Origin of the sequence: Aliivibrio sp. S2TY2 (assembly GCF_028765525.1) — a bacterium.
Lineage (GTDB): Bacteria > Pseudomonadota > Gammaproteobacteria > Enterobacterales > Vibrionaceae > Aliivibrio > Aliivibrio finisterrensis_A.
In genome coordinates this window covers 115,344-230,686 of record NZ_JARACS010000001.1, presented here as the reverse complement: position 1 = coordinate 230,686, position 115,343 = coordinate 115,344, and the positions used below count along the sequence as shown (strand labels likewise).

Below are 115,343 nucleotides of genomic sequence, written 5' to 3'. Positions count from 1 at the left end.
CACGGAAACATTTAACGATTTGGTAATAACGGTCAAAACCAGACATCATCAGAAGTTGCTTAAACAACTGTGGTGATTGTGGAAGTGCGTAGAAGCTGCCTTTATGAACACGGCTTGGTACTAGGTAATCACGAGCACCTTCTGGTGTTGCTTTTGTTAGTACTGGTGTTTCGATATCTAAGAACAAGTTCTCATCTAAGAAACGACGAACGAAGCTAGATGCACGTGCACGTAACTTGATGCGGTCACTCATTTCTGGACGACGTAGATCAATGTAACGGTACTTCAGGCGTTGTTCTTCTGAGTTCGTTTGGTTGAAATCCAGTGGAAGCGCTTCTGAACGGTTGATGATCTCAAGACCTGTCGCGTAAAGTTCAACTTCACCCGTAGCCATGTCTTTATTTACTTGGCTGTCAGGACGAACACGTACTTCACCAGTAAATTTGATACAGAACTCATTACGCAGTTGGTTAGCGATTGAAAAGATATCTTTCATATCTGGGTCAACAACTACCTGAACGATACCTTCACGATCTCGCATATCAATAAAGATAAGACCGCCTAAATCACGGCGACGGTTTACCCAGCCGCAAAGTTCTACAGTTTGCCCTGCAAGGGACTTGTTCAGGTTACCACAGTAATGGGTGCGCATGATGATTTTCCCAATCTAATATATATATCAATAGTAAATGCAGTAAAAAGACTCACTGCATTTTTCATAAACCGATTTACGCTTGCTAAAATGACGAATAAAACAGCTACCTTGCTGAATTAATAAGCGAAACGCAAAAATATAGCAGCATTATAAAGGAAAATCCCTTTAACGACATAGCAAGGTGAAAAAAAAGTTCACTTTCAATGTTCACAGCCCTAAAGACATTAAGATAAGAATTAACTACAATAGCGACCTAAATGCGCAGGAGCGCGCAGAAAATGCCATTCTAGGTAAGTAGTACACCAATATTTACCTAGAATTGTATGATGTAAGTATGGATGTAAAAACTGCCTTTGTGAGAACCCCATGGCTAACCCTGATACAATATTTTCCGCCCCAATTGATAGAATTGGTGACTTCACGTTTGATGAACGTGTTGCTGAAGTTTTTCCAGATATGATCCAACGTTCAATCCCGGGCTATAGTAACATTATTTCCGCAATTGGAATGCTTGCTGAACGTTACGCGAAACCTCATTCAAATGTGTACGATTTAGGGTGTTCATTAGGGGCGGCAACACTTTCTATGCGCCGTCATATTAATCAAGAAGGCTGCCAAATTATTGGAGTTGATAACTCTTCAGCCATGGTTGAACGTTGTCGTTTACTTATTAATGCCTATCGCTCTGACACACCAGTGACTATTATTGAAGCAGATATTCGAGATGTTGATATTCAAGATGCATCTGTTGTCGTTCTTAACTTCACCTTACAGTTTTTAGCGCCAATCGATCGCCGTGCTTTACTTGAAAAAATTTATGCAGGTTTACGTCCTGGCGGTATTCTTATCTTATCTGAGAAATACATATTTGAAGATGAAAGCGCGAACGAGTTACTTATCGACTTGCACCATGATTTCAAACGTGCAAATGGCTACAGTGAACTAGAGATCAGCCAAAAACGCAGTGCTATCGAACATGTCATGCTGCCAGATACCATTGAAACTCATAAACAGCGCTTTAATGATATTGGCTTTAAGAGTGCGGAAGTTTGGTTCCAATGCTTCAATTTCGGCTCTATGTTTGCCATAAAATAATCAAAATATTGCCTTTATTTTTTTACTTATTTATTAATTTAAGATACTTCAATGATTAATTTTGCTAATTTTTATACTCTTATATCTCAAGATACTATCCTTCAACCGTGGTTGAATACACTTCCTCAGCAATTAACTGATTGGCAAAATGCAGAGCATGGTGATATTGAGCGCTGGACAAAAGCACTTAAAAAAATCCCTGAAGGATGTGCGGATAACATTGATTTAAAAACGTCAGTAACGTTATCAAATAACACGCCTTTAGCTGATGGACAGCGTAAAAAATTAGAAAACTTATTACAAGCTTTTCACCCTTGGCGTAAAGGGCCTTTTACAGTTCACGATATCCACATTGATACCGAGTGGCGCTCAGACTGGAAGTGGGATCGTTTGCTGCCTCACATTACACCACTAAAAAATCGCTCAGTGTTAGATGTTGGTTGTGGTAACGGATATCATATGTGGCGTATGCTTGGTGAAGAAGCTCGCCTATGCGTAGGTATCGATCCATCGCATCTATTTTTAATTCAATTTGAAGCTATCCGTAAGTTAATGGGTAATGACCAACGTGCTCACCTATTACCATTAGGGATTGAACAACTTCCTGAATTAAATGCGTTTGATACTGTATTTAGTATGGGCGTTCTTTATCACCGTCGTTCTCCATTAGATCATCTAATTCAATTAAAAAACCAATTAGTTGCTGGTGGTGAATTAGTATTAGAAACACTGGTTATTGATGGTGATGAAAACGCGGTATTAATGCCAGTCGATCGTTATGCGCAAATGCGTAATGTTTATTTCTTCCCATCGGCTCGGGCATTAAAAGTCTGGCTTGAAAGCGTTGGCTTTGTTGATGTGAAAATTGTAGATGAATGTGTCACAACTACTGGCGAGCAGCGTTCAACAGAATGGATGAAACACAATTCATTACCTGAATATCTAGACCCAAATGACTCAACAAAAACGATTGAAGGCCACCCTGCTCCTAAGCGTGCGATCTTAATTGCAAAAAAACCTGACTAAACGCTAACATTTAGGGGCTATTCGCCTCTATTTATTATCGTTATTATCTCTATGTTAATTTAACTCAACGGAACATCAAATGATCCAACGAATTTTACCACTGGTTGCTATTTTAAGCCTTTCAGGCTGTGCTCTAACCCAACAAGCAGAACCAGTTGCTTCAGATAATACAGAAACAGTTGCAGCCATTAAGTCTATGGAAACCAATCTAAACACTCGTTTAGATGGTATGGAAACAAAGATTGAGACGCAAAATGACTACATTTCGACATTAGAGAAAGAACTGTCGAACGTATCAGAAGAGCTATCAATAGTTCGATCTGAACAAACCAAAATTCAAGCAAGTATAAAGCAAGCTACCTCTAAAAAAGCTCGCCTAGCACCAGTTCCTGTTTCTATGCAAACTCAATCATTGAAAGACACCTTAATTTTAGGTGCGATTGAAAATGTTGAAATTGCTGATATTAAGCAGCAATTTACTGCTCGTATTGATACAGGGGCGACAACCTCTTCTCTTAATGCCGTTGATCTTCAAGAATTTGAACGAAATGGTACTCAATGGGTACGATTCCATCTAATCAACCAAGATGCGCAAGCAGATGGAAAACTAGAGTGGATCACCGCACCGGTGATTCGTAACGTTAAAATTCGTCAATCAACCACAGAAGAAATGGAACGCCGCCCAGTTGTTGAGCTTTGGATCAAACTTGGGGCAATCCATGAAAAAGTTCAGTTTACGCTTGCCGACCGCTCTCACATGACTCATTCTGTTTTACTTGGTCGTGAGTTTATTCAAGATATTGCTGTTATTGACGTCAGTAAAGAGTTTGTTCAAAGCAAAAAATAGCTCCTACCTCAAATAAGCGGTAATTTATTCAATATGTTAGTAGCATAATTTGCCGCTTGAATTACAATTATAATTATCTTTTCGATATGCTATTACAACGAGGACGTTATGCCATCAAGAGTGCCTTTTTATTTTCTTATTTCACTATTAATTGTCGCGGGGCTTACATTAAGTTGGTTACGCCATGACTCATACGGAGTACCTTGGACACCCGGTGAAAGAAGCCAAGTTTGGGATGTAGAAGCCCGAATTCAATTTGATGCAGTCAATAAACCAGTAAAAGTATCTATGGCTGCCCCACAAAACCAAGCCGGCTTTACTATTGTCGATGAGAGTGCATCTTCTCCAGGCTATGGTATTGCTTATTTAACGACAGAGCATGGACGCCGTGCCGAATGGACTATTCGCCAAGCCGACGGGCCACAAACCCTTTATTATAAGACTCAAATTTTAGTTGACCCATTCGCAGAAGCGACCATTGAGCCACCGAAATCAGAGAAACCAGAAGCGGTTACTTTTGAGGGTCCACACGAAGCTGCAGCTATCTCATTATTAGATCAAGCAAGAGCTCGTTCTTCTGATGACATTACACTAACTCGTGAACTAATTAAGCAATTTAATGATCCTGATAATCAAAATGCCTCTTTACTCCTAAATGACTTAACCAAAGTCCAAGCCGTTTCTAAATTATTAAGCTACGAAGCGATTCATAATAAAATCGTAGGCGCTCTTTGGTTAGAAGATGGGCGTCGTCGCCAATCTGTACAACACATGGTTGAAGTATGGAATGGTGAAAAGTGGCAACTGTTCAATCCTGAGACGGGTGAGCAAGGCCAACCTACGAACTTACTGCTTTGGGATGAAACCAATGTCTCTCTATTAGATGTTGTTGGCGGTAAAAACAGCCAAATTAACTTCTCAATGATTGCACAAGAAATCTCACCAACAGCGGCAACCGAGAAAAAAGTAGAAGCAGATAACTTATTAAACTTCTCTATCCATAGCTTACCTCTTGAAGAGCAATCGATGTTTAAAACCATCATGCTTATTCCTATTGGTGCGTTAATGGTTGTTTTCTTACGAGTTATTGTCGGCTTAAAAACCTCTGGTACTTTCATGCCAGTACTTATTGCTGTTGCTTTTGTACAAACTCAACTAGTCACTGGTATTGTCGGTTTCTTACTGATTGTTGGTACTGGTTTGGTTATTCGTAGTTACTTATCTAAACTCAACCTACTTCTGGTAGCAAGGATCTCCGCGGTGATAATCACCGTCATTATGATCATCTCAATCTTCACGATTGTTGCCTTTAAGATTGGTTTAACCGCTGGGTTAAGTATTACTTTCTTCCCTATGATTATTCTATCTTGGACGGTTGAACGTATGTCTATCCTTTGGGAAGAAGAAGGTTGGAAAGAAGTGGCGACACAAGGTGGTGGTTCATTATTAACTGCAATCTTGATTTATATCGCAATGACAAACCCATTTGTACAGCATTTAACGTTTAACTTTATTGGTGTACAGCTAATTATCCTAGCGGTTATCCTAATGCTTGGTAACTACACGGGCTACCGTTTAAGTGAGCTTCGCCGCTTTAAGCCTTTAGCGGAGGACTAACTTATGTTTAGTAGATTTACATCTCCGTCAAAACTAAAAGCCAAAGGGATCATGGGAATGAATCAACGTAACGGCAGCTACATTGGCCGTTACAATGACCGTAGTAAATACCCATTAGTTGATGATAAATTAAAAACTAAGATTATTGCCGAAAAAGCTGGGGCTACGGTACCTAAGCTTATTGGGGTGATAGACAGCCAAGCTGAAGTAAAAAACATTCACGATATCGTTAAAGATTGGCCTGGGTTTGTTATCAAACCAGCCCAAGGCAGTGGCGGTAAAGGTATTTTAGTTATTACTTCTCATAAAGATGGTGTGTATTACAAACCTTCTGGCGCAGAAGCAAATAAACAAGATGTGGAACGTCACATTACCAATACATTGGCAGGTCTTTTCTCCCTTGGTGGAAAAAATGATGTGGCAATGATTGAAAACTTGATCCAATTTGATGATGTGTTTGATGGCTTCAGTTACGAAGGCGTGCCCGATGTACGAATTATTGTATTTAAAGGCTACCCTGTCATGGCTATGATGCGTTTATCAACCACTGACTCCGATGGTAAAGCTAACTTGCACCAAGGTGCGGTTGGTGTAGGGATTGATATTGGTACAGGTAAAGCTGTACGCGCTGTACAGTTTGACTTACCTGTTGAAAAGCACCCTGATACTGGCAAGCTATTAAGTACCTTAGAGGTTCCACATTGGCATAAACTGCTAACTCTTGCATCAAGTGCATGGGAAATGACAGGCTTAGGCTATATGGGAACGGATATGGTTTTAGATAAAGTGTATGGACCAATGGTGCTTGAACTTAATGCTCGTCCAGGTTTAGCGATTCAAATAGCGAATGGTACAGGGCTACTGCCTCGCTTAAAACATATTGAGAGCTTGGAAGAAACTGTCCCTTACCCAACACCAGAAGCACGTGTTGCTTATGCGATGGAGCAATTTGGTATTTATAATAAATAATACCAATCTACATAAGTATTTGATCATTCTTGCTTGTTAAAATCGATTATATCTGCGTTATAAATTTTGTAATTAGATCCACTAGTTACTGTAATTTATGCCTTGCTCTAATCGATTTTTTCTACGCAATTATCTGAACAAAGACTTATCCAGAATGGTATAACAAACTGTCACTCGCTCAATCTAAATAGAAAAAGGGAAGAAAGCATATGCTCTCTTCCCTTTTTTATTCTTTATTCTTTATTCTTTATTCTTTTACTATTAAGGAATTACTTTTCCCAGCGTTGCGCCGCTGATTTATCTGTATCTCTTGATTCAACCCAGCGCACCTCTTTAGTTGTTCGTTCTTTTTTCCAGAACGGTGCATTGGTTTTTAAGTAATCCATAATGAATTCACACGAATCAAACGCAGCACCACGATGGGCACTTGATACACCAACAAAGACGATTTGATCACCAAGTTCTAAGTCCCCTACTCGGTGAATCACTTTCACTTTAAGTAATGGCCAACGTGCTTTGGCTTGTGCAACAATATCGTTAAGAGACTTTTCGGTCATTCCTGGGTAATGCTCTAGAGACAGCCCTGTCACATCATCGCCAAGGTTCATGTCTCGAACTTTACCAATAAAAGTAACCACTGCACCCGCAGCGGTTCCTTCTGCTAATAATTGATATTCATCTCCAACATTAAAATCATGCTCTTGAACTGAAATCATATTAACCACCTGTCACTGGTGGGAAGAAAGCAACCTCATCACCGTCAGCAACTGCTGAATCTAAACTTGAAATCGTTTGATTAATAGCAACCAGTAATTTGCCTTTCTCTAGCGCTAAATCCCATTTGCCTTCTTTTTTACTTAACTCTTCACGGATCTCTTCGGCAGTTGCGTAATCGCCTGTTAACTCAAGTTTGTCAGTACCTACTAACTCTTTTGTTTGTGCGAAAAATAATACTGTAATCATGCGTCTGCCTTAAAATGTCCAGATTTACCGCCCGTCTTTTCTAATAAACGAACCTGACCAATAACCATGTCTTTTTGAACCGCTTTACACATATCATAGATGGTTAATGCCGCAACCGATGCCGCTGTTAATGCTTCCATCTCAACGCCTGTTTTACCCGCTAATTTACATACAGATTCGATACGAACCATGTTTTCTGCTTCAATCGCTTCAAGCTGAACTTCAACTTTAGTTAGCAGTAATGGGTGGCACAGTGGAATAAGATCCCACGTTTTTTTAGCCGCTTGAATACCAGCAATACGAGCTGTCGCAAACACATCACCTTTATGGTGAGAACCAGACACAATTAGGTTCAAGGTTTCTGGAGCCATGTGAACAAATGCTTCTGCACGCGCTTCACGAACCGTTTCTTGTTTAGCTGATACATCAACCATGTTCGCCTCACCAGAGGCATTAATATGAGTAAAATTTGACATAATTCTTCTTTATTATCCGCCAATAGAGGCTAAGTGTGGGGTCATTCCAGCGTGGCCATCATGTAAAAAGTGGCCTTCCGCCTTATTATCTAGCTGAGTTTGAATACGTTGGATCAACTCATTTTGTTGTGTATCTTCTTGCAGTAATCCACGTAAATCGACGCCATAATCACCAAACAAGCACATATGTAATTTGCCTTTTGCTGATACACGTAGTCGGTTACAGCTTTGGCAAAAATCTTTTTCATACGGCATGATCAAACCAATCTCGCCCATATAATCAGGATGAGTAAAGACTTGAGCTGGGCCATCACTTTCACCGCGTGGCTTCAATATCCAATTATTAGCAATTAAATGATTACGAATAGACACACCAGACTGATGATGATTTTTAAATAGATCGTTCATTTCACCCGTTTGCATCAATTCAATAAAACGTAATTGAATTGGGCGAGTTTGAATCCACTTTAAAAATAGAGGTAATTCGGTGCTATTAAGATCTTTAAGTAGAACAGTATTCACTTTTACCTGCTTAAAGCCCACTTCGATTGCCTTATCAATACCAGCCATAACGTCGGCAAATTTATTTTCACCTGTGATCTGATAAAACATATTGGGATTTAAACTATCAACACTAACATTAATATCCGTAAGGCCTGCTTCTCGCCATTCAGCAACATGCTTTTCCATACGGTAACCATTAGTCGTAGTGGCGACTTTGGTTATGCCTGGCTGTGACGCTACGGTACGAATGATTTCAGTAAAATCTTTACGCAGGCTTGGTTCTCCGCCTGTAATACGTACTTTTGACGTACCACAACGGGCAAACGCACTCACCGTACGTTTGATTTCATCAAGCTCAAGGAAGGACTCTCGCTTGCCATTTTCTGGTCGATAACCATCAGGTAAGCAATAAGTACATTTAAAATTACAGACGTCTGTAATCGACAACCGTAAGTAATAAAACTTACGATTAAAATTATCTTCGAATTGTTTCGCCACGGAACACCTTTCCAAACACGGGAGGCTTGTTCATTTCCAAACAAACCCTTGTGACCGAATTGTCACTGGCTCACGCTACATATTGAGTGCTTCTTAAAAACAACTTAGCAGCTTGAGCTCGGAGTTATGGCAACCAAACCTAATCGACAATAGATTACCCCATCGCTAATGATTAAGTTGGCGCTCTTATTAAAATACTCAATATTTCTGTGGTTTTCCAATTTTTTTCATATTTCTTCGAAATTTCTCTATTTTGTTTGATTAATGTTATTTTTATGCGCTTATTCAGTCTTCAAACTGTGATTAATTCAGCATTTACATAATGATTGCTTGTTCTCACTTTCTAGATCCACGACACTGAAAGTAATACTAATTCGAATAAAGTAAATGTTATGAATGAACATCAAATTGTTGCTATCGGAGGCGGACATGGCTTAGGCCGTGTACTTGCTGCATTAAGTGATTTTGGTAAAAATGCTACGGGAATCGTTGCCACCACTGATAATGGTGGCTCAACAGGCCGAATTAGAGAGTGCCAAGGGGGTATTGCATGGGGAGATACCCGTAACTGTATAAATCAGCTAATTACTGACCCATCTATCAGCTCAATGATGTTTGAATACCGCTTTAAAGGACAAGGTGAATTACACGGTCATAATCTTGGAAATTTAATGCTCACCGCATTAGATAACCTTAGCGTTCGCCCTTTAGATGCCATCAATCTTATTCGTGACATGCTAAAAGTAGAAACACAAATAATACCAATGTCTGAACACCCGTCTGATTTAGGCGCATTAACGGCTGATTTACGTAAAATATCTGGTGAAACCAATATTGATGAGATGAGTGAACTTCCTTTACGTCTTTTTTTAGACCCAGAAGTTCCTGCTACATTCGAAGCCATTGAGGCGGTGAAAAAAGCTGATTTAATTTTATTAGGTCCTGGAAGTTTCTTAACCAGTATCATGCCACCACTGCTGTTGACTGGATTAGGCAAAGCTATTGGAGAAAATAATACCGCGAAGGTCGTCTTTATTGACAACTTATCAAAAGAGTTTGGTCCAGCAGGAAAAATGGATCACAAGATGATGCTTGAATGGTGTGAGCGTGCTTGTTTAGGAAGAAAAGTGGACGTCATCTTAACCGATAAAGAACTAGTGGAATTACAACAAGAATACGATTGTAAAACCACAGATTTAGCGTCGCTGAATCATGACTGGCGACACGATAGAGATAAACTAAAACAAGCCATAATCAACTTATTGGATTAATACGCTTGTTTCATTAATAATTCACGATAAGCCAATTCAGTTCCACGCGCAATATTGACAAATTCGGAGATATTGCGCTCGATCCACTCTTTTTGCTCTGTCTTTGCTTTCTCTTCAATATGAATAGCCATCATTGCCAGCTTATCAGCACCAAAGCTACCTGCGCTGCTTTTTAAGCAGTGACTTATCTCTCTTACCTTCTCAATTTCAGGCTGAGTAGTAAGCGTATCAATAAACTCATCTAACTCGTCGCAAAAAATACCAAAAAGAAAAGGAACATTCTCACCTCCAACTTCTTGAACTAATTGATTCACCGCTATTTGATTTATATACTGACTCACAGTAGCGTCCTCTGTTATTTTTTATTCCATGATTGTAATTTTCTATATAACGTTGATGGGCTGACCTCTAAGCATTTAGCTGCCTGCGGTATATTTCCATCACATAGAACAATTGCAGATTCAATGATCTTCTTTTCTGATTGCCACAATGGAACAATGCCATCACGACTATCCCCACTAAGACTATAAAGCGCACTTTCCGTATTATTATGCGCAGCCAGATCACTACTTATGTCTTCTACTGATGCAATATTTGAACCAATCTTAGGCTCAATGGACAATGGTGGTGGAAGCATCGATAGTTCGACTTCTTTACCTCTATTTAATACCACTACGTTTCTAATGACATTTTGTAACTGACGGACATTACCAGGCCAATCATAATGCAAAAACCTTTCAGTGACTTCTGGACTAAAAGTAATAAATTCACGTCCTTCTTCATTTGAAAAATGGCCAAGAATAGAGTGGGCAATCTCTATAATATCATTGCCACGATCACGCAACGGTGGCAAAGTCAGTGGGATAACATGAAGTCGATAATAAAGGTCTTCACGAAACCGCCCTTCTTGAACTTCAAGCCACGGATCTCTATTCGTCGCACAAACAAAACGAACATCTACTCGGCTCATTTTAGAAGAGCCTACTTTTTGAAATGTACCTGTTTGAATAAAACGTAATAGTTTGGTCTGTAAATCCAAATCCATTTCACACAATTCGTCTAAAAAAAGTGTCCCCCCATCGGCCTGTTCTGCTGCCCCTTTTCGATCAACGGAAGCACCAGTAAATGCACCTTTAACATGACCAAACAGCTCACTTTCGATTAAGTCTTTTGGTATTGCCGCGCAGTTTATCGCAATAAAAGGGCCTTCATAGCGCTTACTTGCAGCATGAACGGCCTCTGCACACACTTCTTTACCTGTACCGGATTCACCAGTAATAAAAATAGTCGCTTTACTCGAAGCTGCAGAATCAATCGTTCGGTACACTTTATTCATTTGAGAGCTACTCCCAATAAAACCTTGATATTGTTTATTGGTTTTATTTGGACTCCCTTTTGCTTCATCTTGGTATTTTTGAGCTTGTCGAAGTGCGTTATTTACGGTAACCCTTAATCGGTCGGCCTCACAGGGTTTAATTAAAAAATCCTGAGCGCCCAATTGCATTGCTTCAACTGCAGCATCAATAGAACCATGGGCAGTCATTAAAACCACGGGAATATCTTTACTGTTTTTTCTAATCTCTGTTAATACTTCAAAGCCAGTCATATCAGGCAAACGCAAATCAAGTAAAACTAGATCAGGGGTTCTTTCTTCAATTTTTACAATAGCATCCCCCCCTTTAGCAACAACATCAATATCGAAACCTAAGGGATTAAGGTAAGAGCGATATAAAGCTGCTACTGAAGCGGTATCCTCAACCATTAATAAATATTTCTTTAGCATGAGCCACCATTAAGTAACAAAAAACACAATATTCGCATTATGCAATTTCAAAATGCGAATATCAAATCGCAAAATGCAAAAATTTAGTTATTTTGTTTATTTTTTAGACCTGAGAGTCCACTTTTTGCTGTTAAAAAAGTTGGCACGCTACCTGCTATATGTATAGTGACCCTTTAAGCCAAAGGGTCACCTAGCCAACTGACGTTGTTAGTGAAATTTACTTTCACATGAACAATAAAGCCAACCGGGACATTGCGGTTGGCTTCTTTTTTGCCCAAAATTCCTATTTACAAAACTATCACTAACTATTTGAGATAAATTGTTTTTTTAATACATCTATTTCATCTCTTACTTGTGCGGCCAATTCAAACTCCAGATCTTTTGCGTGTTGATACATCTTAGTTTCTAGTTTTTGCACTTCTTTTTCTAGTTGCTGTGGTGTCATTGACAGGTAATTCGCTCCTTCTTCAGCCACCTCAGATAACTTCATTTTCGGTGCCACCACCTTACGCTTATTCTTAGTCATATCCCCAAGTTCAAGAATATCCGCTACGTCTTTTTTCAGTGCTGTTGGTACAATACCTAACGCCTTGTTATGTAGAATTTGTTTTTCCCGTCTTCTTTCTGTTTCTCCAATGGCTTTTTCCATTGAACCTGTGATTCTATCCGCATATAAAATCGCCTTGCCCTCTAAGTTACGAGCAGCACGGCCAATCGTTTGGATCAACGAACGCTCTGAACGTAAAAAGCCTTCTTTATCTGCATCTAAAATCGCAACAAGAGAGACTTCTGGCATATCTAAGCCTTCACGTAACAAGTTAATACCAACCAGCACATCAAACTTACCTAAACGCAAATCACGAATGATCTCGACTCGCTCGACAGTATCTATATCAGAGTGTAAATATCGTACCTTCACGCCATGCTCATCTAGATACTCAGTTAAATCTTCCGCCATACGCTTAGTCAGAGTAGTCACTAATACTCGCTCACCCACTTTTGTTCGAAGTCGTATTTCGGATAATAAATCATCTACCTGTGTTGCTACTGGGCGAACTTCAATGAGTGGATCAAGAAGTCCTGTTGGGCGAACTACTTGTTCCGCAATTTCACCGCCAGATTTTTCAATTTCATAATTGCCCGGCGTTGCTGATACATAGATTGTTTGTGGTGCCAATGCTTCAAACTCATCAAAACGCATAGGTCGATTGTCTAATGCAGAAGGAAGCCTGAACCCGTACTCGACTAAGTTTTCTTTTCGCGAGCGGTCGCCTTTATACATGGCTCCAATTTGCGAAACCGTAATATGCGATTCATCGATAATTAATAATCCATCATCTGGAAGATAATCAAATAAGGTCGGAGGTGCTTCTCCTTCTGGACGGCCGCTTAAATAACGTGAATAGTTTTCAATACCAGAGCAGAAACCCAACTCGTTCATCATTTCAATATCAAACTGAGTTCGCTGCGTAATACGCTGCTCTTCTACTAATTTATTATTCGCTAATAATTCTTTTTGACGCGCAGCAAGATCTATCTTTATTTGTTCTATGGCCTCTAATACTTTTTCTCTTGGTGTTACATAATGCGTTTTAGGATAGATAGTACAACGAGGCATATCTTTAGTAATGATAGAACCGGTTAATGGATCAAACTTACTAATACGCTCGACTTCATCATCAAATAATTCAATGCGAATAGCTTCATGTTCAGATTCGGCAGGAAAAACATCAAGAACTTCACCACGAACACGAAAAGTACCGCGCTCAAAGGCCATGTCGTTACGTTTATATTGCAGTTCAGCCAAACGACGTAGGATGTCTCTCTGGTTAACGACATCGCCACGTCGTAAATGAAGCATCATGCTTAAATACGCTTGAGGATCACCAAGACCATAAATAGCGGAAACCGAAGCGATAATAATGGCATCTTTACGCTCTAAAAGAGCTTTAGTTGCAGAAAGACGCATTTGCTCAATATGCTCATTTACTGAAGAATCTTTTTCAATAAAGGTATCTGTTGTTGGTACATAAGCTTCTGGCTGATAATAATCAAAATAAGAGACAAAGTACTCCACCGCATTATTTGGAAAAAATGCCTTCATTTCACCATACAGTTGAGCGGCTAATGTTTTATTATGAGCCATAATTACTGTTGGTCGCCCTGATTGAGCAATCACATTTGCTAACGTAAATGTTTTACCAGAACCTGTCACCCCTAATAAGGTTTGATGGGCTAAACCATTCTCTAATCCTTCACTTAAGGTTTTAATGGCTTCAGGCTGATCTCCTGCAGGCTGATAATTGGAAATTAATTCATACGCATTAGCCATGATGAGCACTCCAGATTGACTCGATGATATTAAGAAGAGCATACCCTACCAAATCCATCTACGGATTTATATAAACTCTTTAATGAGAAAAGTTTTCCCCAATACCGATTAAAATATAGACAGAACACCACCAAAAACCACCTTGCGTTTAAATATTAATCAATTTGTATAATCAAAAAACAACCCTATTTTAAGTTATTGATTTAATGAATACAAAGCAAGTTATCTAATAGAGACTACTCCTTGAGAAGCCCGATATATCTGGCTTTTCTAGAGTTAATATAGTTTCATTAACACACTTACCCACAGTTTTAGTGGATAACTACCCACAAGCATTGATAAATATAGTCTCGCGTTGATGTCAATAAATTTTTATGGAAAATAATCTTTCTGTCGATAAAATGATCAAATGATTTTTTCTCTTCTATCGCTATTGACAGTTTATTTTTGAGTAGCTAATATCACTGCCGTACAACGATTCCCTTTTAGTTCAGTTGGTAGAACGCCGGACTGTTAATCCGTATGTCGCTGGTTCAAGTCCAGCAAAGGGAGCCAAATTCTAAAGCCTTGTCTAAATGACGAGGCTTTTTTTTGTCTATTTTTCACCTAAAATTTAAAAACCTATTCTTTCTAAGGTTGTTATCACGCGCTTAAAGGCCGATAATAACCAGATCATCTATTATCATAAAAATCATTGGCATGACTGAGTATCTGTTACTACTTGTTGGTACTGTTTTAGTGAACAACTTTGTACTGGTTAAGTTTTTAGGTCTTTGTCCATTTATGGGCGTATCTAAAAAACTGGAAAGTGCAATTGGAATGGGGCTTGCGACAACTTTTGTCCTAACGCTCGCTTCAGTATGTTCGTATCTTGTTGAAACCTACATTTTAGCGCCTCTTGGCATCGAATATTTGCGAACCATGAGTTTCATACTTGTGATCGCCGTTGTTGTTCAATTCACCGAAATGGTCGTGCATAAAACCAGTCCTACTTTATATCGTGTTCTTGGTATTTTTCTTCCGTTAATCACGACTAACTGTGCCGTTCTTGGTGTTGCATTACTTAATGTCACTGAAAATCATAATTTCATTGAGTCTATTATTTATGGTTTTGGTGCAGCCGTTGGTTTTTCATTAGTACTCATTCTCTTTTCTGCTATGCGTGAACGAATTGCAGCAGCCGATGTGCCCCTTCCTTTTAAAGGCGCTTCTATTGCTATGATCACTGCAGGCTTAATGTCTTTGGCCTTTATGGGCTTTACTGGTTTAGTGAAATTATAAACATGAGTTCAATTCTTATTGCTGTTATTGCTATTGCCGCACTCGCCTTAGTATTTGGTTTAATACTAGGCTTTGCGTCAATCAAATTTAAAGTTGAATCCGATCCAATTGTTGAACAGATTGATGCCATTCTTCCCCAAACCCAATGTGGTCAATGTGGTTACCCTGGCTGTAAGCCTTATGCTGAAGCCATTGCTAATGGAGACATCATCAATAAATGTCCTCCCGGCGGTCAAGCAACGATCGAAAAGCTTGCCGATCTCATGGGAGTTGATGTTCCAACCTCAGACGATGATGTTGTGAATGTAAAAAAAATAGCCTTCATTCATGAAGACATGTGCATTGGTTGTACTAAGTGTATTCAAGCCTGCCCAGTTGACGCCATCGTGGGAGGAACAAAAGCATTACACACCGTTATTGAAGCCGAATGTACCGGCTGTGATTTGTGTGTTGCTCCATGTCCAACCGACTGTATTGAAATGATACCTGTCAGCACAACGCCTGATAACTGGAAATGGGACTTACAAAGTATCCCTGTTGTTAATCTTCCGGCAGATAAGCCTTCTCAAGCATCGGAGCAGTAACCCATGTTGTCCATTATCGAGAAAATTAAACAGGGTCAACTTTGGGATTTTCATGGTGGTATCCATCCCGCTGAAAATAAAGTTATCTCTACACGTAACGCCATTCAGCAAGCAGGACTCCCTTCTGAGTTAGTCTTGCCACTAAAGCAACATATTGGTGGTAAAGGTGACATTCTTGTTACTGTTGGTCAAAGCGTATTAAAAGGCCAACCGCTCACACAAGGTAATATTGCTATGTGTGTGCCCATTCATGCCCCAACCTCTGGTAAAATTGTCGCGATAGAACCACGAACAGTCGCGCATCCATCAGGCTTAACCGATCTTTGTATTGTTATAGAAACCGATGGCAATGATCAATGGCTTGATAATCGTGAACCAATTACTGATTTTTTAAATGAAGATCCTATCGATCTTATTGAGCGTATTCGTCAATCAGGTATTTCAGGTATGGGAGGCGCAGGCTTCCCTACTAGCCGTAAATTACAGAGTGGTGTCGGCAAAGCTGATATTTTAATCATCAATGCTGCGGAATGTGAGCCATACATCACGGCCGATGATCGTTTAATGCAAGATTATGCGAGTGAAATCGTTACTGGTATTAAAATCTTACAGCACATCTTAACGCCTAAATTAGTCATTATTGCTATTGAGGACAATAAGCCTGATGCAATAAAAGCACTCAATGCTGAAGTGTCAGAACACGATAATATTCTCATTCGTGTTATTCCGACAAAGTACCCATCAGGCAGTTCACGTCAACTGGTTAAGATTCTAACTGGTAAAGAAGTTCCCGCTAACGGACGCTCAACTGATATTGGCGTTATTATGCAAAACGTGGGCACTATTTTTGCGGTTAAACGTGCTATTTGTAATGCAGAGCCTCTGATTGAGCGTGTTGTTACTCTTACTGGTAATAGCATTGATAACCCTGGTAATTATTGGGTTCGCTTAGGAACCAATGTTCAGTATCTAATGGATATTGTCGGTTATAAAGCAGATAAAAAGCACCCTCGTATTATTATGGGGGGCTCACTGATGGGCTTTACTCTGCCTCATCAACAGATCCCAATCACTAAAATCACCAACTGCATTATTACCCCAGATAGAAAAGAGCTCCCTCTTTATAATCATGAAATGGCCTGTATTCGATGCAGTAGCTGTGCTGATGCTTGTCCTTCTTCATTACTGCCTCAACAGCTGTACTGGTATGCCAAATCAGAAGAGTTTGATAAATGTGAAGAATATAATTTATCTGATTGTATTGAGTGTGGTGCCTGTGCGTATGTCTGTCCAAGTGAAATTCCATTAGTACAATATTATCGCCAAGCAAAGTCTGAAATATACGCTCGCAAGCAAGATGCATTGTCAGCAGATCGTGCAAAAGTTCGATTTGAAGAAAAAAATGCTCGAATGGAGCGTGATAAATTAGAGCGTGAAAACAAATTTAAGCTTGCTGCAGAAAATCGTCGTAAAGAAATGAAAGCAGAAAAGCCTGATAGTTCAGGAAGCGATGCTATCGCAGCGGCTATCGCAAGAGTAAAAGCGCAAAAAGCCGCTGCAGAGTCAGGTGTTGCAGCACCAAAACCAGCAGTTGCAGCTGCCATTGCTCGTGCTAAAGCCAAACAAGCAGAAGCCGCAAAAGCTAATTCTGACGAGCCAGATAACTCTGAGATGATGAAATTACGTGAAGAACGTAAACAGCAAGCGCGAGAAAGAAAAGCCAAACTTGCTACTGAAAATCAAGAATCACAAGACGCTCCAGAGACTTCAGGTAAAAAAGATGCCGTTGCAGCTGCCATTGCTCGCGCTAAAGCTCGCAAAGCGGCACAAACAGAAGAAACAACAGAAACATCGACTGAACCGAATATTGAAATTCAAGAACCTGAAGAAAAAGTAGACCCGAAAAAAGCGGCTGTCGCCGCTGCCATTGCTCGTGCTAAAGCTCGCAAAGCGACACAAGCAGAGGAAACAACTGAAGCATCTACCGAAGCAGATATTGAAACTCAAGGATCTGAAGAAAAAGTAGACCCGAAAAAGGCGGCTGTCGCTGCTGCCATTGCTCGTGCTAAAGCCCGCAAAGTGGCGCAAGCAGAGGAAACAACAGAAGCATCTACCGAAGCAGATATTGAAATTCAGGAACCAGAAGAAAAAGTAGACCCGAAAAAAGCGGCTGTCGCTGCTGCCATTGCTCGTGCTAAAGCTCGCAAAGCGACACAAGCAGAGGAAACAACAGAAGCATCTACTGAAGCAGACAGTGAAATTCAAGAACCTGAAGAAAAAGTAGACCCGAAAAAAGCAGCCGTCGCTGCTGCTATTGCACGCGCTAAAGCTCGCAAAGCAGCACAAGAAAATAACAATAAGGAAGAGTAAAAGTGGCCTTTTTTATCACTAGCTCACCACATGCCCACAGTAAAAAGAGCACAAGAACCATCATGAGAATGGTGGCGTTAGCAACAATTCCTGGATTACTTGCTCAAACCTACTTTTTTGGTTGGGGCACCTTCTTACAGGTATTTATTGCGATTATCACAGCAATTTCGGCAGAAGCTTTCATCTTAAAGTGTCGAAAGCGCCCACTAAAACCGTACCTTAGTGATAATAGTGCACTACTAACAGGTCTATTACTGGCACTTGCCATTCCACCACTGGCACCTTGGTGGGTAACTGTTATTGGTGTTGTTTTTGCTATTGTTATTGCTAAGCACCTATATGGTGGGTTAGGACAAAACCTATTTAATCCAGCAATGGCTGCCTATGTTGTTTTGTTGATCTCTTTCCCTGTACAAATGACAACTTGGCTACCCGTCAAAGAATTGCTCACAGAGACGATTAGCTTTTCAGATTCAGTATGGCTGATCCTGAGTGGGTTAAGTCAAGATGGTTTTTCTGTCCATCAATTAACAATGAATGTCGATGGTATGACAATGGCTACCCCATTAGATACTTTAAAAACGGGATTAAAATCAGGACTGACGACTTCTGAAGTTTTATCTTCACCTATCTTCAATGGTTTTGCTGGATTAGGGTGGTTGTGGGTTAATATAGGCTTCTTATTGGGTGGCCTTTTCCTTCTACAACAACGGGTCATTCATTGGCACATTCCTGTCAGCTTTTTAGCTAGCCTCTTTGTGATCAGTAGTTTATTTGCTCTATTTTCACCAGATACAGCAACATCGCCACTGTTTAACCTGTTTTCTGGTGCCACTATATTTGGGGCTTTCTTTATTGCAACCGATCCCGTATCGGCAGCAACAACACCAAAAGGCCGCTTATATTATGGTGCACTTATTGGGGCATTAGTTTATATCATCCGTACTTGGGGCGGTTTCCCTGATGGCGTGGCTTTCGCTGTCCTCTTAACCAACATGTGTGTTCCTTTGATTGATTACTACACCAAACCAAGAACATACGGCCATAAAAAAGGATAAGACAATGCTTAATACTATGAAAAAAAGCAGCCTTGTTCTGGCGCTTTTTGCAATTGCTTCTACAGCATTAGTAACCATTACTTTTGCACTAACAAAAGATCAAATTGCCTATCAACAGCAACAACAACTGCTGTCTACACTTAATCAAGTAGTACCAAAGGCACAACATGACAACGAGCTTTATAGAGCCTGTATTTTAGTTAAAAATCCAGAAGCTTTAGGTACTGAACAACCAATGCCTATTTATTTAGCGTCACTAAATGGTAAGCACTCAGGTGCAGCTATAGAAGCTATTGCACCAGATGGTTATAGCGGTGCAATTAAGATTATTGTTGGTGTCGACTCTGATGCGATGGTAACAGGGGTTCGTGTACTGTCCCATCAAGAAACACCGGGCTTAGGCGATAAAATAGATATTCGTATCACTCGATGGGTTGATGCGTTTTTAGGAAAAACTGTTGATAATTTTCAAGATAAAAGCTGGGCTGTTCAAAAAGATGGGGGCCAATTTGATCAATTTACAGGGGCAACCATCACACCTCGCGCAGTTGTAAAAGCAGTTAAAAAAGCGGTATGGTTCTATAAAACACATCAAGATGAGTTGCAGACTCTTCCTCTAAATTGTGAGGCTAACTAATGGCAATTAACAAAGAACTAATCAAAAATGGTTTATGGGATAACAACCCTGCCCTAGTTCAGCTGCTGGGACTTTGTCCTTTACTTGCGGTTTCGGCAACGGTAACCAATGCGCTAGGATTAGGTATTGCTACCACCTTAGTTCTTATTGGATCTAACTTAATTGTTTCATTAGTTCGCCAATGGATCCCACAAGAAGTCCGTATCCCTGTTTTTGTGATGATTATTGCCTCACTAGTAACCTGTGTTCAATTATTAATGAATGCATATGCTTATGGTCTATATCTATCACTAGGCATCTTTATTCCTCTTATCGTAACTAACTGTATTATCATCGGTCGTGCAGAAGCTTTCGCCTCTAAAAATGATCCTGTACCTGCAGCTCTTGATGGGTTATGGATGGGGTTAGGTATGACAGCAGTGCTTATCCTATTAGGTGCAATGCGTGAAGTACTTGGTAACGGCACGCTATTTGATGGTGCGGATCTATTATTGGGTGATTGGGCGACAGTATTACGTATTGAACTATTTCATGTCGATAGCCATTTCCTATTAGCCATGCTTCCACCAGGCGCTTTCTTAGGTGTCGGTTTTCTTATTGCGATAAAGAATGTTATCGATAAAAAATTAGCGGATCGTCAACCAAAACAAGAAAAAGAAAAAATTGAACGCGCACGAGTATCATAAATAAGGACATTGAGCGGTATGAATAATGTAAAACGCCGAGAAATATTAGAACGCTTACAAGCCGATAACCCACATCCTCAAACTGAGCTTGAATGGTCTACGCCGTTTGAATTATTGATCGCTGTTTTGCTATCAGCACAAGCTACCGATGTCAGCGTAAACAAAGCGACGCGTAAATTATACCCTGTTGCAAATACGCCTCAAGCAATCTTAGACTTAGGCGTTGACGGATTAAAAACTTACATTAAAACCATTGGTTTATTTAATACCAAAGCCGTTAATGTTATCAAGACTTGCCAGATGTTGATTGATCTTCATGACAGTGAGATCCCAGAAGATCAAGACGCGCTAGAAGCTCTACCTGGTGTTGGGCACAAAACGGCAAATGTCGTTCTAAATACAGCCTTTGGTTGGCCAACCATTGCGGTAGATACCCATATTTATCGTGTCTCTAACCGTACAAAGCTAGCAATGGGAAAAACCGTTAACGACGTAGAAAAGAAATTACTCAAAGTGGTACCTAAAGAGTTCAAACTTGATGTACACCACTGGCTTATTCTGCACGGTCGTTATACCTGTATTGCACGTAAACCTCGCTGTGGCAGTTGCATGATAGAAGATCTCTGTGAGTTCAAAGAAAAAACAGATATTTAAATACTACCTACCTATCAATTATTTAGGTTGGAATAAAAGCAAAAAACTGGAGCAAAACAATGGCTAATGGACGCATTTTACACACGATGATCCGTGTGGGTAATTTAGATAAATCAATCGAGTTTTACACCAAAGTAATGGGTATGGATCTTCTTCGTCAAAACACGAATGAAGAGTACAAATATACGTTAGCTTTTCTTGGCTACGGTGATGAATCTCAAGGTGCAGTGATCGAATTAACGTATAACTGGGGCACTGAAGAATACGATATGGGTACGGCTTTTGGTCATATTGCCATTGGTGTTGATGATGTATACCAAACCTGTGATGCAATCAAAGCGGCTGGTGGTAACGTCACTCGTGAGGCTGGCCCTGTAAAAGGTGGTTCAACACACATTGCGTTTGTTAAAGACCCTGATGGCTACATGATTGAACTTATCCAGAATAAAAGTGCTTCAGCTGGTTTAGAAGGATAACTCCTTACTTTAATTAAGATACTAAATACTCTATTGAATAAAACCTGCGATCTAAGCAGGTTTTTTTATACCTCACACTTTTAATGATAACAATTCTCAATTAGAGTGTTTGCATAATAATTGAAAGAACGCCAATTGAGGGAATATCATGATAGAACTATGGGAAAAACACACTATATTAGCTGAACAGTCTTTTAAGAATAAAGACTTCTGGCGTACCATTCTTCATTATCAACAGGCCTTTGCCATTTCAGAGGAGCTCACAAAGCGCAATGAAGTGAGTCTCGTTGATCAAGTAACCATCACGGTTATCTCTTGTCATAATTTAGCTCAATTCTGGCGAAGCCAAAATGACAATAATTTTGAGCTAAAGTATTTAGAAATTGCTGCAGAAAAAATTCTCACTCTTGTACCACAATGCCCCAAAAATGATTGTGAATCTTTCGTTTCTAACTTAGGTTGCTGTAAAAGTGCCCTTTTAGAATTTATGAAACGTCACCCTAATCCAGAAATTGCAAAACATATTCAACACATTGATACCACAGTTCAATGTGAGTTAATTGCGAGTTTTAAACTGCAATAAAAAAGGTGCCTATTGTAATAGACACCTTAAATGAGTTACTCGATAAAATTACACCGATTAAATTATTGTTCGACCTAAAGAAATAACAACTCGACGGTTTTTATTCTTACCGATTGGTGTTGCATTGTCAGCAATAGGACGACGCTCACCATAAGATTGAACACGAATGCGATCAGTAGGTAAACCAATCGATTCAAAATAGTTTTGTAGCTTTAATGCGCGTCGCTCAGACACTTGTTGGTTAACATTTTTTCCACCACTAGAATCAGTGTAAGTCGCCACTAATACTAAATCGACATCTTTAGTATATTTAATAAAATCTGCTATTTGAGATAAACGTTTTTTTGATGCTTTATTTAATTCATCACTGTTTTTATCAAAGTGTAGAATAGTAAATGAAATATCTTCAAAACTATAAGGCAATAAATTAGCAATACACATGCTAAAAACGTTGTATGTGTTTTGAAATACAACTGGAGAAAGTGCAACCTCAATCAACTGCTTAGGACTCTGCCAATCGGCATAAGTAAAGGTAGGAAAACGTCCATTCTCTAATTCAGCCAACATTGACCATGCAGTCGTACCGCCAACATAACCATCAAATTGTTTGAAAAATTTCAAATTTGTCATTGAATCGGCGCTTTCGCCAGGAGTCCAACGCGGTGGCATAGAGACCAAATTAACTGAGCGAGTCTCTCCCATTGGACGGTTCATTTTTAGTTCAAAATCCAGATTCATCTTTTTATTAGCGTACGATGAAAATTCTGCATTTCCGTAATTTGGAATATTGTGAGATAAACGGCATTCTAATGGCGAATTCTCTAGCATTACCCATTTTGATTGCTCAGGCTTAGCAACATAGTTCTTATTGGCTAATGCAGATGTTGCAGTCAATGAGCTTACTAGCAGGGCTAAAGTAAAAAGTGTTTTTTTCATAATACCTAAATCTATTGGAGTCATGCCGTTGACGATAAGCTTAATTAAAGCAAAATTTAGACCAATAATACTCATTTTTGCTCTGTATTTTATTTATCATCACTTATCTTCAATAAATATATCCTCATCACACCTTATTTACAGTTTTTATGCTAACGATAATCTGCAATAATAGCGGCAACATTTTCTTACGTACCGAATGATGACTGAAGTAGAGCAACATAATTTATTAAAAAACCGATTTCGTGGTTATTTCCCTGTCGTTATTGATGTTGAGACCGCTGGCTTCAATTCAAAAACTGATGCTTTACTTGAGATTTGTGCTGTCACCCTTGCAATGGATGAAGAAGGTTACTTAAAACCAGCCAGTACAATTCATTATCATGTTTCACCATTTGAAGGCGCTAATCTTGAGAAAGAAGCACTAGAATTTAATGGTATCCGAGACCCATTCAGTCCATTACGTGGCGCGGTTACAGAAGATATCGCTTTAAAAGAAATCTACAAACAAATCCGAAAAGAGCAAAAACAGCATGATTGTCGCCGAGCAATTATGGTCGCTCATAATGCTAATTTTGATCACAGCTTTGTGATGGAAGCTTCTGAACGAGCAAAATTAAAACGTATTCCTTTTCATCCTTTCTGCACATTTGATACAGCGGCGATCAGCGGATTAGCACTAGGGCAAACCGTATTAGCTAAAGCATGTAAAGCTGCAAATATTGATTTTGATGGAAAAGAAGCCCATTCAGCACTTTACGATACAGAAAAGACCGCTGAATTATTCTGTCATATCGTAAATAAATGGAAAGATCTTGGTGGATGGCCACTATTGCCTGAAACCGAAGAAGAAAATACTAATAATAATTAATTGGCTATCTGCTAGTACCAATCAGAAAGTAGACATACATTTTATGCTTATTTATCTATTGGTATAACTACACAACATTTACAGGGAAACTAAACAAAATGAATCCAATCATTCTTTCTGTTTCAGTAATGCTTATTCTCGCTTTGCTTAGAGTTAACGTTGTCGTTGCCTTAACGTTCAGTGCATTAATCGGTGGATTAGTGGGTGGTTTATCATTATCTGAGACTATTTCAGCATTTGAAGGTGGTTTAGGTGGCGGTGCAACAATTGCATTAAGCTACGCTATGCTTGGTGCGTTTGCTGTTGCTATTTCAAAATCTGGCGTGACTGATTTATTAGCTCACAGTGTTATAAAACGTATTAACGCAAAAGATAATCTTCATGCTGCTACTGGCGTGAAATACCTTTTACTTTGCTTAATATTATTAATTACGATTTCATCGCAAAACGTTGTGCCTGTGCATATTGCGTTTATCCCAATCTTAATCCCGCCACTGATCCAAGTATTTAATAAACTAAAGCTTGATCGACGTTTAATTGCTTGTGTACTAACCTTTGGTTTAGTTACACCATACATGATCCTGCCTGTTGGTTTTGGTGGCATCTTTTTAAACAATATTTTATTAAAAAACCTGCATGACAATAATCTCGATGTTGTTGCTAGCCAAGTTCCTTTAGCAATGGCTCTGCCTGCTTTAGGTATGGTAACTGGGCTTCTAATTGCTGTATTTATCTCTTACCGTAAGCCTCGAACTTATGCTGATGTTGATAATACAACAATGAAGGCAACCAATGCGGCACCTACGTTTAATAAGCGACATATCCAAATATCAATTGTCGCTATTATTGCTGCGTTATCCGTTCAATTAGCAACTGGTTCAATGATTGTTGGGGCACTTGCCGGATTTATGGTGTTTACGTTTGGCGGTGTTATCGCTTGGAAAGAAACTCAAGATGTCTTTACTCGCGGTGTTCACATGATGGCTATGATTGGCTTCATTATGATCTCAGCTGCAGGTTTTGCTGCGGTAATGAAAGCAACAGGTGGCGTTGAAATCCTAGTAGAATCATTATCAACTTCAATCGGTGACAATAAACCATTAGCGGCATTATTAATGCTGATTGTTGGCTTATTAGTAACCATGGGGATTGGTTCATCGTTCTCAACTATTCCGATCATTGCAACCATCTATGTACCTCTTGCCGTAGCATTTGGTTTTTCGCCAATGGCAACCATTGCATTGGTTGGTACTGCTGCTGCTCTAGGTGATGCTGGCTCCCCTGCATCAGATTCTACATTAGGTCCAACGTCAGGGCTAAATGCAGATGGCCAACATGAGCACGTATGGGAAACCGTAGTACCTACATTCTTACACTACAACCTGCCATTAATCGTATTTGGTTGGATTGCAGCAATGGTGCTTTAATTGATTAATACTGCCTAGTAGTTATATTATTGTTGCAGAATTAATGTTAATCGATATAAAACGACAGTTAACCCTGTCGTTTTTTGCATTAATATCAAATATTTTTACTCAGCTATTCGTTCTTTTTTCTATATTTAAGTAAGACTGTTGCTATACTCTTGCACTGTCTAGTTACGACCTGTCTATTTTCTATGAAACTAATTAAGCTCTCTTCTTTTCTCATCATTGACGACAGTACTGTTATCCAAAATGCAATCCGTGCATTACTCAGTCGTATTGGTGTCCCGACGAATAACATTGCTTGCTGCCCAACAGCAGGTGCAGCTGTAGGTAACTGTAAACAAAAAAAATTCGATGTCCTTTTTGTTGATCATAACCTTGGCCATGGCAGTACTGGTCTTCAAATGTTAGAGCAATTACGTCTACTACGATTGATTACCGACAATACTCTGGTCTATGTCGTAACTGGTAATGAAGATCCACAAATTGAATTAGCATATACCGATTATGTCCCTGAAAAGTATATCCAAAAGCCAATTCGCCCAGAAGAAATTATCAAGGTTATTAACCATGATTTAGTAAAACGTCAATTCGCGATGGGGATGATTGCCGCTTATACAAAAGATGGGCTCGCTGGTGTTAAACCTCTTATATTCAAAGCACCAAATAAAATCATTCTTAAAGACTCAATGCTTAAACTGACATCTCGCCTCATCAAAGTGAACCGACTGTCAGAAGCGTTGAGCGTGAATAAAGCTTTACTATCAATAATTAAAGAGTCGATTGAAGCTGAAATCCAACAAGCAGAAATCTATATCGCACAAAATGATTTTGATAACGCTAACCAGTTAGTCGATTCATTATTACCAAAAAATGAAACCAGTAGCTTACGTTTGCTTGATTTAAAAGCTCAAATAGCGTTTAACCGAGATAACTTATCTATTGCTGCTCGTTACTGGAAAAAAGGATTTGAACTTGCACCCTACTCGTATTTAAGATTCAGTCACCTCATTTGGTCTCTTCTTGCAAAAGGAGAACGATACGATGCATTCGACTTACTCACTAAATACGCTTATTTATTGCCAAATTCTGCATTTGACTCTGCAGGAAAAAGAGCAATGGCCGCATGGGGTGATCTTTTTCTTGCATCAGAAGAAACGTTACAAGACTGGTCACCTGAAAGTTCATGGCAACGAGTCAGTGCAAAATTAAAAGGGCGCTTACGTGGCATACCTTGCATTGCTGCGCAACGAGCATTATCCGCTTTATGGCAATTAAAAATGAACCGATACGGTGAAGCAAACCGCTTAATCTCTGATATTCAACTTTCAGATATTACCGATTACGAAACCGCTTATATTGTTTACTTAGTTTATTGCGAAATGCGTTTAGATGACGAAAAAGAAATCATTGAAGAAAAGTGGCTACGTAAACTGAAGGAAGGGAAATCCCCCTTAGCTAAGTTACAAGCTCTTGCTTTTGAAAAGGCAAAAATATAAAAAAAACCACGTAGCAATACGTGGTTTTTTTATATCAATCTAACGAATTAGATGATCTATATTCTAGTATTATTCCGCAGCAGGAGCATTACGCTCTGCAGCTTCTTTAACTAATGGCTGAAGTTCACCTTTTTGGAACATTTCCAAAATGATGTCACAACCGCCAATTAATTCACCTTCAATCCATAACTGTGGGAAAGTAGGCCATTGTGCATATGCTGGCAACTCAGCACGAATGTCTGGATTTTGTAAAATATCTACATAAGCAAATTTCTCGCCGCAGTTCATTAGTGCTTGAGAAGCTTGAGATGAAAAACCACAGCTTGGAAGCTTAGGTGAGCCTTTCATGTATAGAATGATGTGATTTTCAGCAATTTGTTGTTTGATCTTATCGATAGTTTCCATTGTATCCTCTAATGGGTCGACACTAAGTTGTATTCATTCTACTTCTTATGCACTCAGAAAAAAATACCTAATATTTGTGGTGGTATTATTTATTGAAAATTATCCACTTTTTCTTTTAATAAAATCAAAACTTGCTAGAATCAGAGCGAAGTCAGAATAAATTCTACACTCAGTTGAGTGTATATTTTTTGGAATATTAGTGAGGCGTAGACCTCTTACAACATGGAGACATGAGCAATGTCATTTGAATTACCAGCTCTACCGTTCGCAAAAGACGCATTAGAACCACATATCTCTGCTGAGACTTTAGATTACCACCACGGTAAGCACCACAACACTTATGTTGTTAAGCTTAATGGCCTTATCCCAGGTACTGAATTTGAAGGCAAAACACTAGAAGAGATCGTTAAGACTTCTACTGGTGGTGTTTTCAATAACGCAGCACAAATCTGGAACCACACGTTCTACTGGAACTGCCTAGCTCCAAACGCTGGTGGTCAACCAACAGGCGCTGTAGCTGCTGCTATCAATGCTGCATTTGGTTCTTTTGAAGAATTCAAAGCACAATTCACAGATTCTGCGATCAACAACTTTGGTTCTTCTTGGACTTGGCTTGTTAAGAACGCTGACGGCTCTCTAGCTATCGTTAATACATCAAATGCAGGTACTCCACTAACAGAAGAAGGCGTTACACCGCTTCTAACTGTTGATCTATGGGAACACGCTTACTACATCGATTTCCGTAACGTTCGTCCTGATTACATGGGTGCGTTCTGGGCTCTAGTAAACTGGTCTTTCGTAGAAGAAAACCTAGCAAAATAATTCATTTGAAGTTGCCGTATCATTTCGGCTAACTTTCAACCAAAAAGGTCGGTATTTATACTGACCTTTTTTTTATCCTTCATTATTAACGGTAACTCTTTGCCACTTAACGCTATTAATTAAAAAAACGGCAATTTTTTTCCTAAAAAGACTAAAGTTTTTGAATTCTTTTCCGATAAGTATTTATCATCAAGAGGAATTGATTCATGAAAGTACATACTTTAGATAAAGCAGAGTTAATCAGTGAAATTCAATACGGTTCAAACCTAAACCATGCTATGGAAGCAGGTCGCCGTGCAGATTTCGCCTTAATGATGTCTTTACTGTCTAATGACTTACGTGAAAATACACCTGTTGAAAAAATAGATGAGAAAAAAGTTACAGAAGATCTGCTTCGTCAACGCTTTCAATTAGCTGACGCTCAGATTTTACGTAGTAATGAAGAAAGCTACTCTCGCGCCGCTTCACAAGCAAACCAATTTCATAATGGTGGTTTAGCAAGTGCAAAACTATTACATGGACTAGCCCCTGATGCTATGGCTTATATGCCACAAGATACCCACGACCTACCAGAAGACGTGTATCACAACCTATCTGGTCATCAACGTCGCCAACTAGAATCAGGTAATGAAATCTTCAATGCTATCCCTCAAGATCTTTATAATGAGTTGGTAACTGCTAAGCGTCATTCAGAAATGAATTTATACGTTTAATCTGCCACTCTCTGTTCTTGTTCAGACATCATTATTTATTATCTCCAGCAAGGCATTATTCACATGATTTATGTGAGTTAGTGCATAAATTAGATAATTGAATACAATTTAATCACCATTTCTAGCCAAGCTCACAGCAGATGTAATATTTCTATCCCATTATTAAAGCACTTTTATTTAACAACAATGTGAAATGCTTTGAGGGAGGAATGCTATGCAAATTGAACATTCTACTATTCTGATCACATCTGCTGGTAATTTTATGGGCCGAGCTATTGCATGTCATTTTTCCTCACTTGGTGCGTCCCTTATTATTGCCGATTCAGATCACTATCAGTTACACGAAACACATAGACTCTGTGATCAATTAAACCCAAATGTTATTAGTTACGAATTAAAAGACCAATCAACGCAAAGTATTCATGATTTATTCCATTCCATTGATGAAACATTTACCAATGGAATCGATGTATTGATCAACAACTATACTGATATTGCCCTACCAAGCTTGTTTTCACATCAACAACATGATGCTCCTTCTCAGCTAATTGAATTAACTGAAAGCTTATTTTCTTATGGCCAATATGCCGCGAACCATATGAGAGACCATAATAAAGAAGGCGTGATCATTAATTTAGGGTATCAGAAATTTTCACCACAAGTTCAGCAACTCGGTCATTCAGCTTCATTGCTCTCAGGTCTAACAAAGAGTTGGGCTAAAGAATTAAATCCTTTTAATATTAGAGTTGGTGGAGTCACTCCTTGTCTTTCTAGCTTACTATCAGACTCTAACGTAAATTTAATCAATCAAGAGTTGATAAAAAACACTGAATACATATTAGAGAATGACTATTTCAATGGCCGTATTATTGAGGCCACTGCGTAATACTAATCAAACACAACCTATTGATATCTAATTCCTTTCATTTGGCTTATACCAATCACAGTAAGTAAAATATCCTAGGCATAAAAAAACCACCTTAAGTAAGGTGGTTTTTATTGTTCTCATATTTTCAAAATACTAGTGAAAATACTTTAGCCTGTTAGCTTCGAATTATTTCTTTGCTTTTTTCGCTTTTGCTTCTGCTTTCACTTCTGGTGCGTCGATTACGTCAGCGTAAGCCGTACCGTAGTAAGAAGCGATTAATACTTCTTTAAGCTCTTTGATCAATGGGTAACGTGGGTTAGCACCTGTACATTGGTCATCAAACGCATCTTCAGCAATTGAATCCACTTTTGCCATGAATTCAGCTTCGTTAACGCCAGCCGCTTGAATTGACATTGGGATATCCAGTGCAATTTTAAGCTCTTCTAACCAACCAAGTAATGCATTAACTTTCGTTTCAGTATTACCTTCACGGTAACCTAAATGCTCTGCAATTTCAGCGTAACGAGCACGTGCTTTAGGACGGTCGTACTGAGAGAAAGCAGCTTGTTTAGTTGGGTTGTTAGTCGCATTAAAACGTACTGTGTTAGCAATTAATAACGCGTTAGCAAGACCGTGTGGAATGTGGAATTCTGCACCTAATTTATGCGCCATTGAGTGACACACACCTAGGAAAGACTGCGCAAAAGACATACCAGCGATTGTTGCTGCATTGTGTACTTTCTCACGAGCGATTGGATCTTTCTTACCGTTAGCGTAAGAGCTTGGTAAGTACTCTTTAAGCATCTTAAGTGATTGCAGAGCGTGACCGTCTGAGTATTCGTTTGCAAGAACAGAAACGTAAGCTTCTAATGCGTGAGTTACTGCATCGTAACCACCGAATGCACATAAAGACTTAGGCATATCCATTACAAGGTTAGCATCAACAACAGCCATGTTTGGCGTTAGTTCGTAATCTGCTAATGGGTATTTTTGACCCGTTTTTTCATCAGTTACAACAGCAAATGGTGTAACTTCAGAACCTGTACCAGAAGTCGTTGTGATACATACTAGTTCAGCTTTTTGACCCATTTTAGGGAACTTGTAAATACGTTTACGGATATCCATAAATCGCATAGATAGGTCTTCGAAATCAGTTTCTGGGTGCTCGTACATTACCCACATGATTTTCGCAGCATCCATTGGTGAACCACCACCAACCGCTAAGATAACATCAGGTTGGTAGCTTGCACATGCTTCAGCACCGGCTTTAACTACTGCTAATGTTGGATCTGCTTCTACTTCATGGAACACTTCAACTTCCATGCCTTTCTCTTTTAAGATTGAGCGTAGGTCATCGATGTAACCGTTGTTGAATAAGAAACGGTCAGTAACGATTAATGCACGTTTTTTACCTTCAAGGTCAGTCATTGCAATTGGTAAACAACCGCGACGGAAGTAGATAGATTTTGGTAGTTTATGCCACAACATATTTTCTGCTCGCTTAGCTACAATTTTCTTGTTGATAAGGTGCTTAGGACCTACGTTTTCAGAGATAGCGTTACCACCCCAAGAACCACAACCTAACGTTAGTGAAGGTGCTAATTCAAAGTTGTAAAGGTCACCGATACCACCTTGAGATGCTGGTGTATTCACAAGAATACGAGCAGTTTTCATTTTGTCACCGAAGTACGCGATACGCTCTTCGTTGTTATCTTGGTCAGTGTAAAGTACTGAAGTATGACCAACACCGCCTATGTCTAATACGATGCCCGCTTGACGCACTGCATCTTCAAAGTCTTTCGCTTTGAATAGACCTAATGTTGGAGATAGTTTCTCATGAGCAAATTCGTCATCCCATGAAGCTTCTAAGCCTTCACCGATAAGAATTTTAGTAGATGTAGGTACTTTAACATTTGCTAACTCAGCGATTTTGTATGCTGGTTGGCCAACGATGTTAGCGTTAAGTGCGCCATCAATAAGCAGTACTTTACGTACTTTATTTGCGTCTTCTTTGTTTAGAACAACCGCGCCGTATTTAGCGAAACGAGCTTTAACTTCATCGTAAATAGATTCAACAACGATTGCCGCTTGCTCAGAAGCACAAATAACACCGTTATCGAATGTTTTAGACATTAGGATAGAAGAAACAGCACGTTTGATATCAGCAGTTTCGTCGATAACTACAGGTGTATTACCCGCGCCAACACCGATTGCAGGTTTACCTGAAGAGTAAGCCGCTTTAACCATGCCTGGACCGCCAGTAGCAAGGATCATGTTGATGTCGTCATGTTTCATTAATGTATTTGACAATTCAACAGATGGTTGGTCAATCCAACCAATGATGTCTTTTGGTGCACCCGCTTTAATTGCTGCATCTAATACTACTTTAGCAGCGTAGTTAGTTGCATTTTTAGCGCGTGGGTGTGGAGAGAAGATACAACCGTTACGAGTTTTAAGACAGATTAACGCTTTAAAGATTGCTGTTGAAGTAGGGTTTGTCGTTGGAACGATTGCACAAACAATACCTAGAGGTTCAGCAATAGTGATTGTGCCGCCTTCATCGTTACGGTCGATGATGCCACACGTTAGCTCGTCTTTGTATTTATTATAAATAAACTCAGAAGCAAAGTGGTTTTTGATAACTTTATCTTCCATGATACCCATGCCAGATTCAGTTGCTGCCATTTTTGCTAGTTCAATACGAGCTGTTGAAGCTGCTAGAGACGCTGCACGGAAGATTTCATCAACTTTCTCTTGTGGAAAGTTCGCAAATTCTTTTTGCGCCGCTTTAACGCGTGCTACTAGAGCATCAAGTTCAGCTAAATTAGTTACAGGCATATTGTTTCTCCTAAAAATAAAAACTATAAAATTCATTAAAAACTATTTAGTAAGGATTCTGCTTTTTCATCCTTTTTTGCAGTTAAGCTCAACCAATTTTCGGGTAATCCTGCTTTAACTTCTTAGTAAATTGCTTTCAAAACTGATTATATTCTTTCACAATTTGAAAAGTATTGATTCAGATCAGTTATGAGAATTTATTTACCACTTTCGTCTTACTCCTAACGGATAGCACAGTATAAATACGATTTAGATCACATAGTTAACTCCATTTATGACCAACTTCAAAATGATAGCTAATGACAAAACTCTCATTACGAAAAATGTAAGTTGTAATAAAGTTACATAATCAAGGCCAAAAATGACAAATTATGGCGAAATCTTCGTGCCACTAAAGAGTAGTATATCTCCGCTCAGATTCACATCGTTTATGCATTAAATAAGTTGCTCTAGATCACTTAATTGTAAATATTACGACTCTTTTACCTTCTATAAAATAAATACGATTTAAACTTGTACTAGAGAGTAGACTGTTTTTTTATTATTCTTAATAAAAGAGAGCCCATCATTAAGTACAAAAATTAATCATGAATACAAAACGCCTTAAACATTATTTATATGCAACGATATTTGGCACACATACTAAAGGTGGGAAGCGATTTGACATCGCATTGATCGTACTAATCCTTACCTCTCAAGCAACATTAATCTTAGATTCGATAAGTTCAGTCAATGCCATATATGGTGAGTGGTTATGGCGATTAGAGTATATTTTTACTGCTATATTCACTATCGAATACATTTTACGATTGTATTGCTCACCAAAACCTAGCTCTTATGCGAAAAGTTTTTATGGTGTTATTGACCTTCTCGCAATACTACCAACTTATCTAGCATTGTTTTTTCCAAGCGCAAGCTACATCGCTATCATTCGTCTCTTACGTGTAATGAGAATATTTAGAATTTTGAAGTTAGTTCGCTACTTACAAGATTCCAACATTCTTTTACGCTCACTGTTGATGGCAAAAAGAAAAATCTTCATCTTTTTTAGTACTGTGGCTATTTTAGTTTCTGTATTTGGATCGCTAATGTTCGTTATTGAAGGGCCTGAAAATGGGTTTACTAGCATTCCCCAAAGCATCTATTGGGCAATTGTAACCATTACGACAGTGGGCTATGGTGATTTGGTTCCGCATACAGCACTGGGTAAAGCTGTAGCTTCATTGACAATGTTATTAGGTTATTCGATTCTTGCCGTACCAACTGGGATTATTACTGCAGAATTGAACCAAGAAATGAACGCGCACAGAGATCTAGTACGTTGTCCAAATTGTGTAAAAGGAGGGCATGAATCTGATGCAATGCATTGTAAACACTGTGGAAGTGAATTACCTGCACCTCATGATAGAGTGACGAGCGTAAAATAGAGGAAAAGCTTACAGCGTTCAAGACTCTGTAAGCATTGCGATAGTTTTATTCTGAATATAAGGTTAGAGAACCTTGTGATGTATTGTTTACAGAACCACTATTAAGAAACTTAGGTGCCGCAATAACGGCAAGTAGTATGAATACAGCAGCAAATGCTGCAAACTTAGTTAAAACTTGTCCCTTTGTTTTTTTCATCATACCACTTATCTAATTTACGAAATTGTCGATAATGTACTTGAGTTGCTGCTTATCGACAATTTTATAGATTTTTTTTGGGACCAATGTGGCATTAATATTCTCACCACTAAGATATTACTCTCAAAAAGGAGACGACGGGAAGTATTGTCACTTATTCTGATGATACGTTAACTCGGACGATATCTTCTTGCCCTTTTGAAAATTGCTTTTTAAGTTCTGCTTTTGATTTAAAACTAATTTCACCACCTTCCGCAACCGTCATATGTTGAGCTTCTTTATTATGCATTGATTGGTACAACATCATTGCTTGCATACAGGTACTTCTTTGCTCTTGAGATAACGGCGTACCATTATGCCACTTTCCTGTTTCGACAGCATATTGCAAATTTTGAAATACTTCTGGTGTCATCGATTCTAGTAATTTATTAATATCCATTGTTTATTCCCTATATTAGCAACTCAGAAACCATATCTTTTGATTAATGTTAGTCAACATACTGCCGATAAATTGGTGTAATAGATCACGTTTCCTCTTTTTCTTTCTATAGGATCATCATGCTTTTAACGACTCAACGATTTACCTTAGTGGCGCTTGCTACTCTTTTAGTATCAGGCTGTTTTGATTCAAAACCGACAACAGAACAATTATGTGAAGAGCATGCAAACTTACAGTGCCAACAATTAAATATGCGTGATGGCCAATGCTTGAACCAAAGAGAAGCTCTTATATTGAGTCGTTTTGAAGTATTAAAGAGTCAAAGTGATCTTGATAAATTAAACACAATTAAAGCAACGTATGAATATCAGCAATGCTTAACCTCCGCAGCACAAATTGAACCGATTACCGCTAAAGAGATTAAAACCAAACGCTCTGAAGCTCTACTTCATACTTATGATGCTATTGATGCTTTATCTTTAGAGCTTCAAACTTCTACAGAACCAAAGGTTCTTTTTTATCGCTGGACAACTGGAGATAAAAAAGCACTGCGTGAATTTTTACAATTAGAAGGAACGAAAGCATTAGAATCTGCCGAGTTACAATACGCACTTGCCACTTTTTATACGCAACGTGATGGGAATAAAACCATCCTAATTCTTAATCATTCATTAGAGTTACTAACAGAGAAAGATTATGAAAATGAATTACACTCAATAATCATTAAATCGCTTGCGAGTATTAACCATAAAGAAGGTAATAAAAAGCATGCGTATATTTGGGCTTTAGTAGGTAAAGAATTTCAACTACAAGTGGCTTCAGAAAAACAATTGGAGTTACTGTATCAATTTACAGCGGAAGAAAAAGAAACATTACTAAAAAGCAGTGAAACAATAACAAAAAGTATTGAAGCGCAAAACTTCCACCCCTCTTTACTACCAGTTCAAATAAAAAAGTAATTCAGAAGTAAAAAAGGAGCCTGTGCTCCTTTTTTACTGCATTAAAGCTAACCGATATTTCCACTGCTAGTTTTTCTTATTAAAATGTAGCGATACTGAATTAACACAAAAACGTTCACCCGTTGTCTTAGGGCCATCATTAAACACATGGCCTAAATGACTGTCGCATTGACGACAGCGGATCTCTGTTCTTTGCATTCCATGGCTATTATCCTCAATATATCGAATTGCCTGCTCGTTCGCTGGGGCATCAAAACTTGGCCAACCACATCCAGAATCGTATTTATTCTCAGAAACAAATAAAATAGTTTGGCAACAGGTACAGTTATAATCCCCTGTTGATTTATTATGTAACAGCTTTCCTGAAAAAGGTGCTTCAGTACCTTGTTTTCTACAAATATCAAACTCTTCTTGGGTCAAACTCTCTTGCCAATCTGCTTCTGTAAATTCTGAAAACTGTTTTGATTTGTCCATTTGAAATTCTACCCCCTAAGACTTATTTAAATTAAACCTTGCTTCTACTCACCTTTGTAGCACATAATTTGCTAAAGTAATTTTACAGCAACCTAGTAAAATGGCGTTAATAGTTATGTCACTATTTTTCATAACATGTCATTAAGGTTATTAAATGACCAGATTTTCTATAAATTACGTAAGAATTTTTCTTTATGTTAACAGAATATGGTCTATTTTTTGATTTTAAACAATATAAATGGCATTTTTACTTGCAGGTTGGCTCAGGATTTTGTAATTTTACTACCAGTTAATTTAAACCTGAAATTCAAATTTAAGTTGTGGAGCAACTATAATGACTATCAAAGTAGGTATTAACGGTTTTGGCCGTATTGGACGTTTTGTTTTCCGTGCATCTGTAGAGCGCAACGACATCGAAGTTGTTGGTATTAACGATCTTATCGACGTTGAATACATGGCTTACATGCTTAAGTACGATTCAACTCACGGCCGTTTCAACGGTACAGTTGAAGTTGTAGACGGTAACCTAGTAGTAAACGGCAAAACTGTACGTGTAACTGCTGAGCGTAACCCTGAAGATCTTAAGTGGGATGCAATCAATGTTGACGTTGTAGCTGAAGCTACTGGTCTTTTCCTAGACGACGAAACTGCTCGTAAGCACATCACTGCTGGCGCGAAAAAAGTAGTTCTAACTGGTCCTTCTAAAGACGCTACTCCAATGTTCGTAATGGGCGTTAACCACGCTTCTTACGCTGGTCAAGACATCGTTTCTAACGCTTCTTGTACTACTAACTGTCTAGCACCTGTTGCTAAAGTTCTTAACGACAAGTTCGGTATCGAATCTGGTCTTATGACTACAGTTCACGCTACTACAGCAACTCAAAAAACTGTAGATGGTCCTTCTGCTAAAGACTGGCGTGGTGGCCGTGGTGCTTCTCAAAACATCATCCCATCTTCAACTGGTGCTGCTAAAGCTGTAGGCGTTGTTCTTCCTGAACTAAACGGCCTTCTAACTGGTATGGCTTTCCGTGTACCAACTGCTAACGTTTCTGTAGTTGACCTAACAGTTAACCTAAAAACTGCTGCATCTTACGAAGCTATCTGTGCTGCTATGAAAGAAGCATCTGAAGGCGAGCTTGCTGGCGTTCTAGGTTACACAGACGAAGCTGTTGTTTCTCAAGACTTCATCGGCGAAACACAAACTTCAGTATTTGATGCTGCAGCTGGTGTTGCTCTAACTGACAAATTCGTTAAAGTTGTATCTTGGTACGACAACGAAATCGGTTACTCAAACAAAGTTCTTGACCTAATCGCTCACATCTCTAAGTAAGCATTAGTATAGACTTTCTTTGAAAGCTAACTTAAAAGGTTTTGTATCTTTTAAGAATGAAAGGCGACTTAATTGTCGCCTTTTTTGTACCTGTTATTTAAACAAAAGTACCTATTCCTTTTCTCGATCATTATTCCGTTATTCCTACCTGAAAAAGAATATGTATTTATTATTTTAGGAGTTATCCATGAACATTACTCACCTTCCAACCATCAGTGTGTTATCTGATAGCGTTACTATTGCTCAACTTGATGATGTTAAGATCGTACGCATTATTCATGACAAAGCAGAAGCGGCTATTTCATTACATGGTGGACATGTACTGTCTTTCACTCCAAAAGGCCAAGATGACCTTATCTGGATGAGTAAAGAAGCTATCTTTAACCCTGAAAAAGCCATTCGCGGTGGTGTACCTGTTTGCTGGCCTTGGTTTGGCCGTATCGCCAACCCTGCCCACGGCTTTGCTCGCAATAGTACTTGGACATTAATAGAACACCGTGAAAACGAAAATGGGGTGATGGTGGTTCTTGGTTTAGAAGCTTCAGAAGAAACCAAAGCTATTTGGCCATTTGAATTTGAAGCTCGCTTAACAGTAGAAATTGGCGATCAGCTAACGATTACTCTTGATGCAAAAAATACAGATGATAAAGCGTGGAACTGCTCAGGAGCATTACACACGTACCTAAATGTTGCTGATATTAACACCACAACAATTACCGGTATGGGATCAAGCTATATTGATGGCTTACTGGAAGGGAAAATATGTTCGGGCGGTGATACATTATCAATTAATGCGGCGGTTGACCGTGTTTACACTCAGCCAGAAAATACCGTCCTAATCTCTGATACACAACGTACATTGTCTGTTACTAATTCAGGGCACAATGCCGCGGTTATCTGGAATCCGTGGGCTGAAGGCGCTGAATCTATGGGTGACATGAACAATGATGGTTATCAAACGATGGTGTGTGTTGAATCAACCTATCATGCTGCAAGTCTAGAAACAGCTAAAGTAATTCAACCTAATGAATCATTTGTGTTAAGTACAACAATTAACGCTTAATCTTAAAGCCATAAACAAAAAACGGAAGCACTAAGGCTTCCGTTTTTTATATCATCTATTTTAATAGTAAGCAGATGCTGAAATTATCTTTCCCAGTACGACTCTTCTAACGAATCTTCACGCTCTGGTAAACCACGAGATAAACGTGGTGAATGTTGCGCTAATACTTCAAAGCTTACACGGTTTGAGTACTTACATACTTGAGAAAACGAAGAGTATGTTAGGTATGAGTGCTGATGCTTACTTGAATTAGGTACATTATTACGGTGATAATGGTTTGCTGCCATATCATGTAATAAAGCCGACAACGCACCATCGCCTGCCCCATTGGTATTCTTGATTTTTTCAGGGCCGCCCATGTATGGTGAGATATGGGAATACACCTTCATTGGATTTTCACAGCTGTCTTTAATTGCAGGACGGCTAAACTCAAATTGGTTAAATTCTGGAATAGTACCTGGAAGTAATGGTAATGAAGTCTCACGCTTCGCTTCATCCTCTGTATAACCTGCCATATAAAGCCCTACAGGGCCCGCGGTACATAATACAAGATCAACCCACTCAAGTGCTTTATCTGCTGCTTCTAGAGGATCTGATGCGCCTGTAAGGGCTTCACCTTCTTCTTCATTCATAGCAACAACGGTTACATGATCGTTTAAGAAATCACGCCAGTATTGTGGATCATCTTGAACCACAAATTTAGTACCCATGGTCAACACCACTGGTACATCATATTTTTTAGCGTACTCAATCGCTTTCATTGTTGCTTCTGGCATTGGATCACCATCTTTACAACGAACTAAATAAGCAGTCAGTACTAACGCAGATGCGTTTTTAAAGATTTTCTCTGGAATACTTTCTGAACGAAGCTGGTTCATATCGCCTTCGCTGATCGCAAACGTGCGTTCACCGTCTTGACTAATAAGTGCAAAACAGCGTCCAATCGCACCCGGAACAGGTTGAAGGTAGTTCAAATCCATTCGGCTAGACGTATTACATAAGTAGCGATATGAATAGCTACCAATATGAATGTCTTCACTCATCACACCTAACAGAGTTGATTTATCATCAGCGAGTACTGAATAGTTGTGAAGTGTATTACCAATCGTACCACCAGCGAATTCGTTGGTGATCATGTTGTTATCTTTAAGCTCATTATAAAGCATTTCCGCTTTATCATTATCGATAACCAGTGAGTGTCCTTTACTCAAGCCATACTTCTCAATAAAAGCATCGTCAATTCGAGCTTCAATATCCACTAACGTTTGATCAATACCGATAATGTGCGTACGCGACATTTTTTTGGTTTCTTGAGCTTGGCTAACTAATGGATCACGAGCGTGAACTGGAAAATAATGCTTGGATTTACGCTGACCTGGAAATTTCATAAAATAATCATTCAACTGGCTAATGGAAGAAGTGCGAAGTTTAGCCGCTCAATAACTCTGCCGCAACTACTGATATTAGCCTCAATGAAAGGCAAACGTTTGCTCTTTCTATTTGTTTATACTTCTAGCCTTACTAAGGCCATTCATGATAATTTATCTGTGTATTTTTTAAAGGTAACCACCATGACAACTGAACTAATTAGCTATGATGACGTAATCGAAGTCGCTTACGATATTTTCCTTGAAATGGCTCAAGACAACCTTGAACCAGCTGATGTTGCATTATTTACTCTACAATTTGATGATCGCGGCGCTGCTGAAGTTGTTGATACTCGTGATGATTGGGCTGGACACGTTGGCTTTGAAGTTAATGGCGAAGTATACACGGAAGTTCTCATTGGCTTAGTCAATGAAGAATCAGACGTATTGGATGATGTATTTGCTCGTATGCTAGTCAGCCGTGATCCTGAACACAAATTCTGCCACATGTTATGGAAACGTGATTAATTTTATCGTTCGTCTTTAACGACTAAGGAGCATTCATTTGCTCCTTTTTTATTATCCTCTCTCATTGAATCTCTTACTTTACACCCCCATTATTTCTTTATGCTCACAAACTGCTTATTGCAGAAAATAATAAAGGAATACCATGTCTCAATTTCAATCTAGATGCCCATCATGCAATGGACTCAACCGCCTTCCTATTGAACGCATTAATGACACGGCTACGTGTGGTCGCTGTAAAGAACACCTATTAGATGGAAAGCCGCTAGAAGGTACCACTGATAATCTTGCTGCTTTAATGAATAGTGATAAACCTGTTGTTATCGACTTCTGGGCCCCGTGGTGTAATCCATGCGTTGGATTCTCTCCGGTATTTGAAGACGTTGCTGCCGAACGCAATGGCCAAATTCGCTGTGTAAAAGTAAATACGGAAGCCCAACAACAAATTGCCGCACAATATCAGATCCGCTCTATCCCTACGATCATGGTCTTTAAGAATGGCCAACGTGTAGATATGATTAATGGTGCATTACCAAAAGGTCAATTTGATCAGTGGCTAAATCAAGCACTGCTTAAATAATGTAAATAGCAGACAAACAAAAGCCGCTGTATGACTTAACATACAGCGGCTTTTTAATGTTTATCTAGTCTATTTTATAGAACAGATTAACCGATGAATTCTACACCGTTCATGTACTTACGTAGTACTTCAGGGATAGCAATCTTACCATTAGCTTGTTGGAAGTTCTCTAGGATAGCAACCATTGTACGACCTACTGCAAGACCTGAACCGTTCAGTGTGTGAACTAATTCTGGTTTCTTCTCGCCTTGACGACGGAAACGCGCTTGCATACGACGAGCTTGGAAATCCCACATGTTTGAACAAGAAGAGATCTCACGGTACGTTTCTTGTGCTGGAACCCATACTTCTAAATCATAAGTTTTACGAGAACCGAAGCCCATATCACCTGTACAAAGTACTACTTTACGGTATGGAAGCTCTAGAAGTTGAAGTACTTTCTCAGCATGACCTGTTAGCTCTTCAAGCGCTGCCATTGAATCTTCTGGTTTCGTAATTTGAACTAATTCAACTTTGTCGAATTGGTGCATACGGATAAGGCCACGAGTATCACGACCGTAAGAACCCGCTTCAGAACGGAAACATGGTGTGTGAGCCGTCATTTTCAGAGGTAAATCAGCTTCTTCAGTAATTGTGTCACGAACCATATTTGTTACTGGAACTTCAGCTGTTGGGATAAGTGATAGCATCTTAAGAGGAACATCACTCACTTGCTCTGTTAATGGGCTTGTGTGGAATAGATCTTCACCAAACTTAGGTAATTGACCCGTACCATATAGGCTATCGTGGTTTACTAAGTAAGGTACGTACATTTCCATGTAACCGTGTTCTTCTGTATGAAGATCAAGCATGAATTGTGAAAGCGCACGGTGAAGACGCGCAAATTGACCTTTCATTACGATAAAACGAGAACCAGAGATTTTAACTGCGCTCGCAAAATCAAGGCCATCAGCCATTTCACCAAGCTCAACATGATCTTTTACTTCAAAGTCATACGCTAGAGGGTTACCCCAACGTAATACTTCTACGTTTTCTTCTTCATCTTTACCAAACGGTACTGAATCATCAGGAATGTTTGGAACAGACAAAGCGATAGTTTCGATTTGTTGTTGAAGATCTGCAAGTGCTACTTTTGCTTCATCTAATTCAGAGCCTAGGTTTGCAACGTCAGCCATAATGCGATCTGCTTCTTCGTGATCGCCCTTCGCTTTTGCTTGACCAATGGACTTCGAACGGGAATTACGCTGCGCTTGAAGCTCTTCAGTTTTAACTTGAAGGGACTTACGTTGTTCTTCAAGATTGCGAAGTGTCTCTACGTCTAGCTTAAAGCCACGACGTGCCAGTTTCTCTGCTGTTTCATCCAGCTCTGTACGAAGTAATTTTGAATCAAGCATTTGTAATCCTATGCCTTATGGTCATTGTGTATTCAAATAATACAGAACACACTGAGTAATAAAATTTTGTGCAATTTTCAGTTCCAAATTGCGATTCGAATAAGATACCGAAAATGATCTTTTATTGGTAGCGTTTTAAGGTGCTGTTTTGATCTAATTGGGCTAAATATTCTAGCTTTTCGCTAATTTTGGTTTCTAAGCCACGTTTTGTTGGAAAGTAGTACTTACGATCCTGCATTTCCGGTGGAAAATAATTCTCACCTGATGCATACGCATTTGGCTCATCATGAGCATAACGATAATCTGCGCCATAGCCCATGTCTTTCATTAATGATGTCGGGGCATTGCGTAAATGGTTTGGCACATCATAATCTGGTGAGTTAATGGCGTCCATTTGCGCTTGTTTCCATGCGGTATAAACGGCATTACTTTTAGGAGCACATGCCAAATAAACCACCGCTTGAGCAATCGCCCTTTCGCCTTCAGCAGGGCCAATGCGAGTAAAGCAATCCCACGCATTCATCGCAACTTCCATCGCTCGTGGGTCAGCATTGCCTATATCTTCAGAAGCTATTGCTAACAAACGACGCGCAACATAAAGTGGATCACCACCCGCAGCTATAATTCGCGCAGTCCAATAGAGTGCTGCATCCGGATTTGAACCACGAATGGATTTATGAACGGCTGAGATTAAGTCGTACCACATGTCCCCTTTATTATCGAAACGCGCCAGTTTTTCACCTGCCACTTCCGCTAATAAAGGTAAGTCCACCACTTTCTTACCGTCGTGATCTTCTTCTGCCATGTCATGCAGAAGCTCAAGATAATTGAGTGACATACGAGCATCACCCGACACCAAATTTGCCAGTTGTAATTTTACATCATCAGGAAGTACAAAATTATCATCATTTAAGCCGCGGTCTTTATCTAAAAGCGCTTGGTCTATTACCTGAACAATATCTTGTTTTTCTAATGATTTTAATTTGTAGACTCGCGCTCGCGATAACAATGCGTTATTGAGCTCAAAAGAAGGGTTTTCAGTCGTCGCGCCAATAAAGGTGATCGTGCCATCTTCGATATGTGGCAAAAAAGCATCTTGCTGACTTTTATTAAAGCGATGGACCTCATCCACAAACATAATGGTTCTTCTGCCTGTGATTTGGTTTTCTTTTGCTTTTTCAATTGCAGCTCGAATGTCTTTTACACCAGATGTGACTGCCGATACTCGCTCGACTTCAGCATTAGTATAATTAGCTGCTACTTCCGCTAATGTTGTTTTACCGGTACCAGGAGGCCCCCATAAAATCATTGAGTGGATCTGTCCGGCTTCTAACGCGCGACGCAATGGCTTACCAACGCCTAATAGATGCTGCTGACCAATGTATTGCTCAATATTTTGAGGGCGCATTCTAGCAGCAAGGGGACGAAAATCGTCCCCTGCTGAAAAATCTAAACTGAAGTTACTCACGTTTATCCTTTATCTTTCATTAGCGCTGATCATCGATATCAACGCCTTCTGGCACAGTAAAAGTGAAATTACTTTGTGCTGGTTTTTTCGCTTCAAATTTCGTAAAGCTAAAGTCACTACGTTGTCCATCTTGCTCTACAACAGAGAATCCAGTGACATTACCTGATGGCTGTATATTGACAATAAAGTCGCTTTTTACTGCTGAATCAGATTTTGGAGACACGGTGAACGCATCACCCTTTTGTGTCACAGAATAGTTATCCCAATCAGAAGACTTATTACGTGTTAATAATACAAATGGGGTCTGTGTTGTGGCTTTTTCAAGTCCCATTAAGGTTACTTGCTCAACAAATGGATTGTAATACCACAATGTTTCGCCATCAGTGACTAATAAATTCTCATCAGGCGTTTGAGTATGCCAGCGAAATAAATTAGGACGTAAGATCTTCACATCCCCTTCGCCTTGCATTAAAACATCCCCTTCTGGGCTCACTACTTTTTGAGTAAATACCGCTTCAAAGCCAGCATTTTGATTTAAACGCTCAGTCAATTCACTTTGAGGAGACGCCAAAACTGCTGCACTAAATACACTAGAACTTAATAAACACAGAGAAACTAAAAACTTTTTCATCAATAATTTTCACTTATCTAATAAAAATAATACTAATTCGATTAATCGCCACTGCCTACTGGAGGTGGCGCTATCACTTCACGGTTACCATTATGGCCCGGAGTACTAACAATGCCATGCGCTTCTAATTGTTCAACGATACGAGCGGCACGGTTATAACCAATTCTGAATTGACGTTGCACCCCAGAAACAGAGCCACGACGTGAAGTGGTTACAAACTCAACCACTTGATCAAACAATTGGTCTAGCTCTTCTTCGCCTTCTGGTTTCTCACCAGGAAGTAACGCTTCAGCACCTTGTTCGCTCTTAGTAATCGCATCAATGTAATTTGGACGACCACGCGCTTTCCAATCATTAACCACTGCATGTACGTCATCATCCGATGCAAAGGCACCGTGAACACGAACGGTATGGTTAGAACCCGGTGCTAAGTAAAGCATATCACCCATACCAAGTAGAGATTCAGCACCACCTTGGTCAAGAATAGTTCTTGAATCGGTTTTAGTTGATACCGTAAACGCAACACGTGTTGGAATGTTTGCTTTAATCAAACCAGTAATAACATCTACCGATGGGCGTTGAGTTGCCAAGATTAAGTGAATACCTGCTGCACGGGCTTTTTGAGCCAAACGAGCAATCAATTCTTCTACTTTCTTACCAACAACCATCATCAAGTCAGCAAACTCATCAACAATCACAATGATAGATGGCAGTTTTTCTAGCAATGGTGGCATTTCATCCATGCTGTCACCCGGTTTCCATAATGGATCATGAATTGGGTGCCCTGCTGCTGCTGCCATTTTCAATTTATCATTAAAGCCTTGTAGGTTACGAACCCCTAACGCTGACATTAATTTATAACGACGTTCCATTTCACCAACACACCAACGCAATGCATTACCTGCATCTTTCATGTCAGTCACAACTTCAGTCAATAGATGTGGGATTCCTTCATAAATAGAAAGTTCCAACATTTTTGGATCGATCATGATAAAACGTACATCTTCTGGGGTCGCTTTATAAAGCACACTCAAAATCATGACGTTTACACCAACCGATTTACCAGAGCCAGTTGTACCAGCAACCAGTACGTGAGGCATTTTAGCTAAATCAGCAATAACCGCTTCACCGGCAATATCAAGCCCCATAACAACGGTTGTTGGTGATTTTGCATTTTTAAATGTATCACTGCCAACCACATCAGAGAAAAATACCGTTTGACGATTAAAGTTAGGCAACTCTAGGCCAACATAAGGCTTACCTGGGATCACTTCAACAACACGCACTGCCATTGCCGATAAAGAACGCGCTAAATCGGTTGCTAAACCAGAAATACGGCTTACTTTTACACCAGGCGCTAAATCTAGCTCAAATCGTGTGATCACAGGACCAGGGAAGATATCCACCACTCGTGCTTTAATTTTGTAATCAGCCAGTTTTGCTTCAACCAAACGAGCGGTATGCTCTAGTGATTCTCGAGATTCCATTTCTGCACGGGTATCTGGAGCAAATAACAAATCCAAGGTTGGCATCGGAGATGTTGGTTTCGGTAAATTAGGCTCTGAGTTAACTAAGAACGGATTCTGTAGTGCCGCTTGCGTTGCCTTTTCTTTAGCAACTAATGCTTGGAACGCAGCAATATCCGCATCTGAATGCGTAGGCTCTTCTTCGACTGTTAGCTCTTCGTCTCTAGCGTCTTCAACTACCGCCTCTTCAATCGTAGCACTTCTCGCAGACAAATGAGGAAGCTCACTTTCTTCTATTTCAACAGTTTCAATCTCTTCTGTAGAAGAATCGAACGCATTAATGTGTAATTCATTAAGCGTTTCAGGTTGCACCTCTTCTACGGCGCTAAATGCAGGTAGCGTTTCTTCTTCTAATGCATTGAATGATTCTTCTTGTTTTAAGTCTTCAATTTCAACGTCTTGCTCAAGTGCAGAGAAACTCGATTCATTAGTAGTATCAATTCCCTCTTTCTCATCTAGGTTATCTTCAAGCTCAATAGAAGGATCAACGGATACCGCTCTGTCTGATATTTCCTCAAGATCATTATCAAATACTGGGTTCTCAAACTCATTTCCGTATTGTTCATTATATTGAGAACTCAATGACTCAAGTATACTCGCTTCAGAATCAGCAACCATTGCCGCTGAACTCACTGTGGCAACAGTAGCTGTAGGGAATGACTGCTCAGCGTTTACTTGACTTAATAACGGATCTTGGACTAATGCTTCATTATCCAGCTCTGCAATAGTCGCGTTACTGCGCATAGATAAATTAATACCATCTTCTAAGCTCTCAGGGACGATCTGCTCTTGTGGTGCCATAGCATAAACAGGTGCGTCTACAGAACTATAAATACTGTCAGTATCCGCACTTTCCATTTCTACGGCTGGTGTCGTTTCTGTCGACTCAACTATCGGTTCAGAAACAGATTCATTTGCTGTAGAGAATAGAGGATCATCAGAATAAGCGGTCTCTCTTTCAAAGTGGTCGACATGACTTGTTTGCACCTCCTGCGGAGCATTGACAAACATAGATAACTCACGAGAAGAAATTTTAGGTGTCTCAAATGAGTCTACCGCTTTCGAAAATTCAGCTTCATCCTCTTTCTCTTCATGACGATGTTCATGTTCGACTTGGTACGTTTCGTCTTCGGTTTTTCTCACTTTATTAACAATACTTCTGATCCCTTCTAATGCGAAACCACCAAGGTTATCAACAATAGTTAGCCAAGAGACCCCTGTGAATAGCGTCAAGCCAGCTCCCCACAAGAACATAAAGATAAGTGTTGAGCCAAGTAAATTCAAAATAGGCATTGTTATGCTTGTCAAGACATCGCCAACCACACCGCCTGATGAGAAATACCATAAATCATCAAAGCTTGTATCAGCTAATGCACAACTAGTTAAAAAGAGTATAAGTAAGCCTAGAATACGAGTTCCGATCATCATAAGATCTAACTCTTCTTTTTCCTCACGCTCTTTTTTACGAAAAGCTATCCAAGTGCAACCAAGTAAGATTACTGGTAGTAAATAGGCCAAAGACCCAAAGGCAAAGAAAAGCGTATCTGCTATCCACGCGCCAAATGACCCGCCTACGTTTTCTACGGTTCCAGTCCATGATGTTTGAGTCCATGATGGGTCTGCAGGATTAAAGCTAAATAAAGAAATAGTAATAAAAATCGTTGCTAGTAAGCCAACGATAAAACACGCTTCTTGCAAACGCTGATTACCATTCAATCGCTCTTTATCAGGCTCAGCAACCGCTTCAACTTTTAGTGTACTCAGCTGCATTTTTCTTTCTGAAATCTTTTCTTTAATCTTTGTAAACAAAATACTATCCAATGTTACTGTGCTTAGATTTAGTCATCCCTCTCACTATGGTGAATGCATTTAAGAGAAAAGAAGCAAGGATCACTAAATCTATAGAAATTAAAAACAAGTCGAGCGGCAGAACGCCGCTCGTCATTACTTAAAAGCGTATTAGATAGAATATACCTAATCGCCTTTAAGCTCTTCAAGATTTTGTAAATTAAAGAAAGAAAAATCTCTAATTTACTACCTTGATTCAATTAGCGAGTTTTAATCACTAAATGATTGGTTTGTTTTACTTCTTCCATTACCACATAAGTACGAGTGTCATTAACACCAGGAAGACGCAATAGTGTATCACCAAGTAAACGACGATAAGCACTCATATCTGATACACGAGTCTTTAAAAGGTAATCAAAATCACCAGAAACTAAGTGACACTCTTGAATATCATCTAGCAGTTGAACCGCTGTGTTAAATTGCTCGAACACATCAGGGGCACCACGATTAAGCGTGATTTCAACAAATACCAATAATGATGCATCAAGATATTGTGGATTCAACAAGGCAGTATAGCCATTGATGTATCCTTGACGCTCTAAACGACGAACACGCTCTAAACACGGAGTTGGCGACAGGCCTACTCTTTTAGATAATTCAACATTTGAAATTCGTCCATCTTTCTGGAGTTCATTTAAAATATTGCGATCGATACGATCCAGATCCTTGGAAGGTTTCTTATTATCTACCATTTTTTATTCCACCTTATTACTTCCTTGCAAAAAAATATACTACAACTTTTTAATATTTAGCATCAAATTTTGCTAATTACAAATTATACTAGTTAAAAATTCGAAACAAAAACCCTACAAGCAGTCAAAATAACTATTACATAAAAGGAAATCAGGATGATCATTGGCGTACCTAAAGAAATAAAAAATCATGAATACCGCGTTGGCATGATCCCAGCAAGTGTTCGCGAATTAATATCTCATGGCCATACCGTTTTTGTCGAAACAAAAGCAGGCTCTGGCATTGGTTTTACCGACGATGACTACATCGCGGTAGGCGCATCTATCCTTCCTACAGCTGAAGACGTTTTTGCTCAAGCTGACATGATTGTTAAAGTTAAAGAGCCACAAGCAATTGAACGAGCAATGCTACGTGAAGGGCAAATTTTATTCACGTATTTACATCTTGCACCAGATTTTCCACAAACTGAAGACCTAATTAAGAGTAAAGCTGTCTGCATCGCATATGAGACTGTAACAGATTATATGGGTCGTCTGCCACTATTAGCACCAATGTCTGAAGTTGCTGGGCGAATGTCTATTCAAGCAGGTGCCCAAACTCTTGAAAAATCGAATGGGGGCCGTGGTTTACTTTTAGGCGGTGTCCCTGGAGTTGAACCGGCAAAAGTCGTCGTCGTTGGCGGTGGTGTTGTTGGTGCTAATGCTGCACGAATGGCGGTTGGAATGCGTGCTGACGTGACGATTTTAGATCGTAACATTGATACACTTCGTTCTTTAGATGAAGAGTTCCAAGGCCGTGCCAAAGTGGTTTATTCGACCGTTGATGCAATTGAAAAACATGTATTAGAAGCTGATCTAGTTATTGGGGCGGTGCTTATTCCTGGGGCTGCAGCACCTAAACTGGTTACCGCAGATCATATTAAACGTATGAAACCTGGGGCAGCTGTTGTTGATGTTGCTATCGACCAAGGCGGTTGTTTCGAGACCTCTCATGCAACAACACACGCTGACCCTACCTACATTGTTGATGACGTGGTTCATTATTGTGTCGCCAATATGCCAGGGGCAGTTGCGCATACCTCTACTTTTGCGCTTAATAATGCAACCCTTCCATACATTATTAAGCTAGCAGATAAAGGCTACAAAGCTGCACTTCTTGAAGACAAAGGCTTCTTAGATGGCTTAAACGTTATCCACGGTAAAGTTACATGTAAAGAAGTCGCAGAGAGCTTTGATTTAGAATATGTCTCTCCAGAAACAGCACTTACCGCTTAAAAGACATATCCTATAACAAAATCATTTGAGGGCACCTACTATGGCGCCCTTTCTTTACGCCAATAAATTCCATACAATCATCTGATACTAAAGGATGATGAACACCTCTGTGCTCCCTACCCTTATTTTCTGTTTTCATTGATTTTAGCTCGGAGATCTTATGAGCAACGTAAAGCATTCTAAATTATTGATCCTTGGCTCTGGCCCTGCAGGCTACACAGCCGCAGTTTATGCCGCTCGAGCGAACCTTAATCCTGTGATGATCACAGGCATGCAACAAGGCGGACAGTTAACGACCACCACAGAAGTTGAAAACTGGCCAGGCGGCGCTGCAGATATGACAGGGCCTGGCTTAATGGAAGAGATGAAAACTCACGCAGAGCGTTTTAATACTGAAATTATTTTTGATCATATTAATGAAACCGATTTTAGCCAGCGCCCTTTTCGTTTGAAGGGTGATTCTGGCGAATATACATGTGATGCATTAATTATCTCTACAGGTGCATCTGCTAAGTATCTAGGCTTAGACTCAGAAGAAGCATTTAAAGGCCGTGGCGTTTCAGCTTGTGCTACCTGTGATGGTTTCTTCTACCGTAACCAAAAAGTGGCCGTTGTTGGTGGCGGTAATACCGCAGTTGAAGAGGCTCTGTACTTATCAAATATTGCGGCTGAAGTTCACCTAATTCACCGTCGTGATTCATTCCGTTCAGAGAAAATCTTAATTGATCGTCTAATGGATAAAGTTGAAAACGGTAACATCATCCTACATACCGATCGTACATTAGAAGAAGTACTCGGTGACGATATGGGTGTAACAGGCGTAAGATTAAAAGACACAAAATCAGACGTAACTGAAGACTTAGAAGTCATGGGCGCATTCATTGCTATCGGTCACCAACCAAATACCGCTATTTTCAATGGCCAACTTGATATGGAAAATGGCTATATCAAAGTAAAATCAGGCCTTGAAGGCAATGCTACTCAAACCAGCATTGAAGGAATTTTTGCTGCAGGCGATGTCATGGACCACAATTACCGCCAAGCAATTACCTCTGCCGGTACTGGTTGTATGGCAGCATTAGATGCAGAACGCTTTTTAGATGCGTTAGAAGCAAAAGAAAGTTAAACTATCTAAGTTAACGTTAAACCCGAAGCAAATACTTCGGGTTTCTTTTGCTCATCTTATTTTACTGATGTACATATGGTTTCTTATATTCAAATTATTAAAAAAGAAATCGTAACGTAGATAAAATAATACAAAACGTAAGCCTTCATATTATGGATAAAAATCAACAACGCGAGTTAGGACAATGGCTCAAAGGTCAGAGTAAACTTGCAAAAAAATGGCTAACCCTCTCTATTGGGCTTGGCTTTCTTTCTAGTCTTTTTCTCATAGCACAAGCGGCATTACTTGCTGACATCTTGCATCAACTTATCATTGAACAAGTTGATAAATATGAACTTATCCCCCACTTTGTTGCCATTCTTGCTATTGTTGCTATTCGTGCAGCCTGCAGTTGGGGCCGTGAAGTCGCAGGTTATCGTTGTGGCGAGCACATTCGCGTTCATATTCGTCAATTAATATTAGATAAACTGCAAGAATTAGGTCCTGCCTACATTAAAGGGAGACCGGCTGGCACTTGGGCAACACTATTGCTTGAACAAGTCGAAGATATGCAGGACTTTTTCTCTCGTTATCTTCCTCAGATGTCTTTATCTGTTTTAATTCCTTTTACTATTTTAATTGTTGTTTTCCCACAAAACTGGGCTGCTGGCTTAGTGTTCTTATTAACAGCACCATTAGTTCCCTTATTTATGGCGCTCGTTGGTATGGGAGCGGCAGATGCTAACCGTCGTAACTTTAAAGCACTGCAACGCCTATCAGGCCACTTTTATGATCGTCTACAATCGATGACGACCATTCGTTTATTCAATAAAACAAAACAAGAAACCGAGCATTTACACGGCGCATCTGAGATCTTCCGTAAACGAACGATGGAAGTATTAAGGCTGGCTTTCTTATCGTCAGCGGTATTGGAGTTCTTCACCTCTATTTCTATTGCTATCGTTGCGGTCTACTTTGGTTTTACCTTTATTGGTGAGTTAGATTTTGGACATTATGGAACCACAGTAACCTTATTTACTGGTTTATTTATCCTTATTCTTGCCCCCGAGTTTTACCAACCATTACGAGATTTAGGGACATTTTATCATGCCAAAGCACAGGCCATTGGTGCCGCAGAATCTCTGGTTGAATTCTTAAATACAGACACTAACACGCAAACAAATGGTGATAAGAAAGTGTCTGATTCAACAACGCTTGATATTCAAGTTACCGATCTCATCGTTACAACACATGATGGTAAAAGATTATTAGGCCCTATTAGCTTCCATTTGCTTGAAGCTTCTCAGACGGCTTTAGTTGGCCCAAGCGGCGCAGGTAAAACCAGTTTAATTAATGCCATATTGGGTTTCTTGCCTTATCAAGGTAGCATCAAAATTAATGGCACTGAACTGTCTGAACTAAATCAAAAACAATGGTATCAAGATATTAACTGGGTTGGTCAAAACCCAACCCTAGTTCATGGCACTATTGAAGAGAATATGACCTTAGGTAAACAAGGAATAACTCAAGAACAACTTGATTTAGCAAGCAAACAAGCCTTTGCTAATGAATTTATTGATGATCTTGGTTACCAGCACGCTATTTCAGATCGCTCTGGGGGATTATCTGTTGGGCAAGCTCAACGTTTAGCGTTAGCTCGTGCACTGTTACAACAAGGTCGTTTATGGATTTTAGATGAACCAACAGCCAGCCTTGATGCAAAAAGTGAACGTCTAGTTATGAAAAGCTTAGACGAAGCAACTCAAGGATTAACAACACTGATGATCAGTCATCGCCTAGACCAATTGCACGCAATGGATACGGTGCTAGTTATGGATAAAGGCCAAGTGGTTCAATCTGGCTCATTTGATGAAATTAAAGACTCCGGCTTATTTGCAACGATGCTTGCCGCAAAACAACCAAAGCAAGGTGATCTTGATGCGTGATTTACTGCCTTATATTAAATTATATAAAAAACACTGGTTCGGCCTAACTTTAGGTATGCTACTTAGCTTTGCTACTTTGTTTGCATCAATAGGCTTATTAACGCTTTCTGGTTGGTTTATTTCAGCCTCAGCGATTGCTGGATTAACCATCGCTCGTGAAACCTTTAATTACATGTTACCTGCAGGCGCTGTACGTGGTTTCTCTATTGGTCGAACAGCAGGACGCTGGGGTGAACGAGTAGTAAGCCATAATGCGACCTTTAAGCTCCTAACTGAACTGCGTATTTTCTTCTTTAAAAAGTTAATACCACTCATTCCTGGCCGCTTTTCAAAGCTGCGTGATGCCGACTTATTAAACCGTCTCGTAGCAGATGTAGATGCGATGGATCATGTCTACCTACGACTTATCAGCCCTATAATTGTGGGTACATTAGGCATTATTGGCTTAACCGCTTTTCTTGCGTGGTTTGATGTCACTATTGCTCTTACCCTTGGTGCTATCTTATTTGCGCTGCTCCTTATCTGGCCAACCCTGTTTTATAAACTAGGTAAACAAAACGGTGCAGATCTGACACACAATAAAGCCACCTTAAGAATTAAAACCTTAGATTGGCTTCAGGGTAACGCTGAACTGCGTATCTTTGGTGCTGAAGAGCAATACCAACAACGTATTTTAGATGCTCAAGTCGCACTGCTATCAAATCAACGTCACATGGCAACGTTGACTGGCTTAGCAAATGGATTATTGCTTTTAGCTAATGGCTGGACTCTACTGCTAATGTTGTGGATCTCTGCCGATGGTATTGCCGGTATGACACCAGACCCAATGGTCGCAATGGTTGCCTTTGCAACGATGGCAAGCTTTGAATTATTGATGCCAATTGCTGGTGCTTTTCAATATCTAGGACAAACGTTAAGCTCTGCTCGTCGATTAAATGAAATTATCACAGCAGAACCTGATACTGTTTTTGATGACAATGGCGTGACTCAAGAGATAAAAGGTAATTTAACGATTTCAGATGTAAGTTACCAATACCTAGATGCTGATACCGATGCGATTAAACACATTTCATTAGATTTACTGGCCGGCCAAAAAATGGCAATTGTCGGCCAAACGGGATCAGGAAAATCAACCCTTCTTCAATTATTGACTCGTCAATGGGACCCAAAATCAGGGTCAATTTATATTGATGGTGTTCAACTACCTAAGTGGAAAGAATCAAGCTTACGTAGTGCAATGTCGGTTGTTAGCCAACGTGTTGATATTCTTAATGGTTCATTAAGAGATAATCTTTTACTTGCCAACGATACCGCAAGCGATGAAGAGTTAATTAAGACACTAAGTAAAGTTGGCCTAGACGATCTTACTCCTGACGAAGGCTTAAATACGTGGCTTGGCGACGGTGGCCGTCAACTTTCTGGTGGTGAGCGCCGTCGAGTAGGTATTGCACGCGCATTACTGCACAATGCTCCTATTGTTTTATTGGATGAGCCAACCGAGGGGTTAGATCAGAAAACAGAACAACAAATCATGTCAGTTTTAAATGAGCACATTAAAGATAAGACGGTTGTCTTTATTACTCACCGTTTAGTGAACCTTGAGCAAATGGATAATATCTGTTTAATGGACCACGGTGAAATTGTAGAGCAAGGCACACACAGTACACTGCTATCGCTGAAAGGCGCATACCATCAATTGTGGCAACGTTTTTAAACAATACTGACACCAGTTTGCTGATATAACTAAAATAAAAAAACCGATACTGAACAAACAGTATCGGCTTTTAATTATAAAGAACTTAAGCAATAAAATTACGCGTGTTTTGCCTCAAACGCCTTCATAAATTCAACTAACGCTTGCACACCTTCTAATGGCATTGCGTTATAAATTGATGCTCGCATTCCACCTACTACTCTATGCCCTTTCAATGCTTTCAAGCCAGCCTCATCTGCCAGCGACAAAAATTGTGCATCTAACTCAGGATTTGCTAATTGGAATGGTACATTCATTAGAGAACGATTATCTGCATGAACATCATTACGATAGAAGTCTGATTGGTCAATATAATCGTATAAAGCGGCCGCTTTCTTACGGTTATGTGCTTCCATCGCTTCAATTCCACCATTCGCTTTTAGCCATTTAAAAACTAAACCAGCAAGGTACCAAGCATACGTTGGAGGTGTATTGAACATCGATTCTTGTTTCGCCAATACGCCGTAATTTAATACACTAGGGAGCGCGTCAGCTGCTAATTCCAGTAAATCATCACGGACAATAACAATCGTTAAACCAGCAGGGCCAATATTCTTTTGTGCACCAGCGTAGATCACACCGTATTTTGATACATCAATTTGACGCGACAAAATCGTAGACGACATATCAGCAACAATTGGTTTATCTGTTACTGGTAAATCATTAATCTCAATGCCATCAATCGTTTCATTTGGACAAAAATGCACATAAGCAGCATCATCACTTAATGTCCATTCAGCGGCAGGTTGAACCGCTTTTTTACCATCAACATTAATAATGGCTTCGATTACATTAGGTGAACAATATTTTTTTGCCTCAGTTACCGCACTTTGCGCCCAATAACCCGCATCGACGTAATCTGCTTTTGTATTACCATCAAGTAAGTTTAGTGGAACAGCTGCAAACTGTGCTCGCGCACCACCTTGGCAAAACAGCACTTTATAATTATCAGGGATTGATAATAAATCACGTAGATCCTGCTCAGACTCTTCCGCAACTTTAATAAACTCTTTGCTGCGGTGGCTAATCTCCATCACTGAAGTGCCTAAACCGTTCCAATTCACCAATTCCTTTTGAGCTTGGGCTAGAACGTCTACTGGCAGCATTGCTGGACCAGCACAAAAGTTAAATACTTTTTCCATGTTTCTCGAAGGCTCCTGCTATCTATAATAAATTGAATTTCTAAATATTGATGTAGAAATTAATACCACCTTTTGTTCCACAAAGAAATCATAAAGTGATCTAATTCACTAAATCGCTCGAATAATACCAATCCAAACAAAAAAATAGCTCACCAAGGTAAGCTATTTTATCTCTATGCTTTTAGGTTACTGTAGATAACTTAAAAAACCCAACAACATAAATAATGGCATTTTCTGACCATTCAGTAATTCGATCTGGCCATCAGAAATAGTCGCAGCTAATCGATAATTATCACCGTCTTCAACGGCAAATTCATTAATAAGTAACTCATCCATTTGCATGCGAAGTTCTGGTGTTTCATCCACTAACTTTTTAGCTATGACTAATTCAGTAGAGCCTGTTACTGTTTTAATTAACTGATCAGCGTTTTGTGATGCTCTCGCCGTACCTGCTGGTAACGTAAGCAAAACATTACTGTTTAATTTACTACCAAGTACTTCAGCACTGAATTCATTAATATTAACGTTAAACCCTTTCGCTGCAAGTAAGTCAAACGACAGGAGTAACTTCTCAACATTCTCATTGGTCAATTCTTGCTCTTGAAGCAGTGGAATTAACGCTTTTAAACCATCATAATTTAGGTTTTCGAAACTAATATCAAAAACACCATTCTTCACTACGCCAGCATCCGTCAGCGCCTCTTCTAAAATCAATCGATTTTGAGTAGTAAAGCTATTTTCTTCTGCTTTATCTTTTACTTCAGTTAACTGATTTACACTCGTGTATTTCAGCCCTTTAATCTCATTATGGCTATTGCTTTGAGTATCACTTAGCGTCAATTTATCTAAAGCAATGTCCGCTTCACCAATAAAAATATCATCTATATAATGACCAACACTTTGACCAGCGACATTATCAACTATCATTGCAGATTGGTTATCTAAACGCAGTTCTGTTTTAGGTAATTGGTATGTCAGAGAGAATTGCCCATCTTTCTCAATCGTCGCAGATAATTCCGCCGCAGCTAAGAATAGCTTTTCAACCCCTTGAGCTTGTAAATCCGCAGTAGCAAAATTCGTATCTTTGCTTGTCAGTAATAAATCTGTGGTGCCGGTTAGCTTACTGTCTGTTGTCAGTGTTAGCCCTTGAATAAATTCAGAAGTATCTCCCGTACTTACAAATTTAGAAACTGAAGAAACCGAAAATAAACCATGAGAAATATCATGATTAACTAAAATTTCAGTTGGGTAACCCGCGTGCTCTAACTCTTGACTTAAACCTTGATCTATAACATGAATACGGCTTTGTGCTTGAGAGCTAAGGTAGCCTCTATCATAAGATACAGATTCAACCTCAATGATAGCGTTGTGATACGAAGCAATACCATCTTTAAAAATCGCCTCTCCAATCTTCCCTGTCGCAAATGGCCAGCAAGCAACAAGCACTACAGCACCACCAATTGCAGCGTATTTTTTTAATTCATTCATATTGTTATCCAAGTTTTATCCATTTCAAACAGTGTACCTAACCCACAGAGCGCAATACAGTTCTATTTAACAAAATAAACTAGAGCCTTATATTATAAATATGGCGTATATTTTGCTTAACTATACAGTAATAAGCACTACGTTAATTTTTTGACTCTTGCAGTAACTCCAAATTTTATATATTCCTACTCTAGCAAAAATAGTCATTTCTGTTAGTATTTAGAATACTTTTTGGTTACAGCACTAATTTGATAGGTTTCAAATATCATGATCCGTAAGACACTTTTAGCTTCAAGCTTAATGTTCATCTCAGCAACATCAATGGCTGCAGATAATGATCCAAACAATGCCATCATGAGTAACTTTAGCTACGACTATGTTGAAGCTCGCATTGGATTTAGCCCTTCAACATTTGGTGCTGGTTTAAGCACATCAATTCATCCTAATGCACACGCAATTATTTCAATCGACTCTGAATTAGATGGCGATTACGATTTAGCAACTGGACTTGGTTTTCACGCGCCAGTAAATAACTGGGCTGACATTACTGGTGAAATGCTACTTCGCGTTGTTGATGATAACAAACATTACAAAAATGATACTGGTATGGAACTTAACTTAGGCGTACGCCAATGGTTAGGTCCTCAACTAGAAGTGGGTGGTAAAGTAGGCTATTTGTCAATTGATAATAACGACGATACGTTATTCTCAGTGTACGGCCGCTTCCACTCAACAGAGCTATTTTCAATTGGTGCTGAGGGTCGTTTTAACGGCATTTATGGCGACCAAGTGATGCTAACTGCACGCTTTAAATACTAATTTAATATTAGCACTAAAATTTAAAGCAAAAAAACCTCGTTATACCTTCATACTGAATGGATAACGAGGTTTTTTTATATAGCAGACTATAACTCTAACTAAACTATCTAATCTAACGACTTCCCAAACGAACATTAAACCTGTTGTAATAATGCTTTTTTCATTGGTTCTTGAAGTAACGTCCAGTGCACCCCTGATTCTGCACCTGCAAATTTCCATAATAGTTTTACATCTACGTCACCGCCATAAGTTGTATTTACTTTTTTAAATACATCAACAGCACCAATTTCAAAAAATGAGCTTACATCAGGAACACCCGCTTTTTTTACCATTCTTTCTAGCGTTAATTGCATATTAGGCAGATCACGTAAACGACGATTTTCTTTTGACTTCTTAAACTCTCGTTCAAGTCGTGAATTTTCCATAGTTTCTTGAATAATCTCCATCAACAAAGCAGAGTTCTTCTCAAATAAATCACTAACATCAAAATAATTAACAGTCGCAATAGTGGTTTTCTTTACATGCTTAAAACGCTCACAGCCTAGTTTCTCAAATGTGTTATCAACCTCACCACCACCACGAACATACAAGCGCCCTTCTGTGACAAGTGAAAACATAGCATCATCAGTGAATAAGCCAACACCACCGAACATTGAGCGTTTATTGAATCGACCTAGTTTTTTTACAAAGTTAAAAAAGCGTTCCTCTAAATGGTTCATTTCGATCTCCTTGATCTTAAACTTAGCGACCCCCGTCCCTGTCATAAATTTGACACCAAGCAACTGAATATTAAACATACAACTTAAATTTATCTATTATTTTTCTTATAAGCCATGAATTTACTGTGTTTTTTATTATTACGATCACACATTGGAGCTTTAATTTATGAAACAAAGTAAGTTTTCTTTCAGGCCGATATCACATTATAGTCTCATATTATTGCCTAGTGTTTCATTGACAGCGCTCACATTAATCATTCACTTTAGTTATATAATGTAACTTATTTATCTTTTCGTAATAACACTAAACCCCTTTTTGTTTTTACTTCATGCCTACTTCTTAGCAAATGATCCCATTTTATTGAGTTTTTTTTTAGAAACGATAAAAATCCTGTATCATTCAGGTATTACTCAAAGATATGAATTAACAATGAATCATCTATCCTTTTTTTGGTTATCTCATGATAAAGAAAAGGTACTGGCAGCTTTAAGAACTGAATTTAGCCAAATGGCATCTCAACGCATTTCATCAGGTGATATCCAGTTACCACCAATCCCTGATGTTGTTCTTAAAATCCAAAAGCTATGTACCCTTGAAGGCACATTAATTAAAGATGTCTCAGATACTCTATTAGAAGACCCGAGTCTCACTGCCATTGTTATTAGAATGGCGAACTCAGTGGTCTTTAATCGACGAAATATTACTTGTACCGATGTATTAACGGCAGTTTCACGTCTCGGTATTTTTCGCGTGCGTGATATTGTAACGGCACAAGCTATTGAACAATTAAAGCACTCAAGTGATCTGAATAAAGAATGTAACTCTCTATTACGTAAAAGTGCAGCTCGCTCTCGTGAATTTGCGGCAGTAATGACGATGGTATGTGAAGAGATAACAAAAGCGTCTGAAGATGACTCGCTTGATTACCTTGAGCCAGAAAAAGCACTCTTGACCGGGTTACTTGCAGATATCGGTTTATTTTGTCTTGTTAATCAATACTATGACTATCTTGAAAATGGCAATTATCTAGATCTTGAATTAGCAGTCTATATCTTTAATAAAGAGTGTAATGACACCAGCTATCATGTACTCAATCATTGGCAGTTTGATGGTGATTTTTTATCTGTGGCAACTAACGAAGAAAAATCCTCCGACTCTAGTTATCCTATTAATTACTTAGACATTGCTCGTATTGCGAGTCACCTTTTGATGTTTAGAAACAAAGATGACGCCATTGACGATCATGACGTTGAAATTACATTAGAAGGTGCAGAAGCCCTCTACACACTCAGTAACCTGACCGATAGTCAATTTAAAGATAGAATCAAAGAAACATTAAGAAGTAGCGGTTTGTAATTTAATTACATCAAAACAACTAACTTATATTGATGTCGTTAAAAAGCCTTGATATTCTCAAGGCTTCTTCATGGATGAGGTTTAGATCATGCTTTCTGGAATGTTATTTGTTTTTTTACCACTGCTTTTTGGTTATTTAATCCCATTACACAAGAAACAACCTCTTCAATATATTAATGCTGCTACCAGTCATTTAGTTACGATTATACTTGCTCTTATGGGGTTAAGCCTCGCTGCACTTGATAATTTAGCACAAAACTTAAATCAAATATTGACGATAACCACTGCATTTTTTATCTGTATTAGTGTATGTAACCTAGCCATATTACCAATAATGGATAAACTTTTTCCGCTCAACTCTGAGGGAAATAAAAACACGCTACCTTTATTTAAAATGATCTTAGAGTCAGCCAAGCTATTGCTTGCCGTTGCGGCTGGCCTGCTCTTTGGTTTAATCAGTGGTATTGATTTATCTTGGGTAGAGGAAGCCAGCGAATTAATTCTACTAATCTTACTTTTTTTAATTGGTATTCAACTTCGAAACAGTGGACTATCACTTCGTCAAATACTACTTAATAAACATGGGATAATCATTGCGTTGGTGATCCTCACTACATCCTTAATTGGGGGACTTATTGCTGCGCTTATTTTAGATATTCCTTTGCAGCATGGTTTAGCAATGGCGTCAGGATTCGGATGGTATTCTCTGGCAGGTATTTTAATGGGTGATGCATTAGGACCAGTCTATGGTGGTGCTGCCTTCTTAAATGAGTTAATGCGAGAATTAGTCGCTCTATTATTGATTCCAACCTTGATTCATCGCTACCCAGTCACTTCTATTGGTTATGCGGGAGCAACAGCAATGGACTTCACTCTGCCGGTAATTCAAAATTGTGGAGGCATACGCTGTGTTCCTATTGCAATAGTGAGTGGGTTTATTTTAAGTCTATTGGTTCCGTTTTTAATGTTATTTTTTGTTTCTCTATAATATATAAAATAGTAGGGAAGCGTCACATTGTGAGTTGTTTCAATTGCTTTTAATGTCACTCTCCCTACAATTCAAAATTAATAATAACGATTCATTCTTAAGGATTTGTAATGAAACTTGCCGCGCTCATTTTACCTTTCGCTTTACTAGCTACCTCTGCTCAAGCAGCTAATACTGAATGTTTAAGTGACAAATACAGCCAATATGTTGATGCCTCTTTAACTTGGTATGAAGAGCTAATTGCTATTACAGTTAAAAAAGATCCAAATTTAGAAAGTGTTGGCGACTGGTTTCTAAAAGGCCGTAAACATCATTTTGAATTAAATCGTGCAGCGGTAGACTTTTATTTAAAGAATGACCCTTCAAAAGTAAAAACAAATCAATCTATCGAATCATGGCTACAACTTGACCAAAAAGAAATAAAGTCACTTTCCATGAACGATGATGCATTAGGCAAAGTCGCAAAAATCACCTTTGACGATCGCCAAGCACCGCCACATAAACAAAACTATGAATTGCGCTCTGCTTTTGCAGACATTCTTAGCCACCCAAAAGAAATTGATGCTCCGCTAAAAGCCTATAATAAAACAATCACTCAAATCAGCGATATTAGCTGCAAATAATTTGTTTATTAATTCAACAAAGCGCTTAGTTTTATAACAATTTATGCCCTCATAAGTCCATGTGGCACATTTAGACAAGACATTTTTCTTATTTTGTTCTAAATTGTGCCCTTAGTCATGGGCAAAGAGAACGCAACTTTGCTTTTTTAATCACCAACAGAATAGAACAGATACCATGGTAACAGACAACAAGACAGCGGATGCCAATTTAGAAAGCATGCTGCGAATTTTTACTGTTCCGGAAGCGCCCGATTCGACTCTTGGAAAAATTGAGCAAGAACTCTCTCAAAACCTGAATCAATTCTTACGAGAACATATAGTTGCAGAAGAGAAGCCTCTAACTGAAATCGAAAAAGATTTTACTGACTCTTCAATGCCAGAAACGCCTACTTATGTTTCTGAACATACCGAGCACTTATTAGATAACCTTGTATCTCAATCCGTTCATACTTCTGCGCCAAGTTTTATCGGTCATATGACCTCGGCATTGCCTTATTTCTTAATGCCGTTGTCTAAAATCATGATCGCTCTAAATCAAAACTTGGTTAAAATTGAAACATCCAAAGCATTCACTCCACTAGAGCGTCAAGTCCTTGGGATCTTACACCGCCTTATTTATGGGGAGAAAGATGCATTTTACCAACACTGGATGCACAGTGCAGATCACTCCTTAGGTGCATTCTGTTCTGGTGGAACCATTGCAAATATTACCGCACTCTGGGTCGCAAGAAATCGACTATTTAAACCAGATGGTGATTTTGAAGGCATCGCTAAACAAGGCTTATTTGCTGCCCTTACTCATTACAAATGCAATGGCCTTGCCATTTTCGTTTCTGAGCGAGGTCATTACTCAGTCAAAAAAGCCGCTGACGTTCTAGGTATTGGTCAAGATGGTGTCATTGCGGTCAAAACCGACAATAACAATCGTATTTGCTTAGATGACTTACAGTTAAAAATTGCTGCCGCAAAAGAGAAAAACATTAAACCATTGGCGATTATTGGTGTTGCTGGAACCACAGAAACTGGCACCATTGATCCACTACGCCAACTTGCAAAAATTGCTCAAAAAGAGGCATGTCATTTCCACGTCGACGCCGCTTGGGGTGGTGCAACATTAATGTCAAATACCTATCGTCACCTATTGGATGGTATTGATTTAGCGGATTCAGTAACGATTGATGCGCATAAGCAACTTTATGTTCCAATGGGAGCAGGTATGGTTATCTTTAAAGATCCAGAACTCATGTCTTCTATTCAACATCATGCTGAGTACATCTTACGAAAAGGCTCAAAAGATCTAGGCCGACATACGCTTGAAGGCTCTCGTAGCGGAATGGCGATGCTGTTGTACTCTTGCTTCAACGTTATTAGCCGCCCGGGTTACGAACTATTAATTAACCAAAGTATAGAAAAAGCAAAATATTTCTCTGAGTTGATCCAACAACAAGACGATTTTGAGATCGTAACAGAGCCTGAGCTTTGTTTACTGACTTATCGTTATGTTCCATCAAAAGTAAAACAAGCATTACGCTTAGCTAACGATACTGAAAGAGCTGACATCTATGAACACTTGGATAATTTAACAAAGTACATCCAAAAGACGCAACGCGAGACTGGGAAATCTTTTGTTTCTCGAACACGATTGACTCCAGAGGCTTATCAATATAACCCTACGATTGTGTTTAGAGTTGTTCTTGCCAACCCGTTAACCACAAAAGAAATTTTACAAAGTGTACTTATTGAGCAAAGAGAAATCGCTAACAGTAGTGAGATCTCACAACCTCAACTACTTGCCTTAACAGACTCAATTTTATCTCGCGCTAACTAATAATATAGCTTGAAATTCAAAGGCGACTTTATCCACATAAAGTCGCCTTTTTTGTAATTATTTTCCTTCAAATTTGAAATTTAATCACAAAAAACCGCATTATTTGGCATTAATGATATCTAATCACTCAAATAGACTTTCTAAATTGAAAGTTTTTTTAGAGATCTGTCATACTATTGTTATAAAAATACACTCAACTTCGTCATTTGTTAGAGGCAAACAATACAAACGTATATACTAAATATAGATAACAGCGTTATAGCCTTAACCAGAATACTCACTATTCTGGCTAAGGTTATACCAAGGGTAGGATGTAAGAAGAGCGACTATGAATACGATTGAAAAAATACAGAATAATTTAGATAACTTCAGTAAATCAGAACGCAAAGTTGCTGAAGTTATCATGGCATCACCGCAAACCGCCATTCACTCTAGCATTGCTACATTAGCAAAAATGGCAGATGTAAGTGAGCCTACCGTTAACCGTTTTTGTCGCCGCTTGGACACTAAAGGATTTCCTGATTTTAAACTGCATTTAGCTCAAAGTTTGGCGAATGGTACGCCTTACGTGAACCGTAATGTTGAAGAAAACGACGGCCCTGATGCCTATACTCATAAGATTTTTGAATCAACAATGGCTTGTTTAGATGTTGCAAAAAACAGTCTAGATCCAATGCAAGTAAACCGTGCTGTTGATTTATTAACTCAAGCAAAAAAAATCTCTTTCTTCGGTCTCGGTGCATCGGCTTCTGTCGCTCATGATGCGATGAATAAATTCTTCCGCTTCAATATTCCAATTACCTGTTTCGATGATATTGTAATGCAACGCATGAGCTGTATTAACAGTACTGAAAATGACGTAGTCGTTCTTATCTCACACACCGGTCGCACCAAAAGCCTGGTCGAGATTGCTGAACTAGCTAAATCTAATGGCGCTACAGTTATTGCTATTACAGCAAAAGACTCTCCTCTTGAAAAAATGGCATCCTTAGCCATTTGCTTAGATGTTCCCGAAGATACCGATGTATATATGCCAATGGCGAGCCGTGTAGTACAAATGACGGTTATCGATGTATTAGCAACAGGCTTTACCCTTCGTCGCGGCGCTGGTTTTAGAGATAACTTAAAGCGTGTTAAAGACGCATTAAAAGATTCTCGTTATAAAAAAGACAACATTTCACACTAGTCTTAATTTTTCAGGCTCTAGTTTTATTATAAGAACTGACTCTATTGTCGGTTCTTTTTTTATAAATCTAATTAATCTCAGTCGTTTTTCTGTATACAAAAAAGTCAAAATTAATAGGCACCACCTATCAATTAAAGAGGTAAAACCATCTTTACTTTGTTTAAATCAACAGGCATAGTGTACTTATTGATTGCGAGTATTACGCATACGTTACTAATTTTTTTGGAGTTAACACTATGTTTGTTGTTATTTTTGGTCGTCCTGGTTGCCCATTCTGTGTTCGTGCAAAAGAGCACGCTGATACACTAAAAGAAAAACGTGACGATTTTAACTATCGCTATGTTGATATTCACGCTGAAGGTATTTCTAAAGCAGATTTAGAAAAGACAGTAGGTAAGCCAGTGGATACTGTTCCACAAATTTTTATCGACCAAGAGCACATTGGTGGCTGTACTGAATTTGAAGCATATGCAAAAGAAAAACTAGGTCTATTTGATTAATAGATAACCTAGCCGAATGAACTTTCAATCACCGCTCTTTAGCGGTGATTTTTTTTTCATTTTCTTTATAAATATGGTTATACATTCGCCATTTTTAAGTTAGACTTGCATCACACTTTCTTCTTCAATATTTCAGGCAAAATACAGTGAACATTGATGTTGCGACCTTGTTATCGCAAAACGATATCTTACTTTTATTCGTTGTTCTCGCACTCGGCTTATTTATCGCTAAAGTTAAAATCGGTAGCTTTCAATTAGGCAGTTCTATTGGTGTTCTTATCACCGCCCTCTTTATGGGAAGTCTTGGCTATACTTTTAGTGCAGACTCTCTCAATATCGGGTTCATGTTATTTATTTTTTGCGTAGGTATTGAAGCTGGGCCAAACTTCTTTGGTATCTTCCTACGTGATGGTAAACACTACCTATTATTAGTATTGGTTGTATTAACCTCTGCTGTCGGGCTCAGCTTTTTAACGGGTCATTACTTCGAACTGGATTACGGTCTTTCGACAGGTATGATGGCAGGAGCGCTTACCGCTACTCCAGTATTAGTGGGCGCTAAAGATGCGTTGAATTCTGGTTTAGCCTCGCTTCCTGAAGGCGTAGAGTTCAGTAAAGTAATTGATAACCTAAGCGTTGGTTATGCCTTTTCTTATTTAATTGGCTTAACTAGCTTAATTTTATTGGCTCGTTTACTGCCTCAATTGCAAAAGCAAAATCTACAAGACAGTGCAATGCAAATTGCTCAAGAACGAGGAATAGGCAGCGCTGGTCAACGAAAAGTTTATCTCCCTATTATTCGTGCTTATCGTGTTGGCCAAGAACTCATCGACTGGACAGATGGTAAAAACTTACGTGAGCTAGGCATTCACCGCCAAACAGGCTGTCACATTGAGCGCATTCGTCGTAATGGTATTCTTGCGAACCCAGATGGCGATTATATTTTGCAGCAAAGTGACGAAATCGCTCTTGTTGGTTATCCAGACAGCCATGCTCGTCTTGATCCTAGTTTCAGAAACGGCAAAGAAGTATTTGATCGCAACCTATTAGATTTGCGTATTGCTGAAGAAGAGATAGTGGTAAAAAATGACAATATTGCGGGCAAGCGCCTATCTGAATTAAATTTATCTGAATACGGTTGCTTCCTAAACCGAGTGGTTCGAGCGCAAATTGAAATGCCAATTGAGCATGATATCGTACTCGCAAAAGGAGACATCCTTCAGGTAAGTGGTGAGAAAAGTAAAGTTCACCATATTGCTGACAAAATTGGCTTTATCTCCATCCATAGCCAGGTATCAGATCTACTAGCGTTCTGTAGCTTTTTTATACTTGGGATCATGTTTGGTATGATCACGATGAGCTTTGGTCAAGTGACCTTTGGGTTAGGTAATGCGGTTGGCTTATTGATCTCAGGGATCACTTTAGGCTTCTTACGAGCAAACCACCCTACCTTTGGTTATGTACCTCAAGGGGCGCTAAACATGACCAAAAACCTTGGTCTGCTTGTTTTCATGGTGGGTATTGGACTAAGTGCGGGTGGTAATATTATTGAATACTTCTCAGAAGATGGTCTTAAAGTATTAGCCGCGGCATTAATAGTCAGTGTTATTCCCGTAATTCTTGCCTACCTTGTTGGGGCTTATATCCTAAACATGAACCGCGCATTATTAATTGGTGCCATCATAGGTGCGCGAACTTGTGGACCTGCAATGGATGTTGTTAACGAGCACGCTCGCAGTACCATTCCAGCGCTTGGCTATGCCGGTACTTATGCCATTGCGAATATTCTGATGACCGTTGCAGGTACCATCATGATATTGCTAGCATAACGCTAATATATAAGAACCAACATATATAAATTGCAATAAATGATAAGCAATAAAAAACCCAGAATGATTACTCACTCTGGGTTTTATTTTGTCTGCTATTTATTAGATATCAGCAACATCAAACTCAACCATTGGGTTTACGTCAGCGTCGTAATCAACACCTTTAACACCAAAGCCGAACAGTTTTAAGAACTCTTCTTTATACTCAACATAGTCTGTTAAGTCTTTTAGGTTCTCAGTCGTTACTTGTGGCCATAGCTCACGACAGTGCTTTTGAATGTCTTCACGAAGCTCCCAGTCATCCAAACGTAGACGGTTTTGATCATCCACTTCTGGAGCAGAACCATCTTCTTTGTATAAACGTTGGCTAAACATACGTAAAATTTGCTCTTGGCAACCTTCATGTACGCCTTCTTCACGCATCTTCTTAAATACCATTGCGATATAAAGAGGCATAACAGGGATCGCAGAACTTGCTTGAGTCACTACTGACTTAAGAACAGCAACGTTTGCCGTACCACCTGTCGCTGAAAGTTTTTCGTTTAGCGCTGCCGCTGCACGATCTAGATCCATCTTCGCTTTACCTAGCGCGCCGTCCCAGTAGATAGGCCACGTTAACTCAGTACCGATGTAGCTATACGCAACTGTTTTACAACCATCAGCTAAAACACCCGCTTCAGATAATGCGCTCATCCACAGTTCCCAATCCTCGCCACCCATTACGGTAACTGTGTCTTGGATTTCTTGTTCTGTAGCAGGCTCAACTGATGCTTCAATGATCGCATCTTTATTGGTATCAACAGCCGTCGCTGTGTACGTCTCACCAATAGGTTTTAGTGAAGAACGAATAACTTCACCTGTTTCTGGCATTTTACGCACTGGAGAAGCCAGAGAGTAAACCACCATATCAATCTGGCCCAAATCTTCTTTAATTAAGTCGATTGTTTTCTGTTTTGCTTCGTTAGAGAACGCATCGCCATTTAAACTCTTAGAGTATAGGCCTTCTTCTTTAGCAAACTTATCAAATGCCGCTGAGTTGTACCAACCTGCAGTACCTGGTTTCTTCTCAGTGGCTGCTTTCTCAAAGAAAACACCAATTGTTGATGCACCACCACCAAAAGCAGCTGTAATACGAGAAGAAAGACCATAGCCACTTGAAGAGCCAACAACTAAAACACGTTTAGGTGCGTTAGCAATTGGGCCTTGCGCTTTAGTTAGGGCAATTTGTTCTTTCACGTTTTGCTCACAACCAATTGGGTGAGTGGTTGTACAAATGAATCCACGAATTCTAGGTTTGATGATCATGTTCAACTTTCCTTTTAATAATTACCTTCTAGGATAAAAGGTTCTTATCCAGTTCGCATCCGATTTATGACAATTTTCGTCAAAATAGTGAGTGGTTGGATGTGTGCCGCCAATTTTAGAGAAAAAAATGGAAGTATCTTCACTTTTTCTCTCTATTTGAATTTTATTTTGAACTTTCTCAATAAGTGAGAGTCTGAATTTATGTTCATAATTCCACTGCTTTTTCTTGATTAATTCAAGTAACCCACTATCTGCCATTTTGGCGCTTATCGATAGTGGGTTTTTCTTTATTAGAAAGATTAAAATCTCGCTATTCAAAAAATAAATGAAAAAAACGAATTTTTTTTGAACTAAACAAATTATCGTAAGTCTCAATTAGTACCCGTTGATAATAAACAACTGAAATTTAGCAGGCCGCCAAATTTTATCTTATCAACTATAGCTTTTTCATAATTCCTTATATTCCTTTTTGCCCATTCAATTTTTTGTTTGGGCTTTTTTTTTGTTTATACCAATCACAGTAAGTAAGTGACCAGAAATAGCGAAGGAAAAAGGCTTGAGAACAAGGCGGCACTTTTCAATAAATAGTTTTGATAAGTAGTTATTCTACAATCAAAAATCCCAACGAAGTTATCGAGCGTTTTAACTAGCTAGGATGTTCAGTTATTTACTACGATTGGTATTATGTTCTAGATAAAAAAACACCCCGCATAATGCGAGGTGTTCTTATTTTTAAACGTTAATTCTGCTTTTATGCTTTGGCTTTTTTAGGCAGTGAAACACTTAATAAAATATAACCAATCACTGCAGCTAAAGTAGAGCCCATTAAGATACCTAAACGAGCTAACTTATCAAACTCAGGGTATGCGCTACCAAATGCAAGCGATGAGATGAAGATTGACATAGTAAAACCAATACCACATAACACCGATACCGCGAAGATATGTATCATATTTACGCCAGTTGGTAGTTTCGCTACACCTGATTTAACCGCAATATAACTGAAGCTAAAGATACCAAGTGGCTTACCAATAAGCAGACCGAATGCAACACCCAATGGTAACGTTGTGCTTAGGCTGTCAAGTGATACACCTTCTAATGAAATACCAGCATTGGCAAAAGCAAATATTGGCAAAATCAAGAATGCCACATAAGGATGAAGTGCATGTTCCATATGTTTCAATGGAGAACGCTCACCTTTATTGCCTTTCAGTGGGATAGCAAAACCAAGTACCACACCCGCTAACGTCGCATGAACACCTGATTGAAGTACGCTTACCCATAAGATAAAACCAACCAATAAGTACCAACGAATTTTAGACACATGTTTCGCATTAAGTAAGAACAGGACCCCTGTCATAACAAAACCGATAATCAATGCAAGTACTGAAAGATCACTGGTGTAGAAGAAAGCAATAATAACAACAACGCCAAGGTCATCGATGATCGCAAGAGCAAGTAAGAACACCTTTAAACTCACAGGAACACGGTTACCAAGCAGTGCCATAATACCTAAAGCAAAAGCAATGTCCGTTGCAGCAGGAATAGCCCAACCAGATAACGCTTCAGGGTCACCGATATTAAAAGCTACGTAAACAAGCGCAGGAGCAAGCATGCCACCAACCGCGGCAATCGCAGGGAATATTGCTGTTTCTTTTGACTTTAACGCACCTTCAAGTAACTCACGCTTTACTTCTAAGCCAATCAAAAGGAAGAAAACAGCCATTAAGCCATCATTAATCCAATGTGATACAGACATACCACCAACGTAAGAATGTAAAAACGTGTCGTACATTGGCGCTAAAGAAGAGTTAGCAACCATCATCGCAATCGCTGCTGCAATGACTAATAGAATCCCGCCGGCAGATTCTAGTTTGAAAAAATTCTTAATAACATCACTCATAAGATGTCCTTTACTTATAAAAATTAGTTTTTGAAAAACGAAGAGAAAAGTCTACCCGTTGTTCTAGATCAAGAATAATCGCTTCTTCAGAGATAAAAGCTCGGAAAAACCGATGTGTTAGCTGTTATACTATGTTTTATTCGCAACGAAAATCTTTTTTTTACAATTAGTATCCCGTTAATTGCATAAATCCTGTAACTTGATGTGAACCAGTTGTTGTTATTGGGCCTTGCCAGTATGGAATAAGCGTATCAAGCCATTGCTCATTCCTCATCACTTGAGTAGTTAAATTAAGCCTGTATTCAGGAACATTAATGATCCACTGAAGGGGTAATTTACGACCATTCTTAAGCTTACGTGCTGGTAATGTTTGTAAAGTAACGTCATCACCACTCAACGAAACATAATCACCATTGTTGTAAAGCAGTGCACCATAGAGATAAGGAGCCTGTTCTTTATGACGATATTGCGCTACAAGAAGCTTGCTCTCTTGAGTAAGATTTAGAATAAACCAATCCCAACCTTGCTGATCCTCATCTAAAAAACCACTTGCCCATTCATGCTCTAAAATTGCCTTACCAGAAATGGTATAAGCTTTGTTATCTAAAGTAATATTTCCACGTACGTTTACAAAGGGAAATATATATTCATGTGATGCAACTGGGATTAAGTCGTGTTTTTTTGAGTAACCACCATTACCTAATGGGACTGGTTTATCATTAGCATTAATAGAAAGCTTTAATGAAAAGTGATCCGAATCAGCCGATAAAATCCCAGGAAATGGGTCCTGTCCTAAACTTCGCCAATGCCAATTATCAATCCATACTCGATATGGGCTTTGCGAAATTCCTGCTTGGCCAATCCCTCCCCTAGCTAAACGCTCATCAACCCACTTCCCATTTTTAGTGGTTATAATTACCTTTGCTACATACAGGCGAGGGTCTAACCAACCTTTGGTTTCTCGATCATCATTAGATACACGGAACATCGTCCATTGAATACCTAGACTATTACCTTCTTGATCAACCGCATTGACTGTCATCATCCATTTTTCGTGCTGAAACGAAGTATGTTCCCCAAAATCTTTAGGAAAAGATAAAGGGGCTCCCGGTAATACAGGATCAAAGAAAGCATGGCTAGACGGAGAGAAAATTGAATTGATTTCATTATCTCCTACTGTATCAACCTCTTTCCAATTAATGTAATAAGCAAGAGCTGCCCCAACAATACACACACACATTAAGAGTGATATTGTAAGGCTAATTTTCTTAACATCCTTTTGTTCCATCACAGTGACTCCCTTAATGAGATGATAGCTTGTCGCCTTGTCACCCTCCAAACCGTTGCTGCACCTGCAACCGTCAATGCCAATAGTGTCCATGCAAATGTCATTACGTATTCCATGGGGAAATAATTGATTTGCATTGTCCAACCAAACGCATATTTCATTACAATATCAATAAGCAATTGAGAAAGAATAATACCAAGCGGCAATGCGATTAAAATAGTAAATAACCCAATGGTAAGGAGTTGCAAGCCACCTAATAAGATAAGTTCTTTACCCGACAAGCCTAAACAACGTAATAATGCAGTCTGTCGTTGACGTGAGACCTCACCGACTAAGGTCGCAAAAAACAGACCAAAAACAGCAATAACTAACGTTAAATTTCCAAGCGTTCCTGTCACAATAAAAGTACGATCAAAGACCTTCATCGCCTTCACTTGGATATTATTATTATCATTAACTTGCTCAACCGGTAATCGGAATTGTTTTAACACTCGACCAATCAACTCTGTTCGTTTCTCAATGTCGTTGAGCACAACACCAATCCCGGTCTTACCTTGCCCACCAAATACTTTTAACCAAGCACTATGAGAAAGTAATAACTGGTTATATGGATTACCATAATCATAATAAACCCCAGATATTTGCCAGTTATCCCCCATAGGCGCAGGAAGATCTAAGTAATCCCCAGGCTTCATATCCCACTTTAATGCCATGGATTCACTGATAAGCAAGCTACGACTGTGATGAAGAGAATACCAAAACTCAGGGATAGCAACTTTCATCGTCAGTGCGTTTTTCTCACCAAGAGTTGGTCCTGAACTCAAAATTTCCAAATTTCCATATTCGGTTTGATAGTCAATTTTCCATTGTCTCCAAACAGATTCAACTTCTGGTTGCTTTTCTAGCCAATGACTAATACGACTGGCAGATACTTTACTCGGCTCGATATAAATATCTGCAGCCAGACGTTGCTCAAGCCAATTATTGGTCGTAGCCCTAAAGCTACCCACCATGGTCTCTACACCTATATTTGATGCTAATGCCAACATAAAGGCCATCGCAGCGACTCCGCGGTAGCTTAAACTCGCCGCTGAATCAGAAAAGAACCAACGCGCTTTTGCAGAAGGCAGTCGATAAGATAACCAGTCAAAAAACTTCCAAATAATATATGGTGTTAATAAACCAACGCTGATCATTAAAAATCCGATCAACATAAATCCATTTTCATGACTGTGAGGTAACAGCTTAATCAAATAAGCCGCAACACAAAATACACCCGCAATAATGGCTTGCACCTCAAACTCTTTACCTGCAAATCTCGCCAACGATAAGCGAGCAGTCAATCGAATGGGCTCAATACTTAACAATCGATACAATGGCCAACCACAAGCCAGTACACAGCCAAGAATGGCCATCCATAAACTTTGGTAGCTCCAATCCCAACTCCATGTAATAAGTAGATCTACATCAGCGTTATATAATGAGTACAAGCTATTAGATACGGTTGGCATCAATTCATTTGCCAATAGCAAACCAAAGAAATTACCACTTACCCAACCAATAATAACCCATAAAAAAACTTCAAGGCTCATGGCAATAATCAACTCTTTAGTTGATACTCCAATTTGTCGTAATGTGCCCACCAATGGCTGACGTTGAATAAAAGAGAGTGACATTGCCTGATAAAAAATAAATAGCCCGACCACAAAAGAGAGCATGCCCATTGCCAATAAGTTGATATGGAACGCATTAGTTAACGCGGTTAACCCTGACTCTTTATGTGTTTCAAGCTGCAAGCCTCTTGGCAGCATTCTCTCTAAACGTTCCTTTTTCTTATCTGACATCTCGCCACAAAGCAAAATATCAAAACCGGCTTTATGGCCTAACATTTTAGTTAAAGCGACATCAGAAAAAATTCGGGAACCAGACAAACGCTGTGCTTTATCAATAATAACAGGGCCAATATTAGATTGATTTTGCAATTCGATGTAATCACCATCATCCAAACTAAAATAGGATGCTAAGGGCTGACTAATCAAGATCGGAAATGGAGGACGCATTAACGAGAGCATGTCATCGGTTTTGGCAAGGTTACTCGCAGATATCTGCATCAATGCAACTGGGTCAATCCCAACAACCGAAATATTTATATCGTCTTTAGTTTCTAAATGCTGCGTTTGTACGGGCATACACTGGGTATAACCAGCCCGACGTAAATTAATATAAAACGCCTGAGGAATAGCAGTATTGTCTTGAATGGCACGAATACGATTAGGGAAAGGATTTGAAAATAATTTTTCCCCTTCGTTATAACTCATTTTAGCATGGTGATTAATGGCTAAAACACCAACCAGAAGTGAGACACCTAGAGTTAAGCCCAGCCATACTAAAAATATTTGTAATGGATGCCTGCGGTAATGTCCAAGAAGCGCTTTAGCTACCGGCAATAACATTCAGCAAGCCTCCCTGAAGTTTTACCAAGCCATCCATATGATCAGCGACTTTCTCACTGTGGGTCACCAACAATAAGGTACAATGTAGATCTCGAGATAAACGAGTTAATAAACGCATTACTGCTTCTGCATTTTTTTCATCTAAACTGCCTGTCGGTTCATCAGCCAACAACAACTTAGGTTCCATGTATAAGGCTCGAGCTATCGCTGCACGTTGCTGCTGCCCTCCTGACACTTCTTCAGGGTAACGGCCCAATAATGGCATAAGATCGAGAGCAGAAATAATTTGACGCCATAATGCATCATCATCTCGTAAGCCTTTTAATTGACGGCAAAAACGAATGTTATCAGCAATGGTTAATGTAGGAAGAAGATTAAACTGTTGAAACACAAGGCCGATATTATTACGACGATAAGAAGTACGAGTGCCTTGTTTTGGGGAGTGCATAGCAAAACCAGCGATATCAATTTCACCGCTGTCTACACTGTCTAACCCTGCGATAAGGTTTAAAAGCGTACTTTTTCCGGAGCCGCTTTCACCCATTAATGCTATTTGAGCGCCTTGTTCTATTGTTAATTCTGCCCCTTGAAGGATTGGATGAAACTCGCCACCATCCAAATATCCCTTATTCAAGTTTGTCAGTTTTAACATGTGTTCCCTCAACGCTTTTTGTGATGTCGGCAACAGAATCTACACTATAACCCTGCTTTCATAAAGCTTTTTATAGTCACAGGGTTCTCTTGCTACTAATGCCAATCAAAAAGGGCACTTTTCTTACGCATCTACCAGATTTTTAATCCATTTTTTAGATTTCATTCGATAAATTGAACCAAACCATTTCACTATTTCTTCCACCACAAATAGGGCATAAACATACTCAGGAGGTAAACCTAAGACTAATGCACCAACTGCAGCAATTGGGATCCCGATAAACCACTGAGAGATAATATCTTGGTATAAACAATACTTAACGTCTCCTCCAGCACGCAGCACTCCAACGATTGCCGTCAATGGCACACTTCGGATCACAATAATAATGGCAAGAATAGCCATAAACTTCTCAGCAATCGCACGTGTTTCAGTGGTTAATGCCGGAAACATATCCAAAATTTGATGCTGAAATACCATAACAAACAGTGCAATAACCATGCTGGTTGCAACGCTCAAGCCCAATACGCCCCAGCTTTGGTAATACACCGCTTCATATTTTTTAGCGCCAAGCTGGTTACCGATCAATACCGAAGCTGCCCCCGCAGCACCAAGAAGAAAGCTAAGTGCAATAGATTCAATAGGAGAAATCACCGACAGCGCAGCTAAACCTTGAACGCCTGACTGTCCCATAATGGCATGATAAGCAAATATCCCTGCAGACCAGACCAAAAAGTTAAACGTTGTAGGCAAAGATAAAGAAAGGAACTTAGAAATTTTTGGCCAATTTAATACCGCTTTAACCTCTTCAATACCAAAGCTTAATAAGTGCGAGCGGCTGTAAAGGTAGCCATATAAAAAGACAATTTCAATAATGCCACTGATCAAGGTTGCTAATGCAGCCCCCTTAATACCCATCGCTGGTGCGCCTAAATTACCAAAGATTAGCACCCAGTTAAAAAACACATTGGCGACAATGCCAATACCACTAAAAAAGGTACTAACACCTGGTTGATGAATAGAGCGTAAGCCAACCGCCATACTACTGCCACAAGAAACTACATACATGGTAAGTGCGGTAATAAAGAGGTAATCAGCGCCCAAATCAATGACTTCTTGAGAGTCAGTCGCCAATGACATAATTTGTTCTGGAATTAAAAAGAACAGTGCAACAGGAATGGTCGCCATTGCCATACTCACCATCCAAGTGAGTGCGGTACTTTGGCGTACCCCCTCTTTATTTTGTGCTCCCCAATATTGGGCGGTTAATAGCGCGCCGCCTGTTGTTACACCAACCAACATAATCGTCGTCACAAATGTTGCTCGGCTCGCCACACCAACCGCGGCAATCTCAGCTTCACCTAATTGACCGAGCATAAGTACGTCCACTAAGCCACGGCTTGAAAACATAATATTTTGCAAGGCAATAGGAATGGCGATCATTAATAATCGCTTAAGAAACTCACCACGAGTGTGGCCAATGACATTAGAAAGAAAAACAGACATGAAGAACCTCAAATAAACAACAAATTAACCATTTGCACTACATAAGATCCATTAGGTATATGCCTACAAATTGTACTAGAATCAAAATGTAATTAATATTTATATTCACAAGATAAAGGAATAATCTTGAATAAAAAAAAGACAATCTTAATCGTTGGTGCCTCTGGGTATGTGGGCTCACAATTAATCCCACAACTATTACAACAAGGACATAACGTCATTGCTTGCGCTCGTAATATAGATTACCTACTCGATAGAGTTGTTAACCATCCAAACTTACAATGTCATTACCTTGACTTAGAAGAAGCTGATTCTATTCTTCCCATAATAGAACACTGTGACATTGCGTACTTTTTAGTTCACGGTATGTCCCATGGTCATGATTTTATTGATTATGAAGTCTCCCTTGCTGAAAACTTTAAAATCGCAGCAGAACAATCATCCCTATCTAAAATCATTTACTTAAGTGCTTTACAGCCAGAAGGCTATCAATCTCAACATTTACTTGCACGTAAGAAAACTGGTGAATTACTGCGTTCAACAGGTATTCCTACCATAGAAATCAATTCAGGAATCATCATTGGTACAGGCTCTGCCGCTTTTGAAATCATGACTGATTTTGTTAACCATTTCCCGGTATTAATCTGTCCGGTTTGGATTAACTCACAAGCAAACCCGATTGCGATAGAAAACCTAAATTATTATTTAATTCAATGTATTGATTATCCGCTAGCCGACTCTATCACCTTTGAAGCAGGCGGCCCTGAAACGGTGAGCTATCAAGATCTATTTCATCTCATTGCCAAACGCAATCATCGCTCTATAAAAATCATTCCAACGCGGTTTATTTCCCCTTCTTTTGCTGGTTTATGGCTTGGTATTGTCACTTCTGTCCCATCAGATTTAGGCCGAGCACTATTAGCAGGCATAGACCATGATTTAATTGCGGATAACTCAAAAATAGAACGCACATTCCCACAACCATTGCTTTCATTATCTGATGCCATAAATAAGGCCCAAGAAACCAATGACGAAACAATAAAAACAGAGATTTGGGGCTTTGATCCAAGCGCATTAAAACGTTGGAAATCAGATTATGGCTATTATCCAAAACAAGCAGGGGCAAACTTTACAACCACCGCCTCAGCTCAACAATTATGGACCGTAATTGAACGTTTAGGCAGCAAAGAAGGCTATTTCTTCGCAAACGCATTATGGCGAACCAGAGAATGGTTAGACCCTTTACTTGGAGGTTCATTCCCGATAAGAAGAAGACCTGAATCAGGAAAAGTACAACTAGGCGATTATATTGATTCATGGAAAGTGATTCGTTGCGAAGAGAATAAGTTCTTATCATTACTGTTTGGAATGACAGCCCCAGGGCTAGGACGATTAGAGTTTTCAATCAAAGAGATAGATGAGAATCATCGCCAGTTAGATGTCCGTGCATGGTGGCACCCTAAAGGCTTTTGGGGGTTAATGTATTGGTTCGCAATGTTCCCTGCGCATTTGTTTATTTTTAAAGGCATGGTGAAAGCGATTTGTAAAAAAGCAGAAGCCGAATAAATACCAAAAAAGTAAAAAGAGTAAAAAGAGTAAAAAGAAAAACCATAATCAAAAAGCAGCAAACACAAAAAAAGCGCAGATAGTCTGCGCTTTTCACTATTATAAATAAAAGAGAAACTCTATTTCTTCACATTAAATGAAAATGGTGTTTCTGCTAATTGTAAGCTGTGGTTACGAGGGAAAATCAGGTACTCACCATGATATTTCACTTTCGACTTATAATCAGAACGCTTGTGAACCATCAAACCATGCTCATAAGCAGATTCAATAAACTCATGGTGATTACCGCGAACATAACAAGTTAATGGTTTCACTAACTCGGCAGAATCATCTTCACCATCAAAACAAGATTCAAGCTGTGTAGAGCAGATAATTAGCGAGTGATCACCATCAGAAAATAACGACGCCTTTGGCAGCACTTCGTATTCTGTTGTTACACACCACTCTTTCTCTTCTTCTAAAAACTCACCCCACGCTAAAATCGCTTCTTTTGTAATAGGCTTTGTATTTTCAACAGGCGCTAACTCACCATATAAACGCGAGTAATGCTCAAAACGAGTCGGCAACTCAGTACTCGTTCCTTTTGTGCGCCCTTCTTTTTGCCATGTTTTTAGATCACCGGCTACGCAATGAGCAAAGCGCTGTGACTTAATTGCAGTAGTTACCCAGCGAATTAAAAAATGGTTCGCACTGACAGGGTTTTTAGGCAAACGACCACTGTCTTTTGACTCTTGTAAATCACCTAATGCAGCATTGATTACACGCTGAATTTCTTGATAATACTGCACTGATTTTTTTTCACTCATTTACGCTTTTCGCCCAAAAACAAAATAACAACCAAAAGATAAAATTGAACACGCCGTCATTGCGCCTACCATAGGCCACGCCGAATCTGACGGCAGCATTGCAATACCGACTCCAACTAATGAGCCAGTACCGAAACGTAATGTACCAGCTAGAGAAGACGCTGTCCCTGCCATTTTAGGGTAATGACTTAATAATAACGCCATACTATTACTACCAATAGTAGAAATACACCCAACCGACAAGACCACTGGGATAACCGTTCCCCATAACCCCCAGCCTAACCACTGACCAATCATCATCAGTATGCCAGCGAACAACTGGATCGACAGCCCCAACTTTAGCATATTATGAGAGCCCGCTCGTTTTACGATACGGCCATTTAGCGTCGTCATAATGATTAGAAAAACAATATTTAAACCAAATAAGTAACCAAAGTTTTGAACACTCACGCCATAAATATCAATATAAACAAATGAGCCAGCAGTTAAAAATGCAAACATACAAGAGAATGAGAATGCACCAGAGAAGATCAGCCCAAGTGATACCGGGTTCTTAAATAGCGATAAATAATTTCGTAAAGAAGAGCTTAATTTGAACGGTTCGCGATTCTCTTCTTTTAATGTTTCTGGAATTTTCCACAAAATCGCAAAAATGATTAATACCGAAAAAACAGCCAATAACCAAAAGATAGAACGCCAGCCAAACCACACCGCCAAATGCCCGCCAATCATAGGCGCCGCTAATGGTGCAACGGTCATAACCAAGGTAATAAACGCCATGGTTCTCGCAAAATCTTCTTTATCAAACATATCTCGAACAATGGCCTGAATAACCACTGATGACGCTGCCCCAGCTACGCCTTGTAATACTCGGATATACATTAAGGACTCGATACTATCAACCAAAGCACCAATCACCGCACACACGGCAAATAAAATAGTCCCTATGATTAAAACAGGTCGACGGCCATAACTGTCAGCAAGCGGGCCATGAATAAGCTGAGCAATAGCAAAACCGGCAGTATAAGCCGTTAATGTCATTTGAACCGAACCGGCAGATACACCTAAGTCAGCCGCAATACTTGGCATTGCTGGCAAATACATGTCAATTGCAAGTGGAGTTAATGCCGCAATAGCACCCAAAATAACAATGAGTAATAAATTGAGTGTGGGTACCTCAGGAGAAGCACTAGAACTTGTGGACATAACTGAACCTACAAAAAGAAAGAGCAAAAGGAGTTTGAAATTTTAACACGACAAACGTTTGTCTGCTTATCAATTCTTAGAACTTTGCACTAATTTACGCAAGGATGCTCAAATGTTTATACCCGCTAATAGTATAAAAAAACGGCATGACCGAGATCATACCGTTTTTCTTTATAAAGCGGCTAGAAGCTATGCGAATACGGCTTCAACTTCTTCTTCAGTCAGGTAACGATATTCACCAGGCTCTAGAGAATAATCTAAACCTAAACCGCCAATTTGAGAACGGTGTAAGCCATCAACTTTATTACCAAGCGCTGCAAACATACGTTTCACTTGGTGATATTTACCTTCTTGAATCGTTAATAGAAGTTCGTTTTCGTCTTCATCAACAATTTCCATTACCGCTGGCATAGTTAAACCAGTTTCACTCTTAAGTTGAATACCTTCTGCTAATTGCTCAGCGTAATCAGCACCGATAGATTCAGCTAGCCACACTCGGTACGTTTTTGGACACTTACGTTTTGGAGATGTGATCTTATGTGACCATTGACCATCATCAGTAATTAATACCAAACCTGTCGTATCTACATCAAGACGACCCGCAAAGTGCAGTTTCTCAAGATTAACTTCATCTAAAAGCGTTAATGCCGATGGGTGAGTATTGTCTTCATGTGAACATACGTAACCATCTGGCTTAAATAGCATAATATAACGAGGACCATGGAATTTAAGTTCACGACCATCCCACTCAACCGTTGAGTCATCCGTTACTTTTACAGAAGTAACCTTGGTTTTCACACCATCAACGGTAACCGTACCACTTTTAATAATACGAGTTGCTTCTTTACGAGTGGCACCTGTTGTTTCGCACAAAAATTTATCTAAACGCATGAGAACCTCATTTCAATATTCTGCCGCATTATACCCAAACCACTTGAAGAAGCGAGCACACATAAAAAATTAATGCGCCCCACCTTCAATTGATGCAGGATTCGAATTTGATTTAACAAAAAACATCATAAAAGCAGCAAAACCTAAGAAGAATGTCATCATTAAAAAGACATCGTTATACGCCATAATCGCCGCATCTCGCTGCATCGTCATGGTTAATGATGCTTTAGCTTGCAACATAGCCGTTGCAGGATCACTGCCCTTTGAGACAAACATCGCTGCACTCTGTTGCAATTGATACCAACCGTCGGTGCTCACGCTAGTTAGTGTTTCTTTAATGTGCCCCAAATGCTCACGCGTTTTGTTATCCAGCATGGTTGCAATAATGGCGATACTGAATGCGCCACCCAAATTACGCAATACATTAGTAATAGTAGAAGCGTCCGCCACTTGATGTTTTTGAATCTCTTCCATCGCGACCAATGACAAAGGCACCATGATGAACGGGCTGCCAATCGCACGTAATAACATAGAGAAAATCAATTGTTCGCCGCCAAATAAATAACTCATGTGCGTATTTACAAAGCAGCTGACGCCAAACATCGAAAAGCCAAAAAACACCAAATATTTCGCTTTTATAATCTGAGTTAACTTAGGTACTAATGGGAAAATTAATAACTGCGGAAAACCCATCCACATCAATACTTCACCAATTTCCAAGGCGTTATACCCTTGAATTTGGATCATATACATTGGCAGCACGTAAATAGACCCCAGCAGTGCCATCCCTAATATCAAATACGCTACGCATGACATCGCAAACTGACTTTGCTTCAATAGCCGCAAATTCACCAGAGGGTTCTTATGCTGTAGCTCATTAATCACAAAATAAATTAAGCTAATTGCCGAAATAATAGATAAGGTAATGATGAAACTAGAGCTAAACCACTCTTCACGGTTCCCCTCTTCTAGTACCACTTCTAAACAACCAAGACCAATTGCCATGGTGGTAATACCAAACCAATCGGCTTTTAATAAGCTATCTAATTTTAATGGCTCATCATCAAGCCCGTAATTGACCATGCAAATAAGCGCAATTGCTGGTGGAATGTTGATGTAGAAAATATAGTGCCATGAGAAGTTTTCAGTTAACCAACCACCCAATGTTGGCCCTATAGAAGGAGCAAACGTCGCTGTTACCCCAAATAACGCCATCCCAACTGCACGCTTATTCAATGGCAATAACTGAACAACCAAAGAGAAAGCCAGTGGAATTAACGCCCCACCACTAAAACCTTGGATCGCACGAAAGACGATCATTGAGCCCATATTCCAAGACACAGAACACAGCACCGATGCCACAGCAAAAATGATGGTTGTCCAGGTTAAATAACGACGCTTACCAATCGCAACTGACAACCAACCACTTAATGGAATCGCAATCATTTCTGCCACAAGATAAGAAGTCGATATCCACGAGCTCTCATCCATAGTGGCCGATAGCGCACCTTGAATGTCTTTTAGAGATGAGTTGGTGATCTGAATATCCAGAATCGCCATAAACGCCCCCAACAAACCACCAAATAGCGCTATCCAATGGCGTCTTGGTATTTCAGGTTCTATTGGTACATCGGCAGATTCATTTTGATTTGTCACCGTTAATTCTTGAGTCATGACTAACCTCGAGTATCAACCGTTGCAACCACAGAAAGACCCGGGATCAGCTTACCTTCTAATAAATCCGTATTTAAAATGCTGATTTTAACTGGCACACGCTGCACAATTTTAGTGAAGTTACCGGTCGCATTCTCTGGTGGCAGTAACGCAAACTTAGCGCCCGTTGCAGGAGAAAAACTATCAACAATGCCTTTTAGGTGTAGATCAGGGTAGGCATCAAGGTCTACAAACACTTTTTGTCCTTTGTGAATATCACCCAGTTGCGTTTCTTTAAAGTTTGCTTCAATCCAAACATCTGTTGTTGGAACTAAACTAAGCAAAGGCATGCCCGCTTGAACCAATAAACCGCTGCGCAAACTACGTTTACCTACCACACCATCAATTGGCGCGTAGATATTAGTGTAAGACAGGTTAATCTCTGTTTGTTCTAACGCCGCTTTGGCTTGAACTAACCCAGCCTCCGCTTGAGCAATCTCGCTTTCAATCACATTGATTTGTTCTTTCGATGCTTGGTAATTGGCTTTTGCAGCATCCACATTTGCCAGCGCCACTTTAAGGTGTGATACGTTATTATCTAACTCATCTTGTGACGAATAATTCTTTTTAATTAACGCTTTAGTTCGTTTAACTTGTTGCTGAGCACGCTCATATTCCGCATTGGCTGATTCAATCTCACTCGCCGCTTGACGAATACGAATGTCTTGCAACTTACGCTCAGCCGCTAGGTTCTTAATGGCAGCAGAGCTAACCAATACGTTCGCCTCTGCTTTCTCTTTTTCTGCCTCAAAATCACGACTGTCTATGGTTGCCAATAAATCACCCGCTTTTACCATTTGGTTATCTTCAACAAATGTTTTGGCAATGTAACCGCCTACTTTAGGGCTGATCGTTGTGATATCACCTTGCAGATACGCATTGTCTGTTGATTGGAAGTATTGTCCATAACCGTACCAGTAACCCGCCCCTGCAAGACCACATAGAATAATCACAATCGTTGCAATCAAAGGTGCTTTATTTTTTTTCTTTTGTTGTTCTGCCACGGTACGTACCCACTTTGAAGATGAAGCCATTCACGCTAAATCAACATGAATGTAATAAATAAGAGAAGCAGAGTATAAAACGAAAATGATTTATTGATTAGATAGGAAAAAAAGGAAACACTGTTGCATAAATCTTACCAATCAATAAGGAATCGTCTAATGATGGATTTGAATAACATTACCATATTAAATCAAGTAATTGATTCTGGTAGCTTTACTCAAGCAGCCATTAATCTTGGAATGACAAAATCAACCGTTAGCCGAAAACTTGCAGAGCTTGAAGAGCATCTAGGCGTGAAGTTGATCACTCGCTCAACCAGAAAATTAGGCTTAACTCAGGAAGGTGAGGTTTTTTATCAAGCCAGCGTTAAAGTGCTCGATATCATGCAACAAACCGAGCTAGAACTGACTGCAAACCAAAATTTAATTCGCGGTCATCTTAACTTAGCCATGCCAGTAGAGATCGGGCATAACGTCATGTCTGATTACATCAACAGCTTTCTTAAACGTTACCCTGAAGTCTCAATTAATGTTGAAATGACCAACAGAGCCGTCGATATTATTGGTGATGGTATTGATCTTTATGTCCAAATTGGCGAGATCAACGACTCTTCGTTAGTCGCACGAACCATCGATTTTTCTGAGCGTATTATTGTGGCAAGCCCTGAGTATTTAAACACTTATGGAATGATTACCTCACCAGAAGATCTCCAGTCGCCTCATCATCAAATCAAAGTCGTTAACGCGGTAAAAGTACCTAATCTGTACTTTAACCAAGTCGATAAAGCCATTCGCGTTAATCTACCTTATCGCTTGAAAGTGAATACCATTACGGCGTGTAAATCTGCTTGTTTAAGTGGTTTAGGCATCGCTTCTTTGCCTGAGTTCTTATGTCGAGAGCACATCAAAAATGGCGAACTGGTGCAAATTCTTCCTGATTGGGATTTGCCAAAAGCGGCGATTAGCTTGGTGTTTCCACAAAATAAACTGATACCAAAACGATTACGTGTTTTTATTGACCATGTACTTGAGCGATTTGAATTAACGACAGCGGAAAGAAATAAGAGTAAATAATTCACTAAAATTACATCAATTTTTCTGAATCTATTAATTTCACTTGCCAGTAAGGTCATTCATCGAATACGATGCGATGGTCTATATGCACATCACTGGATTTTTTTGTGGTTCAACTGTTTCGATTATTGATAATTTGTCTTTGCTTTGGGGTAAGCTCGCTTGCTCAGGCATCTGCATATCATCAAAATAGCTACAGTGATTTCTCAGAATTGACCATTGAGCAACATTCTACCGTTCCTGTGACACTTTCTGTTGATAGCTCTTCTATCCTATCGATTGATTTCTCTACGTGTGCCATCGACAACGCTCAATCTGACCCAACAGCATTACACTCTCAAAATGCATCTCAAAGCCACGACGTTAACTTAGGCATCGCCTATTCTTCTCGTATGGCGAATTTAGCTCGTCATGAGCCAGAAGAAGTCTTTCCTGTTTATGAATTAGCATTAGAGATCCCAGTGATCCCCGCTGAACAATTAACCATTGGTTATCAAGAAAAACCAAAACCAACGGTCAATTGGGCATTAAACACCTATTCATCTACCTCACGAATTTCGGCTTGGAAGGAAAGTAACCTTCTCTACAGCCAGCGGTTATACCCACACGCTTAATTTCACACCCAAAATCCATTGATTTATCACTTAGTTATTATTCGTTTATTACGAACTAGCTAGATTTGTGACTTTTTCGCATACGCAACGTCGTATGTGAGGTGAAATTATTATGCAAAGAAAACAACCAATACAACGACTGAACCATTATTCTAAATGGAAATACATTGTACTTATTACGACCCTTGTAATTCTACTACTGAGTGCAATTCCAACTTGGTATGGTGAAGATGCCGCCGTGCAAATCACCAACAAAGAAGGACAAATCCCAACGGTTGTCTCGCTACAAAACACCCTGACAGAGCAAGGCATTAACGTAAAACGCATCGAGCAAAAAGGCGATAAAACCATCGTTATTTTGCAAGATGAAGCACAACAAGTTGCCGCTAAAGACGTACTGGCCTCTGTGATTGATGACAGTAAAAAAGGCACAACATTAGCACTCTCTCTTGCGCCAGCGGCACCTGCTTGGTTGCAAAATATGGGCTTTGAACCAATCAAACTTGGCCTTGATTTACGTGGTGGTGTGCAATTTTTACTCGATGTTGATGTAAACCAAGTTTACCAAGCACAACGTAACGAGCTGTCTGATTCTTTAAAACAAGAGCTGCGTGAAGAACGCATTCGTTCCGTTCGATTCCAAAAAGAAGGCAGTGATAGCTTAGTGGTGCGTTTGCCATCAGAAGAAGCTAGCCACGCTGCTCGTCAGTTTATTCATAAAAACTACCCTACTTGGCAAGTGACTAACGGCGACGATTTTGATCTTAAATTAACGCTTAAAGAAGATGAAAAAATTGCCGTACGTAACCTAACGGTACAGCAAAACCTTCAAACCATGCGTAGCCGTATTGAAGAGTTAGGTATTACCGAAGCGCTTGTTCAACGCCAAGGTGAAAACCGCATTCGTATCGAGCTTCCGGGTGTTCAAGACCCAGCAGCGGCGAAAAACGTTATTGGTGCGACAGCAAGTCTTGCTTTCTACGCAGTAAAAGAACAAGGCACTGGCAGCACAATGATCGTTCCTGATCAAAACGGCCAACCAGTTCGCGTAGGCAGAAAACCCGTACTAACCGGTGATCACATTGTGGATGCTCGCGCTAGCCTTGGCGAAATGGGCATGGCAGAAGTAAACATTGTTCTTGATAGTTCAGGCGGCAAAATCATGTCTGAGTTCTCTCGTCACAATGTCGGCAAGCCAATGGCAACCTCATACAACGAATACAGCCGTGATAGCGCAGGTAACACAGAGCAAAGTAACCAAATCATCAGTGTGGCGACAATTCAAAGTCAACTAGGTAGCCGTTTTAGAATCACAGGTTCTGGCTCTCTTCAAGAATCTCAAGAGCTTGCTCTGCTTCTACGTGCTGGTTCATTAACTGCACCTGTGACTATTGTTGAAGAACGCACTATTGGTCCAACGCTAGGTGCTGAAAACATCCAAAACGGTTTTGCTGCTTTAGGTCTTGGTCTTGGTTTAACTCTGCTGTTTATGGCGGTGTGGTACCGTCGTTTAGGCTGGGTTGCCAACATTGCGCTTATTGGCAACATGGTAATGCTATTTGGTCTGCTTGCGCTTATTCCGGGTGCGGTTCTTACGCTTCCGGGTATTGCAGGTCTTGTACTGACTGTAGGTATGGCGGTAGATACCAACGTACTGATATTTGAGCGTATTAAAGATAAACAGAAAGAAGGTCGAACATTGGCTCAAGCCATTGATAGAGGCTTTAGTAGTGCATTTGGTACCATTTTCGATGCCAACTTCACCACAATGATTACCGCAGTGGTTCTATACACCATAGGTAACGGCCCTATTCAAGGCTTTGCATTAACTCTGGGCTTAGGTCTATTAACCAGTATGTTCACCGGCATCTTCGCGTCACGTGCCATTATCAATTTAGTTTGGGGTCGTGATTCTCGTCATGATGTTAGGGTTTAAGTTATGTTTATAAATATGAAAAATGCAACAAAATGGCGTCACATGACGAGTGTGGTTTCTATCGGTTTGATGATTTTTGCATTATCGATGATAGCAACCAAAGGCCTTAACTGGGGCTTGGATTTCACTGGCGGTATCGTGAGTGAAGTTCAAATTGATAGCAAAATCACAAGCAGTGAAATTGCGCCGTTATTGGATGCAAGCTTTAAACAAGATGTGGCGGTGATTGCCTCTGGTGAGCCGGGTCGTTGGGTGTTGCGTTATGCGATTCCACCAAAAGGCGTTGAGCTTCCACCACTGACTGAGGTACTTGCTCCTCTGCATTCAGATGTTCAAGTATTAAATACCAGTATCGTTGGTCCACAAGTAGGCCAAGAGCTAACTGAGCAAGGCGGCATGGCGTTATTGGTGTCAGTTTTGGTTATATTAGCGTACTTAAGCTACCGCTTTGAATGGCGTTTGGCTTCTGGCTCTTTGTTTGCCCTAACCCACGATATCGTGTTTGTACTTGGTTTCTTTGCTGCGACTCAAATGGAGTTTAACTTAACTACCCTAGCCGCTATTTTGGCGATTTTAGGTTACTCGTTGAATGACTCTATCATCATTGCAGATAGAATTCGTGAGCTGTTAATTGCCAAGCCTGAGTTATCTATCCAAGAAGTAAATAACGAAGCGGTTGCTGCAACCTTCTCACGTACTATGGTGACATCAGGTACAACTCTAATCACTGTTGGTTCTTTATGGTTATTAGGTGGCGGTCCACTAGAGGGCTTTGCGATTGCGATGTTCATCGGTATCGTGACAGGTACTTGGTCTTCTATCTCAGTGGGTACAAGTTTACCTGAGTACTTTGGTTTGAATTCGGATCACTATAAGCCAAAACCGATTTCTGAAGAGCCGTAATAATTAGGTTTAGATAGATAGTAAAAAGCCGCAGGGAATGCGGCTTGATGTTGGGGGATCTGGCTTAGGTTGGATCCCTTTTTTGTGGGTTTTTAAAACGTCACTTCAACTAATAAATATAACTCTACACAAATCGTAATTTCGACATTAACGCTTGGCCATAATAATCAAAGAGCATTAATGGAAATGATGAAATTACCGCAATGTTGCCATGAGGGATGTGCTTATCAAGCTGTTGAGTAAAAATCTCTTGTTGTTCGATTTGAGTCTTAGGAAGTGATAGCTCATTTGTGACTAAATGATTAGCGCGAGCAAGGTGTTGAGCGACGATTTCTCTCCAAGTATCAAAGTCATACGCGCCCCAATTATGGTATTTTTTATCTAGTTCGGCATCCTTGTTCGTCCAATTCTTGTATTTACCAAACTCACTCAATGCGTATAGTTCTTCTCTATATTCAACACTTTTTTGATGCCTTATTGCTTCAACCATCGGGTAGCTAACAATTAACAATCCTTCTTCTTGCGGATTGCTAAACTTATCTAGCATTTCAACTAATTTCTTATCATTAGCATTACTGCAATGGGCGTCATAATCAAATATAAGATAAATATCACTAATTAGGCTTGAATCATCAATATTTAAAACAGCAAGTTCTTCTTCACGTAAATCTCGACCTAAACGCTGTTCTTCTTTTTGCCGCTTTATTAATTCTTCTACCAGTAGTTCGTAGGTATCTAAATACGGATCTTTTTCAATCTCTGCATATAATTTATAGATATTACAACCATAGGATGCCCTAAGAATAACCTTGTCCTCATCTTGCAGAAGGTTCAAACAAAGATTATTAGTAATATTTGGCTCTGCACGCTTCCCTTCAAATATGCAAAGAACGTAACTACTCATCAAAAGCTCCAGAGCGATACATTTTCTCTAAATTATGTGCTTTTCTGATTTCTCTATCAGTTAAGTTATAAAGAGGGTTTAGCTTCTGCTTGGCTAGAACAAAATAGCAATCTGGTCTTAAGATATTGTTAGACATCAACGTACTGTTATGAGTTGTCATAAGGGATTGGCAACTCGTCTTTGCTATGCGCTCAACAATATGTTGTGATAAGTTAAAATGATAATACGCATCGAACTCATCAATGTACGCAAATGAGATTTCGCCAGAGGTAAGCTTTAAATACCAATAATAAAAATTACCAAGAGAAATCGTTCCAGTTGAAGCCGCTTGAGAAAATTCAATACTGCGTTCACCGAAATCAAACTCAATAATTTCTTCATTCTCAGCACCCGATTGTTTTAGTTTACAAGCCACTCCAGAGTCATTAAGAAATTTTTCAAAATCTTCTAGTTTTCCTTGCTCGATAATAGCTTGAGAAACACGCTGCTTACCTGTTGGCTGGCCATAAAACTCCTGAAGCTTAGAAAGCGTTCTAAAAAACACCATTCCATCGACAAACTTCATAAACGTATCGAAGGCATTATTAATAACATGATCATCAAGTAAGGCGTTTGACTTTATATACTTAACCGGTGAAATATCCTTGCCTTCAAAATCGTTCTTTAACGTCTCTGAACCTGGTAGGTTAAAATCAGCGATGGATGAGACTCTGCGATCAAAATTAACGACCTCAACACCATCAATGATCAGTTTTTCATAAACGGTTGTCGTGCATTTTTCTTTGCCATAACTATAAAGCACCTCAATGCCATCAAAATCAAACTGATATTTGAATTCAGCCAGTTTATCTTTCGAGTTTGCATTTAAGTAGTTAGTGCTCAATCCTGCCTGAAGATTGTTATCTGTTAGATGGCTCGTTACATCAATAATGGCAAGCCCAAGGTTTGACTTACCCTCACCATTAATACCGTAAATAACACCATGTTTAACGATTTCATTTTGCACTGCATGCTTGCTGAATTCATACGAGCGATCACTTTTGAGATCGATCTCAAACCAGTTTTCAAAGTTACGAAAATTTTTGACGACAAGTTTAGCAAGCATCTTGATTATCCAGTATTAAAGAAATTAACAGCGTTAACTATAGCACACCACCAACAGTGCCGTAATTTTTTTACGGCAAAATTGGATCGAGGTACAAATCCAAGACTTATTGAGTCGGTGTTTTAGCAACCAACTAAAACTCATTATGGCTTATCCGAAGTCAACCAAGCTGCTGAAACAACCTCATAGTTTTCAGGCTGCATCCACTTACTAGAAAATGCAGCGAGTTTGTCATCAATAGAAATATCTAAGCACTTAAAATGAAACTTGTTTTGTTCTAACTCATTGGTATAAATAGACGATGAAAATTCACTCTTAAACATGTCCAGTACACGTGGGTCGTTTACTTGTAAATCCCCATGAGAATCGACATACCAAGTCATGTATTCTTGTCGCTGCCTTACTCCTTGATTATTTTGCCATCTCAGGAAACCACAGAATAGAGAGCCTGTGACTAATTCAACTGATTGGATAGAAGCGGTCTGCCCTTGAAAACTGTAGGACTTAGCCACTTCTAACATATGCTTCATCAATAAGTGGTCCAGATCAAGGACATCAATATGTTCACGGTTTGATGCAATAACTCTATCCAGAGTCAAATCCCAACGAGATTTCCGCATCCCCAAGGAATCTTGTAACTCCTCAGACACACGAATTTGCCATACCTTTCCACTATGTGTTTTATCTATAACTTGTATTCCAAGATAATTAAACATTGATTCTACGAAACTAGTTAGATGCTCCACACTTGGTATAAAGCCTCCTCTCAGGTCATTGGGATCGAAACTTGAAGCATGATCAAATAATTCTTGCTGAACATTTGCTGCACTTTTTGCTTTTTCCAATGCTTCATCAATCTTCTGCTGAGTTCTATAAATACCTTCTAAAGTCGCTTCTTGCAAAATAGATTCAACATCGACTAAGTCCACAATCTCTCCCAAAATGTCATCGCTCAAGCGTTCATGAAATTCATCACCGACAGTAGAAAGATCGTTAACAACTTCACCAATTCTCTCGTACATTAATTGGATAATCTGTTCATCGGCTGTTCCAGGTGAATGAATATTAAAAACAATGACTCGCTTCTTTTGTCCATAACGATATAAGCGACCTATCCGCTGTACCAAGCGCATAGGGTTCCACGGGAGGTCATAGTTCACCATAATATGACAGTTTTTCTGAAGGTTAATACCTTCCCCACCAGCTTCAGTAGATATCAAAAATTGACCATTTCCCTCAAAACGTTTAATAGCTTCTCTTCTATCCTGATGCTTCATTGAACCATTAATCAGTTCAACTTTGCTATGACTAAATCTCTTCGATAACGCTTCAAACAAATAGTTTTGCGTAGAACGATACTCGGTGAAAATAAGAATTTTTTCTTCTAAATTATTATTAAGTACCTGATTAACAATACCGTTTAAGAATTCGTTAATTTTTTTGTCATTAAGAAGCAATATTTCACTTTTAGCGATTAGTTCATCTAGAAGAGCAATCTCACCATCAAAAAACTCCTTAGCTGAGTAGTCGAAGTTCTCTTCAAGTTCACCTATATATCGTTGATCTAATTCAGAAAGTCCTTCAATACTAAATAACTGCCCTAGCTCTCCTTCTAGACGTACTTTGCGACGTATAAGTGCCGAGTTTATGGCTTTTGCACTTGAAGCTGCTAACTTCCGATAAACAGTCATAACAAAACCTATTGCATTACCTGCGCTACCTAAAGATTTTGCCTGCGCATAACCTTTACGAAGATAACTCTGTAAATCACTATCAAAAGCTGAAAATGCTTGATCGACCTCTACAGTAATAGCTTTAGTCACCTTACCTTTGAAAATAAAATTCCCCTCGGCATCAGTCACATCAGATTTATTATTTCGATAAAGCATTTCCTTTAAAAGTTCTGGGTTAAGTTTTAAAGTACCAATTTCCTTTTTTAAATCTGGTCGCAGTAATTCAAGCAAACTAACAAATTTATCGTGTTTTCCTTGATGAGGTGTAGCACTAAGTAAAATGAGAGCATCTGTTTTTTTACGCAAAGATTTAGCAAGTTTAAATCGCATAGAACTGTCAAAACTCATACCATTCTGACGACGGCTTAAACGATGAGCCTCATCAAAGATAATAATATCCCAAGGTTCTGCATGCATTAACTTCATTAGATGTTCAGGATCTTTAAATCTGTCAATCGAACCAATTACGTGATTATACATACCCCACTCACGAGGTTCATCAATAGTGAAGTTTTCACCATAAATTCGAAAATCACCAAAACCAAATTTATTTTGTAACTCCTCTTTCCATTGCTGGGTTAGACCAGCCGGAGTCACAAGTAAAATTCGCCGAGCCATCCCTCTTTGACTAAGAGCTTTAAGTAACATACCTGTTTCAATGGTTTTCCCTAAACCAACATCATCAGCTATCATCCAGTTTAAATTACCATGGGCAAGTATATGATGAACCAAATGAATTTGATGCGGCAGAGGGTCAATATCTAATTTCGACAAAGCTCCTGAATTTTCATTCCATGTATCTATCGCATGTGCCAAAGACTTAAGTCTAAATCTCTCAGCAGCATCCTCAGCTCCCTTATCTCTTCTGAAAAATCGAAGTTTAGGCCCTTTAATAAATTTAAGTGATTCATATGGTAGCCATATCTGTTGTCCCTTATCAGGAAAATCGACGAGTACCTGTTCACGGTTACCAATAATTCGAACACTCACGACATTCCCACAGCCAAGAGACTTTTGAGAATATGACAAGGGTTTATGGCGTACTTCCATATTACGCTGAAATCCACATGTAAGGTCCTGTAAGTTAACCTTTGAACCATCGCCATTAAACCATTTAACAGAAGCTAATATTTTTCCTGAACTTTCCGAGATAGACTGAATGATTCCAAGTTTTTCACCATACTTCACAGCAGTACCTTCAATAGGCATTAGTCTGTTAGACATATTTGTCATAGCATTATTTTCCTTTAGTTACTGACTATGGGTCAGTGAATGTGTACTTTGATTGCATCAAGCCCAACTTCGCTCAGACGCTGTCGATTTTCAGAGTTACAGTTAATGAAATCACCATTATCCATCGGATCATCTGTAAATTCTGACTGATACGGCCCCAATTCAAAGTCCATATATGGGTTATTTTTAGCTCGGTAATAACAAAGGTATTTCATAAAAACTGGGAAAATTCTACGCATCAATGTATGTTGATACCAATACTCAAATTCATCTTCCAAAAATACTTCTAGCTCTTCAATACTTGGTAACCAATTAAAACAGCGGATTATTCTCAGAGCTTGAACCCAACTCATTTGTCTGTGGGTAGCTTCTGTTACATGAGCGAAAGGGCCAAGCTTACTTAGTGTGATCCAATAACGATCACAATTCTTCCAAATTTCTTTGAAATCCCGTGCAAGAACTAGCTCATCAATAGTGGTTCCATTAAGGATCTCTTTTTCCATGGTAATTCTTACTGCCCCCCATCCGCTTTCGAAAAAAACATCAGTTAGAAACGGGAGATGCTTGCCTGACCAATTTGTTGAATAGATAACTTCAACTGCCACTTGTTGTGCTCGTTCCCATCGAGTTAACTTCGATCTGTATTCATCATTTACATCATCAATATTTTCTTGTATTTCCTCGAAGTCTTCATCACAATCAAATACAGAAATAAACACATCATCAGTTACATCAAACTGTTCACAATCTCCTTCATCGAAGTAGAGCAAGTCCTCATCGTACTGATAAAACTCTAAGTCCGTTGGCTCTTGAGCCAACTCCGACCCATCTTCTAATAGGGAAATATCTTGGAACGACAAACCTTGCTCAGCATCCAAACTTTTTAAGATATCATTCTGAATTATTTCTTTTTCTATATTGAACTCTTCACAAAAAGCAGCATGCTCTGATTCCTTCTGGACTTCAAAGTCTTCCTTATGTTCTAAAACAACTTGATGCTCATCAATAATTGGTAAATATGAAGGGTTACAGACTTCTTTCGGAACGATATTACTTTTATCTTCCGTTTTAATTTCGGTTTCAGAATGATCTAACTCTTTACTTAAGCAAATTTTTTTCGTTTTTAAATGCTTTACAACAACTTTCTTTTGCCCAGAACTACTTAAATGTACTCTATCCGTTTCTCTCCCTATAACTTTTGAAGATATAACTTCTTTTTTAAGAGTAAGTATTTTTTTTGTGGATGTTGGCGATTCAAAATTTTGAGATGGAAAAACAAAGGGAAGATCTTCAGTGTGATTAAACTGTGTTTGAATAAAAAAAAGATCATCTTGAGTAACACAATCGTGATCATACCCATCGATAGAGTCATGAGAAGTATCTTCAATATGTTCAACATCAAGAAAATGTATAGCTTTTTGCTTCATCCCTCATTGCAGATAAATTTTTGCAGCGAAACGTTGAAGCTCTCTACTATTAGGAAACTCATCCAATGCAATCTCAAGCCATACTCGGGCTGTAGTGTCACGCTTTTTTCTTAATTGCAATTTACATTTTTGAAGTAAGTACTCGAGACGTTCGGTTGTCATGCTTTACCATAAGGGACGACTTAATCCCTGAAAAATAAATTTAGTTAAAACTGATAATCAGCAATAAATATAAATGCTGAAATAGTATTTTACTTCAATTTAAAGAAAAGCAGATACCTGGATTTATGAAAATTGCAGACTTTAATCAAACTAATTCATCCATATGAAAAATAAATGTTAATAGCCTGGTTAATGATGTATATCTATCGTTTCGAGTTTGATTTAAACCCTAACACTTTTAGTTATACGACTTTTACTTCTCATTTTTTAAATAACATAATTAATACTATCTTCCTCACCATTTGCTGATTTTTAGATGAATATGAATCAAATCAACGTAACTAATGCCGAAATGCAGTTGCCTTACTCCACTTTAATTTATCTAATTTACTTTATTCAAATCAAAACATGATGTGATTAAGCCTATTATTCACATCAATAATATAGAGAACTTAAAACGACGGCTTTAATTGCATGTGTCATATAGTACACAAATGACTCATTACTTAACCAAAGGTCACACTTATACTTATGGTAGCTACCTCAAATATTTTACTTAATTAACCAATATCTATTACCTTTGGTATGACAAAAATCAACCATTCTAGGTAGATGTAGACTCGGGAAATCATTTAATTAACTTCTTAGCTTATGTTTAGATTAAATCGAGTCAAAGCGGAAAATGAAGCTCTAAAAAACGAGTTATCTGACCTTAAAAATAAATACCAAACAGATATTCAAAAATTAGAAGAGCAGCTCCAAGAAGCTAAACAGCAAGTCATCTCAGTACAGCAAGATTATCAAAGTAGCGACGGTTTGATTTCGAGCAGTTTAAAAGGTGGTGATATGCTTCAAACCATTCGAACTGCGATGGTCGAAAGCGCTCAATCGATGGCGCAAGAGAATGAAAACCTAGAACAACTTAGCGAAGTCTTTAAACAAACCCATCAAGCTCTCACTCGACTTGACAATAGAGCCGTAGAAATAAGCCCTCAAACAACCCAAAGCATTAAATCTGTTCAAATATTAGATGAAACGGCTAACTCCATTTCTCATCTTGTCTCTACTATCCAAGAAATTTCTGACCAAACAAACTTACTTGCTCTCAATGCAGCGATTGAAGCGGCTCGTGCAGGTGATGCAGGCCGAGGGTTTGCTGTCGTTGCTGATGAAGTAAGAACCCTAGCAAGCAAAGCCAGTGACGCTAGCGAACAGATTGATTCCCTAGTGAACCAAGTATTAACTCAAGTGGATGCCATTAAAATATCTATCGATGAAAACCAAAAGTGTGCAGAAGAAGTATCGGCCTCTTCGGCACAAATTGGAACTATCGTAAATGAGGTCGTTGATAAATCAGAGCACATGAAAGAGATCATTTATGTCGCTTCAACGAGAGCCTTCCTTGATACGGTGAAACTTGACCATGCGATTTGGAAAAACAATGTTTATCGTTTACTGCAAAAACACTCATTCGACGAAACCGTTAATACTCACTCTGAATGTCGATTGGGTCAGTGGTACTACAAAGGAAGTGGCAAAGCTTATAATCATCTAAAAAGCTATGCTCTACTGGAAGAGCCTCACAAGGCTGTTCACGACAATGGACGTAAAGCCATGAGTAAAGCTCAAACTGGTAATATGGCCGGTATGATTACATCAATTAATGCAATGGAAGATTCAAGCGAACAGGTCGTAATCCAAATTGATCGTTTAATGGATGAAATCGTTGCAGATAAATAAAGTAATTTAGATCAATTCGATTATGGGCTTGAGTGAATTATCAAGCCCATCCCACCACTAAAAAGTATTCACATCATTTCGTGATGCGAATAACCCACCTATTCAAATCAAAACATGATTAGATTAGAGGTATTATTCGCATCAAAGCACTTATTACTTACATTAAAGGACCAGTTTTCCTAAGCACTTTAATTTGCATTTAGCTCACTACAAGTCGAACCTATTCTTAATAGCCGTAAGACTAATTTTATATAGACAAGGTAACGTTGAAAGAAATGTAATATATCAATAGCCTTAATATAAATCGATTATCTATATACATTGTATAAATTCAAAATAAACAGAACTATCAATTAACACATCATTCTGTATAATGATGCTTATTCTTTCTACTTTCGAATCAAGCTATGGCCACTGTTACTCAAAATATAGAACCTAAAAACACGAACTCAACAACAATGAACAAAAAAGCATCTTACTCATTGTTCATTATATTTTTAATTATCATTGCTAACTCAGTTTTACTCGATCGTATGGCACATGAAGCGGTTAATGACTCTTTAAGTTCAGCTATCATCACTTTCGGAACTGCATCTTTACTCGATTCATTCATTTCAATGTTTAAGAGTGTAGAGTTATCTGTAGGGTTGGCATCGTTTGATATTGGGCAATTACTTAACTCAATAAGTGATATGTTGGATTTGTTCAAATATATAATGGCTCTAGCATTAGCTTCACTAAGTCTACAAAAATTTCTTTTGGTTACCATGTCTAGTAAGTTATTCAATTTTTTACTCGTAATATCTGCTGGGGCTTTACTCTCAACACTGTGGGTACAGTCTTTAGCATCATATAAGGCTAAAGCAACTCAGATATTCAAAGTTCTACTTATCGTCCGCTTTTCTATCATTGTCTCCGTCTCATTATCTTTAGGCGCCGATTACCTATTCATCGATAAGTCAATCAAAGAAAATGAATCTCAAGCTACTGAGTTATCAATGTCTATTTCACAACAAATGGAAGTACTAACATCTCTACCCGAAGAAGTTGTCACCGGTGAAGAAGATCGTGGATTCATGAGTGAGATGTCTAAAAAGTGGAATACTGTAAAATCCACAGTTTCAGGCCCAAAAGACATGATAATTACTGTTATGGAGTCAATAGATAACGCCATGATCAAGTTTATAAATCTCATGATGCTTTTTGTTCTTAAAACCATTATTTTGCCTCTCTTATTCTTAATGGCATTTAAGAAATTCGTTATCGAGGTATTTTAATGAGTAAAAAACCTGATCCAATAAGCACTTTACTTAGTTGTGCTCTCGCCTTTTTCATGATTACCGTTGTACTCCCAATTATGGCAGGAGCAGCTGGGGTTATGTACGCTATTAACACTATAACTTATGGATTGTTACCAAAATCAGAAGTACAGCGTAATAGTAAGGGACAATTTCTTGTGACGTTAGATAATTATACTAATTGGCACACAAGGGCGAAAATCGAAACTTCTAAAGATAATTCAGCCCATTTACTCGGTCAGTATGTAGTGAGAGCTTTTCCCAAAGTATCAGAAACCTGTCATAAGATTAAAAACTGTAAAAGCTATACATCCGAATTCGTCACCTTAGATTATAAAAATGCTAATGTTTATCTAATAGAGCAAAAAGATGACAAACTATTTTCTCGGGCAACTAGCTCGCTGTCATCTCGTATACAAACACACAACAAACAGTTAAAAGGCAACTTCGATCTAAATATCTCATTTGATGATGTGGATGAACTAGAAAAAATTAGTGACCAATTAACAGTACTAGAAAAAATGCAACCTTTCTCAGATTCAGAAAATCAAGTCAAAAAAATTCATAGCAATATAGTTCATTTTGCAAAAAATAACTGCAGAAATAACGGGGTTGGTTGTAGTGTAAAAGCAACCTTAATCTATGACTACTCTGTTTTCGGTGGTCCAGGCTTTTTGCTAGCTAGGTAATTCTATGTTTATTATTTTTGATCTTCTCATTATGTTATTCACGAGTGGACGTTGGATATTACACACGTCTTCATGGTTGTTTTTTTGCTTCCTGCTTTTCACTCAAATTCAAGGATTTGAGCAAGTTGGTCGACAGCCAAACACACAACTAGAGTGGATAAACTTAGTGCTAGTATTCTTATTGGCATTTATTCCGCTTGTCCGCTTTTTACTCAGACGTATTCTATAGGGCTCTGTATGGGATTAAGATTTCGTAAACGACTCAAAGTAGCACCAGGGCTCACTTTTAACTTTAGTTGGTCTAAAAAGAAAGGGATTACCACTAGCTCTACTGTTGGTGCTCCAGGTACAAATATCAATATAGGGATTAAAAAAGATGGTTCTTTGGGTGTAAAACACGGGACATTAGGAGTTCCGGGAAGTGGACTTTCACACCACAAAAACCTCGACAACTCTTCATCATCTAGTAAGAGCACATCAGTAAAAAACCATGATTCTGAGTCAATAAAGAGCTTGGAATGTTCTGAAGGTGCCAATAAAGAAGAGAATAATGACTCATCCATAAAATTAAAACAAGGTGGTTATATGTTTGTTGCTTTATATAACTTCGCTCATAATAAAACCATCAATTGGATTGTTAATTTCACTATTTTGGTTAGTTTATTTTACCTCAACAATTAAACTCGTTACTAAATATAAAGCGTCTGAAAGACGCTTTATATTTTGCATTGTCATTGCCGCAAAAATATAACTATTCGAAGGCGTGCATTCACTTAATTAGTGATATACAAACGCATGATCATTTAAATTTTGCAGGATAAGGGTCTACTACGTCATCTTCCACTACTTTTTCTGGCTTCTTCAAATAGCATTTCCAATACTGCGCTTTTCCTGTCCCTACGTGCGCATCATGATCATCAAGTAGGCATTTATCTAGCTTGTTTTCAGCACGGATCTTACGCTCCAAAAAAGAAGCCAGCTGATCTTCATCAAATGAGTGTTCCAAATAGGGGAAACTGATCTTCAACTCGCCTTGTGGACCGTTTTTATATTGCCGGTTAACCTTACTAAATAGTCGATCTAGTCTCCCAACACGTTGTTCATGATCGCCCGGATTCCCAGCTATACCGTAGTGATGAACCTGATTACACTGCAGATGCAAGTTAACACCTTCTTGAAAAACAGATGTTGCCACCAAAACATTAGGATAAAACGGCGAATTAAAGCTCAACTGTAGACTATCACGGTTTGAGGTTTCACCGCTTGCAAACGCCGCTGGTGATGTATGCCCTTTGATGGCTCGCCAGTCGTTATCGTATTCATCAAGGCCCACACGAGCGATCTTTTTACACACATCTTCAAAGGTTTCTAGTGCGGCTTTGAAATACCACAACAACATAGAGTCTGATAACTTTGGCGCTGTATGTTGAATAAAGTCTATGTAACGCGTATGCGCGCTCTCGCCGCTTTTATATAAACGATTGTTTTTATCGAATTGATAAAACCAACAGAACAACTCCACCATCACGGGACTTGCAAACAAAACACCCGCCTTGAAATAGTTAGCAAAGTTCTCTTTTGTTGCAGCGTTCCATTTACGGAACCGCGCTTTCTCATTATCACTCAATTGTTCAAACAGGTACTGCCAAATGGTTGGCAGATTTTCGCTAATTTGTGCCTCTTCATTGATAGCAATGTCATTCAACTGATGTCGCTTCAATCTTTGATACATCGCAGCCGTTGAATACGTAGCTCGTTTACGCTCCCCACTTTGTTGCTCAAAATGATAACCGTACGCTTCTTTTTCATAGTCCAATGAAGGTTCTAAAAAGAGCGAAAAAATACTTTCTGGCTTACGAAAGCGCAGGCCGACATTGGTACACTCGGTGTTTCGCGTATCTTCCAACGCGTTAGGATCACGCTTCTTCACCACAAACAACTCTGTGATACGCGAACGCAGTTGGTTGCCATCAACACTTAACTCACTCGTATCTTCATCATCTTCTGGCAAAGGCTCTTCAAACTCTTCAGCATAGTTTAAATAACGGTTTAACCAAACGCGACTCCAGTGACTTTGCTGCCACGCTGTCAATTCGCCTTCATTAAGCTCAAGAGCTTGCGCTATTTGATGACCCAACACGTTATCGTATCGAGTATTCACTCGCTTTGTCAGCTCTCGTACAGAGGGGATACGACGCACAAAAACCAAGTGCTTGATATCATCAAGGCCGTCTGGCGTAAGCATTTCAGGTACAAATATATCTACGAGCGCTTTATATTTTGGATGTTCAGGGAATTCATTGAAACAGCCGTAATACTCTTGGCTCAATTGATGCAGAAGCTCGGTATCAGGTGCTTTACTAAATGCGTCTTTTCCATATTCACTTTTTTGCTGTTCCGCATCCTGTTTAATCGCTTGTCGATCATGCTCACCAAAGGACTCAAATCCTTCAAGATAACCGTAAAGAAACTGTCGGTTAGATGCTTTTGCTTGAAACTGTTTCACCAACTGGCGCTGATAAAGCCCAAAAAACAATTCTGCATTTTGGTTCTCCGCAAACGAAACAGGATGTGCAATCTCTTTACGATAATGCTGCTTGGCATAATGCACCCCATTTTTTCCTTGTAAGAGGCGCAGACGTCGTAAACCATATTTCGTGAGTAAATGAGCCGCATCGAAATCATTCTGTGTCACGCTATTTTTCAAGTCATCTTCCGCAGCAAAATAACGCAATATATTCGCGACATCATTTACGGATGAATGCGTCGGCGTGGCTGTCATCAGTAATACGTGTTTTGCTAATGGGCACTCGCCTTCTCCTTCGCCAAAAAAGGCTTTCGCTGCGGCCACTTTTTGAGAGCCACCTTCACGTGCACGTAAGTAATGCGCCTCATCGATCACTAAAAGATCGAACCCTTCTTGGTTCAGGTAATTCATGACACGTGCTTTTAGTTCAAGTGCATGTTCACGCGCTAATCCAGCCTTATCTGCACCGTCAGATTCTTTCGTTAATCCACTCAACGCATGAATGGTGGTGAAGTACACATGGTGAGCTCCCCTACCAACACATGCAATCATGGCTTCTAATTTGGACTCAGGTTCAGCCATCTTCAATGGCTTGTGCGAGACGCCATGCCAATGATCTTGCTCAAACGCACCAAATTCCCCTTTCCATTGAGAACAAATATTTCTATTGGGTGCAATCACCAATATTTTTGCATCGGGTTTCAGCTGTTGCAATAAACGGATCACCCCTATCGCTTGAAAGGTTTTGCCCATGCCAACTTCATCCGCTAGCAGAGCAAGGTGATGCTGTTGCAGCAAACGACAAAGATAGGCAACACCTTCCGCTTGCTTCGCGGCCATTGAGGTGCTTTGGCCTGCTTGGTAGCGCCACTCTTTATTGCCTTCATCAAAGCTCATCTGCTGTGACACGTCTTCTGGCGTTATTGTCGCCCAATCAGATAGAAACATAATTACACTTCCCTTTGATAAGGCTACGATATTGACCACTTCCAATGCTGTTTTGCAGCTCTTTTGCGCGAATCACGCTATCGTTGCTTTTAAAACGCAAATCACTCAAACGTGCTTTTAGGTCTGTATCATTGGCATTTTTCTTCACTTGATCGACCAGAAGATTAAACTCTTGCTTCATATACCAGTTAAATACATTGGCATTTTCTGTCAGTTCATGGCGTATTTTTAACCCCATCTCAACCAAACAGCCAGGAACAACAAAAGCGTGTTGCTCAATCATGCGATCCGACTTCAGTGTTTGAATACGTTGCTCAAAGCTGTCCATTGCCTGAAACATCCTAAAATAACTTAACGTTGGTGATGGCTGTGGTTCGGATAGCGAGCCCGCCTCTTGCTCGTCCAGCCAATCATGATCGTTACCGAGTATTGCGCTACGCAACGATGCATTTGGGTTGCTCTCTAATGAACGCCCTTCAATGAGGCTATTAAAGATGTCGTCCAGAGACTCAAACTCTTCAACGCGACGCATCATACTGTTGTGTTCAACAATAAAACCTCTATAACGCAAGCCATTCGTCAAAACCAACTCATAAGCATGGTTCACCAACAACGCTTGTGGCTCTTGAGGTAGCTTATGTATTGTTGCGTAGACAGTTTCACTCGCCGCTTGTACTACATGCAAAGGGGCATCCAGATCTGGAAGATGTAATTCCACACTTTGCCATGCTAAATCGTCGTCTATTTTGAGAAGTTCGATGTGATAAGTCAGCGTTTGCCAATCAAATACGACACGCGTTTCCACCGGCATCAGCTCGGCCACTTCAAGTGCATGCTGACTTAACTCTTTACTCTGCATGAAGCTATCTTCAGTGATACTGAGTGACTGTGTCAGTACAGTCTGTAAAGGCTGCTGGTTAGCCAAAATAATACCCGCTTCAATATTCACCAGCCCATCCCCTTTACTGTCTACATCGAGATTTGAGCCCGGTGTTGTAAAGTTCCAAGAACCAATAGCAAGCTTATCGTTTGTCATCCATACCTTGGCATGGCACAACTCACTTCTTTCGTCTTTTGCTATCGGACTACGATAAAAACGCACTGATTCATCAGAAAATAACGGTAATAAATCTTCTGACCACTGTGTTCGCATACGCTGATTTTCAACCAAATCAGGCACAAGATGCAGTTTCAGTTGATGGGGTAATGCGATACTTTTTAGACGTTGAATGAAACCCGCCAAATCCGATGGAAAATAGGGAGACCAAACCACTAAGTCTCGTGCTGCCTCATCTGAATACCCCAATAAATGACTTAACAGCGTCTTATGTTTTCCATCACTGCTATTTTTGAGGAACGTATGAACAAAACACCAGTCTGAGGAAGTAATTTCAGAACGCAAGTTGCGTGGAAAACTGATCTTTGTTTCAACTTGATTGGCTTCAAACAAAGGCTTAAAAAAAGCTCGAATGGCTTCTACCTGGTGCTGGCACTCAATACGCTGAAAGGTGAAAACCTCTTGATTCGTTGACCACCCACTGAGTGTAAGGTTAGCGCTGCCAGCTCCCAATATGGCCTTCCCTTCTTCATCTTGAAGAAAGATGACTTTAGGATGAAAGAGTGTACTGTTAGTCAGTACTTTCTTGCGTCCACCATCCAGTAAAGCTGGGTTCACACCATACACTTTAATCGCGGTGCGTTTTAGATCACTCGCATCATACATACGCTGATCGGCGAACACTTTGACATCCATGTTAGTGATAATATTTGCGTTGCCTTTACGCCCTTCTTTAATACTGCCATTTAACTTTTGTTGCATTAGCTCAAAATCAATGCGACTACGTGGTTTATCCATCTGCAATAGCGTCGACAAAACGTGTCGCTCAAAAAAATCCATATTGAGATTGAATGTCGTGAACCAAGCATGTTTGATATGGCCTAACGATTGCAGCTGTTTCGCGAGCTCTTCAGCCAGTTTAAATGATTTAGTCATTGGATTTTCCCTCTAGACCACGAATAAGCTGGCTAAACTGATCGAGATAATAACGATTGAACCATGTTTTGTATGGCCTTTGTGCTACTGTTGGAAGCGTCCGTAATTTAATATGGCAGCGATAATCACCTTGGCTATCACGCTCTACCCAAGGGCTTTGGCCTCGTTGATTCATGATTGCGCGATGGTATTTCAGTAACGCGTCCACTAGTAATGTCATATTGGCTTGTGAATCAATATTATCGAGTTGTGCCAATGCAAGTAGCGCTTCATAACGCTTTTTGGCGACGCCAGAAAACTTGGCCTTAATGTCAATATCGTGTTGCAGCTCACGTGCAAGGTGAATAATCGAATTAACGTTACGCTCTAACCCCAGATACCGCTGATACACTTCCTCTTCTGTCTGTACGCGTTGGTTCATTAATATGCTAAACAACAGCTCGCATTCCGCAAGCAATGGCTCAACGTGGCAGATATCAACCAACTTTTGTTTTTCAAACGCGTTATTTTCATTTTCAATCGCTTGTTCAAAAAACGGCTGCGCAGACCCTGTTTCATCAGTCTGAGTGTTAATGATTTCATACAGTGACCCTGCCGCATTTTGGTCAAGCTCAGTAACGTTTAACCAAAATGCTTTACTCTGTTTACCCACAACGGCCGGTGTCGCAAACTGCTGCGCATAAGCTTTTTTGATAGACTTGGAAACGTCTTGCCACAATATTTCTGGCACCTTAGCATCTTGTTTGATCACTTCCTGTAAATGTTCAAATAATGCATTTGCTAAACCATTCAGCTCTTCGTTTTGTTCAAAGAAGTTCGTGGCTTTTTCCCAAGAAACTGCGCTTTGAGACTGATGGTAACGGTACTCTTTATCAAAAAACAGCATTTCCGTGAAAGGCGTTTTATAACGGCCGCTCACACCCAAAGTCAGTTGTCTTACTAACAATTGACCTGACTGCTCTCTGGTAAATTTCAACGGTTTAGTTGGCGTACCTGAGCTAATGAGTAATCGTGCTTTTGAAGTGCCTAATATTCCTTGGGTCTGCACGCTAACTTGCTGCTGGTCTTCAGCCTCAAGCATAGAAAAAACAAACAGGTTCTCTAGATAGATCAAACATGCTTGTTTAAACGCCAATGTATCGGTATGCCCATAGACCACCTGTAAACCACGACTGAGCTGAGTTTGATCTTCTACTACCCGCTTAATCACATAATGATGCAAAAGGTTTAACGTGTAATTTCGCACATCATTCGAAATAGAGCTGACTCGGTTATGAAAGATATCCTGACCTAAACGAGACCAAATCATCGTCATACCCAGTGGGTCAATATTTAAGGATTGTGTGAGTGTATTGTCGAACTCAGTAAAAAATTGTTTGATAAACATTTAGATAACTTTATGTTGGATAATTCATAAATACGATAAATCTACTCTGATGCACCATCAGATTATTTACTTACCTGACTTTTAATTGTGGAATTCCTTATTCAGTTTTCCAGTAGAATAAAGTGCAATTCTAATAACTTTACTTTCAAGAGCGCACTATACTCGTACATCGCAATATATAGCATAACATACTAAAAAAAGATATTGCATCAATTAACATTTCGTACTTAAAACAATTATTCAATTAAATACCTTATGCAAATCAAAATATAATTAGAGGTGTTATTCAACTTATTACTAGGCTAAAAGCTATCTATGACTAACCTAAGATTAGGTTTCAATAGGCAGTAAAAAGCCGCAGTAAAATGCGGCTTAGATTACTCGGCTTTTGATTGTGCATACTGATCTAAAATAAAGGCAATTTCTTCCTCATTTAAGCACGATTTACTGACGTATTGGCGCTGTTTACCAATATGAAAAATAAGCCCTAAATCACTTTGTTCAACTTGGTCGATGTCGCTCCAAGCGATAGTGCGGGAGTTTTTGGTGTTTTTAAGGCTTTTATAACTCACACCATTTTCGTCAACGTTAAACTCCACTTTACTGCCAGAGAGTGAACTGATGGATTGTCGCCATAGCCACCACGTTTTCTTAAAATAAATACTGAACGCTTCAATAATACTCAATGCAATAAAGAACCAACCAATATAACCATTAGGTAATAGCTCAAGCTTTAATAACGCCACACCAAAAAGAAAAAAGAAAATTCCTTTTAAATAGGCTTTTGGAAAAGTAATTGGTTGGCTAGTTTGATCATAACACTCTGCAAAGAAAGTCTTGTCGAGTATGTATTCTGTGGTGACACTAAAATCTTTAGACATATAGGGCTACTTTACGGTTTTATGTGAATGAGTTTCTATGCTGCTAACTTGCAACTTGGGTATTGTACCGTTTCTTGAGGTTTTTCTATATTCAAATATATCTTAAAGTCAATTAGGTATATAGAATCAGCCCAACCAAAATCAGTGAACTCTATAGGGAAATCACAATGGCGTATGAAGTGCTAGATATCAGCCAATGGGCGCGAGCTCAACATTTAAAATTTTATCAAGGTTTTAGCCACCCTTGGTATAACATCTGCTCTAATATCGATGTAACGGCACTGCGCCAATATTGTAAGCAGCATAATCATCGCTTCTTTCATGCTTATCTTTACCTAACTCAGCAAGCGCTAAATAAATGTGAACCGATGAGCTATCGCCTTATGGGTGAAGAAGTTCGCATTTACTCGCCTATGTGTGTCAGTGTGGCGCTACTCGCCGATGATGATACGGTGCGTTTTTGCGATTTAGACCATGAACCTACGTTTTCTGACTTTACCACCAGTGCCACCAACGCTGAAGCTCGGATTAAAAATACGCCTTTTATTGTAGAGCAGTTCATTGGCCAAGAAATGAAGCAAAACACGATTCATTTAACGGTATTGCCATGGGTAGATTTCACTAGTATGACTCATGCGAGAGACGTTAACTTCCCTGACAGTGTGCCAAAAATGGCATTTGGGAAATTGGTTCAACAAGGAGAACAATGGCGTATGCCACTGTCTGTTGAAGTGCATCATGGTTTAATGGATGGTTTACACGTGGGGCAATTCATACAAGTATTACAATCGATGTTTGATAATCCATCACAGCTTGAGCAAACGAAATAAAACCATATTCAAACTAAGACGAGCGGTCTTACGCTCGTCAAAATACCAAGTTTCATTTGATTACTTCCCCAAGTTCAACTTTAAATAAAGATATTCAAATCAAATCAAATCATTCCGTTAATCATAAATATTCTTATATCTTTCTTGTATCAAGAACAAAATATTATTATTTTAATAAATTTTGATAATTTCACGTAATCCTCATTCTTACCTATACTCTCTTACATCGAAACAACATAACGAATTAATAAAACTTATTTGGAGCACATTATGAAAATGAATCACGTTGGTATCATGGTTGGCGACATGGACAAAGCTGTTGATTTCTATACTAAAGCGTTAGGACTTGAGATTGTAATGGGCAATACCAAGGTTACAGAGGAGCGCGAAACCGCAATTGGCCGTATGTGTATTGCTGTTTTTGGTGAAGGATTTAAAGGTTTTAACATTGCGCATTTATTAACTAAAGATGGCATTGGTTTTGAATTATTTGAAATGAAAGAGCGTCAAGAGCGCCACGAAGTTGATTTCTCTCGCATTGGTATCTTCCATTTTTGTCTTCAAACCGATGACTTCCATAGTGTAATTGCTCGTACAGAAGAGTTTGGTGGTAAAGTTCGCATGGACATTATGCGTTACCACCCAGAAGATGATAATAATACAAGTCAAATGGTTTACCTAGAAGACCCGTTTGGTAACTTATTTGAGCTTTATTCTCATACATATGAAGAAACATACGCTGCCGATTACGAGTAATCGAACTCTAGCAGAAGTGGCATTAAAAAAGGATTGGTAGAGATACCAATCCTTTTTCTATGTAAGCAATAAAATGTTTAATACGCCTGCTATAGCTTAATTTGTAGTAAGTGCTAAATCATAACTTAGCACATTAAGATTATTCTCATCACAAATACTTTTCTATTGGTAACAACTGCAAAAATTGAGATTCAAAACGCTCCCATCGACCGGTTTCTGGTTCATCTTCCCAACTTTTATCGCCTGAATACCAACGAACATCGCCCTCTTGCAGTTTTAGATGCCAACTGTTTTCCTCATCCATGGCGTGTTCGATATCTTGCGTGAGTTGCTGTGCGATTTCTTGATTTTCAATGATTAAAATCGACTCTGTATTCAGGTACGTTGAGCGTAAATTGAAGTTAAAAGAGCCGATACTTGCGATTTTGTCATCAAAAACGGCTGACTTAGCGTGAAGTCCATAAGGCAATATTGGTGCGCACTTAGAGATATCTCTAGTCGATTCTTCACATAATCCAGCTTCTGGTTTTAATTCATATAGCTGAATACCATGTTCAAGCATATCTTTACGACGGCCTGCGTAACCTGAATGATTGGTGGTTAAATCGTTCGATGCCATTGAGTTAGTTAACGCTTTTATCTCAACGCCCTTACTAACCAATTCTTGCCACCCTTCGAGTTGGTTATCATCAAATATAAGGTAAGCCGACTCTAATAAGATCTCTTTGTCTGATTCACTGGCTAATTTCGCGAGCGCTTTCGCCGTTGCTTTTGGCTCACTGGTGTTATCTTTATCCAGCGGTACAGGGCGATCAAATACGAACTTAGCGTTAACCCAAGTCATTTTATCCATTAGATCAGTTAGGTATTGATGGGCTGTTTTATTGCCCTCAGGTAAGGCTGGGTAGTTTTTATAAACGGGTGCATCAATCTCATCTAACACAGGTTGCTGTGAGACTAGTTCTGATGAAACTTCTTTTGCTAATAAATCGACAGGGTAAGACCAAGTACTATCCCAATACTCTGCAAAACTGATTTGAATATCATGAACAACAGAACCTCTGACTAGCACATCACGGTCACGAAAATTAATCTCGTTAGAAAGATCAAAATACTCGTCACCAATATTACGTCCACCAACTACAGAGAACACGCCATCAACGGTGAATGATTTGTTGTGCATACGACGATTTAAACGAGAAAAATCCCCTAAAAAGTTCACCCACTTAGTAACACCACGACGAGTTGGGATAGGGTTAAATACGCGGATATCAACTTGAGGATGCGCGTTTAACGCCACAAGCAGATCTTCACGTTCATTTAAGTTGATATCATCAAGCATTACTCGCACTTTTACACCACGATCTGCTGCGGCTAATAAGCGACTGGCAAGGTAATGTCCTGATGCGTCTGAGTTCCAAATGTAATATTGAATATCAATACTGTGCTCTGCTGTCTCGATTAATGCGAGGCGCTGCGCTAATGCATCCCAACCTTTATCTTGCAACAAAACGGCACTGGTTTCTGAAGCTGATTGCTTAGGTTGATAAGCGTCATTTAACTCCGATAGCGAACTGCTTAATGGCACAAGTACAGGTTCGTTCATGTGTTCAACTTCATTAGGAAGTGAGCCACAGCCTGAAAGAATAACGACGAAAAATAGAGTGACATGAATGCGTTTAAGCACTGACATTGAATAAACTTCCTTTGTTAATATTGAATAACCAATGATTCATTATTGTTCTGTTTTAAGCCAAAAATCAGATAAATCTTCAAATAGCTCGTCATTATTTAAAATACTTAGATGGTTTTCATCATAACCACGAATTTGCTCTGCATGCAATTGAGCTTGGCGTGATAGTTGGCTTGATAAATCAATCACTCCATCATTGCTGTCAGTGTTAAACAACTCGCCCGAGTTATAGCCAAATGCTAAGAAGTGAGGCGTATGAATGTTATCGTTATCTGTAAATAAGTCTGCAATAAATTTGCCATTAGGATTTAAATCAACCCATGCAGGCATTACTACTGGCGAGTATTCAATGCCTTGTTTCGCTGACTCTACCCCACCGAACGGCGAAGAAATGGTCGTAATGCTATTTATAAAATGACACAACTGTCCAATACGACATTGCCGCGAACTATTGGTGACAATTAAGCCCCCCATACTATGGGCAACAACATGCATTTGTTTAATTTTGTATTCAGTAGCCACTGTGTGTAATAGATTATTCAAACCTTTGGAGTTTAAAGATAGAGATAAGCCTGAAGGATAATTAAATACCCATATTTGATATTTAGATTTGTCTACTTTTTCAATTAATGATGAAAAATCTAACGCGGTTGAGTTAATACCATGAACAAATAAGATCGGGATTTTGTTGGGGTCATATTCGGATAGAAAGTAGAGCCCGGTATTATTTTCGAGTAAAAAGGTCAGTGGCTGCCACATACCCAGTTCTGCGTTTTTCTTCTCAAAAGGCGGGTCGGTTAAACTGACAACTGCGCCTATATCAACAAGGTCTAATTCTATATTTAATAATGAGGATAATGAGCGATCGACAAATGCTTTTGGGATTTCTTTTTCATTAACGGCTAATGTGACGTCTATGTCTGTTTTATTTTTATAATCACGAAGATTAATGACGCTGAATGCCTCATCACGTTGGAGGGTTAAATCGTTATTTTTGTCTTCAAATATCAGTAAATAATGAACATCATTCGACATTTGTAACTGAATGCTATCGCTCTGTATGATCCCATCATAACCATCAACTTCGCTTTTATTAATGTCCTTAATTTGCTCGATAACGACGGCTGAATCAGACACGGGCTCACTCAGGGTAAGCGTATACTCATGAGTTAATGAATCAATCGCTTTCATCTCATTAGAGAGTTTTTTAAAATTACTACACCCCAATAAGATTGAGCTAAGTAATAACACCGTAACTAATCGCCTCATTGTCATATTCATCCTTAAAGTGACTATATTCATCTTAGCAAGAAAACAAAGAGTAATCTTATATATTCTGATATGATGCTTTTTTGCCTTAACCACTGTTTATATATCCATGTATACATTACGACCTTACCAACAAGATTCTGTTAAAGCGGTTATCCATTATTTCCGAAAACACACAACGCCTGCGGTGTTAGTTCTGCCGACGGGGGCCGGGAAAAGCTTGGTGATAGCTGAATTAGCACGAATTGCAAAAGGTCGTGTGTTGGTACTTGCTCACGTTAAAGAGCTTGTTGAACAAAACCATGAAAAATACGAAGGCTATGGCGAAGAGGCCTCTATATTTTCAGCAGGATTAGGCCGTAAAGAAAACGATAAGAAAGTGGTGTTTGCCTCGGTGCAATCTGTTGTCCGAAACCTTGATTCATTTAAAGATCAATTTTCGTTATTGGTTATTGATGAGTGTCACCGTGTGCCAGATAACAAAGACACCAGTTACCGTAAAGTGATTGAGCACTTACAAACTCAAAATTCAGGCATTAAGGTGCTTGGTTTAACCGCGACACCTTACCGTTTAGGTATTGGTTGGATTTACCAATACCACACTCGCGGACAGGTCAAAACTGATACGCCTCGTTTTTTCCGTGATTGCATTTTTGAATTGCCTATTCAGTACTTATTGGATGAAGGCTTTTTAACTCCTGCAAAGTTATTAGATGCGCCAGTATTAAGCTATGACTTCTCGCAATTAAAACCTGCGTCTACCGGTAAATACAAAGAGTCTGAATTGGATTTAGTGATTGAAGAGTCCAAACGAGCCACCCCGCAAATTGTTCAGCAAATAGTGGAGTATGCCAAAGACAGAAAAGGCGTGATGATCTTTGCTGCCACGGTGCGTCATGCCCAAGAAGTATTGTCGTTACTGCCACCAGAACAATCTGAATTGGTGATTGGCGATACCAAAGTTGTCGAACGTGATGCCATTATTCAACGCTTCAAAAAACAACAAACCAAATTTTTAGTTAATGTCTCGGTATTAACGACGGGCTTTGATGCCCCTCATGTTGATTTAATTGCTATTTTACGTCCAACAGAGTCTGTCAGTTTATACCAACAAATCATTGGTCGTGGATTGCGTTTAGCGGAAGGCAAAACTGAATGTACAATTTTGGATTATGCCGGTAACTGTTTTGATTTATACCAGCCTGAAGTGGGCGATCCTAAACCTGACAGTAACAGTGAAATCATTACCATTCCCTGCCCTGCTTGCGGCTTTAATAATAACTTTTGGGGTAAGTTAGACAGCAATGGCTTTTTGCTTGAGCATTTTGGGCGTCGCTGCCAAGGCTACTTTGAAGATGATGATGGCACTCGCGAAGAGTGTGGTTATCGTTTTAGAGCCAAATATTGTAATGAATGCGGTGCTGATAACGATATCGCTGCCCGTGTTTGTCATGAGTGCGACGCCATTTTAGTTGATCCTGATAAAAAATTAAAAGAAGCCTTAAAGCTAAAAGATGCACGCATTCTAAATTGCATTGATTTAACCCTTACCGCTGGGAAAAATCAGTTCGATAAACCCCAAATCAAAGTGACTTATTTAGGTGACGATGATTCTGAGCTGCATGAAGTGTGGCAAATGGCGACTAAAAAACAGAAGCAATTATTTTTGAATAACTTTGTGCGCCCTCATTTGGTCGATAGACACCGTCCATTTGAAGAAACAACGGCAATAAAAATCGCGAATAATCAACACCGTTTTCGCCCACCGAGCTTTGTGATTGCGCGTAAACAAGGTAAGTTTTGGTCTATCCGCGATAAGATCTTTGAAGAATAATCTGTTTATTCCGTCATTCAATTTAAAGCTCGATTACCACAAAGAGCGATAATTCATATGGCAAGAGCGGCACTGAGCGAACGCTTTATCAAGGGCAGCTCGTGCTGCAACGTCATCTTGCTCTACTGCGGCTTCACTAATTAAGATAAATTGCTGAGATAATGTATCGAACTTACCTTCAAATTCGGCTTTTTGGGCCCAAATTTTAGTGCGTGCTCGGCTGTTATCTGCACTGCCTTCTGGAAACAACGTCTTTTGCTCTTCAACCGTTAAGTGAGCACTTTGGGCAAGTGGCATGATTTCATTCCAATCTAGCACCTCTTTATCAAACGCATCATCTAATAAATCAACCGTTGCATCCAGATACTGGAAGTTATCTTGTCGTGCTTCTATTTCTTGGGCGTAATCCGCTGCAACCGCTGATAAAGAAAGTAACGTGATTAATCCTATTTTTTTCATCTCTGCCTCCATGCTGCTATTTTATTGTTATACGTATTCATCGTTGAATTCCACGATAACTTTTACATTAACAAAAACCTATCAAAAACACACGAAAATAGGTTGTTAGATAAATAATGGGATGGTACTATTCGCGCTCGTTTTTCGAAACGAAAAGTCTGTTAAGTTAGGTCGCTAAGCTTAATGGCATTTTTTTATTTTACTATTTTGAGAGTAAAGACTATGAAATTTGAAGCAGTAGTACGTACTGAACAAGGTAAGGGTGCGAGCCGCCGCCTTCGTCACGCTGGTAAATTCCCTGCAATCGTTTACGGTGGCACAGAAGCTCCAGTATCAATCGAACTAATCCACAGTGATATCATCAACCAAATGGATAAGCCTGAGTTTTACGAAGCAATTGAGCTAGTAATCAATGGCGCTACTGTTAAGGTTAAGCCGCAAGACGTTCAACGTCACGCGTTTAAGCCTAAAGTTGAGCACATGGACTTCATCCGCATCTAATTCGAGTCTGTTTTACTCTTTTGCATTATGTTATTTCTCTCTTACCAATTGAAATAACAACCCCTTTAAAGCCCTGATATTACCAGTATCGGGGCTTTAATCTATCTAACGTATAGGAATTACGTAACCTTCTATTTTCTTCTGATTAAAAACTAAGATCCCCTTCTCATTTCTCATTCTTATTTATAAGACAGCAGTAATTGGACAGTGTTTTTTACGTTTTACTGACAATATTCGGTTATTCTCTTCTATACTTCTGTGTATTAAAAAAGCAAAAATCATAAACCTGTTAGGAGTTAAAATGAAAAAGTTATTAGTGGCTGTATCTTTACCTGTATTAATGGCTGCATGCGCAAGCAATGGCGACAACGCAATGACTGATGCTCAAGTATCTGCTGATATGCTTCAGCACCACAACTGGCAGCTGACTCAAGTTGACGGTAAAGACGTTGCTACTCCTGAAAAAATGGAAGCACCTCGTCTTGAAATTGGCGAGAAAATGACGGCAAACGGTAATGCTGGTTGTAACAACTTCTTTGGCCAAGCTGAGCTAAATGAAGAAGGTCAATTCCGTATTGAGAAAATGGGAATGACAATGAAAATGTGTATGGGTGATGTGATGGCAACTGAACAAGTTATGTCTAGCACGCTATCTACATGGAGCGACATTACGCTTACTAAAGAAAACTTGATCCTTAAAGGTCAAGACCACGAATTAACATTCACACTGCGTGATTGGGTAAACTAATCAATCGGGTCGTGTAACTGATCCTATCTTCGATCTAACCAATCTGAAGATACAAAAAAACCGGTGAATTCCCCTCACCGGTTTTTTCTTATCTGTTATTTCAAATTTATTCTTTAAAGAGAAAAACTACGCTTCAATCCAACGCTTAAAAATTAGCGATGTATTAATACCACCAAACGCAAAGTTATTACTCATGATATAATCACAATCAATTTCACGACCTGTACCTGTGATGTAATCAAGCTTGCCACAACGCTCATCGACATTGTTTAAGTTTAAGGTTGGGCTAAACCAATTATTACGCATCATCTCTATCGATAACCACGCTTCAATCGCACCACAAGCCCCTAATGTATGACCAAAGTAAGACTTCAATGAGCTGATTGGCATCGATGAACCAAATACGTTCTCTGTCGCTGTACTCTCTGCAATATCACCACGCTCAGTCGCTGTACCATGAGCTGATACGTAACCAATTTTCTCTGGCGATAAGTTCGCGTCTTTTAGTGACATTTCCATACACAATTGCATGGTTTCCATTTGCGGTTGTGTCACATGAGCAGCATCACAGTTACTTGCAAAGCCAACTAACTCAGCATAAATGGTTGCACCACGCGCTTTAGCGTGTTCGTATTCTTCAAGCACTAGCGCACCTGCACCTTCACCAATCACTAGACCATCTCGGTCTTGATCATATGGGCTTGGTGACGTTTTAGGCTCATTATTTTTTAAGCTTGTTGCAAACAAAGTATCAAATACTGCCGATTCTGTTGGACATAGTTCTTCAGCACCACCTGCAACCATTGCGGTTTGGTAACCATGTTTAATGGCTTCATACGCGTAACCAATCGCTTGGCTGCCTGAGGTACACGCGCTGCTTGTTGGGATAACTCGGCCACGCAAACCAAAGAATAAACCGACGTTTACTGCTGCGGTATGTGGCATCATTTGCACATAGGTTGTTGCTGTAATGGCTTTGGTTGACTTTTCATTCAGCATGACACCAAATGCACCTACTGCATTGGTTGAGCCTGTTGATGAACCAAAAGCAATACCTGTTTCACCATTAGTGAGTACATCATTACCAATTAAGCCACTTTGCTCTAAAGCTTGCTCTGAAGCGACAGTTGATAGTAATGATACTCGACCCATTGAGCGGATCTTTTTACGGGTATAGTGTTTCGGTAA

At 39.3% G+C, this 115,343-nt stretch carries 100 protein-coding genes, 1 tRNA gene, 2 pseudogenes and 1 riboswitch (2 of these 104 cut by a window edge); of the genes and pseudogenes, 54 read left to right on the top strand and 49 right to left on the bottom strand.

Annotation, left to right across the window (positions count from 1 at the left end):
- Positions 1-652, bottom strand: the 5' portion of a protein-coding gene (aspS, locus tag PVK63_RS01020) for an aspartate--tRNA ligase (protein ID WP_130048432.1). 1,124 nt of this gene lie to the left of the window's left edge; 652 of the gene's 1,776 nt are visible here — the first part of the coding sequence; it begins with the start codon at positions 650-652; its stop codon lies off the left edge, out of view.
- Between the two features lie 369 nt (positions 653-1,021).
- On the opposite strand from aspS, the gene cmoA reads away from it, so the two are divergent.
- From cmoA to PVK63_RS00995, 5 genes are all read left to right on the top strand, one after another.
- Positions 1,022-1,750 carry a carboxy-S-adenosyl-L-methionine synthase CmoA gene (cmoA, locus tag PVK63_RS01015; protein WP_130086681.1) on the top strand — a complete coding sequence of 243 codons (729 nt, stop codon included), beginning with the start codon at positions 1,022-1,024 and terminating at the stop codon, positions 1,748-1,750.
- A 51-nt stretch (positions 1,751-1,801) separates the two neighbouring features.
- Complete coding sequence (cmoB, locus tag PVK63_RS01010; RefSeq protein WP_130086680.1) at positions 1,802-2,776, top strand: tRNA 5-methoxyuridine(34)/uridine 5-oxyacetic acid(34) synthase CmoB; 975 nt, start codon at positions 1,802-1,804, stop codon at positions 2,774-2,776.
- A 79-nt stretch (positions 2,777-2,855) separates the two neighbouring features.
- Positions 2,856-3,623 (top strand): putative ATP-dependent zinc protease, encoded by a 768-nt coding sequence (locus PVK63_RS01005; protein WP_130086679.1) that lies wholly within the window; start codon positions 2,856-2,858, stop codon positions 3,621-3,623.
- Positions 3,624-3,731: 108 nt separating this feature from the next.
- Positions 3,732-5,240 carry an inactive transglutaminase family protein gene (locus tag PVK63_RS01000; RefSeq protein ID WP_130086678.1) on the top strand — a complete coding sequence of 503 codons (1,509 nt, stop codon included), beginning with the start codon at positions 3,732-3,734 and terminating at the stop codon, positions 5,238-5,240.
- Between the two features lie 3 nt (positions 5,241-5,243).
- Positions 5,244-6,209 (top strand): alpha-L-glutamate ligase-like protein, encoded by a 966-nt coding sequence (locus tag PVK63_RS00995; RefSeq protein WP_130043233.1) that lies wholly within the window; start codon positions 5,244-5,246, stop codon positions 6,207-6,209.
- 269 nt (positions 6,210-6,478) lie between these two features.
- Here PVK63_RS00995 and moaE read toward each other — a convergent pair whose 3' ends face one another.
- From moaE to moaA, 4 genes are all read right to left on the bottom strand, one after another.
- Positions 6,479-6,925: a molybdopterin synthase catalytic subunit MoaE gene (gene moaE, locus PVK63_RS00990; protein ID WP_045101690.1), complete on the bottom strand. Its 447-nt coding sequence runs from the start codon at positions 6,923-6,925 to the stop codon at positions 6,479-6,481.
- Position 6,926: 1 nt separating this feature from the next.
- A complete protein-coding gene (moaD, locus tag PVK63_RS00985) occupies positions 6,927-7,172 on the bottom strand; it encodes a molybdopterin synthase sulfur carrier subunit (RefSeq protein WP_130043232.1) in 246 nt (81 codons plus the stop codon).
- Positions 7,169-7,648, bottom strand: a complete 480-nt coding sequence (moaC, locus tag PVK63_RS00980) for a cyclic pyranopterin monophosphate synthase MoaC (RefSeq protein ID WP_045101688.1) — start codon at positions 7,646-7,648, stop codon at positions 7,169-7,171. The genes moaD and moaC overlap by 4 nt, the downstream gene beginning before the upstream one ends.
- 12 nt (positions 7,649-7,660) lie before the next feature.
- Positions 7,661-8,650 (bottom strand): GTP 3',8-cyclase MoaA, encoded by a 990-nt coding sequence (gene moaA, locus PVK63_RS00975; protein ID WP_130086677.1) that lies wholly within the window; start codon positions 8,648-8,650, stop codon positions 7,661-7,663.
- Positions 8,639-8,786, bottom strand: a riboswitch (molybdenum cofactor riboswitch). (Overlaps the previous gene by 12 nt.)
- A gap of 256 nt (positions 8,787-9,042) precedes the next feature.
- On the opposite strand from moaA, the gene yvcK reads away from it, so the two are divergent.
- The gene (gene yvcK / locus PVK63_RS00970) at positions 9,043-9,921 is read left to right on the top strand and encodes a uridine diphosphate-N-acetylglucosamine-binding protein YvcK (protein ID WP_130048426.1); all 879 of its coding nucleotides are present in this window, start codon (positions 9,043-9,045) and stop codon (positions 9,919-9,921) included.
- On the opposite strand, the gene PVK63_RS00965 is transcribed toward yvcK, so the two are convergent.
- From PVK63_RS00965 to uvrB, 3 genes are all read right to left on the bottom strand, one after another.
- The gene (locus tag PVK63_RS00965; RefSeq protein ID WP_130048425.1) at positions 9,918-10,262 is read right to left on the bottom strand and encodes an Hpt domain-containing protein; all 345 of its coding nucleotides are present in this window, start codon (positions 10,260-10,262) and stop codon (positions 9,918-9,920) included. The two genes, yvcK and PVK63_RS00965, sit on opposite strands and share 4 nt — an antisense overlap.
- A gap of 14 nt (positions 10,263-10,276) precedes the next feature.
- Positions 10,277-11,704, bottom strand: a complete 1,428-nt coding sequence (gene luxO, locus PVK63_RS00960) for a quorum-sensing sigma-54 dependent transcriptional regulator LuxO (RefSeq protein ID WP_130086676.1) — start codon at positions 11,702-11,704, stop codon at positions 10,277-10,279.
- A 301-nt stretch (positions 11,705-12,005) separates the two neighbouring features.
- Positions 12,006-14,036: an excinuclease ABC subunit UvrB gene (uvrB, locus tag PVK63_RS00955; RefSeq protein WP_130048423.1), complete on the bottom strand. Its 2,031-nt coding sequence runs from the start codon at positions 14,034-14,036 to the stop codon at positions 12,006-12,008.
- Positions 14,037-14,515: 479 nt separating this feature from the next.
- Between uvrB and PVK63_RS00950 the strand changes: the two genes are divergently transcribed.
- The 10 genes from PVK63_RS00950 (at position 14,516) to PVK63_RS00905 (ending at position 22,365) form a co-directional block, all read left to right on the top strand.
- Positions 14,516-14,591: transfer RNA gene (locus PVK63_RS00950), tRNA-Asn, on the top strand.
- A 144-nt stretch (positions 14,592-14,735) separates the two neighbouring features.
- On the top strand, positions 14,736-15,317 hold the full coding sequence (rsxA, locus tag PVK63_RS00945; protein WP_065591551.1) for an electron transport complex subunit RsxA: 582 nt from the start codon (positions 14,736-14,738) through the stop codon (positions 15,315-15,317).
- A 2-nt stretch (positions 15,318-15,319) separates the two neighbouring features.
- Positions 15,320-15,901 carry an electron transport complex subunit RsxB gene (gene rsxB / locus PVK63_RS00940; protein ID WP_130048422.1) on the top strand — a complete coding sequence of 194 codons (582 nt, stop codon included), beginning with the start codon at positions 15,320-15,322 and terminating at the stop codon, positions 15,899-15,901.
- A gap of 3 nt (positions 15,902-15,904) precedes the next feature.
- A complete protein-coding gene (rsxC, locus tag PVK63_RS00935) occupies positions 15,905-18,271 on the top strand; it encodes an electron transport complex subunit RsxC (protein ID WP_130086675.1) in 2,367 nt (788 codons plus the stop codon).
- 2 nt (positions 18,272-18,273) lie between these two features.
- Positions 18,274-19,329, top strand: a complete 1,056-nt coding sequence (rsxD, locus tag PVK63_RS00930; protein WP_130086674.1) for an electron transport complex subunit RsxD — start codon at positions 18,274-18,276, stop codon at positions 19,327-19,329.
- Between the two features lie 4 nt (positions 19,330-19,333).
- Positions 19,334-19,966, top strand: coding sequence for an electron transport complex subunit RsxG (gene rsxG, locus PVK63_RS00925; protein WP_130086673.1), 633 nt, complete (start codon positions 19,334-19,336; stop codon positions 19,964-19,966).
- Complete coding sequence (locus PVK63_RS00920; RefSeq protein WP_130086672.1) at positions 19,966-20,652, top strand: electron transport complex subunit E; 687 nt, start codon at positions 19,966-19,968, stop codon at positions 20,650-20,652. The genes rsxG and PVK63_RS00920 overlap by 1 nt, the downstream gene beginning before the upstream one ends.
- Before the next feature lie 18 nt (positions 20,653-20,670).
- Entirely contained in the window at positions 20,671-21,306 is a 636-nt protein-coding gene (gene nth, locus PVK63_RS00915; protein ID WP_130043221.1) for an endonuclease III, read from the top strand.
- 59 nt (positions 21,307-21,365) lie between these two features.
- Positions 21,366-21,782, top strand: a complete 417-nt coding sequence (gene gloA, locus PVK63_RS00910; protein ID WP_130048417.1) for a lactoylglutathione lyase — start codon at positions 21,366-21,368, stop codon at positions 21,780-21,782.
- Between the two features lie 145 nt (positions 21,783-21,927).
- Positions 21,928-22,365 (top strand): DUF2753 domain-containing protein, encoded by a 438-nt coding sequence (locus tag PVK63_RS00905; RefSeq protein WP_207215663.1) that lies wholly within the window; start codon positions 21,928-21,930, stop codon positions 22,363-22,365.
- A 57-nt stretch (positions 22,366-22,422) separates the two neighbouring features.
- Here the strand turns inward: PVK63_RS00905 and motY are convergent, their stop codons facing one another.
- Entirely contained in the window at positions 22,423-23,301 is an 879-nt protein-coding gene (gene motY, locus PVK63_RS00900) for a flagellar protein MotY (RefSeq protein WP_130043443.1), read from the bottom strand.
- Between the two features lie 202 nt (positions 23,302-23,503).
- Here motY and rnt point away from each other — a divergent pair, with 202 nt between their 5' ends.
- The 3 genes from rnt (at position 23,504) to PVK63_RS00885 (ending at position 27,098) form a co-directional block, all read left to right on the top strand.
- A complete protein-coding gene (rnt, locus tag PVK63_RS00895) occupies positions 23,504-24,172 on the top strand; it encodes a ribonuclease T (RefSeq protein WP_165371174.1) in 669 nt (222 codons plus the stop codon).
- Positions 24,173-24,270: 98 nt separating this feature from the next.
- Positions 24,271-25,599, top strand: a complete 1,329-nt coding sequence (locus PVK63_RS00890) for a Na+/H+ antiporter family protein (RefSeq protein WP_130048414.1) — start codon at positions 24,271-24,273, stop codon at positions 25,597-25,599.
- A gap of 191 nt (positions 25,600-25,790) precedes the next feature.
- Complete coding sequence (locus tag PVK63_RS00885) at positions 25,791-27,098, top strand: response regulator (protein ID WP_130048413.1); 1,308 nt, start codon at positions 25,791-25,793, stop codon at positions 27,096-27,098.
- Positions 27,099-27,167: 69 nt separating this feature from the next.
- Here the strand turns inward: PVK63_RS00885 and grxD are convergent, their stop codons facing one another.
- On the bottom strand, positions 27,168-27,503 hold the full coding sequence (gene grxD / locus PVK63_RS00880; RefSeq protein ID WP_130043215.1) for a Grx4 family monothiol glutaredoxin: 336 nt from the start codon (positions 27,501-27,503) through the stop codon (positions 27,168-27,170).
- A gap of 237 nt (positions 27,504-27,740) precedes the next feature.
- Between grxD and sodB the strand changes: the two genes are divergently transcribed.
- The 3 genes from sodB to PVK63_RS00865 all read left to right on the top strand — a co-directional run bounded on the left by sodB (position 27,741) and on the right by PVK63_RS00865 (position 29,924).
- Positions 27,741-28,325 carry a superoxide dismutase [Fe] gene (gene sodB / locus PVK63_RS00875; RefSeq protein WP_274439754.1) on the top strand — a complete coding sequence of 195 codons (585 nt, stop codon included), beginning with the start codon at positions 27,741-27,743 and terminating at the stop codon, positions 28,323-28,325.
- Between the two features lie 206 nt (positions 28,326-28,531).
- Positions 28,532-29,038, top strand: a complete 507-nt coding sequence (locus PVK63_RS00870) for a VC2046/SO_2500 family protein (RefSeq protein ID WP_130048412.1) — start codon at positions 28,532-28,534, stop codon at positions 29,036-29,038.
- 214 nt (positions 29,039-29,252) lie between these two features.
- Positions 29,253-29,924 (top strand): SDR family oxidoreductase, encoded by a 672-nt coding sequence (locus tag PVK63_RS00865; protein WP_274439753.1) that lies wholly within the window; start codon positions 29,253-29,255, stop codon positions 29,922-29,924.
- A 168-nt stretch (positions 29,925-30,092) separates the two neighbouring features.
- Here the strand turns inward: PVK63_RS00865 and adhE are convergent, their stop codons facing one another.
- On the bottom strand, positions 30,093-32,744 hold the full coding sequence (gene adhE, locus PVK63_RS00860; RefSeq protein ID WP_130048410.1) for a bifunctional acetaldehyde-CoA/alcohol dehydrogenase: 2,652 nt from the start codon (positions 32,742-32,744) through the stop codon (positions 30,093-30,095).
- Between the two features lie 587 nt (positions 32,745-33,331).
- On the opposite strand from adhE, the gene PVK63_RS00855 reads away from it, so the two are divergent.
- Positions 33,332-34,171 (top strand): ion transporter, encoded by an 840-nt coding sequence (locus PVK63_RS00855; RefSeq protein WP_165367190.1) that lies wholly within the window; start codon positions 33,332-33,334, stop codon positions 34,169-34,171.
- 46 nt (positions 34,172-34,217) lie between these two features.
- Here PVK63_RS00855 and PVK63_RS00850 read toward each other — a convergent pair whose 3' ends face one another.
- Both PVK63_RS00850 and PVK63_RS00845 read right to left on the bottom strand, forming a co-directional pair.
- Complete coding sequence (locus tag PVK63_RS00850; protein ID WP_165367189.1) at positions 34,218-34,370, bottom strand: hypothetical protein; 153 nt, start codon at positions 34,368-34,370, stop codon at positions 34,218-34,220.
- A gap of 151 nt (positions 34,371-34,521) precedes the next feature.
- On the bottom strand, positions 34,522-34,806 hold the full coding sequence (locus PVK63_RS00845; protein WP_130048408.1) for a YeaC family protein: 285 nt from the start codon (positions 34,804-34,806) through the stop codon (positions 34,522-34,524).
- Between the two features lie 119 nt (positions 34,807-34,925).
- Here PVK63_RS00845 and PVK63_RS00840 point away from each other — a divergent pair, with 119 nt between their 5' ends.
- A complete protein-coding gene (locus tag PVK63_RS00840) occupies positions 34,926-35,765 on the top strand; it encodes a DUF2989 domain-containing protein (protein ID WP_130086667.1) in 840 nt (279 codons plus the stop codon).
- Positions 35,766-35,831: 66 nt separating this feature from the next.
- Here PVK63_RS00840 and msrB read toward each other — a convergent pair whose 3' ends face one another.
- Entirely contained in the window at positions 35,832-36,239 is a 408-nt protein-coding gene (gene msrB, locus PVK63_RS00835; RefSeq protein WP_130086666.1) for a peptide-methionine (R)-S-oxide reductase MsrB, read from the bottom strand.
- A gap of 334 nt (positions 36,240-36,573) precedes the next feature.
- Between msrB and gap the strand changes: the two genes are divergently transcribed.
- Positions 36,574-37,569 carry a type I glyceraldehyde-3-phosphate dehydrogenase gene (gene gap / locus PVK63_RS00830; protein WP_130043206.1) on the top strand — a complete coding sequence of 332 codons (996 nt, stop codon included), beginning with the start codon at positions 36,574-36,576 and terminating at the stop codon, positions 37,567-37,569.
- Positions 37,570-37,756: 187 nt separating this feature from the next.
- Entirely contained in the window at positions 37,757-38,632 is an 876-nt protein-coding gene (locus PVK63_RS00825; protein WP_130086665.1) for a D-hexose-6-phosphate mutarotase, read from the top strand.
- An 83-nt stretch (positions 38,633-38,715) separates the two neighbouring features.
- Here PVK63_RS00825 and PVK63_RS00820 read toward each other — a convergent pair whose 3' ends face one another.
- Positions 38,716-40,020, bottom strand: coding sequence for an inosine/guanosine kinase (locus PVK63_RS00820; RefSeq protein WP_130048404.1), 1,305 nt, complete (start codon positions 40,018-40,020; stop codon positions 38,716-38,718).
- A 183-nt stretch (positions 40,021-40,203) separates the two neighbouring features.
- Between PVK63_RS00820 and PVK63_RS00815 the strand changes: the two genes are divergently transcribed.
- Positions 40,204-40,527 carry an HI1450 family dsDNA-mimic protein gene (locus PVK63_RS00815; protein ID WP_130086664.1) on the top strand — a complete coding sequence of 108 codons (324 nt, stop codon included), beginning with the start codon at positions 40,204-40,206 and terminating at the stop codon, positions 40,525-40,527.
- Between the two features lie 142 nt (positions 40,528-40,669).
- Positions 40,670-41,104, top strand: a complete 435-nt coding sequence (gene trxC / locus PVK63_RS00810; protein ID WP_130048403.1) for a thioredoxin TrxC — start codon at positions 40,670-40,672, stop codon at positions 41,102-41,104.
- 86 nt (positions 41,105-41,190) lie between these two features.
- On the opposite strand, the gene serS is transcribed toward trxC, so the two are convergent.
- From serS to lrp, 6 genes and pseudogenes are all read right to left on the bottom strand, one after another.
- Positions 41,191-42,498: a serine--tRNA ligase gene (serS, locus tag PVK63_RS00805; RefSeq protein ID WP_130086663.1), complete on the bottom strand. Its 1,308-nt coding sequence runs from the start codon at positions 42,496-42,498 to the stop codon at positions 41,191-41,193.
- 121 nt (positions 42,499-42,619) lie between these two features.
- Entirely contained in the window at positions 42,620-43,966 is a 1,347-nt protein-coding gene (locus tag PVK63_RS00800; RefSeq protein WP_130048402.1) for a replication-associated recombination protein A, read from the bottom strand.
- Between the two features lie 19 nt (positions 43,967-43,985).
- On the bottom strand, positions 43,986-44,597 hold the full coding sequence (lolA, locus tag PVK63_RS00795) for an outer membrane lipoprotein chaperone LolA (protein WP_130086662.1): 612 nt from the start codon (positions 44,595-44,597) through the stop codon (positions 43,986-43,988).
- A gap of 41 nt (positions 44,598-44,638) precedes the next feature.
- Positions 44,639-46,201 (bottom strand): annotated as a pseudogene (locus PVK63_RS20000) (DNA translocase FtsK); the annotation flags it as partial.
- Positions 46,202-46,785: 584 nt separating this feature from the next.
- Positions 46,786-47,944 (bottom strand): annotated as a pseudogene (locus PVK63_RS19995) (DNA translocase FtsK 4TM domain-containing protein); the annotation flags it as partial.
- A gap of 227 nt (positions 47,945-48,171) precedes the next feature.
- Complete coding sequence (gene lrp, locus PVK63_RS00785; RefSeq protein WP_130043199.1) at positions 48,172-48,663, bottom strand: leucine-responsive transcriptional regulator Lrp; 492 nt, start codon at positions 48,661-48,663, stop codon at positions 48,172-48,174.
- Positions 48,664-48,819: 156 nt separating this feature from the next.
- Here lrp and ald point away from each other — a divergent pair, with 156 nt between their 5' ends.
- From ald to cydC, 4 genes are all read left to right on the top strand, one after another.
- The gene (gene ald, locus PVK63_RS00780) at positions 48,820-49,938 is read left to right on the top strand and encodes an alanine dehydrogenase (protein WP_130086660.1); all 1,119 of its coding nucleotides are present in this window, start codon (positions 48,820-48,822) and stop codon (positions 49,936-49,938) included.
- Between the two features lie 160 nt (positions 49,939-50,098).
- Entirely contained in the window at positions 50,099-51,064 is a 966-nt protein-coding gene (trxB, locus tag PVK63_RS00775; RefSeq protein WP_130086659.1) for a thioredoxin-disulfide reductase, read from the top strand.
- A 152-nt stretch (positions 51,065-51,216) separates the two neighbouring features.
- Positions 51,217-52,989: a heme ABC transporter permease/ATP-binding protein CydD gene (gene cydD / locus PVK63_RS00770; RefSeq protein WP_130086658.1), complete on the top strand. Its 1,773-nt coding sequence runs from the start codon at positions 51,217-51,219 to the stop codon at positions 52,987-52,989.
- The gene (gene cydC, locus PVK63_RS00765; RefSeq protein ID WP_130086657.1) at positions 52,982-54,703 is read left to right on the top strand and encodes a heme ABC transporter ATP-binding protein/permease CydC; all 1,722 of its coding nucleotides are present in this window, start codon (positions 52,982-52,984) and stop codon (positions 54,701-54,703) included. Before cydD ends, cydC begins: the two co-directional genes overlap by 8 nt.
- 98 nt (positions 54,704-54,801) lie before the next feature.
- Here cydC and serC read toward each other — a convergent pair whose 3' ends face one another.
- Entirely contained in the window at positions 54,802-55,884 is a 1,083-nt protein-coding gene (gene serC / locus PVK63_RS00760) for a 3-phosphoserine/phosphohydroxythreonine transaminase (RefSeq protein ID WP_130086656.1), read from the bottom strand.
- 186 nt (positions 55,885-56,070) lie between these two features.
- Positions 56,071-57,372, bottom strand: coding sequence for a DUF945 family protein (locus PVK63_RS00755; protein WP_130086655.1), 1,302 nt, complete (start codon positions 57,370-57,372; stop codon positions 56,071-56,073).
- A gap of 270 nt (positions 57,373-57,642) precedes the next feature.
- Here PVK63_RS00755 and PVK63_RS00750 point away from each other — a divergent pair, with 270 nt between their 5' ends.
- The gene (locus tag PVK63_RS00750) at positions 57,643-58,191 is read left to right on the top strand and encodes a hypothetical protein (protein WP_207215662.1); all 549 of its coding nucleotides are present in this window, start codon (positions 57,643-57,645) and stop codon (positions 58,189-58,191) included.
- A 134-nt stretch (positions 58,192-58,325) separates the two neighbouring features.
- On the opposite strand, the gene PVK63_RS00745 is transcribed toward PVK63_RS00750, so the two are convergent.
- Positions 58,326-58,955, bottom strand: coding sequence for a TfoX/Sxy family DNA transformation protein (locus PVK63_RS00745; RefSeq protein WP_130049051.1), 630 nt, complete (start codon positions 58,953-58,955; stop codon positions 58,326-58,328).
- Positions 58,956-59,340: 385 nt separating this feature from the next.
- On the opposite strand from PVK63_RS00745, the gene PVK63_RS00740 reads away from it, so the two are divergent.
- The 7 genes from PVK63_RS00740 (at position 59,341) to PVK63_RS00710 (ending at position 67,221) form a co-directional block, all read left to right on the top strand.
- Positions 59,341-60,267, top strand: coding sequence for an HDOD domain-containing protein (locus PVK63_RS00740; RefSeq protein WP_130086653.1), 927 nt, complete (start codon positions 59,341-59,343; stop codon positions 60,265-60,267).
- Positions 60,268-60,355: 88 nt separating this feature from the next.
- Positions 60,356-61,255: a lysine exporter LysO family protein gene (locus PVK63_RS00735; protein ID WP_130086652.1), complete on the top strand. Its 900-nt coding sequence runs from the start codon at positions 60,356-60,358 to the stop codon at positions 61,253-61,255.
- Between the two features lie 110 nt (positions 61,256-61,365).
- Positions 61,366-61,878 (top strand): hypothetical protein, encoded by a 513-nt coding sequence (locus tag PVK63_RS00730; RefSeq protein ID WP_130043188.1) that lies wholly within the window; start codon positions 61,366-61,368, stop codon positions 61,876-61,878.
- Between the two features lie 175 nt (positions 61,879-62,053).
- Positions 62,054-63,706 (top strand): pyridoxal-dependent aspartate 1-decarboxylase PanP, encoded by a 1,653-nt coding sequence (gene panP, locus PVK63_RS00725; protein ID WP_130086651.1) that lies wholly within the window; start codon positions 62,054-62,056, stop codon positions 63,704-63,706.
- A gap of 328 nt (positions 63,707-64,034) precedes the next feature.
- Positions 64,035-64,892, top strand: coding sequence for a MurR/RpiR family transcriptional regulator (locus PVK63_RS00720; RefSeq protein ID WP_130043186.1), 858 nt, complete (start codon positions 64,035-64,037; stop codon positions 64,890-64,892).
- A gap of 236 nt (positions 64,893-65,128) precedes the next feature.
- On the top strand, positions 65,129-65,392 hold the full coding sequence (locus tag PVK63_RS00715) for a GrxA family glutaredoxin (RefSeq protein WP_130043185.1): 264 nt from the start codon (positions 65,129-65,131) through the stop codon (positions 65,390-65,392).
- Between the two features lie 146 nt (positions 65,393-65,538).
- On the top strand, positions 65,539-67,221 hold the full coding sequence (locus PVK63_RS00710; RefSeq protein WP_130043184.1) for an aspartate:alanine antiporter: 1,683 nt from the start codon (positions 65,539-65,541) through the stop codon (positions 67,219-67,221).
- 102 nt (positions 67,222-67,323) lie between these two features.
- On the opposite strand, the gene fabV is transcribed toward PVK63_RS00710, so the two are convergent.
- From fabV to PVK63_RS00675, 7 genes are all read right to left on the bottom strand, one after another.
- The gene (gene fabV / locus PVK63_RS00705; RefSeq protein WP_130086650.1) at positions 67,324-68,526 is read right to left on the bottom strand and encodes an enoyl-ACP reductase FabV; all 1,203 of its coding nucleotides are present in this window, start codon (positions 68,524-68,526) and stop codon (positions 67,324-67,326) included.
- A 21-nt stretch (positions 68,527-68,547) separates the two neighbouring features.
- Positions 68,548-68,784 carry a hypothetical protein gene (locus PVK63_RS00700; protein WP_130043182.1) on the bottom strand — a complete coding sequence of 79 codons (237 nt, stop codon included), beginning with the start codon at positions 68,782-68,784 and terminating at the stop codon, positions 68,548-68,550.
- Positions 68,785-69,277: 493 nt separating this feature from the next.
- Complete coding sequence (gene nhaA, locus PVK63_RS00695) at positions 69,278-70,429, bottom strand: Na+/H+ antiporter NhaA (RefSeq protein ID WP_130043181.1); 1,152 nt, start codon at positions 70,427-70,429, stop codon at positions 69,278-69,280.
- Between the two features lie 166 nt (positions 70,430-70,595).
- Positions 70,596-71,717: a lipocalin-like domain-containing protein gene (locus PVK63_RS00690; protein ID WP_130086745.1), complete on the bottom strand. Its 1,122-nt coding sequence runs from the start codon at positions 71,715-71,717 to the stop codon at positions 70,596-70,598.
- Positions 71,717-74,170, bottom strand: a complete 2,454-nt coding sequence (locus PVK63_RS00685) for an ABC transporter permease (protein ID WP_130086649.1) — start codon at positions 74,168-74,170, stop codon at positions 71,717-71,719. Before PVK63_RS00685 ends, PVK63_RS00690 begins: the two co-directional genes overlap by 1 nt.
- The gene (locus tag PVK63_RS00680; RefSeq protein WP_130049038.1) at positions 74,151-74,822 is read right to left on the bottom strand and encodes an ABC transporter ATP-binding protein; all 672 of its coding nucleotides are present in this window, start codon (positions 74,820-74,822) and stop codon (positions 74,151-74,153) included. Before PVK63_RS00680 ends, PVK63_RS00685 begins: the two co-directional genes overlap by 20 nt.
- A gap of 123 nt (positions 74,823-74,945) precedes the next feature.
- Positions 74,946-76,325 carry an MATE family efflux transporter gene (locus PVK63_RS00675; RefSeq protein ID WP_130086648.1) on the bottom strand — a complete coding sequence of 460 codons (1,380 nt, stop codon included), beginning with the start codon at positions 76,323-76,325 and terminating at the stop codon, positions 74,946-74,948.
- 126 nt (positions 76,326-76,451) lie between these two features.
- Between PVK63_RS00675 and PVK63_RS00670 the strand changes: the two genes are divergently transcribed.
- Complete coding sequence (locus tag PVK63_RS00670) at positions 76,452-77,891, top strand: DUF2867 domain-containing protein (protein WP_130086647.1); 1,440 nt, start codon at positions 76,452-76,454, stop codon at positions 77,889-77,891.
- A gap of 119 nt (positions 77,892-78,010) precedes the next feature.
- Here the strand turns inward: PVK63_RS00670 and PVK63_RS00665 are convergent, their stop codons facing one another.
- The 5 genes from PVK63_RS00665 to PVK63_RS00645 form a co-directional block, all read right to left on the bottom strand.
- Positions 78,011-78,697 carry a DUF2913 family protein gene (locus PVK63_RS00665; RefSeq protein ID WP_130086646.1) on the bottom strand — a complete coding sequence of 229 codons (687 nt, stop codon included), beginning with the start codon at positions 78,695-78,697 and terminating at the stop codon, positions 78,011-78,013.
- A complete protein-coding gene (locus PVK63_RS00660; protein WP_130049035.1) occupies positions 78,698-79,903 on the bottom strand; it encodes a Bcr/CflA family multidrug efflux MFS transporter in 1,206 nt (401 codons plus the stop codon).
- A 189-nt stretch (positions 79,904-80,092) separates the two neighbouring features.
- Positions 80,093-80,794, bottom strand: coding sequence for a 16S rRNA pseudouridine(516) synthase RsuA (gene rsuA, locus PVK63_RS00655; RefSeq protein ID WP_130049034.1), 702 nt, complete (start codon positions 80,792-80,794; stop codon positions 80,093-80,095).
- A 69-nt stretch (positions 80,795-80,863) separates the two neighbouring features.
- Positions 80,864-82,468 (bottom strand): DHA2 family efflux MFS transporter permease subunit, encoded by a 1,605-nt coding sequence (locus PVK63_RS00650; RefSeq protein WP_130086645.1) that lies wholly within the window; start codon positions 82,466-82,468, stop codon positions 80,864-80,866.
- Between the two features lie 2 nt (positions 82,469-82,470).
- A complete protein-coding gene (locus tag PVK63_RS00645) occupies positions 82,471-83,541 on the bottom strand; it encodes an HlyD family secretion protein (protein WP_242511053.1) in 1,071 nt (356 codons plus the stop codon).
- Positions 83,542-83,670: 129 nt separating this feature from the next.
- Here PVK63_RS00645 and PVK63_RS00640 point away from each other — a divergent pair, with 129 nt between their 5' ends.
- The 4 genes from PVK63_RS00640 (at position 83,671) to secF (ending at position 88,038) form a co-directional block, all read left to right on the top strand.
- Positions 83,671-84,585 carry a LysR family transcriptional regulator gene (locus PVK63_RS00640; RefSeq protein WP_130086644.1) on the top strand — a complete coding sequence of 305 codons (915 nt, stop codon included), beginning with the start codon at positions 83,671-83,673 and terminating at the stop codon, positions 84,583-84,585.
- A gap of 107 nt (positions 84,586-84,692) precedes the next feature.
- Positions 84,693-85,199, top strand: coding sequence for a hypothetical protein (locus PVK63_RS00635; protein WP_165371172.1), 507 nt, complete (start codon positions 84,693-84,695; stop codon positions 85,197-85,199).
- Positions 85,200-85,311: 112 nt separating this feature from the next.
- Positions 85,312-87,135, top strand: coding sequence for a protein translocase subunit SecD (secD, locus tag PVK63_RS00630; RefSeq protein ID WP_130086643.1), 1,824 nt, complete (start codon positions 85,312-85,314; stop codon positions 87,133-87,135).
- A gap of 3 nt (positions 87,136-87,138) precedes the next feature.
- A complete protein-coding gene (gene secF / locus PVK63_RS00625; RefSeq protein WP_045101619.1) occupies positions 87,139-88,038 on the top strand; it encodes a protein translocase subunit SecF in 900 nt (299 codons plus the stop codon).
- Positions 88,039-88,162: 124 nt separating this feature from the next.
- Here secF and PVK63_RS00620 read toward each other — a convergent pair whose 3' ends face one another.
- From PVK63_RS00620 to PVK63_RS00600, 5 genes are all read right to left on the bottom strand, one after another.
- The gene (locus tag PVK63_RS00620; RefSeq protein ID WP_069581095.1) at positions 88,163-88,942 is read right to left on the bottom strand and encodes a hypothetical protein; all 780 of its coding nucleotides are present in this window, start codon (positions 88,940-88,942) and stop codon (positions 88,163-88,165) included.
- On the bottom strand, positions 88,935-90,047 hold the full coding sequence (locus tag PVK63_RS00615) for an AAA family ATPase (protein WP_130086642.1): 1,113 nt from the start codon (positions 90,045-90,047) through the stop codon (positions 88,935-88,937). The genes PVK63_RS00620 and PVK63_RS00615 overlap by 8 nt, the downstream gene beginning before the upstream one ends.
- 143 nt (positions 90,048-90,190) lie before the next feature.
- Entirely contained in the window at positions 90,191-93,013 is a 2,823-nt protein-coding gene (locus PVK63_RS00610; RefSeq protein ID WP_130086641.1) for a helicase-related protein, read from the bottom strand.
- A 32-nt stretch (positions 93,014-93,045) separates the two neighbouring features.
- Positions 93,046-94,440 (bottom strand): hypothetical protein, encoded by a 1,395-nt coding sequence (locus tag PVK63_RS00605; protein ID WP_274439752.1) that lies wholly within the window; start codon positions 94,438-94,440, stop codon positions 93,046-93,048.
- Between the two features lie 3 nt (positions 94,441-94,443).
- Positions 94,444-94,602, bottom strand: a complete 159-nt coding sequence (locus tag PVK63_RS00600) for a hypothetical protein (RefSeq protein ID WP_274439751.1) — start codon at positions 94,600-94,602, stop codon at positions 94,444-94,446.
- 651 nt (positions 94,603-95,253) lie between these two features.
- Between PVK63_RS00600 and PVK63_RS00595 the strand changes: the two genes are divergently transcribed.
- From PVK63_RS00595 to PVK63_RS00580, 4 genes are all read left to right on the top strand, one after another.
- Positions 95,254-96,342: a methyl-accepting chemotaxis protein gene (locus tag PVK63_RS00595; RefSeq protein ID WP_130086639.1), complete on the top strand. Its 1,089-nt coding sequence runs from the start codon at positions 95,254-95,256 to the stop codon at positions 96,340-96,342.
- A gap of 407 nt (positions 96,343-96,749) precedes the next feature.
- Positions 96,750-97,619 carry a hypothetical protein gene (locus PVK63_RS00590; protein ID WP_130086638.1) on the top strand — a complete coding sequence of 290 codons (870 nt, stop codon included), beginning with the start codon at positions 96,750-96,752 and terminating at the stop codon, positions 97,617-97,619.
- Positions 97,619-98,329 carry a hypothetical protein gene (locus tag PVK63_RS00585; RefSeq protein ID WP_130086637.1) on the top strand — a complete coding sequence of 237 codons (711 nt, stop codon included), beginning with the start codon at positions 97,619-97,621 and terminating at the stop codon, positions 98,327-98,329. The genes PVK63_RS00590 and PVK63_RS00585 overlap by 1 nt, the downstream gene beginning before the upstream one ends.
- Before the next feature lie 237 nt (positions 98,330-98,566).
- Positions 98,567-99,010 (top strand): DUF4236 domain-containing protein, encoded by a 444-nt coding sequence (locus tag PVK63_RS00580; protein ID WP_130086636.1) that lies wholly within the window; start codon positions 98,567-98,569, stop codon positions 99,008-99,010.
- Positions 99,011-99,128: 118 nt separating this feature from the next.
- Here the strand turns inward: PVK63_RS00580 and PVK63_RS00575 are convergent, their stop codons facing one another.
- The 4 genes from PVK63_RS00575 to PVK63_RS00560 form a co-directional block, all read right to left on the bottom strand.
- Complete coding sequence (locus tag PVK63_RS00575; RefSeq protein ID WP_274439750.1) at positions 99,129-101,804, bottom strand: DEAD/DEAH box helicase; 2,676 nt, start codon at positions 101,802-101,804, stop codon at positions 99,129-99,131.
- Positions 101,791-103,797 carry a hypothetical protein gene (locus PVK63_RS00570; protein ID WP_130086634.1) on the bottom strand — a complete coding sequence of 669 codons (2,007 nt, stop codon included), beginning with the start codon at positions 103,795-103,797 and terminating at the stop codon, positions 101,791-101,793. The genes PVK63_RS00575 and PVK63_RS00570 overlap by 14 nt, the downstream gene beginning before the upstream one ends.
- Entirely contained in the window at positions 103,790-105,184 is a 1,395-nt protein-coding gene (locus PVK63_RS00565; protein WP_274449238.1) for a hypothetical protein, read from the bottom strand. The genes PVK63_RS00570 and PVK63_RS00565 overlap by 8 nt, the downstream gene beginning before the upstream one ends.
- A gap of 377 nt (positions 105,185-105,561) precedes the next feature.
- Entirely contained in the window at positions 105,562-106,065 is a 504-nt protein-coding gene (locus tag PVK63_RS00560) for a YcxB family protein (RefSeq protein ID WP_130086632.1), read from the bottom strand.
- Positions 106,066-106,232: 167 nt separating this feature from the next.
- On the opposite strand from PVK63_RS00560, the gene PVK63_RS00555 reads away from it, so the two are divergent.
- On the top strand, positions 106,233-106,895 hold the full coding sequence (locus PVK63_RS00555; RefSeq protein WP_130086631.1) for a CatA-like O-acetyltransferase: 663 nt from the start codon (positions 106,233-106,235) through the stop codon (positions 106,893-106,895).
- A 270-nt stretch (positions 106,896-107,165) separates the two neighbouring features.
- Positions 107,166-107,651 (top strand): VOC family protein, encoded by a 486-nt coding sequence (locus tag PVK63_RS00550; RefSeq protein WP_130086630.1) that lies wholly within the window; start codon positions 107,166-107,168, stop codon positions 107,649-107,651.
- 148 nt (positions 107,652-107,799) lie between these two features.
- On the opposite strand, the gene PVK63_RS00545 is transcribed toward PVK63_RS00550, so the two are convergent.
- Together PVK63_RS00545 and PVK63_RS00540 are read right to left on the bottom strand one after the other, a co-directional pair.
- Positions 107,800-109,344, bottom strand: a complete 1,545-nt coding sequence (locus tag PVK63_RS00545) for a phospholipase D family protein (protein ID WP_130086629.1) — start codon at positions 109,342-109,344, stop codon at positions 107,800-107,802.
- 42 nt (positions 109,345-109,386) lie between these two features.
- A complete protein-coding gene (locus tag PVK63_RS00540) occupies positions 109,387-110,613 on the bottom strand; it encodes an alpha/beta fold hydrolase (protein WP_130086743.1) in 1,227 nt (408 codons plus the stop codon).
- A gap of 109 nt (positions 110,614-110,722) precedes the next feature.
- Here PVK63_RS00540 and PVK63_RS00535 point away from each other — a divergent pair, with 109 nt between their 5' ends.
- The gene (locus tag PVK63_RS00535) at positions 110,723-112,447 is read left to right on the top strand and encodes a DEAD/DEAH box helicase (protein ID WP_130086628.1); all 1,725 of its coding nucleotides are present in this window, start codon (positions 110,723-110,725) and stop codon (positions 112,445-112,447) included.
- A gap of 33 nt (positions 112,448-112,480) precedes the next feature.
- On the opposite strand, the gene PVK63_RS00530 is transcribed toward PVK63_RS00535, so the two are convergent.
- Positions 112,481-112,906, bottom strand: coding sequence for a cytochrome c (locus PVK63_RS00530; protein ID WP_242504780.1), 426 nt, complete (start codon positions 112,904-112,906; stop codon positions 112,481-112,483).
- Positions 112,907-113,128: 222 nt separating this feature from the next.
- Here PVK63_RS00530 and rplY point away from each other — a divergent pair, with 222 nt between their 5' ends.
- Positions 113,129-113,407 carry a 50S ribosomal protein L25 gene (gene rplY, locus PVK63_RS00525; RefSeq protein ID WP_130048037.1) on the top strand — a complete coding sequence of 93 codons (279 nt, stop codon included), beginning with the start codon at positions 113,129-113,131 and terminating at the stop codon, positions 113,405-113,407.
- 301 nt (positions 113,408-113,708) lie between these two features.
- Positions 113,709-114,155, top strand: coding sequence for an META domain-containing protein (locus PVK63_RS00520; RefSeq protein WP_130086627.1), 447 nt, complete (start codon positions 113,709-113,711; stop codon positions 114,153-114,155).
- A 126-nt stretch (positions 114,156-114,281) separates the two neighbouring features.
- Here PVK63_RS00520 and PVK63_RS00515 read toward each other — a convergent pair whose 3' ends face one another.
- Positions 114,282-115,343, bottom strand: partial view of a beta-ketoacyl-ACP synthase gene (locus PVK63_RS00515; protein ID WP_130086626.1) — the 3' portion only. The gene runs 174 nt beyond the window's last position; the window shows 1,062 of its 1,236 coding nt (coding positions 175-1,236); its start codon lies off the right edge, out of view — the gene reads right to left on this strand; it ends in the stop codon at positions 114,282-114,284.

Coding starts and splice junctions, on each gene's coding strand:
- cmoA (WP_130086681.1), top strand. CDS start 1,022: ATGGCTAACCCTGATACAATATTTTCCGCCCCAATTGATAGAATTGGT.
- cmoB (WP_130086680.1), top strand. CDS start 1,802: ATGATTAATTTTGCTAATTTTTATACTCTTATATCTCAAGATACTATC.
- PVK63_RS01005 (WP_130086679.1), top strand. CDS start 2,856: ATGATCCAACGAATTTTACCACTGGTTGCTATTTTAAGCCTTTCAGGC.
- PVK63_RS01000 (WP_130086678.1), top strand. CDS start 3,732: ATGCCATCAAGAGTGCCTTTTTATTTTCTTATTTCACTATTAATTGTC.
- PVK63_RS00995 (WP_130043233.1), top strand. CDS start 5,244: ATGTTTAGTAGATTTACATCTCCGTCAAAACTAAAAGCCAAAGGGATC.
- moaE (WP_045101690.1), bottom strand. CDS start 6,925: ATGATTTCAGTTCAAGAGCATGATTTTAATGTTGGAGATGAATATCAA.
- moaD (WP_130043232.1), bottom strand. CDS start 7,172: ATGATTACAGTATTATTTTTCGCACAAACAAAAGAGTTAGTAGGTACT.
- moaC (WP_045101688.1), bottom strand. CDS start 7,648: ATGTCAAATTTTACTCATATTAATGCCTCTGGTGAGGCGAACATGGTT.
- yvcK (WP_130048426.1), top strand. CDS start 9,043: ATGAATGAACATCAAATTGTTGCTATCGGAGGCGGACATGGCTTAGGC.
- luxO (WP_130086676.1), bottom strand. CDS start 11,704: ATGCTAAAGAAATATTTATTAATGGTTGAGGATACCGCTTCAGTAGCA.
- uvrB (WP_130048423.1), bottom strand. CDS start 14,036: ATGGCTAATGCGTATGAATTAATTTCCAATTATCAGCCTGCAGGAGAT.
- rsxA (WP_065591551.1), top strand. CDS start 14,736: ATGACTGAGTATCTGTTACTACTTGTTGGTACTGTTTTAGTGAACAAC.
- rsxB (WP_130048422.1), top strand. CDS start 15,320: ATGAGTTCAATTCTTATTGCTGTTATTGCTATTGCCGCACTCGCCTTA.
- rsxC (WP_130086675.1), top strand. CDS start 15,905: ATGTTGTCCATTATCGAGAAAATTAAACAGGGTCAACTTTGGGATTTT.
- rsxG (WP_130086673.1), top strand. CDS start 19,334: ATGCTTAATACTATGAAAAAAAGCAGCCTTGTTCTGGCGCTTTTTGCA.
- PVK63_RS00920 (WP_130086672.1), top strand. CDS start 19,966: ATGGCAATTAACAAAGAACTAATCAAAAATGGTTTATGGGATAACAAC.
- nth (WP_130043221.1), top strand. CDS start 20,671: ATGAATAATGTAAAACGCCGAGAAATATTAGAACGCTTACAAGCCGAT.
- gloA (WP_130048417.1), top strand. CDS start 21,366: ATGGCTAATGGACGCATTTTACACACGATGATCCGTGTGGGTAATTTA.
- motY (WP_130043443.1), bottom strand. CDS start 23,301: ATGAAAAAAACACTTTTTACTTTAGCCCTGCTAGTAAGCTCATTGACT.
- rnt (WP_165371174.1), top strand. CDS start 23,504: ATGACTGAAGTAGAGCAACATAATTTATTAAAAAACCGATTTCGTGGT.
- PVK63_RS00890 (WP_130048414.1), top strand. CDS start 24,271: ATGAATCCAATCATTCTTTCTGTTTCAGTAATGCTTATTCTCGCTTTG.
- PVK63_RS00885 (WP_130048413.1), top strand. CDS start 25,791: ATGAAACTAATTAAGCTCTCTTCTTTTCTCATCATTGACGACAGTACT.
- grxD (WP_130043215.1), bottom strand. CDS start 27,503: ATGGAAACTATCGATAAGATCAAACAACAAATTGCTGAAAATCACATC.
- sodB (WP_274439754.1), top strand. CDS start 27,741: ATGTCATTTGAATTACCAGCTCTACCGTTCGCAAAAGACGCATTAGAA.
- PVK63_RS00870 (WP_130048412.1), top strand. CDS start 28,532: ATGAAAGTACATACTTTAGATAAAGCAGAGTTAATCAGTGAAATTCAA.
- PVK63_RS00865 (WP_274439753.1), top strand. CDS start 29,253: ATGCAAATTGAACATTCTACTATTCTGATCACATCTGCTGGTAATTTT.
- adhE (WP_130048410.1), bottom strand. CDS start 32,744: ATGCCTGTAACTAATTTAGCTGAACTTGATGCTCTAGTAGCACGCGTT.
- PVK63_RS00855 (WP_165367190.1), top strand. CDS start 33,332: ATGAATACAAAACGCCTTAAACATTATTTATATGCAACGATATTTGGC.
- PVK63_RS00850 (WP_165367189.1), bottom strand. CDS start 34,370: ATGATGAAAAAAACAAAGGGACAAGTTTTAACTAAGTTTGCAGCATTT.
- PVK63_RS00845 (WP_130048408.1), bottom strand. CDS start 34,806: ATGGATATTAATAAATTACTAGAATCGATGACACCAGAAGTATTTCAA.
- PVK63_RS00840 (WP_130086667.1), top strand. CDS start 34,926: ATGCTTTTAACGACTCAACGATTTACCTTAGTGGCGCTTGCTACTCTT.
- msrB (WP_130086666.1), bottom strand. CDS start 36,239: ATGGACAAATCAAAACAGTTTTCAGAATTTACAGAAGCAGATTGGCAA.
- gap (WP_130043206.1), top strand. CDS start 36,574: ATGACTATCAAAGTAGGTATTAACGGTTTTGGCCGTATTGGACGTTTT.
- PVK63_RS00825 (WP_130086665.1), top strand. CDS start 37,757: ATGAACATTACTCACCTTCCAACCATCAGTGTGTTATCTGATAGCGTT.
- PVK63_RS00820 (WP_130048404.1), bottom strand. CDS start 40,020: ATGAAATTTCCAGGTCAGCGTAAATCCAAGCATTATTTTCCAGTTCAC.
- PVK63_RS00815 (WP_130086664.1), top strand. CDS start 40,204: ATGACAACTGAACTAATTAGCTATGATGACGTAATCGAAGTCGCTTAC.
- trxC (WP_130048403.1), top strand. CDS start 40,670: ATGTCTCAATTTCAATCTAGATGCCCATCATGCAATGGACTCAACCGC.
- serS (WP_130086663.1), bottom strand. CDS start 42,498: ATGCTTGATTCAAAATTACTTCGTACAGAGCTGGATGAAACAGCAGAG.
- lolA (WP_130086662.1), bottom strand. CDS start 44,597: ATGAAAAAGTTTTTAGTTTCTCTGTGTTTATTAAGTTCTAGTGTATTT.
- lrp (WP_130043199.1), bottom strand. CDS start 48,663: ATGGTAGATAATAAGAAACCTTCCAAGGATCTGGATCGTATCGATCGC.
- ald (WP_130086660.1), top strand. CDS start 48,820: ATGATCATTGGCGTACCTAAAGAAATAAAAAATCATGAATACCGCGTT.
- trxB (WP_130086659.1), top strand. CDS start 50,099: ATGAGCAACGTAAAGCATTCTAAATTATTGATCCTTGGCTCTGGCCCT.
- cydD (WP_130086658.1), top strand. CDS start 51,217: ATGGATAAAAATCAACAACGCGAGTTAGGACAATGGCTCAAAGGTCAG.
- cydC (WP_130086657.1), top strand. CDS start 52,982: ATGCGTGATTTACTGCCTTATATTAAATTATATAAAAAACACTGGTTC.
- serC (WP_130086656.1), bottom strand. CDS start 55,884: ATGGAAAAAGTATTTAACTTTTGTGCTGGTCCAGCAATGCTGCCAGTA.
- PVK63_RS00755 (WP_130086655.1), bottom strand. CDS start 57,372: ATGAATGAATTAAAAAAATACGCTGCAATTGGTGGTGCTGTAGTGCTT.
- PVK63_RS00745 (WP_130049051.1), bottom strand. CDS start 58,955: ATGACAGGGACGGGGGTCGCTAAGTTTAAGATCAAGGAGATCGAAATG.
- PVK63_RS00740 (WP_130086653.1), top strand. CDS start 59,341: ATGAATCATCTATCCTTTTTTTGGTTATCTCATGATAAAGAAAAGGTA.
- PVK63_RS00735 (WP_130086652.1), top strand. CDS start 60,356: ATGCTTTCTGGAATGTTATTTGTTTTTTTACCACTGCTTTTTGGTTAT.
- PVK63_RS00730 (WP_130043188.1), top strand. CDS start 61,366: ATGAAACTTGCCGCGCTCATTTTACCTTTCGCTTTACTAGCTACCTCT.
- panP (WP_130086651.1), top strand. CDS start 62,054: ATGGTAACAGACAACAAGACAGCGGATGCCAATTTAGAAAGCATGCTG.
- PVK63_RS00720 (WP_130043186.1), top strand. CDS start 64,035: ATGAATACGATTGAAAAAATACAGAATAATTTAGATAACTTCAGTAAA.
- PVK63_RS00715 (WP_130043185.1), top strand. CDS start 65,129: ATGTTTGTTGTTATTTTTGGTCGTCCTGGTTGCCCATTCTGTGTTCGT.
- fabV (WP_130086650.1), bottom strand. CDS start 68,526: ATGATCATCAAACCTAGAATTCGTGGATTCATTTGTACAACCACTCAC.
- PVK63_RS00700 (WP_130043182.1), bottom strand. CDS start 68,784: ATGGCAGATAGTGGGTTACTTGAATTAATCAAGAAAAAGCAGTGGAAT.
- nhaA (WP_130043181.1), bottom strand. CDS start 70,429: ATGAGTGATGTTATTAAGAATTTTTTCAAACTAGAATCTGCCGGCGGG.
- PVK63_RS00690 (WP_130086745.1), bottom strand. CDS start 71,717: ATGGAACAAAAGGATGTTAAGAAAATTAGCCTTACAATATCACTCTTA.
- PVK63_RS00685 (WP_130086649.1), bottom strand. CDS start 74,170: ATGTTATTGCCGGTAGCTAAAGCGCTTCTTGGACATTACCGCAGGCAT.
- PVK63_RS00680 (WP_130049038.1), bottom strand. CDS start 74,822: ATGTTAAAACTGACAAACTTGAATAAGGGATATTTGGATGGTGGCGAG.
- PVK63_RS00675 (WP_130086648.1), bottom strand. CDS start 76,325: ATGTCTGTTTTTCTTTCTAATGTCATTGGCCACACTCGTGGTGAGTTT.
- PVK63_RS00665 (WP_130086646.1), bottom strand. CDS start 78,697: ATGAGTGAAAAAAAATCAGTGCAGTATTATCAAGAAATTCAGCGTGTA.
- PVK63_RS00660 (WP_130049035.1), bottom strand. CDS start 79,903: ATGTCCACAAGTTCTAGTGCTTCTCCTGAGGTACCCACACTCAATTTA.
- rsuA (WP_130049034.1), bottom strand. CDS start 80,794: ATGCGTTTAGATAAATTTTTGTGCGAAACAACAGGTGCCACTCGTAAA.
- PVK63_RS00650 (WP_130086645.1), bottom strand. CDS start 82,468: ATGACTCAAGAATTAACGGTGACAAATCAAAATGAATCTGCCGATGTA.
- PVK63_RS00645 (WP_242511053.1), bottom strand. CDS start 83,541: ATGGCTTCATCTTCAAAGTGGGTACGTACCGTGGCAGAACAACAAAAG.
- PVK63_RS00640 (WP_130086644.1), top strand. CDS start 83,671: ATGATGGATTTGAATAACATTACCATATTAAATCAAGTAATTGATTCT.
- secD (WP_130086643.1), top strand. CDS start 85,312: ATGCAAAGAAAACAACCAATACAACGACTGAACCATTATTCTAAATGG.
- secF (WP_045101619.1), top strand. CDS start 87,139: ATGTTTATAAATATGAAAAATGCAACAAAATGGCGTCACATGACGAGT.
- PVK63_RS00620 (WP_069581095.1), bottom strand. CDS start 88,942: ATGAGTAGTTACGTTCTTTGCATATTTGAAGGGAAGCGTGCAGAGCCA.
- PVK63_RS00615 (WP_130086642.1), bottom strand. CDS start 90,047: ATGCTTGCTAAACTTGTCGTCAAAAATTTTCGTAACTTTGAAAACTGG.
- PVK63_RS00610 (WP_130086641.1), bottom strand. CDS start 93,013: ATGACAAATATGTCTAACAGACTAATGCCTATTGAAGGTACTGCTGTG.
- PVK63_RS00605 (WP_274439752.1), bottom strand. CDS start 94,440: ATGAAGCAAAAAGCTATACATTTTCTTGATGTTGAACATATTGAAGAT.
- PVK63_RS00600 (WP_274439751.1), bottom strand. CDS start 94,602: ATGACAACCGAACGTCTCGAGTACTTACTTCAAAAATGTAAATTGCAA.
- PVK63_RS00595 (WP_130086639.1), top strand. CDS start 95,254: ATGTTTAGATTAAATCGAGTCAAAGCGGAAAATGAAGCTCTAAAAAAC.
- PVK63_RS00590 (WP_130086638.1), top strand. CDS start 96,750: ATGGCCACTGTTACTCAAAATATAGAACCTAAAAACACGAACTCAACA.
- PVK63_RS00585 (WP_130086637.1), top strand. CDS start 97,619: ATGAGTAAAAAACCTGATCCAATAAGCACTTTACTTAGTTGTGCTCTC.
- PVK63_RS00580 (WP_130086636.1), top strand. CDS start 98,567: ATGGGATTAAGATTTCGTAAACGACTCAAAGTAGCACCAGGGCTCACT.
- PVK63_RS00575 (WP_274439750.1), bottom strand. CDS start 101,804: ATGTTTCTATCTGATTGGGCGACAATAACGCCAGAAGACGTGTCACAG.
- PVK63_RS00570 (WP_130086634.1), bottom strand. CDS start 103,797: ATGACTAAATCATTTAAACTGGCTGAAGAGCTCGCGAAACAGCTGCAA.
- PVK63_RS00565 (WP_274449238.1), bottom strand. CDS start 105,184: ATGTTTATCAAACAATTTTTTACTGAGTTCGACAATACACTCACACAA.
- PVK63_RS00560 (WP_130086632.1), bottom strand. CDS start 106,065: ATGTCTAAAGATTTTAGTGTCACCACAGAATACATACTCGACAAGACT.
- PVK63_RS00555 (WP_130086631.1), top strand. CDS start 106,233: ATGGCGTATGAAGTGCTAGATATCAGCCAATGGGCGCGAGCTCAACAT.
- PVK63_RS00550 (WP_130086630.1), top strand. CDS start 107,166: ATGAAAATGAATCACGTTGGTATCATGGTTGGCGACATGGACAAAGCT.
- PVK63_RS00545 (WP_130086629.1), bottom strand. CDS start 109,344: ATGTCAGTGCTTAAACGCATTCATGTCACTCTATTTTTCGTCGTTATT.
- PVK63_RS00540 (WP_130086743.1), bottom strand. CDS start 110,613: ATGAGGCGATTAGTTACGGTGTTATTACTTAGCTCAATCTTATTGGGG.
- PVK63_RS00535 (WP_130086628.1), top strand. CDS start 110,723: ATGTATACATTACGACCTTACCAACAAGATTCTGTTAAAGCGGTTATC.
- PVK63_RS00530 (WP_242504780.1), bottom strand. CDS start 112,906: ATGAAAAAAATAGGATTAATCACGTTACTTTCTTTATCAGCGGTTGCA.
- rplY (WP_130048037.1), top strand. CDS start 113,129: ATGAAATTTGAAGCAGTAGTACGTACTGAACAAGGTAAGGGTGCGAGC.
- PVK63_RS00520 (WP_130086627.1), top strand. CDS start 113,709: ATGAAAAAGTTATTAGTGGCTGTATCTTTACCTGTATTAATGGCTGCA.